Here is a 115,343-nt window from a genome sequence, read left to right on the forward strand (position 1 = left end):
TGTGATTGGGTTGCCCTTGAAAAATTACATGAACTGGCATTTCCAGCGGCTAATCTGGAGATTGTCGCTAAGCTTCAAGCGGATCTTTAAGTCATGTGTACATGATTTGTTACTTTTCCTTTTTGCTCTTCGCCCAATGTGGGTTTGTTTTAGGGATCTAGGACGTTTAATATGGCTGTGTATCTCTGATAGGACATATCATAATGAATAACAAAATTACTTTAACAGCAGCAAGTGTTGCACTGACCTTAGGTTTACTTGGGTGCAGTGAATCTACGACTGATACCAAGGCAAAAGCATCGCAAGACGCTGTTCAATCGGCCTTAGTCTCTGGGATCGATCTAAATAATATTGACCGGACAGTCAAAGCCCAAGATGACTTTTATTATCATGTTAATGGTAAGTGGTTAGAGAAAACACAAATACCAGCAGATAAGTCTAATTATGGCTCTTTCACTCAGCTGTATGATGAATCACAAAAAGCGTTAAAAAAGGTGCTTGAGGGGGCTAAAGCGAATGCTCAAGCGCAACCACAAAGTGATGAATATAAATTAGGGGCATTTTATGCCAGCTATATGGATGAAACCGCGCGTGAAGAACTTGGTTTATCGCCGTTAAAAACCTATTTGGCAGAGATAAACGCGGTAACGAGTAAAAGTGAACTTCCTGCGTTAATGGCTAATATATTGACAAAAGGCGGGAAAAATCCGTTCGCTTGGTATGTTAATAATGACGCTAAGAGCTCTAGTGAGCATGCGTTGTATTTATATCAGTCTGGGCTAGGCCTTCCTGATCGAGATTATTATTTAGAAGATACTGAAAAATACTCTAAGTTGCGTACCGATTATATTGAGTATATTGAACAAGTATTCAGTCGTTTGGGAGAAAAAGACGCGAAGCAGGTCGCCAATCGTATCTTTGCTGTAGAAAAAGCACTGGCGGAGGTTATGTGGACGCGCGTGCAAAGCCGAGATGCAACAAAAACATATAATAAAATGACTATGGCAGAGCTAAATCAGCTAATGCCTGATTTTGATCTGTCGGCCTATTTTCAAGCACTAGGACTTGATCTAAAAGAGCTGGTTGTTAGTCAACCATCTTATCTTGAAGGTTTGTCGGCCATTTATACCGAAACGTCACTTGAAACTTGGCAGCAATACTTAACATTTCATTTTGTAAATAACCATGCCAGCTTGTTACACAAAGACATGGTGGAGTTGAAGTTTAATTTCTTTGGCAAAAGATTGCGTGGTTTAGAAGAGCAAGCGCCAACATGGAAAAAAGCGGTAGATGCCAGCAATGAAGTGTTAGGTGAACTACTTGGTAAAATATACGTTAAGCAATACTTTCCACCTGAAGCGAAAGCTAAAATGGAGCAGTTGGTAGCAAATCTGATTAAAGGTTTTGATCAAGCTATTAGCGAGCTGGAATGGATGACTGCTGAAACTAAAGTCGCTGCTAAAGAAAAACTTAACAAGTTTACTCCTAAAATTGGCTATCCAGATAAGTGGAAAGATTACTCAGCACTTGAAATTAATCGCGATGATTTACTTGGCAATTACGTACGCTATAACCAATGGGCGTATCAAGATATGCTCGACAAGATTGGTAAACCCGTCGATCGTTCTGAATGGTTTATGACGCCACAAACGGTAAATGCTTATTATAACCCCGTAAACAATGAAATTGTTTTTCCTGCCGCTATTTTACAACCGCCATTTTTTAATTTGGCTGCTGACGATGCAGTAAATTACGGTGCGATTGGTGCAGTAATTGGACATGAACTAGGACATGGGTTTGATGATCAAGGGGCTAAGTACGACGGTGATGGAAACCTACGCAATTGGTGGAGCGAGTCTGATTTAGCACAATTTGAAACACGTGGTAAAAAGCTAGTAGAACAATTCGATCAATTTAAACCATTTGAAGATGCCAATGTAAATGGCGAATTTACGCTTGGCGAAAACATCGGTGACTTGGGTGGTCTAACCGTTGCCTATAAAGCATATCAGCTCTCACTAGGTGAAGAAAAAGCCCCTGTGATCGACGGTTACACTGGAGAACAAAGATTCTTCATGGGGTGGGCACAGATCTGGCGACGGAAGTACCGTGAGGAAGAACTACGTAATCGCTTAGTGACAGACTCGCATGCGCCGAGCCATTATCGAGTTATTGGTGTTTTGCCTAATATGCCAGAGTTTTATGAGGCATTTGATGTTAAAGAAAGTGATAAGATGTATCTAGCGCCGCAGCAGCGAGTAAAAATTTGGTAGTAAAAAATTTTTAGCACTGATAGCCCGCAATTTGCGGGCTTTTTTATGTGTAGCTTAGTTTCATTGCAGCAAAATGAAAAAATAATGATAGCGCTGTCATTTTTGTTTCTATATGATAAATGAGCATAACTAAGCTATTTATCAATCAACTCGCACTTAAAATAATGACATTAAGCGAAGATACTGCCGCTTTATAAAGGAGCCTAGGATGAACTTTAAACAAACTTTACTTGCCAGCACGCTATTGGCAATGCCATTACTTGCTAATGCTGCACTCACCGAGGGTGAACTGCAGCGCTTCACAAAAGGCACAGAGTTTATGTTTGCCGTCGAGGACAACTTTAATGAAGGTGCTGGTAAGTTACTCGCATCTATTACGTTAAATAATAATTCGGGTGTAGACTTACCCAAAGGTAAAAGTGACTGGCAGGTATACTTTCATTCAATTAGAAAGATCCACACAGAGCAAGTCGCTGGGCTGAAAATAGAACATATAAACGGTGATTTAAACCGTTTGGTACCAACCGATGACTTTGCTGGTTTAGCCTCGGGAAAGAGTCTAAAAGTCGCATTTGAAGCCAGTGCTTGGATAGCAGCCTACAGTGATTTTATGCCCCGCGCATTCATGGTTGCAAATGGTCACACGCCAGCCATTTTTAGTAATACTGATAGCGAAGATTTTACACAGTTTGTTGCTCCAATTGAGCGAGAAAACCAGCTTAAACGTTATAACCAACCGAAAGACCACACAAAAATTGCCAATGCAGCGCTGCGCTTTGAAAGAAATGAAACAGTACACTCAGTCGCAAGAGAAGCAGCTCTAAAACGCATTATTCCAAAGCCCAATCATGTTGATTTTAATCGCGGAACTGCGGTACTTAACGAGCAGTGGCAGATCCGTTATGCGGGCCGACTAAAATCTGAGGTAGCAGTTTTTACTGAAGACTTAGCTGATTTTGGCCTTAAGCTTGAGGCTCAACCAGATCATATCAACGTGGGAAAGCAGCCCACTATTACACTAAAAGTTGATGATACAGTAGCTGCTGGTAAAGCTGAAAGCTATCAGTTAGAAGTTGATGACGAGCAGATCATCATAGTCGGTTCTGACAATGCGGGTGTATTTTACGGGATGCAAAGTTTACTTGCATTGTTTAGTCCTGATGCCCGAGGCAGTATCGAAATTCCAAATGTGGAGATTGAGGATAGCCCAAGATTCTCCTGGCGCGGAATGCACTATGATAATGGCCGTAACTTCCATGGAAAAGATGCGATGTTTAAACTCGTGGAACAAATGGGCCGTTATAAAATGAACGTGCTACATTGGCACTTTTCTGAGGATGAGGGGTGGCGTTTAGAGATCCCAGGTTTACCTGAGCTGAGTGAAATCGGTGGCTATCGCTGCTTTGATTTAAGTGAGCAACGTTGCTTACTGACACAGCTAGGGACTGGGCCGTTTAAATCAGGCTCAGGTAATGGATATTTATCCCGTAAAGACTTTGTTGAACTTCTTAAGTTTGCTACCGCTCGACATATTAAAATCATACCTGAAATTGAAGGCCCGGGTCATGCGAGGGCATCAATTAAAGCGATGGAAGCAAGGTATAATAAGTTAATTAAGCAAGGAAATAAAAACGCTGCAAGCGCTTACTTACTTAGTGAGCCCGGTGATACATCCCAATATCTGACGGTACAAAACTACACTGATAATTCAATTAATGTGTGTTTAGACTCTACCTATGCATTTATCGATAAAGTGACCTATGAGTTGCAAAGTATGTATCGAGAGGCCGGAACACGATTGACCAACTTACACTTTGGTGGTGATGAAGTTGGAAGTGGCTCGTGGACAGACTCAAAAGCGTGTCAAACTTTGTTCGCTGATCCAAATAATGGTGTGGCAGGAGTTGCAGATTTAAAGCCTTACTTTACTCAACGTGTCGCGAGCCTTTTGGATAAGCGTGGGATCACCCCTGGTGCTTGGGAAGATGGCCTGATGTATGACAAAGTAAATCCATTTAATCGGGCCTCATTTGTGAATAAGCAGGTTACCGTCAACGTTTGGGATAACATTTGGGAGTGGGGGGTTGCCGATAGAGCACACCGTTTAGCCAATGATGGGTATCAGGTTATCCTTTCGCACGGTACGCATTTGTATTTTGACCATCCATATGAAGCGCATCCGGAGGCGCGAGGTTACTACTGGGCAACTCGTTATATCGATACCAAAAAAACCTTTGGTTATATGCCCGATGATGTGTATGGTAATGCCGATTTCACAAGTAATCGAGAGCCTATTGTCAATTTAGAAGCGTTAGTTGGTAGAGAATTACCTAAGTTAGAGCGACCTGAAAATATTCTCGGTATGCAAGGACAAGTTTGGAGTGAAACGATTCGCACCGAAGAGCAAGTGATGAGTATGATTTTTCCTCGGATCTTGAGCGTTGCCGAACGAGCTTGGCACAAAGCAGCTTGGGAAAGCACTGGGTTAAATAGTAAAAGTTTTAGTAACGACTGGCAGCAGTTTGCTGCTGCACTATCAGTAAAGGAACTGGCGAAACTAGAAAAAGGCGGAATAAAAGCAAATTTACCGGTACCTGGGGGCATCATTAAAGACGGAAAACTATATGCAAACAGTGCATTTCCTTTTTTGACCATTGAATACTCATTTGATGGAGGCCAGTCGTGGCAAGAGTATGTCGCCCCCGTGAACGTTGATGGCAATCAAAGCATCTCACTGAGAACTCGTCATGGTAGCAATAATACTAGCCGTGTCACCGGGTTATCAAAATAAAGGGGTATTGAGGTGAGTTATATGTAGCTAAAGTTCGAAATTCGTCTCAGCTTTAGTTACATAGATGTTTAAAAACTGACTAGTCAAATGCCGAATTTTAACGTAGAGTTAAATGTCAGCGCTGTCATTTTGTTTTGTTAAGCTGCTTTTCTGTTAGTCGAAGCGTCGCAATAAAGCACTTTAAATGCACAGCTATTAAAATAATGATATTAACTAGCAACAAGAAGAAACTTATGGAAGCAATCGTGGATATTGAAAGTAAAGACAAGCAGAGTATCTGGTTGCCTATGGTATTAGCCGGTTCAATGTTTTTCATTTTGGGCTGTATCACTTGGCTAAACGGTGCAATAACGCCGTTTTTACAACAAATGCTTGAGTTAACACCTTTACAGGCCTCTTTTATCATCTCATCGTTTTATATCGCTGTAACCGTTGCTGGTATTCCATCTGCCATGCTCATCAAACGGGTTGGTTATAAAAATGGTATGGCAATTGGCTGTATGATCATGGCAGGATCAGCGTTGATGTATATTCCTGCTGCAAAAATGCAGATGATAGAGATTTTTCTGTTTGCTCAGTTGATGATTGGTGTTGGGCAAACTGTATTACAAACGGCTGTTAATCCATATGTTGTGAAAATGGGTTCGGAAAAATCTGCTGCGGTTCGCGTTTGTATTATGGGCTTATTGAACAAGTCCGCAGGCGTGATTGTTCCCATTATTTTCGCAGCTGTTGTGGTGAGTGGTTTAGTTGAAGGTGGAGCTAAGTTGTCTCAAGAACAAAAAGACATGATGGCAAACAGCTTGATTGCACCTTACATTGGAATAGCTGGGTTGATTTTCATATTTGCCCTATTTGCAAAGTTTTCTCCATTACCTGATTTGGTATTTGACGAAGAAAGTAAGACCAGTAAAGGGGAGCTTAAAGAAACGCTAGCGCACCCTCATTTAGTACTCGGTGTTATTGGTATTGCGTTGTATGTTGCTGTTGAAGTTATCGCTGCCGATACGATAGGTTCGTATGCGCTACAATTAGGGATTGCTGATTATTCAGTAATGACATCATATACAATGGCGTGTATGCTTATTGGCTATGCGATAGGTATCGCACTGATCCCTCGCTTTATGTCACAACAAAGTGCCTTGATGATGTCAGGTATTGCAGGTATTGTAACAGTATTAGCCGTTGTGTTTGGCAGTAACAACTCGTTTGTACTTGCAAACATGTTACTTGTCCCATTTGGTGGACCGCAGCTTCCAGATCCGCTATTGTGCATTGCATTATTGGGTTTTGCTAATGCCATGGTATGGCCAGCAATTTGGCCACTTGCACTAGATGGTTTGGGACGCTTAACAGGAACTGCATCAGGCCTTTTGATTATGGGTATTGCAGGCGGTGCGTTAGGACCATTGTTGATAGGTGTTGGCAACGCAGCAGGCCTAGGAGCGCAAGGCGCATATAGTTTAATGATACCCAGCTATTTATTTATCCTCTTTTATGCTGTCAAAGGGCACAAAATGAGAAGCTGGAAGTAAAGAATTTCTATCTATACGTAGAAATAATCCCGTGTGTGATGCCACCGAAAGGTGGCATTTTTTTGTCTGAAATACGTAGAATTCATGCAAAGAGATACAACACAAGATTATGTGTAAACATTAATGAAAAGGGATATATGAGACGTTGAACATAAGTTCAAATAAAGAAAAGATGGGGCGACTGATGGGACTTGAACCCACGACAACCGGAATCACAATCCAGGGCTCTACCAACTGAGCTACAGCCGCCGCAATAACAACACCTCTTTGGTGTGTGGCGCGCATAATACATAAATATCTTGCACTTGCAAAGCAATATTTGTAATTTTCACGAAAAAAATTACAAATAAAAAATCCTTACATACAGGCAATATTCATATAATCTATGTATGATCCGCTCAAAATCAAATATCACGCCTAGGAGGCCTTATGGATACAGCTATAAAGTGGCTAAATGATAACTCAGATATGTTACTTCATTTCTCAATACAGGCTGTTATTGCCTTATTGATCCTGTTTATTGGTTTAAAAGTTGCTAAAGCATGCGATAAATTAACGGTTAAGGCCTTTGAAAAACGCAAAATAGACAAGGCTGTTGCTGGTTTTGTCGCAAATATTGTGTACGCGGCGGTGTTCGCTGCAACTATTTTGATGGCACTGTCTCAAGTTGGGGTAGAAACCACCTCCTTTATAGCGATTTTGGGTGCAGCAGGCCTCGCAATTGGCTTAGCACTGCAAGGTTCATTGTCTAATTTTGCATCAGGGGTATTAATCATTATCCTTCGCCCTTTTAAAGCGGGTGATTACATTGAAGCTGGCGGCAAAGCGGGAAGTGTGCAAAAAATAGAAATTTTCTCAACAGAACTAAAAACGCCTGACAACAAAGTTATTATAATGCCAAACTCATCTATCATGTCGGGCGCAATCGTTAACTTTTCAAGGGAAAAAACTCGTCGCATCGATTTAGTTATTGGTGTTGGCTATGACGCTGATCTAAAGCAAGCAAAACAAGTGTTGAAGTCTGTGCTAGATAAAGAAGAGCGCATACTAAAAGAACCAGCATATAATGTTGCAGTATTAGAGTTGGCTGACTCGAGTGTTAACTTTGTTGTGCGTCCTTGGGTTAACACTTCTGACTATTGGCCTGTTTACTTTGAATTGGTAGAAAATATAAAGGTTTCACTAGATGAAGCTGGCATTACCATTCCATTCCCGCAAATGGATGTGCATCTTCATAAAGATTAATTATTGAAAGGTTATTAAGAAATGAAATTAAAACTTTTATCTCTGTGTGTTTTTGCAGCCACAGTTAATTGCGCGTATGCAGCAACTGCAGATGTAAAGAAAACTTGGGATGTGAGTAGCGAAGTGGGTGCAATTATCACTAGTGGTAATACTAAAACCACAACATTAAAAGGTGGTATTAAAGCTAAGCACAACCTCGAAAATTGGCATAATGAATATAAGCTCAGTGGCATCTATAAAGAAGATGAGATAGAAAATGATGCCGGAAAGCGAGTTACTGAACGCACAAACGAAAAGTACTCTTTATCAACACAAGGCAACTATAAGTTAAGAGAAGACCATAGCCACTTGTTTGTTTATGGTTCATATGTTTCTGACTACTTTGGTGCGTACAGAAACGAAGCGGTTGTGTCGGTGGGTTATGGCTTAAGACTGCTAAATCGTGATGATATGTATTTAAACGCGGAAGTTGGACCCGGTATAAAACGTTTTGAACACCACAACTCTAGCACTACAGTTGATGAGAATGGCAACTCTTTAGCTGGCCAATCAGAAAATGAAGTGATAGCTGTTGGTAAATTAGATTTCAATTGGCAAGTTTCAGAAAATGCACGCTTTACTCAGTTAATTGCAGTTGAGTACGGTGACAGCAACACAAAAACCACTGCCGAATCAGCATTGATGACAAAAATAAATGGCTCTTTACAAATGAAAGTCGCTTATAACGTTATTCATAACTCAGATGTTGCAGCTGAAAAAGATAATACCGATACTGAAACATCATTAACATTGGTATACAGCTTCTAACCTGTTAACACTTTTCTACATAAATGGGACCATAGGTCCCATTTTTTTTGTGTCAGAAATACTGTATCATTCGTCGGTCAAATCGCGCATTCATTTAAGGGTATATTCGTGAAGTTAAGTAAATTAACAGTCTTTTTTGTTCTGTTTTCACTATTTGTGTTCAATGCAGGAAGCGTAAATGCGGCAACACCTAGCCAGAAACAAATAGAGCAGTTTAAAAAGTTACCTAAGGCTCAGCAAGAAATACTTGCGAAACGCTATGGTATTGATCTTAACTCAGCGGCCTCTCAGTCTAAATCAATGGGTAATGTCAATCAGGAAGAGAAGTCGATTTTACCAAGAGAGGAAGAGTCTGAGTCATTGGATGAGTCAGAAAATAAATATAAGCCGAAACAAGAAGAGCTAGAACCATTTGGCTATCAAATTTTTGCGGGCGAACCGATGACTTTTATGCCAACCGAGCTTGCGGCGGTGCCGGATAGTTATCAAGTAGGTGTTGGAGACTCCGTAAAGATTAATCTTTATGGTAAAACGAGTGGCGAATACATCGTTGAGATCGACCGTGAAGGTAGATTAGCAATACCCGAGCTGACACCTATTCACGTTGTCGGGTTGACATTCAAAGAATTAAAAGACTTGATTGGCGAAAAAATATCCCAAGAAATGATTGGTGTTAAGGCATTTATTTCTATGGGGCAGCTAAGCCCAATGCGCGTAATGATTGTAGGGGAGTCATATAAACCAGGTAGTTATACAGTTTCTCCTCTAGCTACGGTGACTCACGCCTTGTTCGTTTCTGGCGGGGTCAGAGAAAATGGCTCCCTGAGGAAAATCCAAGTTAAACGAGCAGGTAAACTAATTACGACCTTGGATCTGTATGATTTGTTGTTATTTGGTGATAGCTCGAAAGACATTGTGCTGAAGCCTGGCGATGTTGTCTTTATTCCACCGGCCACGAAAAAAATTAAAATTAAAGGTGCGGTTAATCGCGAAGCTGTTTTTGAATTAAAAGAAAGTGATAGTAAAGAAAACATTGAAGCGATGTTTGGTGGCTTCCAAGCAAATGCAAATAAAGAGAAGGTCGTTGTCTCACGTTATAACCCTGATGGAAGACGTGTCACACTGAATTTTAACTTTGAGCAACCTTCTTCTTACTACCCCTTAAATGGGGATGAAATCTTAGTTAATGCCAAATCAACTCGATACCAAAATACTGTAACGGTCGTTGGGGCGGTTACGCAACCAGGCCACTATGAGTGGAAAGAAGGCGTAAGAATTGGAGATATTTTTCAATCTCCCCGAGAAGATTTTTTGTCGATTGCTGATTACTCATATTCGCTTATTATCAGAGAAGTTGGGTTCAGCGGAGATATCGATGTATTACAATTTTCTTTACAGGATGTACTCGAAGGTAAGGCTAATGATATTGAGTTACAATCCAACGACGCCGTAGTTGTATTTAGTCGCTACCAGTTTAAAGAAGAAGAAAATCAACTATTAGATAACTTCGCTTATAGCAAAGAGCAACTGAAACTAAGAGAGAATATTAAACTTTGGGAAGAGTATGAGCGCCAGAACTTCTTGCTCTATATCGGGGTAGAAGAAGAGGAAAAAGAAGAAGAAAAGAAAAGACCTTCCATCTATAGCGAAATAGAACAAAGCCAAGATGATGTGGACAGCGAAGACTATGCTGTGTTTAGTCGCGAGAAGCTATTAGCACCGATCCTCGCTAAACTTAAGCAACAAGCAACACCTAAAAGTCCAGTGAAGCTGTTTTCTATTGAAGGGCAAGTGAAATTCCCTGGGACCTACCCACTGTCTCAGCACGCTGGGTTATCAGAAGCCATTTTAGCTGGTGGAGGGTTATTAGAGTCTGCACTAGTCTCTAAAGTGGAGGTAACTCGACTTGTGTATGAGGGGGAGAAACAGGTTGAGCATGTTGCTATTAATGGTGAAAATGAACTACAAGCGCCTAAATTAGCGCTACAAAGTAAAGATACAGTCAATATATTCCCTAAGCCAAACTGGCAAGAAAGAGTACAAGTTAAAATTCTAGGAGAGGTTAAATTTCCCGGTACTTATACCATCAGTCGAGGTGAAACGCTTGAGAGTGTAATACAGCGTGTTGGTGGATTTAGTGAGTTTGCGCATAAAGAGGGGTCTATCTTTACGAGAGAGTCGGTAAAGCGAAAAGAAGCGACACATTTGCAAAGGCTAACAGAAGAGTTAAGGCGAAATATTATTACCTCAAGCTTCCAAAAAAACACAACAGCAAACAATAGTTTATCATATGCTGATATGGATAAGATTTTAAAGGATTTGTCGAACGTAGAAGCGTTAGGTCGGCTAATTATCGATTTTAATAAAGAATCTACCATGGCCTTACAATTGGAAGACGGCGATGCGTTGTACATTCCTGCATTGCAAGAGTCAGTGAGTGTTATTGGTGAAGTGAACGTGGCGGCAACACATATTTACGACAGCAGGAAGTCAATTGAAGACTATATTCAAGCAAGCGGTGGTTTGAAGAAAAAGGCAGATGACGAGCGTATCTATGTTATCAAAGCAAATGGCTCGGTATATGTTCCTAACTCTGGATCTTGGTTTGCAGTAAATAGTGGTGTTAATGACCTATCCCCTGGAGATACTATCGTTGTGCCATTAGATGCGCATTACTTGGATAACTTAACATTGTGGAGTACAGCCACTCAAATTGTATATCAGTTAGGTTTAGCGGCGGCTTCGATTGCTTCGCTTAGTAAGTAATAGGCAGTAAGACTATGTTAAGTGAAGTAGATATCGTGAAAAAAAATGAAGTTGATCTAACCGAAATACTAGCTGCAATATGGCGTGGTAAATGGCTTATTATGCTTATTGGTGGGCTGTTTGCTGTGGCAAGCGTATTTTATGCCTTGTCTATACCGAATACTTATCGAGCGAGTGTACTTTTATCACCGGTAGATAGCAGTCAAGGTGGTATGTTGTCTAACTTAAGATCTGAGTTTGGTGGTTTGGCCGCCGTGGCAGGCGTTAATTTGGGGGCGGGGCAAGCGGACAAGTCAAGCCTCGCATTGCAAGTGCTACAAAGCCGCGCTTTCTTATATCAGTTTGTTGAAAAACGTGACCTTAAACCTGCGTTATTAGCAACTGAAGGTTGGGATATGGCAAATAATAAGCTCCTGTATAACCCTAATATGTATAACGTAGCTGAATCAAAATGGTCTCGCAACGTTAAGGCTCCGTTTGACCCGGAGCCTGGGATACAAGAAGTATACGACCATATAATGTCGCAAAACCTTGTGGTATCAGAAGAAAAGAAAAAAGGGCTTGTCTCTATATCTGTTACTCATTATTCGCCGCACCTAGCCAAGAATATCGTTGAGGAGCTTGTTGACGAAATCAATAACTATATGAAAGCTGAAGATATAGAACAAGCGAATGTAAAAGTTGAATATCTAAAACAAGCATTAGCTGATACTACAGTAGCTGATATGCAAAGGATTTTTTATCAACTTATTGAGCAGCAGGAGCAGACCAAAATGTTAGCTCAGACTCAATCACAGTATGTATTTAGAACTATTGATCCTGCAATATTGCCAGTACAAAAGGCGGGACCAAAACGGGCTCTTATTTGTGTTGGCATTACGTTTTTTGGTATTGCGTTAGGGGCTATGTTGGTTCTGTTTAGGCATTTTGTGTTACAGAGAAAACCTTAGGGCGACTTGAATATCGCCACCATTAATGTATTCAGTCGTTTGCTAGACATGAATTAGCCCTTTTATTTGTAATGGGAAATATTTCGTTCTTATGGTTATTTTGTTTGCGTTCCTAGCATCTTATTGCTCTATTTTTGCGATTAAACCGCTCGCAGAGTATGTTGGGTTAGTTGATACCCCCTGCAGCCGAAAAAAACATGTTGGATCTATCCCGCTCATTGGTGGCGTTTCTATTTTTGTTGCCGTGCTCATTTCGAGTATCGTATTCTTGCCATTAGATAAAGCGCTTGTTTCGTTCTTGTTCTGCTCAGCAGCTATTGTGCTGCTCGGAGTTGTTGATGATTATCGACAATTAAGCGTTAAAGTCCGTTTATTTACTCAGGCATGCATTGCGTTGCTCATGATGTGGGGAGCTGATGCTTACATACGTAATTTAGGTGATTTGCTTGGCTTTGGCTGCATAGATATGGGCTATATTGGTATTCCGTTTACCGTAATTGCGATCATTGCTGCTATCAATGCATTCAATATGATCGATGGGATTGATGGGCTCGCTGGTGCAATGAGCATTACCACTTTCACGTCAATTCTTGTTTTGATGGGAGTCAAGGGGGGGCAATTAACAATGCTTCCTTTGATTATTATAGCGACGATATTACCTTACTTGGCGTTTAACTTAGGTGTGATTGGCCACAAAAATAAAAAAATATTTATGGGTGATGCAGGGTCGATGTTTATCGGCTTTAGTGTGATTTGGTTATTAATGATGTCGACTCAGTCACATGCTAGTAACGCATTTAGCCCTGTTACTGCTTTATGGATTATTGCTATTCCACTGATGGATATGATGGCGATAATCGTTCGACGAGTCAAAAAGGGGCAATCTCCTTTTCGAGCGGATAGGGATCACTTGCATCATGTGTTTATGCGAATAGGGTTTAGCTCGAGGAAAGCGCTAGTAACAATATCCTTGCTCGCCGTTAGCTTAGCACTTGTTGGAATTATTGGTGAATTAATTGGTGTGCCAGACTGGTTAATGCTCGTCGCCTTTGTGGCCGCTTTTATTGCGTATTCGGCCTGTATCCAACATGCTTGGAAGGTAGCACGGTTCTTAAGGGCTCGTGTCTTTACGAATAAAAGTAGAAAAAAAGCAATTAAAGTGCAATAGTGATGTTACTTGAGGGTCTAATCTCTCCAAACTTATGATATTCGAAAAAACAGGCCAATTTAGATGGCTGTTTCGAACGTTATAGTTTTGACAGCAAAAATATAATTATAATCAACAAGCACATAATAGGTAAGCTGTTTTATAGGCTAAGTAGTCATTTGAGTGCTGCATGGATATTAAGGTGTGTTAAAAATTGTTACCGATGATTTTGTTTGTTGTTCAAACGCGCTATAATCCCGCGCTGGTATTAGCGAGTCACTGAGGATATGTGGATCTGTATGGTCATATTTTTTGCTTTTTTTGCATCCTATTGCACTATTTTTATGGTAAAGCCACTGGCTGAAAGGGTGGGGCTGGTTGATGTACCATGTAGTAGAAAGAAGCATGTTGGGTCTATCCCTTTAATCGGTGGCGTTTCTATTTTCCTCGCCGTACTAATCTCGATATTAGTGTTTTTACCTCTAGAAAAGCGATTAGTTGTCTATTTAGTCTGCGCAGCCGCAATTGTACTGCTCGGCGTAGTAGATGATTATAAACAACTAGGCGTTAAGATTCGTTTATGTGTTCAGGCCGTTGTTGCATTGCTTATGATGTGGGGTTCAGACGCTTATATTCATAATCTAGGTAACCTGTTTGGCTTTGGTGATATAGAACTTGGGTTGTGGGGAATCCCTTTTACTGTCGTAGCAGTGATTGCAGCCATTAATGCCTTTAATATGATTGATGGTATCGATGGGCTCGCCGGGGCGATGAGCATTACAACGTTTACGGCTATTTTGTTCTTAATGGCGGTGAATGGCGGCGAATTAAGCGTTTTACCTTTAATTATTATTGCGACAATAGTTCCTTATTTAGCCTTTAACTTGGGAGTTAAAGGGCATCGAGATAAAAAAATATTTATGGGCGATGCCGGCTCAATGTTTATTGGCTTAAGCGTTGTTTGGCTACTAATGATCTCAACCCAATCGCACACTAATAACGCGTTTAGCCCCGTAACAGCACTTTGGATAATTGCAATTCCCTTGATGGATATGATGGCTATCATCATTAGAAGAGTTAAAAAGGGCCAGTCTCCATTCATGGCAGATAGAGACCATTTACATCATGTATTTATGCGAATAGGATTTAGCCCTAGACGGGCTTTAGCAAGCATCACCTTTTTTGCAATGTGCCTGGCGGGCGTTGGTGTTTTCGGCGAGCTAATTGAAGTACCCGAGTGGGGAATGTTGTTGGTGTTTTTGATAGTATTTATTTGTTATTCTGCCTGTATCCAACATGCATGGCGCGTAGCAAGGTTTTTAAGAAAGTATGTGTTTACAAAAAAACAAGCGAAGAACAAAAATGAAATTCAATAGTTGTAAAAAGTTTATCAACCCTAAATCACATGGATTTACCATGATGGAACTCCTTATCGTGATTGTTATTTTGGGTTTATTAGCATCGTTAGTTGCACCAAAGTTTTTTAATAAGTTAGGTACCGCTGAAAGAGGCGTTGCTGCTACGCAAATGTCTGCTTTTGAAACAGCATTGGATACCTATCGCTTGGATATAGGGCAGTACCCTCAATCATTGGAAGAACTAAGAAAAAGCGATCATCCAAGATGGGATGGTCCGTACTTGCCTAAAGATGTACCACTAGATCCGTGGGGTAATCCATATGTATATAAAATACCAGGTGAGAATGGAGAACCTTACGCGTTGATGTCCTTTGGTGCAGATGGTAAGCAAGGTGGTGAAGATAACAACCAAGATATAATGCATAAATAATGAATGCAAAATCTATATTACAATCTCAGTTTGGCGTTTCTGAGCAAGATGTTGAAAAAGCAGCCAATTACCAAGCTAAACATGGTGGTCGCTTAGAAAATATTCTCGTCAATATGGGCAGCCTCTCTGATGAAGAGGTACCGCTATTTCTTTCCAAAACGTTAGAGTTGCCATTGTTAGATGAAGAGCTTTGGGAGGAGGTTGAGTTACCAAATTGCTCTCAAGAAAATGTACAATTTTTCAAAGAGCAGGATTGGGTTCCACTGTCAGTAGATAATAATAAATGGACATTTGCCGCTCTGTATCCACTCAATTTAACGATGAACGAGTGGATCGTACAAAATGGGCTAGAGGTTTCTGTTTTTATTGCGACGGAGATGCAGCTACAGGCTCTGCTCGCTAGGTATGAAAACGTAGAAGTTGATAGCTTTGATAACCAATACAGTGATGCAGAAGAAGAAAAGTTAAAAGAGCTAGCATCAGAGGCGCCAGTAGTTAACTTGTTAAACTCTTTGATGGCTAGAGCATTACGTCAAGGTGCATCCGATATGCACTTAGAACCTTATCAGGGACGCTACCGAGTTCGTTATCGTATTGATGGCGTTTTGCACGAAGTTGAGCGCTTAGCGCCGAAAATGCAAATGCCGCTTGTTACTCGACTCAAGATCCTATCTGGAATGGATATTGCTGAGAAGAGGCGCCCTCAAGATGGTAAAATTGAAACAAAAATTGCAAATAAAGAAATTGATATTCGTGTATCTGCTTTGCCTCTAAATGATGGCGAATCAATAGTGATGCGTTTCCTGCGAAAAGATAATGTTCAGTATGATATGTCAATACTAGGTTTGTCACCAGATATTGAAAGTATGATTAGGAATGATATCAAGTCCACTGCGGGCGTAGTATTGCTAACAGGACCAACAGGGTCGGGTAAGACAACAACCCTCTATACATTTTTAAATGCTCTGAACAATGAAGACGTTAAAATAATTACGCTTGAAGATCCTGTGGAATATCAGCTCCCTGGTATAAATCAAGTACAAGTCAATAGCGAAATCGGATTTGATTTTGCCGCTGGTTTACGCTCAATTGTCCGACAGGATCCTGATGTCATTATGTTAGGTGAAATACGGGATAAGGAAACAGCACAAATCGCATTACAATCGGCTTTAACCGGGCATCTTGTTTTTAGTACTGTACATACGAATGATGCCGCGAGTGCTTATACACGCCTATTAGATTTGGGGGTTGAAGAGTTTTTATTGAACGCAGCATTAGTGTCTGTTGTTGCCCAACGTCTAGCGCGTAAGATTTGTGCTTCATGCAGCCAAGCTCACCCTGAAGCGCAAAGTTTGATTGAAGAATATCATCTTGAACAGTTTGTTCAACGTTATCACTTATCAGAGATAAATTTGCGCATTGGTAAAGGGTGTGATGAATGTTCAAACACAGGTTATAAAGGTCGTATGGCAGTAACAGAATATCTGCGCTGTGATAATACAATTAAATCAATGCCAAAAGATGCAGACTTTATAACTCAAGCAAAACAACATAATTCTTCTTTAGATAGACGAACGTTGTTTGAGGATGGTTTATATAAAGCGGTTCAAGGTTTGACAACCCTAGATGAAGTATTGCGAGTTGCCGGTTAATGGAGTTATTCGATTACAAAGCTTTTGATAGTTCGGGTGCTAAGTCAGATGGGCAAATTGAAGCTAACGATCAAAAGCATGCTCTTATTTTACTGAAAAACCAAGGGCTATTAGTTACCGAGATTAAGAGCTTTCAGTCAAATAAGTCTATTTCTCTGTTTAGCAGTAAAGTTTCTCTAGCAGATCTGGAGTTTTTAACCGCTGAATTAAGTCTTTTGTTGCAATCTGGCGTTCGTATTGACAAGGGCATTGATATAATCCGAAAGACTAAAGCAAAGCCTGCCCTTGCAACTATGTTAGCTGAGCTAAGTAGTGAGCTCAAAAAAGGCAATTCACTTTCGATGGCATTTCGAGCGCAACCAAAAGTCTTCGACCCTTTATATTGCAACTTAATTGAATTGGGTGAAGAATCAGGGAATTTAGTCGAAATATTTTCTGACTTAGCTAAAGACTTGAAATTTAAAAGAGAGTTACGTAGTAAGATTATTGGTTCATTAACTTATCCACTCGTGATATTTGCTGTGTGCCTTTTGAGTATATTCTTTATATTCAATGTGATTATCCCAAAAATGTCGGTGATGTTTACAGATGCTGAAGGGTTGCCTTGGTATACCCAGTTTATGCTGAGTACCAGTGATTGGATGATAAAAAATCAAACATATCTTTTGATATTTTTATTGGTATCCGTGATTGGGCTTCTATATGGTTCAAAACAAAAAGCGTTTGTTGATTGGTGGCAAAAAGCCTCATTGAAACTACCGGTAATTAAAGGTGCAGTAATTACTATTGAGCGCATTCGGTTTAATGCGGGTTTGGCAATGATGATTAAATCTGGGTTGCCTATAGATAAAGCTTTGATGCTTTGCTCTGGAAATATAAATAATTACATACTTCGTCGAGAGGTGGAAATAGCCAGAACCAAAGTTAAGCAAGGTAGCGCACTGGCTTTTTCACTCAAACAGACTTCTTTATACCCTGATTTTTTTGTATCACTATTAGAAGTGGGTGAAGAGTCAGGGAATTTAGAAAAAGTATTTGAGGAAATAGCAAACCGTTCTAGGCAGGACTTTGAAGCATGGACAACTAGAATGACTACTTTAATAGAGCCTTTAATGATTCTTTTCATGGGTGGGTTCGTCGGCAGTGTTGTTGTTGTAATGCTGTTAAGTATGGTTTCATTAAACGATATTGGTATATGAGTAATGATAAAGCAGGGTGGCTTTACGTTAATCGAGTTAATGATTGTTATTATGATTGTAGTAATCTTAGGGAGTTTCGTTGGTCCGTTAGCATTTGAGAGTTTGACTCGTGTGCAGAGTAAGGCTGAAATAAAAAAAGTTGAGCGGTTGTTTTTAAATGCGAGTCAGCAAGCCTTTTTGAAAAATCAGAAAGTATCCATTGACATGGATAATAAGAAGTTTAGCTTTTGGTTAGCCAATAATGTACAAAATAAAACACAGGTTAGTTTTGATTTCATTTCTTTTCCTAAGCAAAGAATAATATTTAACACTAGAGGTTTAACCACAAAAAAAACGGTTATAGTCAATCAAAACAATCGGGCTATTTATGTTGAACTTCTAGAGCTCATTACAGGCAATAATCAGTATATTAGTAATGCAAGAGCGACCAATGAATAGAAAGGGAGCAGGCTTCACGCTTATTGAGATTATGGTCGCTAGTGTGATTTTATTCATGGTTTTAGGCACTGTTAGTATAGTTTATCGAGGTGCGTTGCTATCAAGCTCAAAGGCTTCAGAACATTTACTTATCAATGCCCAAGTTGCGCCTCTTTTATCTTTGGCTGAGTCTCACATTAGGAGCGAAAGTAAAACAGAAAAAGAACAGTTGAAACTCGAAGGTTCAAGTAATGATGTAAGGTATAGTATTACAGCGAGCTTAATTGATTTTCGTTCACCACCACAAAGATTCGATGTTGACTCAGGTAGCTATCAGACACCCCCAAAAAAATATAAATTATGGAACGTTGAATTAATGTTAACTCACAATGGGATAACCAAGAATTTTGTATTCAAGCAATTAGGTTGGCTGGATGAATAAGCGGGTAAAACTGTTATCACTTAGGGGGTTCAGTTTAGTCGAGTTATTAATATCCCTAGCCATTCTCTCCATGCTGATTACGACCGCGACGTTCAGTTATCAAATGTTACTGGAACGCTGGAGCAAAGGCCTTAATCATTTTGATTCAAATTATCAAAGCTTTCATCGAAACTTATTACTTCAAAGTGTAATTAAAGGTATTTTTCCATATGTCGTTGTAAATCGAGATGGTTCACCTTCATTTTTTTTTATTGGTGATCAAGATAGTTTGCTCGCTGTTACCGAGAATGGCGTTTTTGATGACTCGTTTCCTGAGGTTTTTAGGTTAATACTTCAAAAGAATGGGGATGAAACGTTTCGCTTAATTTACCAAGGCCGTTCGATGAGAGACTTTTTATTATTAAGAGCAGATCAAGAAATCGAATTTGATAATACACTAGTGCTTTTTGATGATATTAATGCCTTTGATATTTCATATATTGGTTGGCAGAATCTGCGAGAACGTACAACTTTGCCTGTGCCAAAAGCAAGTAGGTATAGTATTTACTCTGGAATTAATAATCAGTTAATGCCGATGGCAGTAGAAGTGAGATTGAAAAGTGCAATCGGTGAGATATTTTTTAGCAGTCAGTATAACACTGAGTCGTTCAAGGAGTTATCACCGTATTTCTCTGAGGGTATGTAATGAAAAGTAATGGTATTGCACTTGTGCAGATATTACTGTTTAGCGCAATTCTAACAATAGTAGCTTTGTATTTTTCAGGTAGTGCTAAAGAACAGATTGCTGCGAGCCAGTTAGCTACAGATAGAGTAGAAGCTTTAGTGCAGCTTCACAGCTCTCGGCAAGCTTTATTTTTTAACCTTCTAACAAAACAGAAGTCAATTGTGTCAAGCAGTCAGGAGCCTTATCAGTGGAATTTTTTCGGTGAGCCTTTTGAACTTGCACCTGGAGTCCAAGCTCAGCTGTATGATTTGTCATCGAAAATTAATATTAGATACCCACAAAGGGAGAGATTGATTTCGTTGTTAGTCTATGCGGGAATGGCTGAGCAGGAAGCTTCAGTTTGGGTCGAAAACTTGTTAGAATATCAGGATATTGATACTATAGATACCTATGGTCGACAAGAAGTTAGCTTATCTGGGAGCGGAAATCGAAACGGTCCTATTAGTAATAAAAATGAAATCCGAGGTCTTGGCTTAGAACCTGATATATTAGATGTTCTGATGCCTAATATTACGTTATTCAAAATTAGTTCTTTTAATCCAATGAATGCTTCAAGCGAACTTTTGCAAGCACTATACGGCCATGATGTAGCCTCTAAGGTAACCCAGTTACGAAGTGTTGAAAGTACTACCAAAGATAGTTTTAAAGAGCTAACAGGTATAGTGGAAGGTGATGGGATATTTATATATCCATCTAATGATACACAGGTTGTAATTTCAAGTTCTTATGGCCAAGTAAACCTTAAACATGACTGGATAGTGTCTTTTAATCCATATGCATCAGGTCAGTCACTACCATATATACCTCTTTATATTAAGGAGTAGCTAAATTGCTAACCGTTGTTTCAAATAAATTAAGTGATTTGGCGCTTCAATATATAGGATACTATAATGGAAGCCTGCTTTGCTTTAGAAAGCGTTCAAATACAATTGTTCTAGAGCCCGCTGATGAGAGTTTTAACCCAACAGTGGTGATTCTTAGTAGAGAATATTACCAAGAAAGTCTGAGAACAATCCCCCTTGAAGATGTTAAGCAAGTAAGAAAGCTATTAAAGTTAGAGCAAGAGAGCGAGCAACTTGTGTCCACCCTTAGGTTTTCTAAAAGTGAGGGAAAAACAAGTTACATGCACTGGAAGTCCAAGAAGGATTTTCCTAATGCAACTTTTGTACTGCCAGAGTCTTTAATTCTAACTGAGAATGTTTCTTTTAATCAAACGCTTATTGTTCAAGAGGATAGGCCGCTTTTTTTAGTGAAAACAGTATCTGGAATTCAATCGTGCCGTGCTAATAACTTAATTTTAGATGAATCGAGGTTTTTGCTATCTACAGGCATTCAAACAAGCGATAGTGCTCATATTATTAGCGAACAAAATTTTCCTAGCGCTTTAATATTTGGAATCAAGAAGCTGCCAATTAAAACGTGGTTAGCTTTTTTCAAAGGCGTTGATGGCAGCATTAAAAGTAACTCAGCCAAAGTGACGCTAATGCCGATTATGTTGGTTGGGTTTAGTTACCTTATAATTAGTAGTCTTTTTCTCTTTTGGGAAAATCATTCATTAGAAAAAAGATTACAGACACGTTCCCTTGGCGTTTCTGAAGCATTGAACGTACAGTATCGCGTTGAACAGTTGACCAAGCGTTATGAAGCATTGCAGCTGCTAGGGAAAGGTGAGGGACAACATAATGACTTTTTTAAGGTCTTATCTAATCTTCTATCAGATGTGTCTTTGACCAATATACGATTAAACAAGTCTAATCGTTATGTTTTAAGGGGGAGTACATATAAAGCGACAGATGTATTGTCGAAACTTTTGGGACATCCTCTTGTCCATGATGCGCAATTTGATTATCCAACTAGAAAAAGTAGAGAGCGAGAGGTATTTGTTATCAGCTTTTCCCTTAAACCTATAGTGGGAGATGAGGTGTGAGTGAGAAGTTAATATTGCAATTTAAGAAAAAGCCTATTTTGTTAGGTTTCTTGATCCTGCTACTGACAGTAAGGTTTGTCATCGTGCCTGTCTACGAGTGGCAAAAGAAGCTCATAAATGAAAATAATAGTTTAGCAAACAGAGTTGAGAAAACTGAGCGTGTGCTATCGGCTAAGCGATATAATGATATTCGCTATGAACAGCTAACTGCAAGGTTTGAGTCGAAGGATGAGTTCTTATTTGAATTTGAAGATGACGTTAAGTTTAAGTTGGAAAGGCAGCAGGAGCTAGATAGCCTGTTGCCAAAATACGGGGTAAACCTACTTTCAATTGGTTGGCAGCCTATTATTGAAGATAGTAGTGCCCATACATTAAACTTTGTGGCTAGTACGAGAATAGAAGGAAGAACAATCGAGGTAATTAGTCTTATTAATTTTATAGATAATAGAACTAAGATTTATATAGATTCTTTTAACTTCGACATAGACTCTCACGGTGAGACTCTCGGTAATATGCGAGGAACCTTAAATTTGAGCTATTATGTGGACAGTATCGATGAATAAGTTAGGCATCATAGTCAGTGTCGTCTCTATATATCTTTGCTTTAATGACTTTATGTCAAGAGGTTTTATAGGTAATAGCTCTAGCAGTATTGAACAAAAAAGCAATACAAGTGAACCTGTTGCTCCTTGGGGAATGGTAAAAGAAGACCAGCTTGACGAGCTTACCGACCTATTTAACGCGTATAAAGAGCAGCATGAAAATGAAGCAGGTCCCAAGACTATACAGCTCAGCGAGGAAGTATCAGGAAGTTATACTAAAGTCATCAGTGACAACTATCAATTAGAGCTAAAGGCTGTCATTAGTGATAAGTTATCTTATGCACTAATCAATCAGGTCGAGTTAGAAACAGGAAAAAGTCGTTTGGTTAAAGTTAAAGCCAAGGAGATTATTACTGGTTTAAAAATGGAAATAATATCTCAAACTAAAGTCAAGTTAACTAATGATAAAAGAGCAATCACCTTAATGATGTACCAGCCCAATAAAAAAGAGAGTGTTTAATATGCAGTTTAAACCATTGTGCTCAAAAACAATTATAATTTCATTACTGTTGTCGGGCTGCCAAACTACCAAGAACGAACTTTTTTTATTAGAATCTTCATATCTTGAAGAAAAAGGTGCGGAATATACAGCACCGAGTGTGGACGATAAAAGAAAAGTAGATGAAGAGAAGCTGCAAACATCTTCATTTGAATATTTTCCAAATCAACTATCAGAGCTAAATAATAGCAAACAACGCTCAAACCTTAACAAATTTAGCGATGATGAAACATTGCAAATAAGTGCTGACAGCCTCGCTGTGAAGGATTTTCTTCACCATGTATTCGGTGAATTACTAGGCGTGAGTTATATTTTAGGTGATTCTGCGACCTCAGATACGCAAGAAATGACCTTGAATATCCAAAAGCCTATTTCGCAACGCAAGCTTTTTAGTCTAAGTGAAGAATTGTTAAATCAGAAAGGTTATATCGTAAGATATAATGATGACATTTACTACATACACAAGACTGAGCAAGGAGGCAAGGCAAACGTTGCATACGGATATGGAAATAGTGTGAGTTCTGTACCTGAAACTGCGTCTGATATAATCCAATATGTACCTTTCAAATACGGTACGCAATACACTTTAGTTCCCACTCTTAATCAGTTGTTTAATGTACAAGTGGGTATTGCAAGTGCCAACAATGCTTTGTCTATTAAAGGGAAGCGAGCTGAAGTATTAAAAGCGTTAGATTTTATTCAGATGCTGGACATTCCCAGTTTGGCAAATAAGCAAATCGCGTCTTATCAACCAGTGTACCACAGTGTAAAGGAGCTAACAGAGGATTTACAGCAGCTTCTTGAGGAAGAGGGGATTTCAGCGACATCAACGGGGGAGTCAGGTAAAGCCGTTTCATTTGTCATGCTTGAAAGGGCTGGAAAGCTAGTTACGTTTGCAAATGAAATAGAAGCGCTCAAGCGCGTTGAAAAGTGGGTGAATGTATTAGACAAACCTAGTGCTGGAAACGATAGAGCCTATCATATTTATCAACCCCAGTTTGCACGAGCGACAGATGTTGGGCAGAGTTTACAATTATTGATTAGTGGCTCCCCAGCAGTTTCAAACCGAACAAGTGCTGAATCTGAAAATAATAACACCAATTCTCAACGGCAAGGCGCACTATCGGCTTCTAATAAAGACCTAAAAATGGTTGTTGATGAACGCTCTAATAGCCTCATTATTGAAAGTTCGGGTGAAAAGTACCGTCAAATACTCCCTTTAATAAAGCGGCTTGATGTAATGCCAAAACAAGTGATGCTTGAGGTTGTGATAGCTGAAGTGCAATTAAATGGTAAATTTTCCCAAGGAGTCAACTTTACACTCAGAAATGATCAATCAGCAAATATCGTTGGAGCAGGCAAATTCAATGTTGGAGGAGCCGGACTCAACTATATCCTTAAGGGGGCTAATGGTGAAATTGCACTGAATATGCTGCAAACGGATACTAATCTGGAAATTTTGTCACGCCCATCTATTGTTGTACGAGATGGGGTTACTGCCAGTATTGTCGCTGGTGATGATATTCCGACCGTAGGAAAAATTGTTACGGACCCTGTAAACGGCTCACAAACATCTATAGAGTACAGAAAAACAGGTGTTCAATTGAGCGTAACGCCAACGATCAACGCTCAGGGTGTTGTTATAATGGAAATTTCACAGCGGATAAGTAGTACAAGCCCTACCAGTAGTGAGCTAGAAGGGGCCCCTATTGTTGCAGAGCGGACTATTGAGACAGAAGTTGTAGCAGAGAGCGGCCAAACAGTTGTTTTGGGCGGATTAATGAGAGAAAATAATTCCATAAATGATCGGCGAGTTCCTGGGTTTTCTTCAATCCCTATTCTTGGCAAGCTATTTGACTCTACAGAAACAGGTAATGATAAAGTGGAATTGATCGTGATGGTTACGCCAAAAATAATTGAAAGTGCTGAGACTTGGAAAGCTGTCAAAAAAGAGTTTATGGGAAGATTTCAATATCTTAAAGTAAATGATTAGCTTGACATTGGTTGAACAGGAAATATAATTTTGTTTGACTGAGAGGTATGGTTGGGTATAATCCAGCAAGTTTTTGGTTTTCGTTGCAGTTTTGTCTTAAATTTGTAACGGCGTAATGATAGAGTAACAAGTAGCTTTCTTAGCAAGAAATTAATAAAAAAATTAGAATTAAATTCTGCTGTATAAAGGAAAGTTGGCTTGTGAAGTATCTAGCAATTGCAATATATAGTTGTTTTGCTATTTTAAAGCTTCGAGCTTACAATTTTTAACTTATTGAGCATGATAAATGTATTAAAGTGTTTAATAAGTGAGAAATATCCTGAATGTAAAGGCATTAGCCTTTCACTTTTAGGTTTCATGAAACTAGGAGAATGGAAAAAATGTTCAAAAAATCTCTACTAGCGCTTGCGCTAACTGGTGCTGCAGTATCTGCTAACGCAGCTACAGTTGTTACTAACACTCTTACTCAGACAGCTAATACTTCAATCACTACTCCTGAAGTAACAGCTGCGACTAAGGTATCTAAAGAAGGTCTTGAAGGCGCTGCAAATGCTCGTATTTTGTTTGATGCGATTGCAACAGCTAACGATCAAACAGCTGCAGCTGTTCAACCTGCAGCAACAGAACTAGGTTTATATGTTACAACTGATATCGTTATCAAAGAAAACGATACAATCATCGTAACTCTTCCAGGTGCTGTTTTTGATACTACTTTAACACCTACTATTAAAACGGTTACTTTCCAAGACGCTGCTGGCGATGCTGACGTAGACGTTACTGCTTCAACCGCTTCATTCGTTAAATACGATGGCGATAAAATGATCTTTGCTGTAACTGGTGGTACTTTCCCTATCGCTACTTACAACATTGGTGGTTTCGGTCTTAAATCAACAAGCGCAGCGTCAATCACTCCTAGCTTTAAAGCTGTGAGCACTGTAACAGCTATTGGTGATTACGCGACTGGTACAGCTAAAGCAGCTGCATACTCAGTAGTGTCTGAGCTAGGTGGCGTTAAAGTTACTAAAGCATTGAACGGTGTTATTGACGTAGCTGCAGATCGTAAATTGTTCACAGCTGGCAACGACACAACAACTACAGACGTACTGACTGTAAACACAACAACTACTACAGTTGATAAACTAGCGATCACTGGTCCAGCTGATTTTGATATTACTTTAACTGGTGATTTCTCAGCACTTGACACTGACGGTGACAAGAAGATTGAAACTGGTGAAGGTTCAGTAACGCTTGGTGCTACAACACCAGTATGGGCAGCTGATTTGTCTTCTGTTACATTCAAAGATGTTGCTGTTAACACTGCTCACAATGTTTCTGTAAACATCAGTGCTACTGCTGCAAATCGTCTTACTTTAGCTACTCAAAGCTTCACAACTTCTGTAACTTCTGATTACACAGCTACGACTGCTAAGACAGACGTTAAAGTATTAACAAATACAGCAGCTGGTTCTTGGACGCTTAACGGTTCTGAAATTGAAGTTCCTTACTTACCATTTGGTGACAATACAGCTCCAATCCTACGTCTAACTAACGCATCTACTAAGTCTGGTGACTTAACTGTTCGTTACATGATCGAAGGAACAGAGGCTTCTTGGAAGACTTTAGGTGTTCTTACAACTATCAAGCCTGGTATCACAAACATTGCTGACTTAGTTATCAATGCTGTTAAAGCTGATGCAGGTGTTACTAAAGGTAAAGTAGCACTTGAGCTAGTAACTAATGTTCCTGATGCTGACGTTGATGTAACAGCTGGCTTTAAAGTTGTTTCTGAGCAAGACCGTGGTATCGTTACTACAGTTAAGAAGTAATTTTATTTACTTATAAAAAGCAAGCTTCGGCTTGCTTTTTTTTTGTCTGATGTTTGACTGGTGTAAAGGCTATGATTTCAACCAAAGATAATTGTTTATTCGTGCACATTCCCAAAGTTGCGGGGCAAAGCATTGAGTTGTTTTTTGTTGAACGCATGGGACTTAGTTGGCAACAAAGGGAGAGCCTGCTCCTGAGAGCAAATAATGATCCTGAACTTGGTCCGCCGCGTTTAGCTCATTTGTACGCCGACGAGTATGTAAAGTATGACTACGTTAGTCAAAGAGAATTCGACAGCCTATTTAAATTTAGTTTTGTACGTAACCCATGGTCGCGTCTAGTATCTGAATTTACCTATCGTAAGGCTCTTGGCCATAAGCAATATCAACAGGGCTTTAAACACTTTGTACTAGAAAGCTTTCCTACACCAAATAGAGATGTGCATAAAACCGGAGTGGATCACTATCGGCATGTTGTACCGCAAAGTCGCTTTTTGTACGACGCTGAGGGTAATTGTTTAGTTGATTTCATAGGGCGTTTTGAGGCCCTTCATGAAGATTTTGAAGCGATTTGCAACAGGCTAAACATCGAGAATGCTATATTGCCCCATAAAAATGCAACAACAGATTTAAGCAGGGCCAGAACATGGCTAAGTAAGGTTCTTGGCAAGCAGTCTTCAAAGCGCATCTCGCCTCATTACAGCACATATTATTGTAGTGAAACGATTGACTTTGTTCGTAGTTACTATCATGAGGATATCGAGCGGTTTGGTTATCAATTCGAGCAGATGTAATGAATGCTAAGCAGCTTTTATCCAGAGCCTTTGGTGTTTTTTTTGTCAAGGTGATCTTTGTTGGGCTGGGTTTTTTAAGCACATTAATACTTGCAAGACTATACACTACTAAAGAGTTAGGTTTTTACTTTTGGCTATTATCATGTATTACCTTTCTTTGTGTAGCGATGCGTTTTGGCCAAGAAAATACACTTATTAAGCAGGCCGCTAATAGTAGTACTTGCAAACAAAAAAGTGCTGTGACTAGTCAAGCGTTGTTTATAGTGTGTAGGGTTACCCTAGCAGTAGCAGTAGGGATGCTTCTAGTTACATTTTTCTTTCAAGAAACGCTATCAGTAAACCTGGTTATGTTGGTTAATGCATTTATGTTCAGTATCATTTCTATAATTGGTTATTGCATGCAAGCCGCTGGTCAGAGCGTCATGCAGCAGCTTTTGCTGAATACGCCTAGACTACTATGTGCCGGTCTGGCAATTGCGTTTTTTTTGGTTTTTAAATATCTGGCACCGTTACAGACCATGTTAACTGCGGCCTTTTTCATATCATTTATCTTTACTTTAGCCCTATTTTATTTTAAAGGCTTTGTTATCAAGTATGCTCCATTTAAGTTGTTAACTAACCCAAGCGAAACAAAACACTACTTGCTCATAAGTTGCTCTGCAGTTTTGATGGCAGAAGGTGCCATGGTGATTTTAGGTATGCTTGGCTCTAAGTTTGATACGGCGCATTTTGGAGTAGCAACAAGATTGGTCTCGTTGGTTGCTTTTGTTTTGTTGGCATTTAACTCAATTGTGACTCCTCAGTTTGCGCAGCTTTATAAGCAAAACAAACACAAAGAGCTGGTTAAGCGTTATCAAAGTGCGCGTCAGCAAAGCATATTCATATCAATGAGCATTGCATTGGTTTTTTGGTGGTCAGCAGACTTTTTATTGGGCTTGTTCGGCACCGAATATGTACAAGCAAGTGGTGTAATGTTGGTATTGCTTTTAACTCAATTGACTAAAGTTTTCGTGGGCTCTGCAGGGCAGTTACTGATGATGAGTGATTTAGTGCACTTGCAAAAACGCTGCATTGTAGCTGGCGTGTTAGTGATGATATTAGGATGCTGTATTTTTATTCCTCAATACGGTGCGTTAGGCGCCGCCATATCTACCTTTATAGGTGTTGCGATTAATAATTTTTTGGCTCTATTTTATGCAAACCGTTACCTATCAATACCGCTTGGCTTGGCGAGCCCACAATAATTTTGTACCATGAGCGACTATTTTGAATTTTCCTTGTTGTGCCAGCGTGAAGATAGCTATTTTTGTAGATGTATTTCCCATTGCTTCACAAACCTTTGTGTTGAACCAAATAACAACACTAATTGATTTGGGAGTTGATGTTGAAATTTTGGCACTATATCCTGGCGATCAAATTGTTCTGTCTCAGCCCTCGCTAGCCCCTTATCAATTGCAGCGAAACGTTACTTATTTACTGGCTCCAAAACGCACAGTGTGGCAACAGCTTGGGCACAGGTTAAGTAAAGTTGGTAAAGGGCTAATATTGGGGAAAAACCGCCGTACTATTCTGGCTGGTTTAAAACCAGAATTTAGTGCTCAAGCTCGAAATTTAATGCTCAGTACCATTGCCGCAACACATTCGGCTCCTTTAAAATTTGATTGGGTAATTGCACATTTTGGATCGTCTGGCGTTGTTGCAAACAACTTAAGGCAAATCGGAGTGCTTGAAGCAAATATCGCTACAGTTTTTCACGGGCAGGATATCACCGCAGAATTAAAGTTTAAGCACACACAGCAAAACTATCAGCGTCTGTTTAAAGAGACGGAGTTGTTATTGCCAGTTAGTGAGCTTTGGAAAACACAATTGTTGTCTATGGGTGCTGATGAAAGTAAGACTTATGTACAGCGAATGGGAGTCGATCTCTCATTATTTATGGCAAGGCGTACAGACAAGTCAACAAAGGTATTACACATTTTAACTGTTGCCCGTTTTTCGCAAAAAAAAGGCTTGAAATACGCTTTGCAAGCATTGGCCAAGTTACCAAGTACCATGCAGTTTTCATATCGTCTTGTTGGCTATGGTGAACTTGAAGAAGAGCTAAAAGCCCAAAGTAGTGCGCTTGGTCTTAATGATAAAGTGCATTTTTTAGGTGCGATGAATACGCAGCAAGTGGCAGAACAGATGCGTTGGGCAGATGTATTTTTACAACCTAGCATCACTGCTGATAATGGTGATAAGGAAGGGGTTCCTGTAAGCATTATGGAAGCTATGGCCAGTGGCGCAGTCATAGTGAGTACTCTACACAGCGGTATACCAGAACTTGTAGCACACAATGTTAATGGTCTTTTAGCGCCGGAGAAAGATGCAGATGCGCTAGCACAGCATTTAAACTCGCTCTATCTCAAGCCTGATTTACGGTTGGAGTTGGCGGATAATGCCCGTGAGCGCGTGAGCGCATTGGCTGATGTGGTAAAGCTTAATCAACAGTTACTTGATTTAATGTCAAATTATAAAAGGTATCATTAAATGCAGCAGGATGTTTGGGCACCTAAAAAGGCAATAACAATTGCTGATTTTTTCATTGTTGGTGCTATGAAGAGTGGTACAACAACATTACATAATATGTTGCATGCTCATCCTGATATTTTTATGGCTAAAGATGAGCTTTTTTATTTTGATATGGACGATATTGCCCAGCACCCAGACTTTATTTTTCAAAATAAAAGTGGTTTACAAACAACGGATGTAAAGCATGATGAAGAGGGTTATTGGCACTGGTACCAGAGTCAATTTTCGAAGGCCAGAGAAGGGCAGTTAAAAGGTGAAGACTCTACAACGTATTTGTGTTCCGAGCTTGCCATTGCGCGTATAGCAAAATTAAAGCCCGACGCAAAAATAGTGGTTATGCTCCGCCAGCCAAGCTTACGGGCTTATTCACATTATTGGCATATGGTTAGAGCGGGGCGTGCAGGTTATAGCTTTGAAGACACTTTACGCTTTCAGCCTCAGTTGCTGTTGCAACGCAGTGACTACAGTACGCAGTTAAACATGTTGTATCGCTACTTTCCTCGACAGCAGGTGAAGGTAATATTATTTGAACACTTTATTGTGGAACCCGAACAGATATTAACAGAGATCTGTCAGTTTTTAGACGTTGATGAGCAAAAGCTGCCTGCTGACTCTTTGCACATTCATGCCAACAAAGGCCAAACGCCTAAGTTTCTAAAACTCCATTTGCTAAAATGTAGGCTATTTAGAGGGGCTGTGAGCAATATGTATAATAGCCACTTTACAGAGGCACCTAAAAATAGACCTTTAAATATATTTGAGCGCATTTATCGTCTTTGTAATCCGATGGTGAATACCCCCTCAAAAAAAATAACGCAAAGCCACAAGCAGTTATTAGATGACTACTTTTCAAAAGTGATGCCAGATATTAATGAGCTAACGGGACTAGATGCATATCAAATTTGGTTTGGGGAGCGAGAAAAGTGATCCAGCGATTAAGGTCTATGTATGCCCTTTATAAGCAATACACCCATCCTGATACTGTTTTTATCTACCAGATGGGTAAGGTTGGCTCAACTGCATTAGAGAACTCGATAGAAGGGGCTGTGCATATTCACAACTTTTACAGTGCTAATCATCCATGTCGAGTGCGCTTAGCAGGGCTAGCTGGATTTGGCTGGCGGTACTATTTGAAACGTTTGGCTCAAGAATGCGAGATGTTGGTAAAAAGGATTGCTTTCAAACGTCGTAAACACAGTAAAATTGTTACTTTAGTGCGAGCGCCTCTAGAGCGAAATATCTCAATGTTCTTCCATGATCTTGATTGTTACTTATTTGCACTGTATAGCAACTGTGACCGCACGCCTTACCCGCCTGCAGCTACGCGAACACAAGATCCCACAGTGCTTTATGAGGCATTCAATAAACACTTTCAGCATGAGTACCCACTATCTTGGTTTGACCGCGAGCTAAAGAGAATGACTGGCGTTGATATTTACTCTCACCCTTTTGATAAACACTCAGGTTTCATAAAAATCAATGAACAAGGCTGTGAGGTACTGTGTTTAGATATTAGAGTACTTAAGCGTTCAAAGGCTGCAATTTGTGAGTTCTTGGAGCAAGACATTGAAATAAGCTTTGCTAACCAAGCTGAACATAAGTGGTATGGTGATTTGTATGCTCACTTTAAACACACTTACAAACCTACCCAAGAGCTTGTGTCAAAACTCGAAGGTAGTAAATTCTATCAGCATTTCTATGCTCAAGGCCCTCAATGAAGGATCACATTATTCTTATAAGCAATGCTTACTTCCCTAATAGAGGAGGCATTGAAAACTCGCTCTACCATTTGGCCAAATCATATCAAGCATTGGGCTATCAAATTGATATTTTAGTAGGAGATGTAAATCAGGCTACAGAGAGTCATTTACCTGAATATGAAGTCTTGGATGGAATTGCTGTACATCGTTTTGGTGCGTACTCTAAATGGAGAAGGTTCAAACTTTTTAGACCTTTTCTTCGTTTTAAGAACATGGCGGCAAAACTTAATAGTCTGAGCAGACCAAGTACCTTAGGCATAATTAGTCGTTATCACAACACGACTATGATCGCAAAAATGGTAACGAAGTTGCCTGTTTTGTATTTGGTGCCTGGTGTGGTTCGAGTGCAAGATAAGCCAAAAAACACAACTGAGCATAGCAGTGTAAAAACAAATGCTTTGCAGTATATTCGCTTGTTAAAACATGATTTGGTTCAACAAATAGCGTTTAGGGTTGCAGACGTATTACTTGTATTTAGTGACAACATGAAGCAACAAGTAGAGTCATGTTTTATTTTCAAAAAGCCACACATTGGCATTACCAAGCCAGGTGTGGATTGTGACCGCTTTTTACCTGTTAGCCAGACCGCTAAGCAAACGCTTAGGGAGGAGTTAGAGTTACCAACATCTAATGAAATTTTACTCGGTGTTGGGCGGTTGGTTCGAGCTAAGGGGTTTCATTTTTTGATAGAATCTTTGGCACATACATCTAATACAATGGTTGTTATTTTAGGCGACGGCCCTGAAAAGCTCGCTCTAGAAAAGCTAGCAGATGAACTTGGGGTACGGCAAAGGGTGATTTTTAAAGGGGTAGTTCAAGAGCCCAATTACTATTATCAAGCTGCAGATATGTTTGTGATGACTTCAACATATGAGCCGTTGGGGCAAATTGTATTGGAGGCGATTGCATCAGGTTTACCCGTTGTTGCATTTTCAAAGCAAGCAATGCCGCAAACAGCAACAGAAGAGCTATTAAGCAATCAAAGCTGTGTGTTTGTTAATGAAGCAAATGCAAAGGCACTGGCAAACGGGATAAACCAGCTCATAAAAAATCAGGAGTTGAGACTAACGTTAGCGGCAACTGGTCGCCAGTTAGCACAAGACAGCTTTGATTGGACACATCTGGCCAATGTTTTAATTGCCCTGATAAAATCTAAAAGGTGATGACCCTTTTTTAACCACGTGAGAATTGGTGTTAGGTCGTTGTGCTCGAGTGGACACTATCAACACCACAAGCTTTGTGCCGTGGTGTTGATACTTTAAATGATTAAACCCAAAGAACCTTTCTGCAATCCTATTAGTCTACCGTACTATTGAAAAGATAAACTTGGTTGTTTGATTGAGTTGTAAATGCCCCGCCTAGTTGATAATACTTTCCTTCAAGTTGCTCAACGCTGTAATCACGTAAGTAATAGTTTTGCTCTCCCTGTACTTCAGAGGCATAGGGGTTTACTGTAAGCGCCTGCCACTGTTGAGTGTCTATCTGATATTGCATTACAGCTTTGGGGCTGTGTACTTGTAGCGAACCGCCATCGGAAGCCAGTGTATGATAAAGGTCTGCAAGGTCGGCAGGTATATGCTCGTTGATGGTTATTTGCAGTGTGTTTATGTCAAACTGGGTCAAGTTTACATTTGTATGCGAATCACTTGTTGTGGTCATAAATAGTTTTTCACCAACAAACGCGCAGTTATGAATATCTGTTACTGGCAATTCAAGCGCTTCACTCTTCCATGTGTTATCGGATACATCTAGTAGATATAAGTAAAGAGAGTCACTGTTACTCGTAAATGCAGCAACATGTTGGCTATTTGCGCAACTGGCAAGTACAGTATTTTCATAAGGTGAAAAAACGGGGGCGCTAACAGAGGACCATGCTAATGACTCACTGTCGAATATCTCCATTGTCGTTTTTGCGCTTGAGGTACTTGGGCATGCTTGGGTGCCACCAAATAAATACAATTTCGAGCCTGTGCTCACTGCATGGTAGTAGTATCGAGATTCTTCAGGCCTGGGTAAAACTAGCCATGATAGATGGTTTGTATCTAGTTGCATGAATGTGGGCGCACTCTGTGGTGCAGTGCTACAGCTCATTGCTGATGAGAGAGATGTAAGGTGGCTAAGTGTTACCAGTTTATTGTTTAATACTGTTGTTTTTAGGTGACTACCCTGGTTATTCGGTAGTTGTGTAATAGGCTGCCAAGCACTTTTAACAACTTCGATATCGAATGCTGTAAGTTCAGTCGTAAAATCGCCATCAGTGAGCGATATTTTAATTTGTTTATATACACCGAGATCATCATCCACTTTAGGTGCTCCTGAAAGTGTTCCATTACTCGTGTCAAATTGAGCCCACTGAGGCTTATTGATAATATTGAAAATATGCCCACTAGTATCTGTGTCGACATCGTCGACGATGGGAGAAAATGAAAAATCGTCATTTAACTTAATGACGTTTTGCGCAGGGGAGCCTGACAGTTCTGGCTTATCATTGACTGCTGTGATGGTAATCTTGACCGTTACCTCTTCACTAGTATGCTCCCCTTTTTTGAGTTGGTATACGAAGCGGTCATTGCCATGCATATTCGGTTTTGGCGAATAAGTTAAGTTTGGGTACTGGCCCGTTAACGTTCCTAATTGAGTTGGCTCAATAATGCTCAGTTGCAGTGCCTCGGTGCCAGTTGGGACCTGCTGAGCGCTAATATCTATTTGTACGCTTGCATCTTCATTTAATGTGCTTTGCAGCAGCGCGCTTGTCTGAAACTGCGCTTGTGCACCTGTTGATGTGTCGGGAGTGGTTGTTTTAACGCTTGGCTGTGAGTCACTTCCAGAGCATGCCGACAGCAAACTTAACATGGCAATTGTTAATGTGGTTTTATAGTACATAGTCCCTCTTGATTATTTAGTTGCGTGTGTAAACTTTGGATTAGGGAGTGAGCTTGACCTTACTACTTTTAAATAAAACCGCTAAAACAACACATAGTGTGATGGCAAGTAAAGCGCAAAACCATTCTATCCAGGCAGCATCGATGAAAAATAGAACAAATATGCTTAGGCACACAATCAGGTGATAATGTGACAAAGTTACTTTTTTCCAGACTTGGTTAGCTAGTATGGTACGGCAGTAAAAATAAATTATAAAGGTGGCGCCTGTTGCAATGGCGGCACCTTTGGCACCGTGTAAAGGTATTAACCAAAAATTTATCGATATGTTAGCTAGAGCAGCGATTAAAGTGATGTAAATCATATGGCTCGTTTTTCTACTTAAGTTAATTCCTACGCCAGATATTTCCGAAAGTGTATAAAAAATAGGGTATAACATTAAAAATGGGAAAATCTCAACGGCCAGAGCAAAATCAGCACCTAACAGTAAGCTCACAACCTCTCTAAGTGCAATACTTAAAAGAAACACAACTATTAAAACGGCTGCAGCTGCTTTACCTGCTAAGTTAAATTGGCTGATTGAAACATTTTCTTTATGCCATTGCAGGCTAAGCGGTACCCAGTATGTAGAAACAATCACCTGTAAAATAGTAAGAGCGGCACATAACTTATAGGCGGCGGCATAAACGCCAAGCTCTTCGTAAGCAGACAGCCAACGAAGCATATATTGATCAGCTGAGTAGAGTACCCACATTAATAAGGTTGAAAACAGTAGAGGGTAGGCATAGCGAAATAGTTGGGTGAATAATTCATAATCAAAAGCTGGTCGATGTAATATTGCTATTTTATTTTTCGTTTTAATCCAACAACCGAAAGAAACTAAAAAAACCGATGAACAATTTGCAAATAGCACGCCTATCAAGCCTTCTAATTTAAATATTTCTACAAAAATTATAATGAATAAGAGGTTTAATAATGCTTGAGAAAATAAGGCTATGGAGTAACTCATGGCTTGGTTTTCAAGACGCATTACCAGTTGTTGGTAGCGTAATAAAACAGTAAATAAAAGTGTTGCCGCTATTAAGCTTAATGCATCTGGACGGTATGCATTGAATAAAAAAGCGGATATGTCGTGGCGAAAAAGTAAAAGTATCGCAGCGGCACCACAAAATAATACGGTGGTGCTTAGGTAGGCATGGCTGAAAAGTTTTTGTTTATCATCTTGTTCGTAATATTCCCGCATAAAAGCCTGATCAAAGCCGCTTAAGGCAAAGAACAGCAGTAATTGGATTGTTGTTTGCGCAAGCGCAATCTGAGCGTAGGTGTCAGGGAGAATCAACCGAGTGAGTACAGGGAGTGTGATCAAACCAAGTAAAGAAGCACCAATGGGGCCAACAGCATAGGATACAAAAGTTTTTAAAGACATGTTGAGTTATGCCTTTTTTATTACATTATTGAATTGTTGGCGCATAAGGTTGGTGTATGCTTGCTTACTATAATTTTGCTGGCAGTAGTTATGAATAGCCTCAGGATCATATTGATTGTAATTTTGGTATAGCGTGGTTAACTGGATAGATAAGCTGTCAACACTGTTTTTATCGGCTAGTAATCCAACTTTATCTGTTACGATGGTTTCAGGGCCGCCGCAGCGTGTTGCGATCACCGGTTTGCCCAGAGCAAGAGCTTCTATAAGTACGACACCAAATGTTTCGTATAGACTGGCTGACACTAAAGCGTTAGCACTTTTTATTTCCTCAAGTGCACGTTGGCGAGAGATGCTTCCGATAAATTTAATTTGCTTAGTTAACTGTAACTGCGAGCTCAGTGCTTCTAGATTCATGCGCTCTACGCCATCCCCAGCGATAGTTAGTGTAACCTGTTCATTTCCTTTGAAAGCGCGATGAAATGCTCTAATAAGCGTGTCGATGGCTTTATTTTTGTTTAAGGAACCTATAGAAATAAAAGAAAATGACGTATTAGGCTGGGTATTTTCAAAGTCATCAAGAAAGCGTTGTTCGACCATATTTGGGATGATCCCCCAAGTTTGATGAGGTGCGTCGAATGCTTTTTTTAAATCTTCTGCAAAGGGTTTTGACACAGCAATTAATTTGTGTGCGTGCTCAAAAACGGTATTAGCTCGCGCCTTATCACTTGTAGAAACAAGCCCTCGGGCATAAATTGAGCAGTGCTCAGTTACAATATAGGGAATACCATATTTAGCTGATAGCTGCTGCGCCACAACGCCACCGAATAATGCACATTGCGCATGGATGACATCGGGCAGGCCATATTTTTTAATATACCGTTTAAATAAAAAGTGCAGGCCTGCTGTTACTATCACTGCATCAAATTTATCAGAGCGAGGCAACCACCTCATTAGGTGTAGCCTGTGCGTTGGGAGCTGTGAGTCGACAGACTCGGCTATTCCTTGTTTAAATATCGCTTTGTAATTTCGTAAACCATGCAAGCATACTGCTAGTACTGAAATATTCATTCCTGACTCTTTCAATGCAATGGCTTGTTCTCGAAAAAAACTACCTGCGGCATCATGTGAGTCCGACGGATACCATGAGGGTAGTACTACGATATGCATAAAAAAATTCCTTGATTATTTGCGCGTATATTAGCACATGGACGAGTTTGATAAACAGTAGGAATTGATGGGAAATTACCTCGCTTTCACGGAATATCTAGTAAAATACAATCAAATTTGATTTGCCAGAAAATGGTGAAATTAGAGCTTGTAGCTCACTTATTGATGATGAGTAGCTTGAAAAAGATAAGTTGGTAATTACTTGTTATGTACGTAATGAAAATATTGAAAAAGTACGCGAAGAAATAAACAGAATGTTGGAATAATAGCGAAAAAGCTCAATGACTATGGCAAGATGGTTTATGACCATGTAGAATTACGCGGCTATTATGTTCGCATATGAAAATGTGGAATAAATCGAGCTGTTTAGGGGGTTATGAGGTGTTTGCAAGTGAATAAGCTATTGCTAAAGTTGAAAAGTGCGCCAGAGATCAATCAAAGGTTTGATGCATGCATTCAAGAAGATAGCAAAACAACTGAGGTCATCACTTTTATCAACCCTTATTCATATCTGCAGCTTCGAGATAAAGAACAGATCATTGATGGCGTTGATGCGATTTATACTGATGCGATATCTTCGGCGAAATACCTTAGTCGTTTACTTAAGCGACCAATTCCTAGAGTCAGTTTTGATCAAAGTTCTTTTGCGAAAGATTTTTTGCAGCGCGCAAATGAAGAGCAATTCGCTGTGTATTTTCTCGGCGCAAAAGAGCATGAGCTCGATAAAGCCATTGGTAACTTTAAAACGCATTATAAAAATATCAATATTGTTGGCTACCACGACGGGTACTTCTCTGATGATGAGCAAATGATTGCACAGATCTTAGCTGCCCAACCAGACTTTGTAGTGTGCGGAATGGGCACACCCAGACAAGACGAGTTTGCTGTTAAGTTAAAGCAACGGGCTAAAGGTGGGATTAAACAGATTTATACGTGTGGTGGCTTTTTGCACCAAAGTGCTGAGTCATTAATTTATTATCCAGGCTGGATTGACAAGCTTCATTTGCGTTGGCTGTATAGAGTGTTTGAAAACTCTTATGTTATTAAAAGGCTGCTCACAAGCTACCCTCGGTTTTTCTATTTAGTTCGAAAAGATTTCAAGTCATAAATAGCGTTTAGGTCAAATATTTTAAAGCTTAAACAGTAAGCGCATTCGTTGTATGTTTTTAATTGTTAGATGAAGAGAGTAATTTGAAAGTTGCATATTTGCTGGTATTGAAAAATACCCAGTACCATAGCGTATACGATAAGGTCATTGCCCAGCTTGAGACTTGGCGAGCGCTAGGGGTTGACGCTAAATTATTTCTGGTTACACCTGAGGCAAATGAGCACCCCCATGTTGAGGTGATAGCGCCAGACTCAACAATTAAATTAATACGCAAATTAAAGCATGCGGTGGATTGTTTCAACCCGGATATTGTCTATCATCGTATGTGGGTTTTATCACCTTTGCTCGTGCCGCTGCTGTTGAGCGACTACAAAATGCTTGCTGAAATTAACACCGACACCGATATGGAAATCAGTCTTGAAAAGAGCCGTTCAATAAAAGGGTTTGCAACTTATATATACAATGCGCTGACCAAGGCTTTTTACCAGCGCAGACTAGCTGGTGCCGTATCCGTCACAAAAGAGTTATCAGGCAGCGTATCGACTCAGCAGGTTGCCGTGATCCCAAATTCTATTGCTGTCGAGGGGTTTAACTATCGTAAATCTGTTGACAAGTTGGACTCTAAATTATCGGTATTATTTGTGGGAACTCCAGGCTTGATGTGGCATGGTATCGATATTCTGAATCAATTAGCACGTGAAACGAAAGGTAGGTTGGAGTTTCATGTCGTGGGTATGGAGCAGTCGGTATTATCAGAGCCTTCTGAAAATATACACTTTTATGGTTACTTACCAGTAGAGCAATATGCCGCTATTGCGCAATCTTGCTCTGTCGGCCTAGGTACTTTAGCGTTACACCGAAAAGGAATGAAAGAAGCGTGCCCCTTGAAGGTAAGAGAGTATTTGGCTGCAGGGTTGCCAGTAATACTACCCTATGAGGAAACTGCATTCTTAGAGCACAAGCCAGATTGGGTTTTAGAAATTGATTCGTCAAAAGATAGGCTTGATAAAGAAACGGTTGAGAAAGTTGTTGAGTTTACCAACTTGATGCACAACGTGATCATTGACCGCCAAGAGGCAGCACAGTATATCGGCAATGTTCAATTGGAAAGTAAAAGGGTGGAGTTTATGCAGGCTCTCGCAGGTGTGAAATAGTATGGAAGATACAAGTATTGAGCCGTTAGTCTCTGTTTTGATACCTGCATATAACTGCACCAAAACAATCGAAGAGGCAATTAACTCAGTCATTTCACAAAGCTATAAAAATATTGAAATTGTGGTCATAGATGATGCGAGTAAAGATAATACATATTCGGTCTTAAATAAGTTAACAAGTCAGTATCCTAATATCCGTTTGTATCAAAATGAAAAAAATCTCGGATATTTAAGAACTTTTAATAAGTTACTGTCACTAGCCAAAGGCGAGTTTATCACCTTTTTAGACTCAGACGACTGGATTGCAGAGGATAAAATAAGTAAACAGCTTACGCTGTTGCTTAAGCATGATGAATATGGCTTTTGTGGGACTGGCTTTAGTCGTACCAATAGCAAAGGTCAGGTTTACCAAGAAATTATATTGCCGAGCGAGCACTCAGAGATAACAGCACACCTAGATAATGAAATAGAAGTGTGTTTTTGTGGCTCGTCAATAATGGTAAGAAAAAGTGTTGTGGACGATGTTGGCGGTTACAACGAATTCTTTCTTGGCTGCCCTGCTGAAGATTATGACTGGATCAGGCGAATGGCGAACAAATACAAATGTACCAACATTCCAGAGTGCCTATATTTCTATCGTTTTTCCTTGGATTCGCTTACTAGAAATGTCAGCTACAATATCAAAGCTCAGTCAGCAGCGGAGCTGGCTTTTTTCTTTGATAAACAGCGCCAACAATACAACGGTCATGACGCTTTGAGTCATAGTCAGTATCAGCCAGAATTAGACGATTTTTTAGCGAAAAAACAAGCTGAATTTAACCGCCATCCAGAGTGGTTAGAGCAAAAAGTCGTGATAAACGAAGCGATTCACGGCAATGTGAAAAATGTTATGAAAGCTTTGGGTCGCTTATTTAAGATCAGCCCTGTTTGGGGAATCAGATCATCAATTATAGCAGTTGCAGTATTAATAATACCCAATACGCTTCTATTAGTAGTTAAATCACGATTTAAAAAGTGAGTGCATAGAATTAACCGTCGCAAGACGAATAGAATTTCGAGGAATTGTATGTTTAATATACCTAAAACGCCCAAAATTGCTGTTATTGGGTTGGGTTATGTTGGGTTACCACTCGCTGTTGAGTTTGGTAAGCTATTTGATGTGGTCGGGTTTGATATTAATCAAGGACGTATTAACGAGTTACGCAATGGTGTAGACAATACACTTGAGGTAAGCCGCGAGCAGTTGTGCCAAGCAACTAAGCTGTCGTATTCAAACGACGAAAATGCTCTTGAAGAGAGTAACTTGTACATCGTTACTGTGCCGACGCCTATTGATGATACTCATGCGCCAGACTTGACTCCTTTACGCAAAGCGTCTGAGCTGGTGGGGCGACACATTAAAGACAATGATATTGTCGTATTCGAAAGTACGGTATACCCAGGTGCAACAGAAGAAGTGTGCATTCCGATCATTGAAAAAATATCGGGCTTGGTATTTAACCAAGATTTTTTTGCTGGTTACTCACCAGAGCGCATTAATCCGGGTGATAAGGTAAATACACTAACAAAAATAATAAAAATCACATCGGGTTCGACTTCGGAAGTCGCCGATTATGTTGATGAAATTTACAGAAAAATTATTGTAGCGGGTACGCACAAAGCATCTTCTATCAAAGTCGCAGAAGCTGCTAAGGTGATAGAAAATACGCAACGAGATTTGAATATTGCGGTGATTAATGAGTTTGCCAAGATTTTTAATCGTTTGCATATCGACACCGAAGAAGTGCTTAATGCAGCAGGTACTAAGTGGAACTTTTTAAAGTTTAAACCGGGATTAGTCGGTGGACATTGTATTAGTGTTGATCCTTATTACTTAACTTACAAAGCGGAAGAAGTGGGTTATCGCCCTGAAGTAATACTGGCTGGTCGTCGTATTAACGATGGTATGGGTGAGTATGTTGCTACGCAACTGGTGAAAAAATTATCAAGCAGAAAGATACATATTGATGAAGCAAAAGTTTTAATTTTAGGCTTTACCTTTAAAGGTGATTGCCCGGATGTGCGAAATACTAAAATCATCGATATTGTACGTGAGCTGCAAGATTTTAATATGTCAGTGGATGTATATGACGGTTGGGCGAGTGCTGAAGAAGTAAAGAGCGAATATGGTATCGAACTTATCAACGATATTGAGCAAGGCCAATATGATGGGATTGTATTAGCGGTTGACCATAATGAGTTTAAAGAGTGGGGAGTTGAAAAGCTGCGTGCGTTTGGCAAGACTGAGCACGTATTGTATGACGTTAAGCATGTATTAACTCCAAAAGATGCAGATATAAGGTTATAAAGAGATTATGGATAAGGTAAAGAATTTTGCCCTGATTGGCGCGGCAGGCTACATTGCTCCTCGTCATATGAAAGCAATTAAAGAAACTGGAAACCTGTTATCAGTTGGATATGATATCAATGACTCTGTTGGGATCATTGATAGCATTTCTCCTCAGAGTGAGTTTTTTACACAGTTTGAGCGTTTTTATGATTATGCACACAAGCTTAAGCGAGACAAGGATACTCAACTGGATTATATCTCTGTTTGCTCTCCAAATTATTTACATCATGCACATATAACCGCGGGTCTAAGGTTGGGGTGTGATGTCATCTGTGAAAAGCCGCTCGTGCCAACTATCGAAGAATTGGAAGACTTAATTTTAGTTGAACAAGAAACAGGTAAAAAGGTTTTTAATATTCTGCAGCTTAGACATCATCAAGCTATTTTAGACCTAAAGGACAAAGTGGCGAAGTCAGGGGCAGATGAAAAACATGAAGTTGAATTAACCTACATTACCTCGCGCGGCAATTGGTATATGGAAAGCTGGAAAGGCGATCCTCGAAAATCATTTGGTGTTGCGACAAATATCGGTGTGCACTTTTTCGATATGTTACATTTTATTTTTGGTAAGCTGCAACGTAATGATTTGCACTTTATGAATAATGATAAAGCCGCTGGCTATTTAGAGTATGAAAATGCTCGAGTGAAGTGGTTTTTATCAATTGATGCCAATGATTTACCTGATACGGTTAAGGGTAAGCAGCCAACTTATCGCTCAATTACATGTGATGGTGAAGAGCTGGAGTTTTCTGGCGGGTTTACCGACCTTCACACCGTCAGCTACCAAGAGATTTTAGCGGGCCGTGGATACGGTTTAGAAGATGCTCGTCATTGTATTGAAACCGTAAACGCGATTCGTTTGGGTAAAATACATGTTGAAAACGAGCAGGAAGTTCATCCTTTTGCAAAAGATTATCAATAATGACTTACCAAAAACATGAGAGCGCGATTGTTGATGATGGCGCTTTAATCGGAGATGGTTCTCGAGTTTGGCATTTTGCCCATGTGTGTGCAGGCGCACAAATTGGTGAAGGGTGCTCGTTAGGGCAAAACGTGTTTGTGGGTAATAAAGTTACTATTGGCAATAATGTTAAAATTCAGAACAATGTGTCGGTATATGACAATGTGCACTTAGAAAGCGATGTGTTCTGTGGTCCCAGTATGGTTTTTACTAATGTTTATAACCCGCGCTCATTTATTGAGCGCAAGAGTGAATATAAAAATACCCTTGTAAAAAAAGGGGCAACATTGGGTGCCAACTGTACTATCGTTTGCGGTGTTACGATTGGCGAGTACGCTTTAATTGGTGCCGGAGCTGTGATTAACAAAGATGTTAAGGCCTTTGCTTTGATGGTAGGGGTGCCTGCTAAACAAATTGGCTGGATCAGCAAGTATGGTGAGCAGTTAGACTTGCCATTGACGGGAACTGGCACCGCAATTTGCCCGCATACAAATGATAGATATCAATTAGAAGACGAACAATTGACCTTGCTTAGTGCATAGTGGTGATATAATGCAATTTATTGATTTAGCTGCTCAATACCAGCATCTTAAAACACGAATCGACAACAGAATACAAGAGGTTTTAGACCATGGCCAATACATTATGGGGCCTGAAGTGCAAGAGCTAGAGTCGCAGCTTGCCGACTATGTAGGAGTGAAGCATGCGATAACCTGTGCGAATGGTACAGATGCATTGACCTTGTCGCTTATGGTGTTAGATGTAAAAGAAGGCGATGCAGTTTTTTGTCCCACTTTCACATTTTTTGCAACCGCTGAAACAATCGCCTATGAAGGGGCAACGCCTGTTTTTGTTGATTCTAATCCAGATACTTTTAACATCTGTCCGATTGATTTAGAAAAACGTATTCAAGCAGTGATAGCGCAAGGAAAATTAACACCTAAAGCAATTATCGCCGTTGACTTATTTGGTTTGCCGGCAGATTACCCCGCTTTGGAGGCGTTAGCCAAAAAGTATGATCTAAAATTAATAGAAGATGCAGCACAAGGCTTTGGTGGAGAAATTTCAGGGCAACGGGCTGGGTCGTTTGGGGATATTGCAACCACAAGCTTCTTTCCTGCCAAACCACTTGGGTGCTACGGTGATGGTGGTGCTATCTTTACCAACAATGATGAGTATGCTGATCTAATTAGGTCTTATCGGGTGCATGGCAAAGGTAAAGATAAATACGATAATGTCAGAATTGGTATGAATAGTCGTTTAGATACGATTCAAGCTGCTATTTTGCTCGAAAAGCTCGCAGAATTTCCGATTGAGTTGAAAAGTAGAAATGAAGCCGCATTACGGTATCACCAGCAACTTGCAGATAAATTTAAAGTGCCTTCTGTGCCCCCAGGTTATGTGAGCTCTTGGGCTCAATATACATTGCAAAGTGAGCAACGAGACGCCGCAATGCAGCAGTATAAATCGCAAGGCATACCAACCGTTATTTATTATGGCACCTGTATGCATGAGCAAACGGCGTTCGCACATTTAAACTATCAGGTTGGTGACTTTCCTATCGCTGAAAAACTGGCGCGTTCTGTATTTAGCTTACCCATGCATGGATACTTATGATTAACGCTGCTGTTGAGCAAATGAATGGAAGTCGTTTGTAGTCACTATGAATATTTCAGTTGTTATTCCGCTATTTAATAAAGCAGAACACGTTGTCAGAGCTGTGGAGTCAGTGCTTCAACAAACTGTGCCTGTAAAAGAGGTGATTGTTGTTGATGATGGCTCTGAAGATGGCGGAGCAACAAAGGTTGAATCTCTTAAATATCAAAATGTTTTAATTCATAGGCAGGCTAATCACGGCGTATCTCATGCTCGTAATGTCGGAATTTCTTTGGCCTCTGGAGATTTTGTGGCATTTTTAGATGCCGATGATTATTGGCTACCTAATTTTATCGCGTTAATTACTGAGTTAAGGCAACTCTATCCCGCTGGTAAATTGTTGTGCACAGGATATGAGTTTAAAACTAAATTGGGCACGAAAAGAGCTATAAACTCTAAACTGTTAGCACCTCATGGTCTGATTGATGACTATTTTAGGGCGTGTTGTAATGAAGACTTACCTATTACAGCTTCTTCGGTCTGTATCGAGAAAAATATTTTAGAAGAGGTTGGTGGGTTTCCTGAAGACCTAAAGCTAGGTGAAGATCAAGTTGTTTGGGCAATGATTGCCTGTAAGTGGCCAATAGCCTATGTGCAACAAAGTGCCGTGGTTTATGATTTAATGGCGTCGAGCTCTGATCAGCAGCGTATAGATTATGTTGACCCCTCTCCACATTTAGCGGCTTTTAAGCAATTAGAAGAGCAGAGCCTAGTGCCAGATAGAATGCTCAATAGCCTCCATTACTTACAGCACTTAACCGTAATGAGTAGTATAAGAAGTAATCTTATTCATGGGCGAAAGCGTCAAGCTATTAGGTTGTTACTCACTCACACAATGTTAAAGTGGGATTTTTATCGGTTATCCGCATTTTTACTCCTACTGGCTCCCACTTCGCTAAACATTTGGCTGTTAAATAAAGCCAAATCGTTGCGCGTATAGGGGGGAGACATGGTCCGACAGCAGTATTTTACTTTCTTTGTAATAGTGGCCGTGGTTGGGTGCCTCTCGTATGGGTCGTATAACCTATTGCCTGCCAACGCTATTTTTGAGTTATTAGTTGTTGGCTCACTACTGTTTGTTGCTAAGCGAATGCCAGTAAAAAGCTGGTATATATTTGCATTTTGTACTGGTTACTTTGTTGTATGTATGGCGCTGGCATTATCTCGAGGAGCCCATCCGGTTGACTTTTTACTTGCATATAAAACCTACTTTTATTTGGCAATTTTGTGTTTTTTTTCTGCAAAAGTATTATTCACATCAGACATGATAAAGCTACTATGGCGCTCTATGTTATTGTTGTTTTTTGTAAAATATGCGCTTTCGATTGTATTGAATGTGGGTGAGCGACCAGGGATATTTACGGAAAATAATTTTGAGATCATGTTTTTACTATTGTTGGGGTGTGCGGTATGGAGTTTAAAAAGTAAGCTTTCGGCACTGGATTGGGCTATGCTGGGAGTTGTTATATTCCTCTCAGGCTCTCGCTCTGGTGTTATCTGCTTTTTAGCCATGATGGTACTTTTGTATATAAAAGAGATGAATTGGAAAACCATCTTACAACTAGGCTTAGTCGGTATTGCAGGATTGGGAGTTGTTGCAATTTTTGTGTCTCGATTGTCGGGTGGCAGTGTTGAAGATATTGATAGAGTCGTTTTCTTTCAGCTTTTTTTAACGGCGATTGCTGATTGGCAATGGCACGAGTTTCTGTTTGGCTCTCCTGCATTAACTCCTTTACCCGCTCAAGCATGCGAGCGGTTAGCTTTTTATAAAACCTTGTTTAGTGCAAAAGACCCCACCATTTGTTACTCAGTTATTCTTCATTCTTATGTAACTCGAGCCATTTTTGACCATGGCTTTATTGGCCTGCTATCTACATTTTGGGTAATTAATACGTTGTTGAAAATGAGTGATGTACAAAGAAGGGTAAGGTTGTCTGTATTGGCCATTTTGTTTTTAAATGGGGTGTCTGTAAGCTCTGTTAACAGTGTATATGCTGTACTTGGGCTTATTATTGTGATGACTGGGTTATATCCGCACCGATTCGAGTTAGAAAAGCGCAAGCTTCATCTTTTGGACACAAAAAGTAATTAACGTAATAGTGTTTTAGCGAAGCAATACGGGTATCGACAATGTTGTACAAAAGTATAGTAGCTAATAAAAACTGCTAGTATTGAAATTACAGTGACAAGAGCGAACATGATATGAAAATTGTGGTGGTTGGTACTGGATACGTAGGCCTCTCAAACGCTGTGCTATTGGCACAACATAATGAGGTTGTTGCGCTCGATATTGTTCAAGATAGAGTCAATCAAATTAATAATAGAGTATCGCCAATTGAAGATACTGAAATCACAGATTTTTTAAGCAACAAAACACTGAACTTGATTGCTACGACGGATAAATCCTCAGCATACGTTGGTGCGCAGTTTGTGGTTATCGCAACACCCACTGATTATGACCCTGATACAGGTTATTTTAATACCCAATCTGTTGAAGCGGTCATTAATGATGTGCTGCAGTTTAGCCCTAAAACAACCATTGTTATCAAGTCAACTGTACCGGTTGGTTTTACAAAACAACTATCTGAAAACCTCAAGGTAAGCAATCTTCTTTTTTCTCCCGAGTTTTTAAGAGAGGGCAAAGCACTTTTTGATAACTTGCATCCTTCTCGCATCATTGTAGGAGAGCGCTCTGAGCGAGCGAAAACTTTTGCTGAATTATTACAACAAGGCGCAATCAAAAAAGACATTGATGTACTTTTTACAGACTCTACTGAAGCTGAAGCTATAAAGTTGTTTTCTAATACCTATTTGGCTATGCGCGTTGCTTATTTTAATGAGTTAGATAGTTACGCTGAATCTCATGGCCTAAACTCTAAGCAAATTATTGAAGGTGTGTGTTTAGACCCCCGTATTGGTAATCATTATAATAACCCTTCTTTTGGTTATGGTGGCTATTGTTTACCGAAGGATACAAGGCAGCTGCTAGCAAACTATCAAGATGTACCTAACAACATAATTCAAGCCATTGTTGATGCTAATACAACGAGGAAAGACTTTATTGCGGAGTCTATCGTAAACAAGCAGCCTAAGGTTGTAGGTATATATCGCCTTATAATGAAGGCAGGATCTGACAATTTTAGAGCGTCTTCTATTCAAGGTGTAATGAAACGTATCAAAGCCAAAGGGATAGAAGTGGTTGTGTATGAGCCTGTTTTAACAGATGAGTTATTTTTTAATTCACGGGTGATATCTGACCTAGACGTGTTTAAAAAAATGAGTGATGTGATTGTTTCAAACCGCATGGTTACCCAGTTGAGTGACGTTAAAGAGAAGGTTTATACACGAGACTTGTTTGGTTGCGACTAAAAAAACGTTGCAGTTTTAGCAGTAATGATGAGTGTAATGAGTTCGTGTGCATATAAGGAACTTGCGACACTAATACTATTGATGCTGGACTCTAAGCTACAGAAGCGTATAATTTTAATTGCTGTAGGTTAAATGAGAAAATGGATTGTCTAATGAAGCAATGGTATTTGGTGTATTGTAAGCCTAAACAAGAGGCTAGAGCTTGCGAAAACCTGCTGCAACAAGGCATAGATGTTTTTTACCCAGTTTACACGCGGCGTAAAACCTCTGGCGCCAAACAACTCATACAACCGTTATTCCCCAGATATCTATTTGTTTATATTGACCTATATTCCGCTCATTTTTGTGCAATAAAATACACTCGAGGTATTAGCGACTTTGTTCGCTTTGGCGAGCACATTCAACAAGTACCTGAAGAAGTCGTTAATCAACTTCGTACTCAACAACCTTCTGCAGAGCATTATGACTTTAAAGCGGGTGATAAGGTTGTACTGTCTAACAATTGCTATCAAAACATAGAAGCGATATTCCAACAAGCTGACGGTGAAACGAGAAGCGTGTTATTAATAGAGCTTTTGAATACCAGTGTTGAAATTATTGCAAAAAATACTGAATTTGAAATGCAAAGTTAACCCTTTATCCTTATTTAAATGTAACAAAAAGGCTGTAACCTTAGGTTTGGCTACATGTTCAAATTGATTTACATGGAGCCACTAGAGCAAATTAGTATTTAAACCAGCATTTAGGGGCTGCAACCTAAGGGCGGAAGCGTGTCTAAAATGGTCTGAAATTGTATAAAAAGAGACGTACGATAGTAGGCTCACTAGTTTGTTGATTACCCTACACGGTTCGTATCGTCTTTAAGCTTGTGCTCGTGTTTTGAACCAAAGCCTGCTTTTGGAGCTTTTACTGCGTAATCTCTAATGCTATAAACGATTCTAAGATGCAGTTCAGCACAGACGAGTAACGACAACTTAATAATAAAATGGTTTAAGGTTAAGTCTGCTTCACTAAGACTTGCTTTGAACCTAGCGCTACTTGCGATTAGTATGCGTGCATGCTTTAATTGACCAGTAAAAATTGGTTGCTATTTAATAAAAAGCAATAAAAAGAAAAGATTATTTTATTTTTGGGAAGACACAATGGCGTTAAGCTGTAAAACTATCATTGCTAGTAGCCTTGTTTTGGCAATGAGTGGCTGCACACTGGTACCCGGTGGTCACTTTGAAGGGATTAACTCTGGTCAACAAACCGCAAACCTTGAGCGCGATTTAGAAAAAGTAAACATTCACATCATTGACTCTCAATTGGTTCAAGAACATAAAATTAAGAGTGCCAAAGAGCTAGAACGCTCGGCGTTGGTTGGCATTGATGTATCTGACTATGAGTATCGATTGGGGGTGGGTGACGTGATCACCATAGGTGTATGGGATCACCCTGAATTAACGATTCCGGCAGCTGTTCAACGAACGGCTGAGTTTGATGGGTTTCGGGTGCAGGCTGATGGCACCATTACTTATGCATACGCACCAAAAGTACCAGCAGCCGGTAAAACGGTCACTGAGTTGCGTGATGAACTCGCAAAAAGGCTTAGCCGGGTAATTGAAGACCCACAAGTTGATGTAAAAGTGGTGGGCTTTAAAAGCCAAAAAGCATACGTAACTGGTGAAGTAACAAAACCAGGGGTTTATCCCATAACTGAAACCCCTGTGACGCTAATTGATGCGATCAACCAAGCGGGTGGCCTAAGCGAAAGTGCAGATTGGGAGACGGTTTCTTTTACTCGCCATGGCAAAACTGACATTATCCAGTTAGACGACTTTTACGCGCAAGGGGATATTTCTCAAAACCGCTTGTTACAGCATGGCGATATTATCCACGTAAACCGTAATGATAAGAAAAATGTTTACGTGCTTGGTGATGTGATAAAAGCAGGTAAAGTCGATGTAAACCGTTACGGCTTAAGCCTTGCCGAAGCGTTAACTGACGCGGGTGGTTTTAACGAGCGGACGGCCGATGCAAACGGTGTTTTTGTACTTCGTAAGCGTGATTTACAAAAAGATGGTGTATTGGCAGATGTATACCAGCTACATGCTAAAAATGTTGCGTCGTTGGTGCTTGCTGAGCAGTTTGAGTTACAGCCACAAGATATTGTTTATGTCACGAGCGCACCACTAGCTCGTTGGAACAAAGTTATCAGCTTGTTGTTGCCATCGCTATCCACAGTAGATGCCATTCAAGATATCGAAAACCAATAGTGTGAGTTTTTATGTTTGATAGTGTTTTAGTGGTATGTGCGGGTAATATTTGCCGAAGCCCAACCGCAGAATATGTATTAAAAAGCAAATTAACAGGAAAGGATATTAAAATATCCTCTGCTGGCTTAACGGCACTTGAAGGTAAATCTGCTGATGCTATGGCGCAAGAGCTAACAAAGGTGTGTGGAATAGACATGAGTGGTCATCAAGGCCGACAACTCAACGGCACTTTGGTGGCACAAAATAGTTTAATCTTAGTAATGGAACATAGGCACTTAGATGATTTATGCAGCCGTTACCCCCAAGCCCGTGGTAAAACCTTTTTACTCGGTAAATGGATAGGGGATAAAGAGATCCCCGACCCGTATCGCCAATCTAAAGAAGCGTTTGAGCATGTGTATGAACTTATCGATAGTGCCTGCGGCGCTTGGCAAAAGTATTTATAAGGAATCGTGAGTATATGAATGCTCAGCCAAATTTGATCACTCCACAAAAGTCACAAAAATTAGACGCTCAAGAAATTGACTTAATGGCACTATTTGGTGCTTTATTTGACGCTAAATGGTTTATTGTTGGTGTTACAGCGCTATTTATGCTGTTGGGCATAGCCTATGCCATATTCAGCACGCCCATTTATCAAGCAACGGCGATGGTGCAAGTTGAAGAAAAAGGCGGCTCAGTGCCTGGGTTTGATGACATGTCTGGCATGTTCGAAACTACCTCAGCAGCAGTTACTGAAATTGAACTGCTAAAATCAAGAAGCGTAATTGGCGAAGCTGTAGATACACTAAACTTAGATACAGTTGTAGAGCCTAAATTATTTCCTTTGTTTGGTGGGCGAAGCTATCGCAAATTTGTTGCCCAAAATAAAGGTGATGTGGCAGAACCAAGCTTTGGTGCAAGCTCTTATGCCTGGGGCGGTGAGCAAGTTGAAATTTACCGCTTTAGAGTTCCCAAAAGTGCTGAAGGAATAGGGTTTACTCTACAAGCTCAAGCTGACAGTGGCTTTACCTTATTAAATGGTAATGATGAAGTAGTTTTAACGGGAAAAGTGGGTGAAGAAGTAAAGTCTGGCCAATTTGAATTAATAATCAAAACCCTTGTTGCGCGCCCTGGAACTGAATTCTCAATAGTCAAACGCAACCGTTTACAAACTATTTTAGATTTGCAAGCCGCTATTTCAGCTTCTGAAAAAGGTAAAGATTCAGGCATTATCAACTTAGCCTTACAAGATAAAAGCCCTAATTATGCTGAAAAAGTACTTGATAAGGTGGCGGGTATTTATGTTCGCAGAAACGTTGAGCGTAACAGTGCCGAAGCGCAGCAATCATTGGAATTTTTAGAAGTTCAACTACCTGAGGTAAAGCGTAGTTTAGAGAGAGCTGAAAAAGCATTCAACGACTACCAAATACGTCAAGAGTCTATCGACATCAGCCTAGAAACACAAGGTGTATTAGAGCAAATTGTAAGCCTAGAGACAAAGCTGCAAGAGTTAGAGCTCAAACGATTGGAACTTGCACGAAAGTTTAAGCGCGAGCACCCTTCCTACCGAGGGGTTGTGGAGCAAATTGATACTGTTAAACGCCAGCGCAACGATCTTGCTGGCGAAGTGCAGGGCTTACCAGAAACACAAAGAGAGCTACTGAGACTGCGCCGTGATGTAGAAGTAAATAACGAAATTTACACGCTACTCCTAGCCAAAACACAAGAGCTTGACATTGTGCGCGCAGGTACGGTCGGTAATGTGCGTATTGTTGATTATGCAGAGGTTAACACTACGCAACCGGTAAAGCCTAAAAAAGCATTAATTGTAGTAATGGCCACCATGCTTGGTGGTATGTTAGCTGTAGCAATTGTACTTATCCAAAAAGCGATGCATAAAGGCATTGAAGACCCAAGCGAGATTGAAGCCTTAGGCATGCCTGTTTATGCCAGCGTCCCCTTCTCTGAATATCAAGTTAAGCTAACTGGTTTTGCCAAAGCGCGCAAAGGCAAAACAGCAAAAGCCAAATCAATACTTGCCATTGATAACCCCGCAGACCTTTCTGTTGAAGCTTTAAGAAGCCTACGTACTAGCCTGCACTTTGCCATGCTTGAGGCAAAAAATAATGTGATTGCTATCTCAGGCCCAAGCCCCGGTGTGGGTAAATCATTTATTACCGTAAACTTAGCTACAGTGCTTGCCCAAAGCGGAAAACAAGTGTTGGTTATAGACGGCGATATGCGTAAAGGCTATTTGCAAACTCAGTTCGGGATGAAGTGGGATAACGGCCTTAGTGACTATTTATCTGGTCGTTTAGATTTAAATCAAACGATAAAGCACACGCAAGTAGAGGGTTTGGATGTAATGACGCGTGGTCAAATACCGCCAAACCCTTCTGAGCTACTAATGCACGAAAACTTTAGTAAGTTAATCAAGGAGGTAAGTAGCAAATACGATTTAGTGATTGTAGATACACCACCGATATTAGCAGTAACAGACCCAGCTATTGTTAGTGCTCATGCTGGTACAACACTACTTGTAACGCGCTTTGGTCAAAATCATGCCAAAGAGCTGGAAATTACACGAAACCGTTTTGAGCAAAACGGTATAGATGTAAAAGGCGTGGTGTTTAATGGGGTGGTTCGTAAATCAAGCAATGCCTATGGTTACTACGGTTACTACAACTACGAGTACAAATCAGATAAAGGATAGAGGTTGTGTCGCTGAGACTCGTAGCACGGTTTTACGTTACGATTTGTAGCAGTGACTTTATGTCGTGACTTATAAGATGAGGTGTTATTGTGAGACACAGTACAAGCAGGATTTGTTGAGATATAACAATTCTATATGTTTAAACTCGCATTGTATTGTGATTGGGAGAAGATCAATTAAGGTTACTCATATGAGAATTTTATTCGCAAAATAACGGCTTTGTATGTAGGCGTGGGACTAAATGAAAAAGAAAGCTAAACAAGACAAGTAAAAGCTAACTAAAACCCAATCGGCATTTTTAAACAAAGCAGTATTAAAATAAAAGGGACGCGCTGTGAAAGTACTTACAGTATTCGGCACAAGACCAGAAGCCATCAAAATGGCACCTTTAGTACATGCACTAGAGCAAGATAAACGCTTTGACGCAAAGGTTTGTGTTACAGCTCAGCATAGAGAGATGCTGGATCAGGTGCTTGAATTATTTAAAATCACCCCAGACTATGATTTAAACTTGATGAAAGCTGGGCAAACGTTACCCGAAGTCACAAGCCGAGTTTTGTTAGAGCTTACTCCTATACTAAAAGAGTTTAAGCCCGATGTTTTGTTAGTTCATGGTGATACCGCAACAACATTTGCAGCAAGTCTAGCGGCTTATTATGAGCAAATCGCGGTCGGCCACGTTGAAGCGGGTTTGCGTACGGGTGATATTTACTCTCCATGGCCAGAAGAAGCAAACCGAAAGCTGACGGGAGCACTCACCAAATATCATTTTGCACCTACAGCAACCTCTAAACAGAACTTACTTGCTGAAAATTACCAAGATGACACCATATTTGTTACGGGTAATACTGTGATAGACGCTTTGCTGATAGTGAAAAAACAAATTGAGACGGATTCTGATCTCAACAATACACTGGCTGCACAATTTCCTATGCTTGATGAAAAGAAAAAGCTTATCTTGGTTACCGGCCATCGCAGAGAGAGCTTTGGTGGCGGGTTTGAGCGCATTTGTGAAGCGCTCGCTAAAACCGCAAAAGCGCACCCAAACTGCCAGATCATTTACCCAGTTCACTTAAACCCAAATGTTCAAGAACCAGTTAAACGTATACTACGCGATATAAACAATGTTTACTTAATAGAACCCCAGCAATATTTGCCCTTTGTTTATTTAATGAATAAAGCCTATGTTATTTTAACAGACTCTGGCGGCATTCAGGAAGAAGCGCCAAGCTTAGGCAAGCCAGTTTTGGTTATGCGCGATACTACTGAGCGCCCTGAAGCAGTTGCAGCTGGGACAGTAAAGTTAGTTGGGACTAACGTTGAAGCAATCACTTCTTCACTTGATGAACTTTTAATAAATAAAAGAAGCTATGAGCAAATGAGCAGAGCGCATAACCCTTATGGCGACGGCAAAGCATGCACGAGAATTTGTGATATTTTGGCTCAATAAAAACAAACAGTTTTAACCTCCTATATTTTAAAAGGGATAGTATGTCTTTCAATACAATTTCGGTCATTGGGCTGGGTTATATTGGCTTGCCAACCGCAGCCATGTTCGCCTCTCGTAAAAAGAAAGTAATTGGTGTTGATGTTAATCAACATGCAGTAGACACAATCAACCGAGGTGAAATACACATTGTTGAGCCTGAGCTAGATATGATTGTTCATGCAGCAGTAAAAGAAGGCTACCTCAAAGCAACGCTCACCCCTGAACAAGCCGATGTATTTTTAATCGCAGTGCCTACACCTTTTAAAAACAACGATTCCACAATTCCAGAACCAGACCTTAGTTATATCCAAAAGGCCAGTGAAGCCATTGCGCCGTTACTAAAAAAAGGGGATTTAGTGATTCTGGAATCGACCTCTCCAGTGGGGGCGACGGAACAAATGGCAGACTGGCTAGCTGCAGCTCGCCCTGATTTAAGCTTCCCACAAAACGCTGGGGAAAATGCCGATGTTAATATTGCCTACTGCCCTGAACGCGTATTACCTGGGCATGTGGTACGTGAGTTAGTCGAAAATGACCGTGTAATTGGGGGCATAACAGCAAAATGCTCGGTTAGAGCGGTAGAGTTATATAAAGCGTTTGTAAAAGGCGAGTGTGTAATTACCAACGCACGAACAGCTGAAATGGCAAAGTTAACAGAAAACTCTTGCCGTGATGTACAAATTGCATTTGCCAATGAGCTATCTATTATTTGTGACAAACTTGACATCGATGTGTGGGAACTCATTTCACTCGCCAATCGCCACCCACGCATCAACATTTTGCAGCCAGGTCCAGGTGTTGGCGGGCACTGTATTGCAGTAGACCCTTGGTTTATTGTGAGTACTGCACCAGAAGAAGCAAAACTTATACATACAGCGCGCAAAATAAATGATGCGAAGCCAGAATGGGTAATTGATAAAGTAAAAATTGTTATTGCAGAGTTTCTTCAAGCAAATCCTGATAAGACAGCGAAAGATATAACTATCGCTTGTTACGGATTAGCGTTCAAACCTGACATTGATGATTTGCGCGAAAGTCCAGCTCTTAATATTACTAGGCGTTTAGCTGAGTTCCATACTGGTGCCATTCTTGCGGTGGAGCCTAATATCAATAGCATAGAAGGTATTTCTGCGAATATTGAGTTAGCTTCATTTGAGGCTGCCAAAGCGCATGCAAATATTCACTTGGTGCTAGTAGAACATAAAGAATTTAAAGCGTCTAAGTTTCATGCTCAATATATAATTGATACAAAAGGGATTTGGTAAGTGAATAATATTTTATCTCTCATTGGTCGTGAAAAAGAACTTTTTACACAAGACATTACAAAACATAGAGTAGAATTACAGCGCATTGTATCAAAATCTCGTTTCTTGGTATTAGGCGGTGCAGGCTCTATAGGTCAAGCTGTAACAAAAGAGATCTTTAAACGTAACCCAGCCAAATTGCATGTTATAGACATCAGTGAAAATAACATGGTTGAATTAGTTCGCGATATCCGTAGTTCCTTTGGTTACATTGATGGTGAATTTAAAACATTTGCGCTCGATATAGGCTCGACAGAGTACGATGCTTTTATTAAAGCTGATGGCCAATATGATTATGTATTGAACCTATCTGCCTTAAAGCATGTACGAAGCGAAAAAGATCCGTTTACCCTCATGCGAATGATCAACGTTAATGTATTTAACACGGATAAAACAATCCAGCAGTCCATTGATGCTGGCGTTAAAAAGTACTTCTGTGTTTCGACAGACAAAGCCGCTAACCCCGTCAATATGATGGGCGCGTCAAAGCGCATTATGGAGATGTTCCTGATGCGCCGCAGCAAAGAAATTGATATTTCTACTGCAAGGTTTGCAAATGTGGCGTTTTCAGATGGCTCACTTTTACATGGCTTTAACCAACGCATCGAGAAGCAGCAGCCGATTGTCGCACCTAGCGATATCAAAAGATACTTTGTTGTACCGCAGGAGTCAGGCGAATTATGCATAATGTCATGCATCTTTGGGGATAATCGCGATATTTTCTTTCCAAAATTAAGTGAATCTTTACACCTAATTACTTTTGCAGATATCGCCGTTAAGTACCTTGAGCAAAGAGGATATGAACCACACTTGTGTGATAATGAACAAGAGGCAAGAGAGCTTGCGAAAACGCTACCAGCACAAGGCAAATGGCCTTGTCTTTTCACCGAAAGTGATACCACGGGTGAAAAGGATTTCGAAGAGTTCTTTACTGATAAAGAAGAACTGGATATGACTCGCTTTGAGAATCTGGGCATTATTAAAAATGAACCTGAATATGACCAAGAGTTATTGAGTCTTTTCGAAGCACAAATTGCGAATATGAAAACCGAACAGGCGTGGAGCAAAGAACAAATTGTCGAGCTGTTCTTTACCATGATCCCTGACTTTGGCCATAAAGAGACTGGCAAGTACCTTGATAGCAAAATGTAAGGGCTGAGAATGAATGCACAATTACTGGTAGAGTTTGTACGCGATCAATACAAAACACAGAATTTTATCCCGTTACACGCTCCTACTTTTGCTGGTAATGAGAAAGCTTATGTGTCGGAGACTATCGATAGTACGTTTGTTTCTAGTGTGGGTAAGTTTGTTGGCGACTTTGAGCGTAAAATAGAGGCTTTTACTGGCAGCCCTAGCGCGATTGCAACAACGAATGGCACTGCGGCATTGCATACAGCCCTGTATATGGCTGATGTGCAACGTGGTGATTTAGTTATTACACAAGCGCTTACGTTTGTTGCGACGTGTAATGCATTATTCCATATGGGTGCGGAACCTGTTTTTGTAGATGTCTCGCCAATTAGTTTGGGCTTATGTCCAAAAGCTGTAGACAACTACTTATCAGAGCATGCGCAATTGAATGAACACGGTTGTGTGCATAAGCAAACAGGACAAAGAATCAAAGCAGTTGTCCCAATGCATACCTTTGGCCACCCCGTAGAGTTAGATGAACTGGTGGAAGTTTGCTGTAAATGGCAATTAACCTTAGTTGAAGATGCCGCAGAAAGTTTAGGTTCTTTTTATAAGGGGAAACATACCGGAACGTTTGGTGATTTTAGTGCGGTTAGCTTTAATGGAAACAAAATTATCACTACCGGCGGCGGTGGTATGGTTTTATGCAAAACCTCGGAGTTGGGCAAGCGTACCAAACACATAACAACCACAGCAAAAGTGCCACACCCCTACGAGTTCTTTCATGATGAGCCTGGTTTTAACTATCGTTTGCCAAATTTAAATGCGGCATTAGGCTGTGCACAAATGGAAAGTTTGAATGCTTATTTAAGTGACAAGCGAGCGCTGGCCGAGCGTTATAGTGCGCTGTTTGAAGGTACAGAATATAACTTTGTAAAAGAGCCTAAATATGCCAAATCGAACTATTGGCTGAATGCGGTGATTTGTGAAGATAAGGCAGCGAGAGATTTGTTGCTTAAGGAAACCAATGAAGCAGGGATTATGACTCGACCAGTCTGGCAATTAATGCATCGTCTTCCTGCTTTTAGTGAGTGTTTGAAAGGTGACTTGTCTCACTCGCTTTGGTTTGAAGAAAGGTTAGTGAATATACCTAGCAGCCCTGTGAACATATAATAAAAAAAACAATAGATTAGCATATGAATGAAGTATATATAGTTGGAGCAGGTGGGTTAGCTGCCGAGCTTACAGAGTATGTGAAAGATAACAATCTAAAAATGGAAGAACAAGTTTCTATTAAAGGTTATTTTGACGTCTCTAGTAAAGCATATTTAGAGAATAAATTTTCATCCCCTTACTTGGGGGATGAGAGAGATTACTCCTTTAGTAAAGGTAGCGCTGTACTTATAGCTATTGGGGATGTTAAAGCTAGAAATAGGTGTATTGAGTATTTTTCAAATCTTGACGTTTTACTACCAAACTTTATCCATCACTCAGCATTTATTGCTAGCTCAGTAAATATGAAAGGTGGCAATATTATTTGCCCAAATGTAATAATAGGGCCAAATGTTATTTTGGGACAAGGAAACTTAATAAACTACTCGAGTGCAATCCCTCATGATTGCCATATAGGGGATGTCAATGTATTTTCACCAAATGTTCAAATTACAGGTCAAACAGGAATTGGAAGCAGTAATTTTTTTGGGACATCTGTAACTTGCTTACCAAGAATTAAAATTGGTGATTCAAATAAAATTCAGGCTGGTATCGTTGTAAAAAAAGACATAGGAAATGGTCGTATTATTTATTGTGGTAGTAAGAACAATGATATCAAATCGCATAATTTGTGAGAGTCTTTACTTTATCTTTTTATGATTATTAGGAAAAAAAATGTCTATTAGAAATACAATTATTGAAACTTTCCATCAGGTTTTGAACCAAACTGATAGTGAGCTACTAGTTCCTGAATTACATGATGATGTACAGTTATTGCAGAGTGGTTTAGATTCGCTGGGCTTTGCTATTTTAGTTGCATCCCTAGATGAGAAATTAGGATTTGACCCATTCACGATGATGGAAGAGCCATTATACCCTTCAACTTTTAGTGAGTTTGTTGGTATTTACGAGAGAATGAGTCCGAATAAATAATTATGGATAGTATACAAAACGCTAGCCTGAGCGTGCCATCAGGCCGTGTTGCGTTCATCGGTGAAAATACCAGAGTCTTTTATGACGATTTGAATCAAATGGTAAAGCACAATGCTGAAGCTCTTGACCGTTTACGTGGCGCTACGGCTGTCATTAATGGTAGAGCACGCTTAGAGTTAGCTTTGTTACTATTCCTATTGGATGGTGTTGCAAAGCGCATACTATTTCTTCCTCAAGATATAGAGCAAGCTCAACGCAAAGAGTTTTTTAGACTGGCAAACGTCAACTTTGATGTACTTATTAATGACGGGTGCATTGAGGTAAAAGAAATTACTCCATATCAAGCGGGAGATGTTTCCGCGGTTGTACAAACAGAGTGGGTGATACCAACTTCGGGCACTACAAGTACGCCCAAATTAGTATCCCATACGTTTGCAAGTTTAACCCGCACTGCAAAAAAAGATATTGAATTGGGCTGTAACTTCGTTTGGGGGCTGGTATTTGATGTATATCGTTTTTCCGGCTTACAGGTATTGCTTCAATCTTTATTAAGCGGCTCCACGTTGATCGTGCCAGAGGCTGAATCAAGTATGGAAGAAGTCGTAAACCTACTTTGCCAACATAATTGTAATACACTCTCGGCGACGCCATCATTTTGGCGGAAAATGCTGATGACCAAAGAATCCAAGAGCATAAAGTTCAAAAACATCACATTAGGTGGTGAAATAGCCGATAGCAATATCCTCAATGCGCTCAAGAGCCGATATCCGGAGGCTGGTATACGGCACATTTATGCTTCGACGGAAGCGGGAGTCGGGTTCTCAGTCAATGATGGCATAGCAGGCTTTCCGTGCACATATCTAGATGAAGATATCAATGGTATCAAACTAAAAGTAGATGATAGAGGTATTCTTTGGCTTAAGCCGAATACAAGAGAGCAAAAGTATGTTAATGGCGCCCCTATGTTTGACGAAGACGGCTTTATCAATACAGGTGACCTTGTTGAGTTGAAGGAAGAGCGTGTTTACTTCTTAGGTAGGGAGTCTGGTGCTATCAATGTTGGTGGTAACAAAGTTCAGCCAGAAGAAGTAGAAAGAACGATTCTTGATAGTGGGTTGGTAAGTGCAGCTTATGTTTACGCAATAAGCAATCCCATGATGGGCTCATTGGTCTGTGCGAATATTGTTGCTGTTGAAAAGGGCGTTAAAGCTACCGAACTGAAGAAGCAGGTTACTATATTTTGTCGAGAGAGGCTGGAGAATTTTAAAGTTCCCGCGTTGTTGAAAATGGTTGAAGAGTTAGAAATAACCAACAGTGGTAAGTTGAAGAGGTAAATAATGAATTTAGTAATAGTTACAGGCGCGTCAAAAGGACTAGGTTTAGCTATTAGCTCTAAACTTATCGAAGTAGGCTATAAAGTTGTTGGGATTAGTAGGACTTTGTCTGAAGAGTTCAAGAGTTTGCGGGAACAAAACTCGGATAGTTTGTTCTTTGAGTCATACGATTTTAATAATGTAAATGATATTCAAGAATTAGTACGCCGTATTACCAAAACTTATGGTCCAATTTATGGTTTGGTTAACAATGCTGCTTTGGGACATGATGGTGTCCTTGGAACCATGCATGAAAGTCAAATTGAAGAATTGATCAAAGTGAATGTTCAATCCCCAATTTTACTTACAAAATATGCCTGTCGTTCAATGTTAATGAAGCAACAAGGGCGAATTATTAATGTTAGCTCAATAATCGCATCAACAGGATTTAATGGCTTGTCAGTATACGGCGCCACTAAAGCGTCATTAAACGGTTTTACCAAATCATTATCTAGAGAAGTTGGAAAAGCTAATATTACGGTGAATGCTATTGCACCTGGCTTTATGGAAACAGCGATGACCTCGGGTTTACAGGGTGAAAAACTGGAGAGTATTAGAAGGCGTAGCCCTATGAAAGAAATGGCACGTGTAGAAGATGTAGCGGAAGCCGTAATTTATCTATTGTCTGATGGTGCAAAAAGAGTAACTGGCACCACAATAACTGTAGATGCGGGTAGCACAGCATGAGTTCATCTGAAATACAGTATGAAACGGTACTTGATGCACAGCGAAAACAGCAAATTAAAAATGAGTTTCAGGATTTTTTTACCATTATTTATGGCAGAGCGTTGAATGATAGCAGTTGGCAGCATCAGTTTATTCATTCACCATATAATGACTCACCCCTGTTTTTGGCATTAGATCGAGGTCGGATTGTAGGATCAGCTTTGATGATAGGACAAAAGGTGCGTCACAAAGGTGAGATTCTAGATTATTACTTGTTCACAACATCAGGAGTTTTGAAAGAATACAGAAATAAAGGTGTATATGCCGAGCTTTTAAAGTTACAAAAAGAACATGCTTCGACAAATGGTAAAAAATTTATATTCGCATTTCCGAATGATTTAGCTTATCCGGTTTTAAGGCTCTTCGGTGGGTTTAATGATTTGGTGCAAACTAAGTTGGTTACAACTACTTTAAATAATATAGATTTTTCTGATAAAGGCAACTCTTTACTGTTGGACCAAGACTTTTCGAACTGGCGGTTTGAACACAAAGATTACTGTTTTAGCATAGTAGAAGACATGCTGGTTATAACGAAGGAATTTAACAGACAGTTAGATATACTGGCTATTTATGATGCTGAAGCAGCAGAGTTAATAGAAACGCCTTTGACGCCTTTGAATGAAGAGCTGAAGGTGAATACTTTAATTGATTGGACTATAGATCACGCACCGTGTGAAGTTATAAGTAACGTTAATGCGGTATACTTTCCTTTAGATAGGTCCATTGCTATTACCGAAATAAAATTAAATTTGCTAATGTCGGATTTATATTAATGAAAGAAAAGGTTTTAGTAGTTGCTGTGCACCCTGACGACGAAACGCTTGGGGCTGGAGGTGCTTTGTTGAAGCACAAGAGCTTTGGTGATGAGATTCACTGGATGATTGTGACTGATGTAAAGGTAGAAGAGGGTTTTAAAAAAGAGGCTGTAGAAAAGCGTGAAAGCGAAATGGAAGAGGTTAGTACTATGTATGGTTTTGATTCAGTACATAGGCTAGGGCTGTCAACAATGAGAGTTGATGAGTATGCAATGAGCGAGTTGATTGGCAAAGTCAGTCAAGTCGTTAATGCCGTTAAACCTTCTGTTATTTATATGCCATTTAAAAGTGACGTCCACAGTGACCATCGTGTCATATTTGATGCTGTTTATAGCTGTACTAAATCTTTCCGTTATCCATTTATCAAGAGAGTATTGATGATGGAAACATTAAGTGAGACTGAATTTGCTCCTAGCGTAAAGGAAGACAGCTTCATTCCAAACGTGTTTATAGATATCACTGAATTTATGGCGCGAAAGCAAAGCATCATGAAGGTGTTCAAAAGCGAAATGGGTCCTCACCCATTCCCTCGCAGTGAGAGAAATATTGAAGCGTTAGCAACATATCGTGGTGCAACTGCGGGATGTGAATATGCTGAAAGCTTTATGCTCTTAAAGGAGATCAAGTAAATTAACGAGAAAATAGTATATGCAACGGTGGTTTACAGCTGTTCGAATTTTGAGTTTTTCATTAATGATTACCTTGAATCTGTTTTTTCACAAACAGTTCAGAGCTTTGATCTGCTGATTGTGATAGATAACGCTGATGAAGAAAAAGTTCTGAGTGCTTTATCTCGTTACGAAAAGGCGAGCATAAATGTGCATGTAGTTAATACAGAGGGAAAGTTTTCACCTATTCAGCTTAGAAAAGAGGTCATTTTAAAAGCTTATGGCTTGCAAGCCAATACCTTGATATTTTCTGACTTTGACGAGACAGTGGCAGAAAATCGAGTGGAGGAAATCATTAATAATATAACTGACTTTGATTTTGTGTTTAATGACTTTTACCTAACAGATTCAATGCTTAATAGGTTGAGTCAAGAAAGCTTTTTTTCGAAACGCCCAGTACCAGATATAGTGGATAATTTTGACAGCGTTAAGCTCTGCAACTTTGTCGGTCTTGGTAGCGTTGCCTTGAATTTAAGTCGTTATAGATTTGACGAATTAGAGTTTCCAGAGACCATTGTGGCTTTAGACTGGTTTATTGTAACAAAAGTATTGTTAGATGGTGGAATTGGAAAGAAATTGACTACAACTTATGCCAATTATCGTCAACATGTTGACTCTTTGGTTGGTTTTGATTTTCGATTAGATAAAAATAAATTGAAGCAAGGAATTAGGGTTAAGAAGTCTCATTATATGGCATTTAGGGATGAGTGTGAGATCTATAATGAACTTTACAATGAATTACACTCTTTAGAGCAATATATTGCCGAAAAAGGTGAAGAGCAATATATCGATAATATAAACAAACAATTTGATGCTAGCCTATTTTGCTGGTGGGAAAATATCAAATTATTACCGGAGATTAAACGTGATTTTAAAAGAACTTGAAAAGCCCTACATTATCGCTGAAATTGGATGTAATCATAATGGAGATACAGAATTAGGCCTAAAAATGATCAAGGCTGCTAAAGATTGTGGGGCGGACGCAGTTAAATTCCAGTATTTTACAAAAGATAACTTAGTAACAGATAAATATCTTGATGACTTAGATTCGGGCAATGTTAAGCTTGAAAACGTGGCAGTTTGGAAATCAGAGTCTTTGGGACTTAACACGGTAAGAGAGCAAGTTGCTGCATTTACAAACGATGAGAAACAGTTAATTGAGTTTAGAAACTATTGCCGTCAGATAGGTGTTGATTTTGGTTGTACACCAGTCGATGACAAAGGTGTTGAGTTTCTTAAGCAAATTGAAAGTGACTTTATAAAACTCGCATCTATGGATGCTGACAACCTAGAGATGATTGAAAACTGTATCAAAGCTGATCTTCCTATTATTCTCTCAACAGGAATGGCTAGTTTACCTGAAATCGATGCTATTTATAATATGTTTAAGAAAAAGGGCTTTTGCAACTTTTCAATGTTACACTGTGTATCAATTTATCCGCCTCGAGATGAAATAATCAATCTAAACTTTATTGATACATTGAAATCTTTGTACGATTGTGAAATCGGATATTCGGATCATTCTCTTGGGTTTTCTATTCCTCTTGCTGCGATTGCCAAGGGTGTCAAAATTATCGAGAAGCACTTTACTCTAGATAAAAATATGGTTGGTTGGGATCATAAAGTTTCTGCTGATGAGGCCGACTTAAAAATCATTTGTGAAGAAGGAAATAAAGTATTCCGTTCATTAGGCAGTACATACAAAGTGCTTGCGCCAGAAGAAATTGAAAAAAGGGAAAAATTCCGCCGAAGTGCAACTGCTGTACAAGATCTACCAAAAGGTCACATATTAACTCGCGAAGATTTCATCTATAAGAGGCCTGGAACGGGGATTTCACCAAAAGAAATTGATTACATTTTAGGCCGAAAGTTGAAAGAAGATATCGCTGCGGATACGACTTTAACACTGAGCGTCTTTGAATGATTGCTATCATTCCTGCAAGGGGGGGCTCGAAAGGTCTCCCCAAAAAAAATATTAAAGATCTGCTAGGTAAGCCGATGATCGCTTATACCATTGAAGCCGCGAAAGCATCGAAACATATAACAGATATTATTATTTCAACTGATTGCGAAGAGATTTATCGGATTGCTATTGAGCATGGTGCTAGGGAAACGTTCTTGAGGCCTGCTGAATTAGCAACGGATGAAGCCCAAGCAATTGACAATTATATCTATACGATAGACAGATTAGAAAAAGACTTTTCCATGAGCATCGAGTCATTTGTGGTGTTGCAACCGACATCTCCATTGAGAACGACGGAAGATATTGATAAGTCTATTGAGATGTATAAAAACTCGAATGCGCGATCTGTTATCAGCTACACAGTGGAACATCACCCTCTTACGTGGCATAAATACATAAAAGAAGACGGCAGCCTCGAAAATATCTTTGAAGATAAGTTAGATAATAGGCAGAAATTTAGAATGTCGCATTACCCAACTGGTGCAGTATACGTATTTAATACTCAGTTGATTAGAAGCCGAAACTACTTCGATGAATCTACTAAGGCTTACATCATGCCAAGAGAACGCTCTGTCGACATCGATACGGAAGAAGACTTTAGATATGCTGAGTTCTTGCTTGGGAGAAATCGAGATGAGTAGTGTTTTAAAGTTAAGTGACAACCCTAGCTTTGAGTTGGCAATTGAACTACTAGATTCGAATGGAAATGGCATACTGCCAGTAATAGATAAAGATGGTAAGTTTGCTGGAATCATTACTGACGGTGATATTCGCAAAGCGATTCTTTATAAAAATTTAGATCTTGAAAGCATAATCAATAAAGAGCCTTATACGCTTGACCCGAGCTCAAGTGAGCATCAAAAAGTACAATTTTTAAAAAGCATTAAGCGTCGTCAATTGCCTTTGGTTGATCACGAAAGAAATTATGTTGGTATGTTTACCTTGGACGAGTTCGATTTCTCGACACGAGATAACTGGGTCGTAATTATGGCAGGTGGGCTAGGATCTCGTTTAGGTGAGTTAACGAAAGAACTGCCAAAACCAATGCTACAAGTGCGCGGCAAACCGATTATTGAGCGTATTATTGAAAATTTTGTCAAGCAGGGGTTTACTAAGTTTTATTTGGCTGTGAACTATAAAAAAGAGATTATTAAAGACTACTTTCAAGACGGTAAGAAGTTTGGCATTCAAGTGAGCTATTTGGAAGAAAGTAAGCGCTTAGGTACTGCTGGTGCACTCGCGTTAATTGAAGAGCAGCATAGTGAACCGATGCTTATTAGCAATGGGGATGTGCTTGCTGACATTAACTATGCTGAATTGGTTGACTTTCATGAACGTTCTTCCAGCATGGCTACTATGTGCGTAAAAGAGTATGAACACATAGTCCCCTATGGCGTCATTGAAACGGAAGGTGACAAGATCACTGGCCTAAAGGAAAAGCCTCGCATTCTTTTCAATATTAATAGTGGGGTTTACTGTATTGATCCAAAAGTTATCAATAGAATACCTCAAGATACTTTTTATGATATGCCAACTTTATTCTCTGAGTTGATGAATGAAGATTTGCCTGTAACCGCTTACAGCTATAACCAATACTGGATCGATATTGGGCGCCCAGATGACTTCAAGAAAGCGAACGATTTTAATGAAATTCAATAATTTGAACCAAAGTGAAGCACTGGTTTGTATCGGAAGATGTAATAACTTTAATGATATAACATTAAGGTTTTCGAAGGAATTTTTAGGGTTAGAAAAATATACAACAATTTCAGAATACCCTGGTGCAGATCACTTTGTCGATTTGCAAAAGCAGAATATATCCGATCTACATTCAGATGGGTGGTTAGCTGTAAAGAATACCATTAGCATTGAAGAAGTGATTCTTAAAGATCGCCTATTGAGAAATATTAGCTACTTTGAAGCTAAAGAATTAGTCGTTAAAGTGGCTAAGTACTTTTACGAACTTTATTCTAAAAATAGTTTCAAAGTACTCGTTGTCCATCCTGTAGATAATTATGTCATGGATGTGATGGTGCAAATGGCAGAGAAGTTCAATATTGCTGTTTATGGCGTTTGTGCATTTTTTGTTGGTGGATATAAAAGAGTATCCGTTTTTGGCGAACACAATGCTATAAGAGAAGTCAGCCCTGAAGAAGTACAGATGTTTAAGAAGAAAATAACCGATAAATATAAATCACCAATGGTTTCTTCTTTTAGCAAAGCACTTAAAGGTAGCATCAGTTATTACTTTAAGTACAAGTTGAAATATTTATATTTTTATTTATTAAAGCATAAACTTTTAGGTAGGCTAGAATATGACTATATTTCTACACCTCATGCTGCAACGGTAAATAAGCTAACGGATTTATTTCCATTTAAGTACTTTAGTACAACTCTACCAGAGAAAGTCTCAGATTATGATATATACATTCCTATGCATTATCATCCTGAAGCGACCATCGAGTATTGGGTGAATGATACTACCTTTGTAGACTACCTGACCAGCTTAATTGAAGTTGTTAGAAAGTTATCTGATGAAGGTTTTAATGTGTACTTAAAAGAGCATCCTGCAATGTGTTTTAGGCAGGATAAATCTTTATATAAAAAGCTGCTTTATATTAAAAATGTAAAGATAATAAGCCCTTACGTTGAAACAGGCCAAGTTTTGGACATGTTCAACAACGTCGCTGTTTGGACTGGTAGTACAGGAATAGAAGCTTTGCTTAATGATAAGAAAGTATACTTTATCAGCTCGAATTACTATTTCTCCAAGCAAAGCGGTTCTTTATATGAAATCAAGCAATTTAAAACGGAAGAAGAAAAAGACGATTTTGTAGAGCATATCTTGAGTAATACAATCGTCTGGTAAGTTGTATGTATATAATTATTTTTAGATATGCAATGTATTCTTTGATTGCCTTGGAGGTGATGGTTGTACCTAAGATTTTGCCAGGTAGCGATTACTCTGAGCTTGAATATTATAAATTCATAATTTTTATGTTTCCTTTTTTGCTAGTTGGTGCTCACTCTGGCTACATGTATTTCCGTTTTACTGAAAAAGAGGATCGGTTTAATACCTTAGTGATCTTTGGTGCTTTGCAGCTTGGACTGTTCGCACTTGCTTTTGGCTTAATGACGCAAAATATCTTTTACGCCATTGCTGGTTTATTTATGGGTATGATGGTTGTAATTGAACAGCGGGTACAAGTAGAAAAGCTGTTTACCCTCGCGCTCGCAGGTAAGCCGCTTATTTCTGTGTTTTTGGTCTTGGTGGCGTATTTATCATGGGGTGGGTTTTCACCCCAATTGGACCCTAGCCAGATCCTTTCGTTTTCAGTAATTCTTGGTTTTCTCGCTTGGACGGCGATTGTTGTGTATTTCATAAAGCATACTACGAGTTTTCAAGAAGGTTTTGAATTTAGTAAGTATATTGACCTGATAAAAAAAGGGTTCTCAATTAATGTTGCTACAATTTTATTGATGATGACATTCTTCCTCGATAGATACATAACCAAGCAATATTATCCAGAGTCACTCGCTTCTTACTCTTTTTCATATAATATCATCCAGTTTGTCATTCTGGCTTTGACTACAATAGGTTATGTAAATACAGTGAAAGTTGGAGAGAAGTTTGATGAGCTTTCGTTTTCTGTTTTGATAAACAAGTTAGTTTATACATACAAAGTTTTTGTAGTCATACTGGCGTTGTTTTTTGTCTTTTTATACGTCATTAAGTTCTTTTACACCTTTGAAGGCTTCTTAACTTTATCTGTCATCATGTCCATATTTTTTGGTAATTTTTTCTGCGTCAATAGCGTTGCATCTATTGCGCTGTATAAAGGTTTCCAAAATAAAGCTGCGTTTTTTTTAGCCTGTATTTTTGCTGTAAATGTACTGCTTTCTTACTTATTGGCAGAGAGCAACGTTGCTCATTATTGGTTGGTTCTAAAAACTGGGCTGTTACTAAATATTTACTCTGTTACCTTTTTGATTATGGCTAAAAATAGGCTGAAATAGACTATATGATACTACTTAAATTTTGTTTGCTCTACTTTGGTATTCTCCAGCCTTTTTTGTCTTTACTATGGTCAAATAGCTTTAATATCCCATTATTGGTTAGGGTCGTTTCTGTTTTTAATATATTGACCTTCCTGATAGCACTTGCTTTAATCCTAAAGTACACTTTTGAAAGAAAAAGTATTAAAAGTAAGCCTTTTTTATTTTTCCTGTTATTTATTGTAGTAGTTGATGTTTTTGGCTTAGTTGTTGGGTCACTAAATGGTTACACCGATAAGCTATTTAACCACTTCTATTTAACTCTAAATGGCGTCTTTATTGCTTACGCTGTATTTCTATCCGACATCCCAAGCTATAAAATAGAGGAGTTTCTTCGTCGCTTTTCATATTGCTTTACGGCTTCGTTCTCTTTTGCTGTTTTAATTATGGTAGCTCAGACAATTTTAAATATCCCACATTACCCAGCCGTAGCGTCAAATTTAGCGCTTATTCCGATATTCTATTTCTTAAGTAAGAAGCGATATGCCATGGTTGCTTTCCTGATTCTGATGGTGTTTTTATCTGGCAAGCGCAGCGTGTTTATCATCTTCACATTCTTGATGCCATTTTTCATATTATTTAATCGTGGCGTAAAGTTTGGTACTGTAGCGTCGATAGGAGGGGGGGTAAGTGCATTGATGTTATTGATTTTGCTACCTCTTGCGACTTACCTTGAAGACAACGCTGATAAGTTCAGTGCGGGTAGATCTGTGATTAACAAATTTGCGCTATTAAATCCTATGTCCGACAACTTTGACCTAAAGTATGCAGCAGGTGAGCGATTTGAAGAGGTTTACAATTCTATCGAAGCGCACCATCAAAACCCTTACTCTTTCTTAATTGGATCCGGAAATGGTTTTTCTTACAAGTTAGAAGTAAGTCGAAAAGATATGGTTGAGGAAAATAGGAACGGAGTGCACTTCGCCCCTGTCGACTTTTATACCAAGTACGGGTTCTTATTTGTACTGTCCATGACTATTTTTATAATTTTGTACTTGATGAAGGTCTTTCCGTATTTGAAGTGTGGTGTATGGTATTTTAATGTGCTTGTTTACTATCAGGTGTTTGTTTTGTTCTACTCACTCCTTGGATCCAACTTTGGACTCGATTCAATATTTTGGATGAGTATCGGATTTTCCCTGTTACTAATTGACGAGATAAAAGAAGCACAGAAAAATGAACTGGTTTAATTGAGCAGGACATTTAGTAGTGAAAGCCATGATTAAGGCTTATAACCTGAGAAAACCAGCCAAAGGTTTGGTGTTTCATTCTGACAGAGGGTCTCAGTATATGAGTAAGCATGGGTGATGTGGGGGCTTGTTGGGATAACGCTGTTGTTGAAAGATTCTTTGGCAGCTTGAAACATGACTGGTTGTTAAAAGTGGCTCAGCCAACTCGAGAACACATGAAAAGTGATGTTACTGAATATATGAAGTATTAAAATCTGGAAAGGCTACACTCAGCTAATAACAATCAGTCACCAGTAGAGTATGAAAATTCTTTAAGAAAAGTGTCCGGCTGGAGTTCACCAGAATAATTTTTATAGTATTTAATTTTATAGACACAATTCGTTTTCCAAAATGGCTTTGGTTGTTTAAAAAATTATGCATATATTAATCGTACATTATATTTAATTCATTTCCGATTTTTTCTTTATACCAGGGTCGATGAGGTTTACCTAGGATTAAGCCTATTAGGAAAGATAGCGTTTTTACTTCTACTTTTTATAACAATGGTTGGTTCATTAGCTTTTTTGGCAAAATTAGAAAGTGTGAATTATTTTAAACAGATAGTTTTTAACAAATACAAGTACAAGTCTGTTAAGGTAATACAGGTCTCCCAGAGCACAGCGGAGCATTAAGAATTTTTAGAGGAAAAAATGTGTGGAATAGTAGGATTTAATTTTAAAAGCGAAAGTAATGATTTCTTGAGTCTTGCTCCTCATAGAGGACCTGATAGCTCTGACTATACGTATATCGGTGGTTATACGTTAGGGCACAACAGGCTGGCTGTTGTTGATCACAATGAAGAGTCGAATCAACCTTTTTACTCCGAGTGTGGAAAATATGTCATCGTTTTTAATGGCGAGGTTTATAACCATGCTGATTTACGAAAAGAGCTGGTGGAAAAGTACTCATTCAAAACAAAATCCGATACTGAGGCGATGTTATACGCCTATATCGAATATGGTGATGAGTTCGTGCACAAATTGAGAGGGATGTTTTCTTTTGTAATTTACAATTCAGTTGACGATGAACTGTTTTGTGCAAGAGATAGAATTGGCATAAAACCACTCAATTATTACTTCAAAGATGGCAAGTTCATTTTTGCGAGTGAAATAAATGTAATTGCAAAGCTACTTGAAGAGAAGCCAAGTATCAACCAAGAGGCGATCAGGCAGTACATGAAGTACTTATACGTGCCTTGTCCCGATACGATTTTTACGGATATTAAAAAGTTACCTCCTGGCCATATTATGAAATTAAAAGATGGTGAGTTAACGAGTAAACAGTATTGGGAAGCATCGCAATTTGTCGGTAAAAACTTAGGTTTAAGCGAAGGTGAAATACTTGAAGAGTTAGATTACCTTTTCGATGATTCTGTTAAGACTCGAATGATCGCCGATGTTGAATTGGGATCGTTTTTAAGTGGTGGTATTGATAGTAGCCTTATTCTTTACTACATGCAGAAGAATTCGGAAAAGAAAATCAACACCTATACATTGGGTTTTGAAAATGCCGATAGCTATGACGAGTCTAGCGATGCGATGTTAATGGCGAAGCATTTTAATACCAATCACCAAGAGATATTAATCAAACCTGATGTCGTCAGTCTATTACCTAAAATGGTGAAGCATTTTGGGGAGCCCTTCGCTAGCCCTACCTCTTTGCTTATTCATGAGTTAACTAAAGAGACTAAGAAGTTCGCGACGGTAGCGCTTGCAGGTGATGGTGGCGACGAAGTTTTTGGTGGCTATCCAAAATATCAGGGGGTTCAATTAGCTGAAAAGTTAAATTCGGTTCCCAAATTTGTACTCAATGGGATTGCGAAGGTTACAGACTTAATCCCAGAGAATACATCAGGCAACCATTTGCCTCGGAGAATAAAAGCGTTTGCATCTTCACTTAGTAAAGATGCTGCGCAAAGGTATGATGACTGGTCTGCTTACATTAGCGATGATGATTTGAGCAAGCTCTTTAAAGAAGAGATCAGTTTTAGCAGTATCGTTTATGATAGCTGGAACTTGTTGGATACTGGTGATGGCATAATCACAAGCTCCTTAGTTGATTTAAGGACATATTTACCTAACGATATGTTGTACTATGGAGATATTATGAGTATGGCAAATGCGTTTGAAGTAAGGTTCCCATTGATTGATCATAATATTATTGAGTTTATGACAGCTATAGATTCGCAATGGAGAATCAAAAATGGTCAAACTAAGTACTTAATGAAAAGGTTACTGCAAGGAAAGGTACCTGATCAAATCATCACGAAGAAAAAACTTGGCCTTAATCCACCAATGGGCATATGGCTTAAGCGTGATTTAGCGCCATTGTTGGAAGAGTACTTGTCAAAAAGTGTAATCGAAAAGAGAGGGATCTTCGATTATAAGTATGTCCAACAGATAATTGATGAATTTACCACTAACAGAAAAGATCGTTCGCTTAACTTGTGGGCTATGGTCGTATTAGAAGAATGGTTTAGGCAATATTTAGATTAATTTTAAACAAATCGAGAAACTTAAAGTGACTACTAATAATTATCAAGTCTGTACTAACTGCGTAATGGACACAACGGATTCGAAAATCACTTTTGATGAGAATGGAATATGCGATCATTGTTCTACATTTTACAATGATATTAAGCCTAATTGGCACACGGATGAAAAAGGTTGGGCAGAGATAACAAAAATTGCAGCCGATATTAAAAAGGAAGGTGAAGGGAAAGAGTTTGATTGCATTATTGGTATGAGTGGTGGTATTGACAGCTCATACCTTGTTTATTTAGCAAAAGAGAGGCTAGGTTTAAGGCCATTGGTCTTCCATGTTGATGCTGGTTGGAACTCTCAGCAAGCTGTTCATAATATTGAGCAGATAGTAGATCGACTTGGCTTAGACCTGTATACAGAAGTAATCGATTGGGAAGAGATGAAAGACTTGCAGCTTTCTTTCTTCAAGGCAGGTGTTTCTCATACAGATACACCGCAAGACCATGCTTTTTTTGCGACTATGTATAAGTTTGCTTCAAAGCATAAAATTAAACATATTCTAACGGGCGGTAACTACTCAACTGAGTGCATTCGCAACCCATTAGAGTGGATGTACTTCCAATCAGACTCTCGTCAGATTAAAGATATTCAAAAGAAATTTGGTACTAAAAAGCTTAAGAATTTTCCATTGACAAATATCTTATGGCACAAAATTTATTTGCCATATATCAAAGGGATTAAGCTGTATAGACCGCTTGACTTTATGCCTTATGACAAGGAAGAAGCAACGCAGTTTTTAGTTGATAATTACGGATATCAGCGCTACGCACAAAAACACTTTGAGTCTCGTTTTACTCGTTTCTATGAAGCTTATTGGCTGTATGTAAAATTTGGTTATGATACACGCAAAGTACAGTACTCTAGCTTGATTGTTACAGGGCAAATGACGCGAGAAGATGCGTTGGAAAAGCTCAAAAATCCACCATACGATCCTGAGACGATTGATGATGACTTTAGCTACATTGCTAATAAGCTTGGTATCACAGTCGACGAGTTAAAAGGCTACTTAAAAGCTCCGAACAAAACCTATAAAGATTATAAGAACCAACAAGCAATCTATGATTTAGGTGCTAAGGTGATGAGAAAGCTTGGCCTTGAGAAAGGCGGCAAAAGATGATAGCTATAATCGACTATGGTTCTGGGAATATTCAAGCCATTCAAAACATATTTACTAAGTTAAAGGTTGATTCTTTTTTTGCAAGTACACCAGAAGCTTTACAAGCTGCAGACAAAATAATCTTGCCAGGTGTTGGCGCTTTTGATGAAGCGATGACACAACTGCAGGAATCTGGAATGAGAGAAGCTTTAGATCACTTTGCATTAATTGACAAGAAACCTGTATTAGGGATTTGTGTTGGTCTACAAATTATGGCAACAGGCAGCGACGAGGGTAAGTTATCTGGACTCGGTTGGTTTGATGCTTCAGTAAAGAAGTTTGACGAATCTAAAATAAACTTTAAGCCGAAACTTCCTCATATGGGGTGGAATGAAATTGAGCCAACGGAAGCACATCCTCTACTAAGTAATATTGACTGTGAAAAAGGGTTTTACTTTATTCACTCTTATTACTTTGAAGCTCACGACGAGAAAGATGTATTCATTAAAGCGCATTATGGTGATGATTTTTGTTGTGCTGTGAGCAAAGACAATATTTTTGGGCTTCAGTTCCACCCAGAAAAAAGCCACACCAATGGTATTAATCTATTTAAAAATTTCGCAGAGCTTAAATTATGTTGAGGTCTAGAGTATCCCCTTGTTTACTTGTTCATAAGAAAGGGCTAGTTAAAACAGTAAAGTTTAAAGATGCCAAATATGTTGGTGATCCTATCAATGCTGTAAAAATTTTTAATGAAAAAGAAGTTGATGAGCTGATTGTGTTAGACATTGATGCAACAGTCGAAAACAAGTCACCCGATTATCAAATGATTAAGCACCTCGCCAATGAGAGTCGTATGCCATTGTGTTATGGAGGAGGAATAAAAACACCTCAACAAGCACAAGAAATTATTAAGCTAGGTGTCGAGAAAGTTGCTATTTCAAGTCAAGCCTTAAGTAACCCATCAGTTCTTAAAGAAATGGCTGAAATTATAGGCAAGCAAAGTGTTGTTGTGGTTTTAGATGTCAAAAAAACACTTTTTGGCAGTTATGAAATATATACACATAACGGAAAGAACAAAGTTAAAAAGAAGCTTGAGCAAGTTATATCTGAACTCGAAGAGTTTGGAGTTGGTGAGCTAGTTATAAACTCAATTGACCAAGATGGAATGATGAAAGGTTACGACATGAAGTTAGCTGAGAAAGTGAGGGAACTAACCAGTGTTCCACTTACAATACTTGGTGGAGCAGGCTCTGCAGAAGATATTTTGAAGCTGATTGATAAGTTTAAAGTAATCGGAGCCTCTGCTGGTAGCCTTTTTGTTTTTAAAGGTGTTTACAAAGCTGTACTTATAAACTATATGAACCAAGACGCCCTTGCAAAAATAAGAAAAATCGCTCGCTCACAATTAGGAAAGTAAGATGAAGCAAATACTACAGGATATGGCGAAAGGTGGATCGTCTATTGTTAAGGCGCCTGCTCCAACGATTACTAAAAATCATGTTCTCATTAATACCACTACTACTTTAATTTCTATAGGTACAGAGAGAATGCTTGTGGATTTTGGTAAGGCAAACTTAATAGATAAAGCTCGTTCTCAACCTGATAAAGTTAAAATGGTACTTGAGAAAGTTCAAACTGATGGGCTAATGACCACTGTAGATGCTGTGAAATCAAAGTTAGCTCAACCATTACCATTGGGTTATTGCAATGTAGGTGTTGTTGAGCAAATTGGTAATGGAGTTAATGCTGTTAGGGTTGGTGAGCGCGTAGTCTCAAATGGCCCTCATGCTGATGTTGTTCGTGTATCTAAAAACCTGGTTGCAAAAGTCCCTGATAATGTTAGTGATGAAGAAGCTGCATTCACGGTTGTGGCAAGTATCGGCCTACAAGGTATTCGTTTAGCAAACCCAACAATGGGTGAATGCTTTGTCGTTACAGGTGTTGGTTTAATCGGCTTGCTAACAGTTCAAATGCTAAGAGCACAAGGTTGTAGAGTATTAGCCATAGATTATGATCAAGAAAAATTAAAGCTGGCAAGACAATTTGGGGCTGAGATTTGCAACCCCGGTGCAGGTGAAGACCCTGTTGCGGCTGGTATTTCCTTTAGCCGTGGAGAGGGTGTTGATGGTGTTATTATAACAGCCTCAACCAAGTCTAATGACCCAGTAACACAAGCTGCACGAATGAGTCGTAAACGTGGTCGTATCATTTTAGTTGGGGTGACTGGCTTAGAGTTAAGTCGAGCAGACTTTTATGAGAAAGAGTTAACTTTTCAAGTATCGTGCTCTTATGGCCCTGGGCGTTATGATCCTAGTTACGAAGAACAGGGGAATGATTACCCATTTGCGTTCGTTCGTTGGACAGAGCAGCGTAACTTTGAAGCAATTCTTGATATGATGGCAGGTGGTCAGTTAGATGTTAAGCCATTAATTACGCATCGCTTTAAGTTTGAAAACGCAAGTGAAGCATATGAGCTACTTACTTCGGATAAAAGTGCTTTAGGTATTCTACTGCAGTTTGAGTCTGAACCACAATCACGTCATGTTAAAACCGTACCTTTAAACCCCACTGTAAATTACGAAAAGGATGAGCCTGTAATTGGATTTATTGGTGCTGGTAATTACGCTTCGCGCGTTTTAATACCCGCTTTTAAACAGGCTGGTGCAAAACTACATAGTGTTGCAACATCAGGCGGGATAAATGGAGTTATTCACGGCGAAAAATCAGGCTTTGTAGAAGCAACTACAGATACACAAGCTATGATTAAAAATGATGACATTAACACTGTTGCTATCGTCACCCAGCACAATAGCCATGCAGCTTTTGTAAAAGCAGCGCTCGAGGCTGGTAAAAATGTATTTGTTGAGAAGCCATTAGCAATCAACCATGAAGAACTAAATGAGGTTAAGGTTGCTTATAAAGAGGCTTGTAAGAATGCTTTAGAGCCTAAGCTAATGGTTGGTTTTAACCGTCGCTTTTCCCCTCAAATTCAGAAAATGAAACAGCTGTTAGAACCAATAAAAGAACCTAAATCGTTCATTATGACTATGAATGCAGGAGCTATTTCTGCTGTTCATTGGACACAAGACATTAATATAGGTGGTGGACGTATTATTGGAGAGGCATGCCACTTTGTTGATTTAATGCGTTATTTAGCTGGAAGTGAAATTGTATCTGTTCAAGCTCGAAGAATGGGAGATACTGACTCGGTAGAAGTAACTGAGGATAAAGCCGCAATAATTTTAGGCTTTGCGGATGGGTCATTTGGTACTATAAACTACTTTGCGAATGGTGCAGCAAGCTTCCCCAAGGAACGAGTAGAGGTATTTACCAATGGTAAAGTCTTACAGCTAGATAACTTTATAAAACTAAAAGCATACGGATTCAAAGGGTTTAAAAAAATGAACCTTTGGAAGCAGGATAAAGGTCAAAACCTGTGTTCTAAGTTATTTCTTGATTCTATTCGTGATGGTAACCCCGCCCCAATCGCTATCGATGAAATTTTTGAAGTAGCAAAAGTATCCATAGACATTGCTGAACAGCTCAGAAGTCAATGAAAAAATTGATAAAAAAGGCTCTTAAGGTATTTCATACCGTGAAATACCTTAAGTTTAAACAGTTTTACTATAGACTCTTATATAAAATCACAACGCCTACAGTTTATAAAGCAGAGCCAACTTCATGCAAATGTTGGGTTTGGTGTGGCCCAGAGGTTAATCCGCAAAGTATAACCTCAGAAACTACCGTAAAGTTTTTAAACCAAACAGGAAGTATAGTAACACTAGAAGATTGGAACTGCCCTAGTAAAACTAAGCTTTGGTTGTATAACCTTCATTATTTTGATGATTTAAGTTCTTTTGATTCCTTTAAAAGGTACGATTTACAACGGGGGTGGATAGAAAGGTGGATAGCTGATAATCCTCCTTGCTTAGGTAATGGGTGGGAGCCGTATCCAATATCATTACGGTTAGTCAACTGGGTTAAGTGGTGCAGTAAGCAAAAGCATGTTTCTCCTGCATATACCAAAAGTATGTTAGAGCAAGCCGATGCACTTTCTAAGCAGCTCGAATATCACATCTTAGGAAATCACTTATTTGCAAACGCTAAAGCTCTGACTTTTGTTGGAGCTTACTTAAATGGCGAACAAGCTGAGCGCTACTTAAATAAAGGCATTGATATTTTAGATAAAGAAATATCTGAGCAGTTTTTAGATGATGGAGCCCACTTTGAACTATCCCCCATGTATCACGAAATTTTGCTTTGGGATTTACTGGAGTTAATAGACTTAGCTCATACTAGTGATAATGATTTGCTAAAAAAATATAGCCATGGTTGGAGGGCTGTTGCAGTAAAAGCGCTTACTTGGCTTCAGGTGATGATTCACCCTGATGGGGAGATTAGTTTTTTCAACGATGCAGCTATAGGAATCGCCAAGCAGCCTAAAGATATTTTTAGCTACGCTAAAAAGCTAGGCATATTATGTGAGATGGACTCCAAAAGGTTAATCACAAACCCTACTAGCGGCTACAGCAGAGTAACTTTTGATGAATATACCCTTATCTTCGATCACGCTAATGTTGGACCTGATTACCTACCTGGTCATGCACATGCTGATACTTTAAGTTTTGAATTGTCGATTGGAGAGCAAAGAGTATTCGTTAACTCAGGTACTTCGCTTTATGGTATTAGTGAAGAGCGTTTAAGGCAGCGTGAGACGGCAGCACATAACACAGTTACGGTCGAAGGTTGCAGCTCCTCACAAGTTTGGTCTGGATTTAGAGTTGCTAAGCGAGCATATGCAAAGTTAAACCAAACAAGTTATAGTGATGGTCGTACATTATTGGTTGCAAGCCATGATGGTTATCTAAAGCAAAGCCCTAAACTTATTCATACCAGAAAGTTAGAGTGTTCAGGTAAGAGTATAAAAGTTCATGATGATTTATCACATGCTAAAGCTGCGTGCTTACACTTAAATATCCACCCAGAGCTTGATATTGTTCAAACTTCAGCTCGTGCGTGTGAGATTTTTAAACAAGGCACTAGATTATGTGTATTAGAAAGTGACAGTGCATTACAGTTAAAAGATAGTACGTGGCACCCTGAATTTGGTAAGTCTGTTCCAAACAAAAAAATCGAAATTAACTTTAACAGCGGTAGTATACGAACTGAAATAAGAATAATTAAGGGACTAGAGTGAAGATACTTTTTTTATCTTTTTATTATCAACCCGACCTTTGTGCTGGCTCGTTTAGAGCAAGCGCACTAGTTGAACAATTGAGGCAGCAAGAAGAAGTTGAAATCGATGTAATCACAACCATGCCTAATCGCTATGCTAGCTTTAATGCTGGCGCTAAATCAGAAGAGGTTTTAGATAATGTGCGCGTACGTCGAGTTGAGCTTCCCTCGCATAAAAGTGGCATGCTCGACCAAATAAAATCTTTTTATGCGTTTTACAACCAAGTGAATAAAGCTGTCAAAAATGAACAGTATGATTTAGTCTTCGCCACTAGCTCTCGGCTTTTTACTGCATTTCTTGGTGCTAGAATAGCGAAGCGTAAGAAGTTACCACTATATTTAGATATACGAGATATTTTCGTCGATACCATAAAAGACGTTCTAAACCCTAAGTTAGCACTTTTAATGAAACCAATCTTGAACATGGTTGAAAGCTATACATTCTCAAATGCACAGAGTATTAACCTAGTATCTAAAGGTTTTGAAGAATACTTTTACTTACGATATAAGAAGCCTAAATACACATTTTTTACCAATGGCATTGACAAAGAGTTTCTTAGCTTTGAAAAGCAGAATGTCAGCTCTGAAAGTACTTACGGTATCAAAACAGTTTTATATGCTGGCAACATAGGAGAGGGACAAGGTTTAAATACTATAATCCCTGAGCTTGCAAAAATATGTAAACAGAGGTACCACTTTAAAATTATAGGTGATGGTGGGCGTAAGGATTTATTGCTCTCCAGTTGTGAAAGTATAGATAATATCTCTTTCCACCCTCCAGTTAATCGCGAGCAATTATTAAAAGAGTACACCAGAGCCGATATTCTGTTTTTACACTTGAATGATTACCCTGCTTTTGAAAAAGTCCTACCTTCTAAAGTGTTTGAATATGCCGCTACTGGTAAGCCTGTTCTAGCTGGAGTAAGTGGTTACGCCGCTGAGTTTATAAAAGAAGAAGTAAGCAATGCTGCAGTGTTTTACCCTGGAGACGCTAAGGCTGGTCATAGTGCGTTAAGTAGCCTTAATAGTGAATACAGTGATAGAAAGGGTTTTATTGCAAAGTATACTCGCTCCAATATTATGAAAAAAATGTCCCTATCAATTTTATCTTGCCGAAGCTAAATATGAATACTTTATTGATTACTGGTTATTCTGGTTTTGTTGGTAGCTTGCTAGCTAAGGAGCTGCAAAGCAATAACGCTTTAAAACTTTTGGGGCGAAAAAAGTCAAATTTAGGCAAAGTTTATAAGCACAATATTGATGGTAGTGGTGATTACTCAAGTACGCTTAATAATGTTGACTGTGTAATTCATTGTGCTGCACGAGTTCATGTAATGAAAGACAGCTCGGTAGATCCTTTAGCTGAGTTTAGAGCTGTGAACACCGCTGGTACTGTGAATTTAGCTAAACAAGCTGCAAAAGCGAGTGTAAAACGCTTTATATTTGTTAGCACAATAAAAGTGAATGGAGAAAGCACATCAGGTAAACCAGCATTTACTCCATTCGATACACCTGCACCTGAAGACTTCTATGGAGTCTCAAAATCGGAGGCAGAGCAGCTGCTACTGGAGTTAGGTAAACAAACAGGGATGGAGATTGTGATTATAAGACCACCACTTGTGTACGGAGAAGGTGTGAAAGCTAATTTTGCATCTTTAATGAAACTTGTTGGTAAAGGGTTGCCTTTACCTTTTAGGTTAATAAACACTAATAAACGCAGTTTAGTATCTGTCTATAACCTGGTGGATTTAATCAAGGTGTGTATTGAGCACCCAAAAGCCGTTAATCAAGTTTTTTTAGTAAGTGATGACAATGATCTATCAACTGCTGAAATGGTGAGGCTTATGGCAAGGGTACAGGGCAAATCCAACTTTTCACTTCCATTACCTTTGTGGTGTTTTAAACTAGCAGGTAGTTTGCTGGGCAAACTAGATGTAGTTGATAGACTAACCGGCTCACTTCAGTTAGATATCACTCATACAAAAAACACACTTGATTGGTCTCCGCCTTATCCTGTTGAACTTGGCTTTAAACTTGCGGCTAAAAATTTATAAATGGAATATTTAATGATACGATTACTCGATTTTTTATTTGCCTTGTTTGGCCTTTTATTCGCTTTTCCTTTCTTGGTCATTTTGTACATCATTGGACTGTTTGATACTGGCTCACCGATTTTTACTCAAGAGCGTGTTGGTAGAAATAAAAAGCCATTTACTTTAGTGAAGTTTAGAACGATGAAGGTAGACACTGCATCTGTTGCGAGCCACCTTGCGAGCTCTTCTTCAATAACACCATTTGGTCACTTTCTTCGTAAAACAAAGCTGGATGAGCTTCCTCAGCTATGGAATGTATTAAAAGGTGAAATGAGCCTGGTTGGTCCACGCCCAGGTTTATACAACCAAGAAGAGCTTACATATGCAAGAGAAGTTAAAGGCATATATTCTGTAAGACCTGGGATCACAGGTCTTGCCCAGGTGAGCGAAATAGACATGTCTACCCCAGAATTACTTGCGACAACGGATAGGCAAATGATCGATACTTTGACAGTGGCTAATTATTTTAAGTATATAGTAATGACTGTAACAGGCAGTGGTTCTGGGGATAGGGTAGGTAAGCATTGATCTTAAAAGTTTTTTTAACTATAACCTATTAGTTTCTCAACATATAGTTTTACTACTTTTGTATATACTACAGCTTGTACTATGCTTAAGTTCGTCTGTAATTATAGTTCGAATTGGAATAAAAAAGGAACACAATGGATAGTTGGTTTCGTGTCTTGTTAAGCGCTTCTCGCAGCCAAAAGCGTCTTATTACTTTGGTTTTAGATTCAATTTTTATAATTTCTGCTTTTTGGTTGGCCCTGATTGTTCGGCTCGATAGCCTCGCGCCTTTAATGATTGCAAAAAACTGGTTGTTACTGGTTATTCTCTTACCCGCTAGTTTATTCATTTTTGTTCGTTTAGGGCTTTATCGGGCGGTGCTCCGTTATGTTGGGGCAAGTGCTGTAGGGGCTGTGGTATTAGGTACTGTTATAAGTACCGTGGTATTAGTTTTGTCTGCCTTTTTTACCCAAACCGTTATCCCTCGTACCATGCCGGTTATTTATGGTTGGTTAATGATACTCTCTTTGGGTGGCTCACGTATTTTGGTTAGGGCATTGATTTGGCGCTTATCTGCAGTAACCAAAACTCCGGTAGTTATTTATGGCGCTGGGGATGCTGGGCGACAGTTAGCAACAGCGCTGGCAACTGGTCCCGATTACTATGTTACTGCTTACCTCGACGACGATGATAACAAGCATGGCGCTATTATTCAGGGGATCCCAGTAATTCCGTTTGCAGAAATATATAACCTTATCGATAAAAAGCGCGTTAAAAAAGTGCTACTGGCACTGCCCAGTGCAACGCGCTCTCGCCGTAAAGAGATACTCACTAAGTTAGAAAAGCTACCTCTTGAAGTGATGACTGTGCCCGGTATGGCAGATGTAATTGATGGCAAAGCGCAACTTAGTGAGATAAAAGAAGTTGAAATAGAAGATCTACTAGGGCGTGATCCTGTCGCACCAAGAACCGAGTTATTGGCGGCTAATATAACTAATAAAGTGGTGATGGTTACTGGAGCTGGTGGCTCTATTGGCTCTGAACTTTGTCGGCAAATTATTAAAAATAGGCCACTTAAGTTAGTGTTGTTTGAAGTGTCTGAGTTTGGCTTATATAACATTGAAAAAGAGTTAAACCAGCTGGCCCTAAGTAAAAACATCGCACTTGAAATTGTGCCTGTGATGGGGTCTGTGCAGCGTATCAATCGTATTGAAACTTGTATGAAAGCGTTTGGTGTGCAAACAGTGTATCACGCTGCAGCTTACAAACATGTTCCGTTGGTTGAACAAAACGTGGTCGAGGGGGTGCGTAACAATGTATTTGGCACGTATCATACTGCAAAAGCAGCTATTAATGCAGGGGTAGAGACGTTTGTTTTAATCTCTACAGATAAGGCTGTTCGGCCCACTAATGTGATGGGTGCGACTAAGCGAATGGCAGAGTTAGCGTTACAAGCCTTATCTGAGAGCAAAGTAACGTCAAAAAATACCCGTTTTTGTATGGTACGTTTTGGTAATGTATTAGGCTCCAGTGGCTCGGTAGTGCCTTTATTTCGCAAGCAGATTAGAGAAGGAGGCCCAATCACTCTAACACATAATGATATCACTCGATTTTTTATGACCATACCAGAGGCAGCGCAATTAGTGATACAAGCCGGTGCTATGGGTAAAGGCGGCGATGTGTTTGTACTCGATATGGGTGAGTCTGTTAAAATTAAAGACTTGGCAACCAAAATGGTTCATTTGTCGGGCCTAGAAGTTAAATCTGAATCAAATCCTCATGGCGATATTGAAATTAAATGTACGGGGCTGCGCCCTGGTGAAAAGCTATATGAAGAGTTGCTCATAGGTGATAATGTTGAAGACACCCCACACCCACGCATAATGACGGCGAATGAGGTTAAGTTACCGCTAGGTGAGTTGGATAAACTTATTGAAAAACTAGATGCAGCTTGTCATAAATTTGATCACGAAGCTATTCGTAAGTTGTTACTAGAAGCGCCAACAGGTTTTAACCCTACCGATGGTATTTGTGATTTAGTATGGAATGAAAAACGTGTTGCACTAGAGCGAGAAGCCAAACAAGTAGTGAAGGCTGCAGATGATGTAAAAGTGGTTAATTTGCGTAAAGCTTAATGAGCATGTGGCACAAGGCACTTTATTGTTACAAGAGTGCTCTGCTTAACTCCTGTTATTTGTGAATAGTTACACCGCTTTTTAGTAATTTTATGAAAAGAACCAAGTGCTCTGGTGTATTGCGATTGTGTTAAACTTGCTTGGGCAAAGTACTTGTATTGAGTTGCAATGAATAAAGCTTATTTGAGATACGTAATGTTGATGTATTGATTGGCTTGGGTTTTCTTTACTTTCAATATACGATAGTTAAAACAGTAATAAAGTTAAAGTAAGGCTTTATTACAATGAATAAAAAATAAAAATTGGTCTGCGTACATGTCAAAAATAAATATAGTTCTTGCAGGCGGTGTAGTGCTTGCGAGTATGCCTGCTTTAGCAGATAGCCCAGCAAAAAGCTTTTCTTCATTTGCTGGTTATACTGGGCTATTTAATACACCAAATGCTGAAGTGTTAGAAAAGGGGTCGGTTGACTTTGGATACAACAATCAACTCGATTTACGTGGCACTAAATATATTGATGGTCATAATTTTATCTTTTCCGCAGGGATTTACGACGGCCTTGAAGTCAGCGGTCAGATTGCATCGAGTACAATACATGATAGTATGTTTGAAAATAAGGGCCAAACTCGAGATCTATCTTTTAATCTTAAGTATCAAATTCCTTATATTCCCAAAAACTGGTTCAATCTCGCCATCGGTGGTAAAGACTTAGGTGGTGCAGCAAATAACTACGAAACGTACTATTTAGCGGGCTCAAAAGAGTGGAATGATTTTAGGTTTTCTGCGGGGATTGCAGTTAGCGACCGCGCTACGGGGCAAATGGATGGTGCTTTTGCGGGTATTGAATGGCAGCCGCTAGATTGGTTTGCATTGCAATTAGAGCACGATGCAGATGCGGTGAATGCGGGTATTCGATTAACTGTTCCACGTGAGTGGATCTACGATGTGGGCACGTTAACATTCAGTGGCAAGTTGTACAGCAATACTGATTATGCGGATAAAAACACCTATTGGGGCTTAAACTTTTCAATGCCTTTGTTTGAGCAGGCAGTACTAAACGACCCTACTGAGGCTGCGCCTGCGCCTATTTTAGATAACCATAAAAATCGTGAAGCGGCATTTAAAGCCCACTATCAAAAGCAGCGAGAACTTGCGCAAAAGCCTTTAGAAGAGGCTAAGCAAGAGGTAGCGCAGCGTGATAAATTCAGTAAATCTCTTACTTTACAAACACGAGAGCTTAAAAACGCGTTAATAGACGATGGTTTTGAGGCTGTAAGCGTTGGTTTTAATCGTGAGCCACATATTGTTTTGAGCTTTGAGAACTTTGTATTCAACCGCAACGATATTGATGCAATAGGGTTGGTGCTAGGGCGCATCGCAGAGCACATTGATGAACCAGACGCTAAATATAGCATTCAGTTATTGAATCGTGGTATGCCTATGTTGTTTGTACGCGGTAGTGTTGATAATTATCGCGACTTTATTAATAGCAGTATTACGCCAGATATGGATATCCGTCGTGGTGAAATGGAGCCACTCGGCAGTGTGTCGTGGGTTGGTATGCCAAACGCGAATAGCCCTTATTTTACACCTCGCTTAACTATTGGCCCAGCGCTTAATCAACGAACTGCAACTGAGCTGGGCGTTTATGATTATTCACTTGCTGTAAAAGCAGATTTAGATTTGCCGATGTGGTACGGCGGTGGCTTAAGTGTGAGTGCTCAATCTGAATTAGCCAAAACGAGTGATTATGAACAAGGTAGGCCGTTTGGCCGCTTGGCTGAAAAAGATGGTATTACTCAAGCTACGTTATACCAGACTTTAGCGCTGCCTTACGGCATTTATAATCAAACGCATATCGGCTTTTTTAGAGAGTTTAATCAAGATTTCACTGGTATAAAAAACGAAACTGTTTGGCTAAGTGGTAATGGTCGTCATCAGTTTAAGGCAGATATTGGTTACTTAGAGTATCAAGATTACAACACAGAACGAGATTATCAGGCGTTGTCATATCGCTATAACTGGATTGAAAAAGATGTTAGCTTTCATGCAACGGCAGGGCGCTTTTTTTATGACGATAGCGGTGTAAAGGTCGAAACGCGCTTTTGGTTTGGAGACAGTTATATATCAGTATTTGCACAAGATACCGATGTGCAGGTGGCAGGGGTGTCGTTTAGCATTCCGCTTACGCCCCGTAAAGATATGCCAGCGACAAGTTATGGACAAATTAAAGGTAATGAGGCTTGGCAACATAGCGTCAGCACGCGTATCGGAGAATCACACAACAACGTAACAATTGGTCGAGCTAAGCAGATAGAAACACCGCTGAGTATCACTAAAACCCTTTTAAATCAGGGCCGACTTTCAAGTAGTTATATATATGCTAATTTAGCGCGTTTACGAGAAGCGTACTTGACTTATCGTTAGTGGGTCATTTACGACTTTTGTGAGTCATGTAACTTTAATAATTAATAAGCTTTTGAAAAGTTATAAGTTACGGTAGTTTTTACAAAGTAGAGCTTGTATAATTTATCGACTACTCTTAATCTATTTACGGTGACTTTAGCGTTTGAGCCTTAGCGTCTAATGTGTAAGGCTAAAACAGCTCGAACCGATGATTGGATACTAATTTATCGAAGGTGTTTTTAAGATAAAAATAGCTCAGTCAGTAAAAAAAATTATTGAACAGTGGGTGTAACTGCTCGCAGGTCAAAAATATAGGTAGGAAGAATTGGAAATAAGCGCAATGTTTCCTATAGTATTAATTTGAATTACAAACTGTGCGGGAGTTGTTTGGGCTCTTGCGAAAAAATGGAACAAGGACTAATCATGCTTGCTAATAAAAAATCTCTTTTGGCGATGTCTGTCGCTGCCTCGCTAACATTGACGGGTTGTTTTAGCGACAACGACAACAATGTTAAAGTAGATCCGCCTACACCACCTACGCCAACACCTACAGAAACGGTAGTGCCAGATACGCTAGTTACTGAGCAACCTTCTAAGGTGTTTTCTGTTAACGTAGTTAATGCTGCAAATTCAGATGTATTGTCTGGTGCAACAGTTTCGTTTGTAGTTAATGGCGAACCCGCAAACGTATTAACAGACGTAAACGGTGAAGATTTATCATCTGTAACTGTAGACGAAACAGGTAACTTTACTTTCTTAAATAAAGAAGGCGAAACAGGCAGTGTGACAGCGCTTGTGGCTAGTGAAGGTTATATTTCAAAGAGCTTTACTGTTGACTTATCTGCTGAAGTAGAAGGCGACGCAAATGATATTCCTTTAGAGTTTGGTTTGGTTTCAGCGGCAGCAACAGAAGGCGTTGAGGTTGCAGAGGAAAAAGCAGCTGTAACTGGTGGTACTACGGCTGAGGCAGTCACTGCCGCAGCGTCTGGTGAAGGCGCTAATGCAGAATTAACAGTACCTGCAAATACTGAATTTCAAAATGCAGCTGGTGAAGCAATTAGTGGCTCAGAAGTTACAATGAGCGTTATTGCTGCCGATTCAAGCAATGCAAATACTGGTGCGATTATTCCAGCTGGTTTGAATGATGGTTCTACAACTCAAGTTAAGAAACCAGTTGGCGTTACAAGTATCACAATGACGGATGATACTGGCGCAAAAATCAAAAAGTTCTCTAGCCCTATCAATGTGTCAGTTGCTATCCCTTCAGGAAATGATATAAAAGTGGGTGATCAATTAGACATTTCTTCATATGACGAAGATACTGGCGTATGGTCTGAAGAAACCAACAAAGCAACAGTTGTTAGCAATGGTGGTGCGTTATCTGCACAATTCGCAACTGACCACCTAACTTTCTTCTCAATGAACAAGAGTGTTCCAATCTGTACGGATGGTGTGACTGTGCGCGTTGTTGGCGGTACTCTGCCTGCACGTGGTTTAGCTGTAAGTATGACTTCACCAGATGGCTCTATTTCAAGCTACCTTCGCTCAAATTCTAAGCAAGTTATTTCGGGTGCCTCTACAGCAAGATTTGGTATTTCATCAGAAGCGGTTGCAAAAGTACGTTTATATGATAGAGCGGGCAATACTTGGTATGAGCAAGAAAATCAGGGAATTTGTGGCAATGTTGACGTTACTCTAACTAACTCTGTTCAAACGATTGAGAAAGAAGTTACTTTAAGCGGTGTATGTGCTGCAGATGAGACTAAAACGGCTGACCTTTCGGGTTCTATCGTAACTTACGCTAAAGATGGTAAAGCAGCTTCACTCGCTCAGGCGCTAGGTAATTCAACCTTTAAACTATCGGGTATTGAAGTGGGTGGTAACTACACCGTACGTGCAACTATCCGTGGTGCGAAAGTTCAAGGTGGCGGTCAATCACAAGTATTTACTTTTGGAAATGTTCAGAGCGCTGATACTCTAACAGGTTCAGTTCAGCTTGAGTGTAACCAAGTTCCAGTAACTGGTGGTTAAGCTTTTAAGCCATAAAGATTAAAAATGCCACCTAAATAGGTGGCATTTTTGTAAGTGTTATTTTTAGTTAAGCACTGAGTACGTAAGATTTTTATCACTATATTACTCTAACTATGCCGGCTAACAAACCGTTGCCAGTGTACATTACTGTTTATCACTCTGATTGGAGCAACAATTTGTTTAAGTAGGTTTGGCTTTGGTGGCTGTATGAGCGCTTCATCTTTTAACCCCATCAGATAGTGAAAGGCGGGCTTATTAGCCCGCTGAATGGCGGCAATACGAACTTGCTGTTCAAAGTTTAAACGCAAACTACTTATGGCGGTTTTGTGCCCTTGTTGATCTACATTGGGTAGACCACACTTTTGCAAATAACCTAAGCGCTCACCCTCACCTGAAAACCAGATCCTCACTTTTTCACTGTAGCGACCTGATTTGGAAGGTAAATCAAATAGTAACCTGTCTTGGTTTTCTCTTTTGACAAACTGAATATATTGCTCAAGCCCCGCTTGCCAAAGGGCTGTGTGTATCGGAACAAAGCGGTGCTGGATTTTACCGTGGGTGGTAAAATTAAACCCGTGAATGCTATCAATCGTCACTACATCAGCGAGTGTTAAGTTGCCTATTTCATCGCTGTATGCACCAGCGTAATAGGCTAGGAGTGGCAGCCAAAAATGCCAGTGCTTGGGCTGCTCTCGAGGTTGTTTTTCATCACCGTAGATATAACCATTAAAAAGCGTGTGTAGTTCCATAGCAGAAAAAGCCCGTCGGCCTAAATGCGATTTCATGCTTGTTGTTATACCTATTTAGCTTTCAAGTGCTTAGTGTATCTTTTTAGTATGGCTTAAATAAAGCCTCCGACGTGTTTTATTACTCACTTTAATCCAACATAGCCGCATATTTGATATTAAGGTATACTACGCGGCCAAACTTGCGTTGTACTTTATTTTAGTCTCTTTAAAGGCACACTTCATGACTTTAGCACATACTCATTTCCGCCGTTTTAGCGTAGCGCCTATGCTGGATTGGACGGACTTTCAATAAAATTAGGTGGTCTTAAGCTTTAAGGGTGATACTAGGATGACTAAGAATTGTGGTGGGTCACCCCCCCTTTACAGCGTAATGCAATTACTTTATTATTCATTTGCTTTCCTACTTTTGGTGGACTTTGAATTATCGCAGACTAGCGAAAGCTTAAAATTAAGGTAATACCTTGCGGAGTGTAAACTCTAACTGATCCGGTGAGGCGGCTGCGCCTATTCTCGCCTCTGGGCGCCCGGATCGCCACGCTGTGAGCGTGGCAGGTTAGCACTGCTGGTAAATCCCTCTAATAATCAAGTGAACGTGGACTTATTAAATACCCTGCGAGGCACATGTGTGTCGTATTTTGTAAGGAGATAGAGTAATGTCTATTATGAAGCGTTTGAAAGCTCTTAGAGGGCGATTTTTTGGAACAGTTGGGCGTCTTTTAGGGCACCCGCTGGTAGTACAGGTTTTTGTTAGTGTGTTAGGGAGGCTTCTACTATGGCTGGCAAAACTGAGTATTATTGGCCTACTATCCTACGTAGGAATTACCATTCCAACTTTCTAAGTTCTTCGTGGACTTGGGGGATCACCAGCGGGGCATATAACCTTGAATTATGACTGTAAGCTTCTAGTTAAGTTTAGAGAGTATCTTCAGCTTAGTGCGAGTTGTGTTGCACAAGAATTAGGTATATCGGTAGATTATCTAAACGACATTGAGTCTGGAAGACAACCTGCCCCAAAAGCGTTGATTGACTTCTATGCTAAATCCTTACGTGTACGCTCTTCACACCTTCTTGCAATACTTTCTTCAGAAAAACGTACCGCTTCAACTCGTCCCGTCAATAAAGTACTAAATAAGTATTTCGGGCTTATTCAAAAGATGAAAGAAAATGAAGAAAAATAAGTCATACAAAATTCATCAAAGTCCTTTATACAAACTAAGGTCTCACAAAAAGCTTGCATCTTGTTTGGGCTTGGAAAAAGAGCAAACGCTACGTCGTCTTATAAAACAAGGTGATAAAAATTATTATGTGTCTAAATTACCAGATGGACGGGTCATCGAAGTACCTAAGCCCCAGTTAAATCGAGTTCATCGAAGAATCAATAAATTACTTACTCGAATTGAGGTTCCGGAATATTTGAATTCAGGAGTGAAAGGGCGTTCTAATGTTAAAAATGCTCGCGAGCACACTGGGGAGCTATCTGTTCTAAAACTTGATATTAGAAAATTCTACCCGTCTGTAACTGAACAGCAAATTGCTCGCTGCTTTGTTAAATCTTTTGGTTGCACAAAAGATGTTGCTGAAACTTTATCGAAACTTTGCGTTGTCGATGGGCATTTGCCAACGGGAAGCTCTATAAGTCAGTCTTTATCATTTACTGTTAATCGGCCGGTGTTTGATCATCTAAATACCTATGCTAAAGCAAGAAAGATAAAATTTACTTGTTACGTGGATGATTTGACGTTCTCTGGTCAAGCAATACCAAAAGAATTTTGTAAGTATGTAACTGCATACCTGAAAAGGAGTCGCGGGTTTAGGTGTCATAAAATCAGAGTGTATAAAGCAATTACCCCAAAATCTATCACAGGGGCGATTGTAGTTGGTAATGTGCTGAAGGTTAAAAACTATCACCGCAAGCGTATACAGAGACTTTTGCATTTATACAATTTTATGGTTAAGCGCTACCAACCCGATGATGAAAAGCTGATTAATTACTTTCAACGGCTTCAAGGCCACCTGTATTCAGCTGCTCAAGTCAACCCACGCTACAGGCAAATGGGGGACATCATTGTTCAAAGGCGCTGTAATTTAGGCGTACCTGCATTGAACCAGAACACGAAAAAGTAGCGTCTGTTTAACAGGCATTTAAGAGTGATTCCTAACGCTTAGCACTTTTTATTCCATAGTTAGATTTGTGTTTACGGTGGTATAGTCAGGTTTCGTGGTAGCGTTGTTCACACCTTAATTGTGTATCACCTAAAGCGACTTCCCTGTAAAAACAACCCTACCAACTAGCGTACAATTCCCATTAATTGGAATAAGTTGATCAGGCCAATTTGGGTTTAGCGCTTTTAAATATTTTTGCCCACCTTCGATAATGAGCTGTTTAAAAGTAGCTTGGTTATCATCATCTAGTCTAGCCACAACATAAGAACCGTGAACACAAGCGGCCTCAGGGTCGACAAATATCAGATCACCATCTTGGAACTTAGGTTCCATGCTCACGCCTTGTACTCTTAGAACAAATGCCTTTTCACTGCAATTTATTGGGCAAAGAAAGTGTTCAGCTTCTATTCTGCTGATTTCTTGAATATCAGCCCATGCGCCAGCTTGAACCCAGCTGATTAGTGGGAGTTTGCTTTTCAGTTCTGGTCCAATTGATGCGTTATCAAAGTCACCAACACCAAAACGCAAATACTCGGGCGTGCATTGCAGTGCTTTAGCAATGGCCTCTATGTTCCTAGGGTTTTTGGTCGTACCTTTTTCTATTTTTTGAATTGATGCCTGTGCTGAGTTAGTCATCTCGGCAAGTTGATACTGCGTCAGCCCTAATGACTTTCTACGCTCTCTAACTCTATTGGCAATATCCATATTCATTCCTATTGATTACTTTTATCACAAATAGTGATTTCTTTTTCTGATTATCACAACTTTTAGTAATTATCGTCAAACCTCTTTTAGTTGTTCTTATGATTACTTTTAGTAATCTGTCTATTGAAAAATCATTTTTGTGATCATATTATTACTTAAAGTAATCTTTAGGTGGTTTTATGTCGTTTATCAAAAAAGCCGTAGAGATAGTAGGTGGGCAAACTGAAATTGCTCGTTTGCTCGAAACCAAACAAGCAGTGGTTTGGCATTGGGTAAATCGTCACGGACAAGCCCCAGCAAAGTACATCAACAAAATTTCACAACTAACTAATGGTCAGGTCACGGTAAGTGAGCTGCTTTCTGATCACGAGAAATAAGGATATAGCGATGAATATGACTTTTGCGCTTTTAGCTCGTTTTAATAATCCAGTGATTCCACTAAGGGATGTGTGCAAAGAGTTTTTTGGTGTTAACCCCAAAACCGCTGAGCAGCATGCCAAAGCGGGAAAGTTGCCAATTCCTACATTTAAAATGCGCGATTCTGAGCGCGCGCCAACACTGGTAAATGTGAGTGATTTGGCTGATTACATTCAAACACAATACGACAGCGCCCGAGCTGAATGGGAGCGTGTCCAATCATGAGCCATACAGTTGTTGAAGTTGAAAAACTAATTACTGATCCAAGTCATTGGGAAGTTCAAGTAATGAAAGTACGGCAGCTACGTGAACAGATTAGAGCGCACCGAGTACAACGAGAGGTAGAGGCAAAGCGCCAAGAGCAAGAAAATCGGGCGCAGAGAAACGGCCAGCGTAGCAACTTATTACTTAAATCTGCTTTGGCGATGGCCGCTCGTAACCGTATAAATCAGCAGGTAGTGCTGTGAGTAATATGCCAGAATCCCGCTCACTTCCCATTTGCTGGGAGTTGGTCGGCAGTAACACCGAAGACCCCAAAATGCAGCCCATTACTATTACACGGGCTGCGCCTTATTGTTGGGGTAAGTTTGGTTTTGATAAAACTGCCGAGCAAGTGAAAGAGCGTTTGGCGCAAATACCTACCAATCGTTTGCGCCGAATTGCTGCGCGTGAATATGCCAAGCGCTTTAATTCTGAGAGTGCAAAAACTCCTGAGCGCTCAGCAAATATTTATCTGCGTAAAACCATTGAGCGAGTGAATGACATTGTAGAGCGTTCACCGCTTACTATCCGTGAATTGAACAGTAAAAAAGCGCGTAAAGATAAGGCTAAACAACTGGCTACGATTTGCCAGCAAATGGGTATTGTTGACTTTGATCACTCGATGACAGAGGAAGATTTAGAGCAGCTTGTGTTTGCGTGCTACATCGCAATGCACGACTTTACTTTGTCACAGGGTATCAAACCACCATACCAAGCAACATTTAACGCCGCTAAGTCCAAGTTAACAGAGGACGGTTGGCAACGTTGTAATACTCATTTGCTAGCAGACCGATTAGAGCGAGGTATTCGCCGTATGGAGTGTGACAAATGGTGGCTACGCAAGCTTGAACGCTTACGTGATACCACATTAGAGCACTTGAATATCACCATGGGGCAGGTCAGAAAAGGGATCTCACCATATGCTAGTAAAGATGCAGTTCAGGAGTTCCGCCATAGTAAAAAATCACAAGCCGAGTGGGTCGAATCGATGCAGCTTGAAAGCGAAGACGGTGACACCATCGACTTAGCTAAGGTGTTTGAAGGGTCAATTTCCAACCCAGAGATCAGACGCATCGAAATGATTGTTCGTGTTCGTGGTTACAAAGAGTGGGCAGAAGAAAAGGGCATGTCCTGCATGTTCTACACGATTACTGCGCCGTCTAAGTATCACGCAAACAGTGCGAAATATAACAACGCATCACCGCGAGAAACCCAAGAGTATTTGGTAAAGCAATGGGCCAAGGTTCGTGCTGAATTATCTAAGGCCAAAATCAAAATATTCGGCCTACGTATTGTTGAACCTCACGCGGATGCAACGCCGCACTGGCATATGGTGCTATTCATGAATCCAAGTGATGAGCCTATTGTTACAAAAACAATGCGCCGCTACGCCATGCAACATGACGGTGATGAAGAAGGCGCAGCTAAAAATCGTTTTGATGCTACGCCTGAAGACAAAAGCAAAGGCGATGCGGTTTCCTACATCATTAAATATATCTCTAAAAACATTAACGGCGCACACATGAATGATATGTACGATGACGAAACAGGTCAGCCTATTGAACCTGAAAACGGCATTGTGATGAATGTAGCCGCTTGGGCAAGCCGTTGGCGTATTCGTCAATTCCAGTTTATTGGTGGTGCGCCTGTTGGTCTTTGGCGTGAGTTTCGCCGAGTCCCAAAGGATTCTGTTGAAAAGCTATCAGAGATCGCCAAAGAGATATTCGAGGCAGCAGATAACAGCCGCTTTGCTGAATTTATAGAATTGCTGGGCGGGGCGCTAGGCGAGCGTGAGTGCCCTGTAGAGCTAGCCAAAGAGCTTAACGGCACAAACGATTATGGCGAGGACAAAACCCGTGTAGTCGGCATTGTTTCAGGTGGGGTGACTTATGTAACTAGAGCCACGCAGTGGCTTTTAAAGAAGCGCGACAGCGATTCACCTTGGAGCACTGGAAATAACTGTAATACCCAAGCCCATGATTGGCAGGTCGGGCACGGGGACAAATTAAATCCCATCGTTTTAATTCCCCCTGAGCATCGCGAAGCAGTGATGCGAGGGGCAACTTACCAAGAAACAGACGAAATCAACCAAACCGTGACTCATTATTGGGTCAGCGGTGGTCAGCTAATGCAGGAGTCAATGAGTTATGCAGCACATAGTTAGGTCAATCAAAGACAAAATCGAACAAGCGAAAAAGTTACCAGCTTTTAAAGCGGGCAAAAAAACCGAGATAGCAGAAAACGCATTGGATGAAACCGTTTCACTGCTATCAGAAATGGTCAGCCGAATAGAAATACTGGAGGCGCAATATGGCGAAATCGAGTAACGAGGAACTAGGTGTAATTGAATGCGATGGCTGCGGCACGTTCGCTAGCATTCGCCGCCGTAAAAACGGCAGAAAGCTTTTGTACTTGCACTGCAAAAATTGCGGATTAGACCAAAGAAGTGGAGCGAATCTACAAGCAAAATGGACCAAAGCAATAAGCCAGCAAGACCAGCAACCACAAGCTTTGCAAAGCGAAAAGAGCGAACCTCAACAAGTTGCGGTTTGCCATACCCCAGCCCCTGACGAATGGGCACCAACATTTGAGCAAAACACTAGCGAATTAGGAGCAAACGAACATGCAAGAACAAGCGAACCCACTACCGAACGAAATGCAGAAAACGCCGATAGCGACAGCAATGGAAGATTTAACCTATGGGGCTGGCTCGCCATCGGGGCAATCGGCGTTGCAGCATTCGCCACAGGTGGAAGAGTACAGCCATCTAGATAAGTTTACCGCTGACGCTAGCGATGAGCCCGAAGTCGGCGAAGTGGCTGAGTCGGAAGAAATGACCGACAAAGATATTAGCGCCCTTGCGGGTTTTGGTGTGTCGTCATTGGCTGATTTTATTGAGTCCACAATAGAAGCACCTGTGACCATCGACAACGACACCCGAGAAGTAATAACACAAAAGGCTACACCAGTAGTACGCAAATATTGCAAAGGAGGAATGCCGCCGTGGCTAGCTCGTTGGAAAGAAGAAATCGAACTTGGTCTTGTGCTTGGTACTGCGGCAATCTCGCTATTTAAGCAAGTAAAAGCGTATGAAAAAGCCAATGCTGACAATGAAAGCAATAGCGAAAAACAGGAGGTAGTTAGTGCCCATTAATCCTAACAATGCTTTAAAGGCAAAGCATGTTTGTTATCTGGCAGGAACAGGCGGCGGTAAAACAACCGCCGTTAAACTGTTTGATCTGGTTGGTGAGCAGTGCGCTATTTTCGATTTGTACGGTGATTACAAATACGATGGCCGCAAACGAGGCCACTTTAATGGCTTGGGAGGGCGTGCGGTTTACCATTTTAAAACCAGAAAGCAGTTTGCCCTAGCATTCGTTGAAGCGTGGCGATCGGGTAAAAAATTTGTGGTGGCGTACAGCCCTGAGTTCCCTAAATCACTCAAAGGCGAACAGCTCAAAAAAGCCAAGCAGAGCGAACTGTATTGGTTTGGTCAACTAATGTGGGAAGCGGCGGACGGCAACCGCGAATTGCACATAGTGATAGAAGAGCTAGCTAAACTAAGTGACACCGTGGGTAAAGACGATTCAATTATTGGTGAGTTGGCAACTGGCGGGCGTAAATTTGGTGTTGTTCTTCATACTGTTTTCCAACGTTCGCAAGAAGTACCTAAGACTATCTGGAACAACTCACCGCGCAAAGTACTGGGTGCACAAGAGGCCCAAGCGGATGCTAAACGGGTAGCAGTTGAGTTAGATGCCGAGCTAAGAGACATATATCAATTGAGCAAACTCAATGCTCATTATGAAGATGAGCGCCTTTATTATTTGATGAAATATAAAGGCGGTATCGGCAACATTGAGCCAAAAGTCATCGATTTACGGACAGGTAAAGCCAAAAATCTTACCTTTGAACAACTCCGAGCCGCATAAAAAAGCAACAAAAAGAGCGGGAATTTCGCTCTTTTCGCTCCCCCTATAGCGAAAAGCGTTGTACAGCGGAGCGAAACGGCTGATTTATTACTTAGCGATTTTTTCAACCATACAGGTAAATCGCATGATTAATAAAACAGTTTTAACGTCCGTTGGTGTCACCTTGGGCGTACTTGCCGTACTAAGTAACGTTCGTGCACTGCGTTCTATTAAACGCACAATTGTAGGTTAAGGGGGCGCTATGTTAGAAGTTTCTCCGCTTAATAATCTAACAGGTGTTGCCGCTGGCGGTAGTGTGTCGTTAACGCTGCCCGTTGGTCGCACCTACGAGAAAATTCACTTTGAATATTCTGGTGTAACGCCTGCGCAAATCAAAAACTTACGTGTTGAACTACAAGGCCGCACATTAACAGAATACGGCACACTGCAAGACCTGCTAGATGAAAATGCTTATTTCAAGCGTGAGCAAGCTGCAGGGTATGCAACGTTGCACTTTGCCCGTCCTGAGATCCAAGGTGTTTTAAATCCATCGCTGGTAGAGCAGCGCTTTTTTTCACTTGGCACAATGGGCTTGTCTATTGCGCAAATTAAATTTGATATTGCCCAAGATGCGGCGGCACCCGTGATCAAAGCTTTTGCAGAGAAGTCATCACCAAGCGCACCTGGCTGGTTATTCAAACGTCGTACGTTCCGTTACAACTTCGCTGTGGGTATCAATGAAATTGAAAATCTACCGCGTCCACTGGGTGCAAAAATTGCGTTGATCGAAATTAAAAAGGCGGGGGTGGATTCTGCCGAATTTCTTGTGAATAACGTGAAATGGCGAGATCACATCCCAGCCCCGTTACACAAACACCACCTTAAACAACGCGGTCGTTCACCTCGTGCTAATACCCATGCAATTGATCTGTTTTTATCTGGCGATGTGTTTAGTGCATTGGCACTAGATAACAGTATTAACGATATGCGCTTACGTGTTGAGGCATCGGAAGCGGGTAGCGCTGAGGTAGTCGTTCACTACTTTGACGATTACGCAAAATCAACATTCTAAGGAGGTTGAGCTATGCAACCAGAGGGAGCGCCAACGATGGCGGCAACAAACACCGGTGGTGGCTTTTGGGATGGCGCGAACTCATTTTTGGGAAACGCGCTAAAAATTTGGGGCGATTACGAGAAAGTTAAAGCGGTTAAATCGTCCAACGGTGTCACCCAAAAAGAGCACATGAATACAGCCGAGCTAGACAATGGCGCGGCCGTACTTGTGGACGCTCCAAAAACTCAAACGGCGCAGCCAAAAGAGCCGATGGTATTCGGTTTACCACAAAAAACTTTGCTGTATGGCTTTGGCGGGCTGCTGGCAGTGGCTTTAGTGATGAAGGCAATAAAATGAACAATCCAAAGAACTTGAAATACTTTGCGTATGGAGTGGCTATCTCAGTCGTCGGTGCAATCATGGCGGACTATGTTCGTGATTGGATACGTGACAGGGAGCAAGCCTAGTGTTTGGTGCAATGTTAGGCGCAACTGGGGCAATGCCTAGCCTGACCAATGGGGCGGGTAGCCCAATTAGCTCGGGGGCAACGTCAGGAACTGGCGACCAAACGCAGTCAATAGGCTTTACGGGCGGCAATATCAATTTTGGTGGTGATAACAACCAATTGTTGATTATTGGTGCTGTGGCCTTTGCTGCATTGTACTTGTTGAAAAAATAGGGGGCGGTATGCGTATCGTGCACATTAGTGAAATTGATCATATTCAATCTGCGGCTGCAAATGACTTCGAAGTGATAAAAGCCGAAGTGGTGCAAGGTCTAGCGGTCTTGGTTGAGTTTGACAGTTGCTATTGCGTGCTTCGCCATGACCGTGATGGGCTTTGCGTTGTGTGTGCACAGGGTAAGAACCTGTTATCTATAGCACCATACATTGTGGCGCTGGCACGCTATATCAAAGCCCCCTCTATTGTGTACCACACAAAACGCAAGGCGTTGAAACGTTTATTGTCGACCTATTCATTTGTTTACGAGGCGACAGACGAAGACGGCTATGCAATTTATAGGATGGCTTTAAATGGGTAGTAAATCCAGAAGCAGATCAAGTCAGACCACGAACAATACCAGTACGAGTATTGGGGTTCATGGTGATAACAATGGCTATATTACCAACGGCGATGGTAACACTTACAACATAACACAAACCGATCACGGTTTAGTTGGCGCGATTCAATCTATTGGCGGCAACATGGCCGATGCCAGTATTGCAGGGTTCGATACCGCCAGTGATATGACACGTGATGGCTTTGGCTTCGCGAGCAATATCAACCGTGATTCGCTCGACTTCGCGGGTGACACCTTGGAAGATTCGTTTAGTTTTGGTGAAGAAGTGATAACCCAAGCTGGCGGGGCAATGACTGACGCCATGGTATTTGGTGAGCGCGCTTTAGCTCAAATGGGCGATACCAGTCGCGATGCTGTAGTGCTCAGTGAAAATGCAATGGGCATTACCAGTGACATTGCCACAGACAGTATTGACGCTCAAAACGCACTGACCCGTGATGCAATCAATGAAAACAGTGATCTAGCGCGGGAAGTGATGGCCATATCAGCGGGTATTAATAGCGATGTGGTGGGTTTTGCAAGCGATACGCTTGGCACCACAGTTAATGCGCTAGGTGAAGCTAATGCACATATTTCCGATGTGGCTAGCGATTCAATGCACAACTCAGCACAACTGGCAAGCATGACTATTGATACTGTTGACAATACCAACGCAAGAATGACTGACGTTGCTGTGTATTCGATGGATAACGCATCTAATTTGGCAAAAGACTTGGGCGCACAGTTTATTGAGGCAACTAGCGAATCACAGCAGAAATTTAGCGACCAAACAATTTTGGCGCACAGGCAGGCGTTACAGTTCGCTGATCATGCCAGTCGTTCGGACGGCCAGCAACTAGCTATCAGCACCAACAAAACTATGATGTATGTGTTCTTGGGCTTGGGTAGCATGGGGGCTGCAGCTTTACTTTTTAGGGGTAGGTAATGTTATTAAGAAAGCAGCTAGAAGCTAATTATATTACTGAAATTAATGCGGTGGGTCAGTTTATTAAATTGGTGAACTGTGAAAACAAGGTCAAGCTGCGAGCTACTCGCAGTGGTAACACAGTGATTGAAACTGAGATACGCGCAGGCTTTGAGTTACAGACTGCAGAGAGGTTTGACTTGCTAGTTTTGAACTCGGATGTGGAGCAGTCTATTGATATTTGGGTTTCTAAACACTCACTTAAATATGATGCGCCAGCAGGTGGCAGTAACCGAGCGCTGAGTTATAGCGCTGAGCATTATGGTGGTACACAAAAAATACTGCCATTTGAAGCAAGTAGAATGGCCGTGACATTATTCAGTGATACCCATGATTTTTGGTATGGTGGAGAAGGGTGTACACCTGAGACTGGTATTCCTGTACGAGCTGGTGTTGAAAAGAAAATCAACTCTTCATCGGAGGTGTTTGTATCGATTGATGAACCGCCGCTTTATATTTCTGGGAGTACATACAACACCATTAATGAATTAGATGGTGGTGCTGGCCGATACGATGGCGGTTATGGTGAGGAGTTGCCAGAATATACTGCTACTGCAGTGACGGCAAATGCTCTTTATATTCCTGAGCGACATATCAGCCAATATCGAAATTACGGCACTATTCGTATTTCTGAAACTGGAGCGAAGTTACTTAATGTAACTGGTGATATTAGAGATATTGTGGTGATGGACTACGACAAGGATAAAGTCGCGATGTTGTATGACAATGGCATCATCATGGTTTATGAGTCGGGTAATAAAGTTGCGGAATACAATACGCTCTATGCCAAATCCCCCCTCAATTGGAAAAAACTCATCTATGACGGTGAGCGGTTTTATGCATATCACTGGGGTGAAGAGGCAATGAATTGGTACACTCCCAGCGATACATCTGCGCCTGTTTTTTGGTTGGCATTAGACCGTAACCTGTTCATTAGAAAAACATTTTATGATAAAGATACAAACAGAGTGTTAGCGATTTGCAATAAAGATGGGCATCAATTCATTTATGACATCACTGGCGCATCAGGACTTTGTGAATCATTTCCACATGCACTAGGGCAAGATATTAACGGTTCACTAGGCAGTATTATTACCTTTCCAGATATGCGCTTTAGTAGCACCCATATTACCGCCTATGCAGGTGGTAAAGGGTTGGTGTTTAATCGTCAATCTGGTGCGATCACTGAGCTTATAAATATTCAATTTGTGTCCGCACAATCTCGAGGGGTAATCTATGTGATAAAAGATGGCAAGCAACTTATATCTGAAGATGATGGTCTGACATTCTCACCAATTCCTAATGACACAACTGATTTTGGTGGTGGGGTGGTGTTTGGCACTTTCTCGGGTAGCAAGTTTGTTACATATCCACTGACTAAGAACGTAGATGGTACCTATAAAGCAAGGATATACGACACTGTGGTGTCACAGGCCAGTGCTATTTCAAAGCTCAGGGTATTTAAGGAAATGAAGTAGTGAAAATGCAGTATGTTTGGCTATTCGTTTTATCTCTGGGAGTTTACTTTATGGCAACTAAACAAACTACGCGGGGGATCCGCAACAAGAACCCACTCAATATTGAAGCGGGTGAAAATTGGCTAGGGCTAGTTGGCACAGATGGGCGCTTTGCTATTTTTGAAAGCGCCGAGCATGGCATTCGTGCGGCGGCTCGTATCTTAAGAACCTATGCCGCTAAATATGGCATTGCGGATATTGCAGGCATTATTAGCCGATGGGCACCACCAACAGAAAACGACACTGCCAATTATATTGAGTTCGTGTCTAAGCGGGTGGGCGTAGATAGCAAAAAGCCATTGTCACCAAACGAGTACTCAAAGGTTATTGAGGCCATGATAGTAATGGAAAATGGTGAGCAACCTTATACGGCTGAACAAATTCAGCGCGGCTTTGAATGGGGGTTTTATGGGTAACTTTATTAGCAAAAACCTCAGTCTATTGCTCACAATTGGCGGTCTTTATTACGTTTACAAATATATTGATAGCGGTTCAAAGTCTTTTACCGAGCCGCTTGGCAACTTGCTAGCTAAGCTGCAATTTAAAGTGAATGGCTCGCATGATATCAAACGCGAATGGGCGGGCTTTTTCCTTGATAGGTCTAAGCTGGATTTTAGCTATAAGGTAAAGGATGAGCTGTGGCTTGAAGCCATCTTAAAGTTAAATCAACACAACCAAGAGTTAGTAGACACCATCTTTGATGCTGATATGCGCTTGCGGCCTGAGTACCAAGTATTGCTAGACGGCGAGGTGTCACCACAAACCATAGCAACCGTACAAGCGAGGTAACCATGAGCGATAGCGCAATTTTAGGCATTTTAATACAAGCGGGCGTGGGAATTGCCACCATTGCCACCATCAAAACAGACGTTAAGTGGATGAAAGATACGTTTAAAGAAGAACTGAAATCAATCAAAGAGCGGCTAACAAAATTGGAGGACAAGCGATGTTAGGGATATTCAGCAAGTATGTGTTAACAAGAATTTGTATTTATACCGCAGAGCGTTTAGCAAAGCGCTCTGATAATAAGTTGGATGACCAAATTGTGGATGTGGTAAAACAGGCGCTTGGCGTGAAGATTTAAAAAAGTGAAGAAGGGGCAAAAGCCAACTTTCCTTATCATTTTAAAGAACCGGTTTAAAATAAATTCTTGACAAGGAAAAAATAATTTTTTAAATTAAAAGCAGATAGGCTGTTGTGCGCTCTTAGAAGAGTTTAGGGTTCAATTCCCTATCTATCCTAACTAATCTTCATTTCTGGTTTTCTCTTCTTTAACTCTTCTATAATACTTTTATCTGCTTTCAGATAATCTATACACTTAGCTCCAAGTAATGCATTATAATTTAGATTGCTACACTCTTTTAAGTTTGCATTCTTCAAATTGGCGTTTGTAAAAGTTGTTCTTTCCAGATTACATCCTCTCAAATCCGCACTCTGTAAATTGGCACTATCAAATTTCGCCCTAACCAGATCAGAATTCATAAAATTCAACCCAACCAGAGTAGCAGACTTAAAACTTACATTTTTAAGGTAACTACCTGTTATTTCTGAATTCCTAATTACTGACTTACTAAAATCTGCAGAGTTAAGCTTTGAATTTTTAATTTTTAAATTAAAAACTTGACAATCCATGATTTTCAAACCGAATAAGTTGGAATGTTCAAAGGATATATCTTTAATCCTAGTTTTTTTATTAATTATTAGATCTGTGACATCTATTTTATATATTTTATTTTTATTTAACCTCTTAATGATGTTGACCTTCTTCTTTAGATATATATTGTCAGTTAATGTATTAAAATCGCACAAGTTTTCTAGATCTCGATCTATTGATTCTCTTTTTTGTCGATAGGTGTCCATCCAAACAAAAATAAGACCGAGAACGAAAATATCAAAAACTAAACCATGAGCTTCAACAAGTACATTCTCCCAAAAAGATTTATCGTAAAGTCCTAATGTTGTATTAGGAAAAATAAATGAACTCACTTGTGGCCAAAACGCAGTGATAAGGAAAACAATTAGCGCTGTGGCTACAAATAAAGTTAATGCTGCTCTTAATGGGGTTTTAGTAATAATTGAAGAAATGCTCACTAGTTATCCTTTTTATAAAAAGTTTATAGCGAGCGATAGGAGTGTTTTTTCGCTCGCAATTGCTCCCTTCTTATTCTTCCACATTAATATTAATTTAATCAACTCTCGGACTGTCTTATTACTTACTCAAATGAGGTAAAGTGGCATAGGTGATCAATAACTTAGTAGGTTGCTTTCCACTTAATAGAAGAAGCTTTTAAGTCATAGCTACAAAAACAATATTTTACTGAGTTGCTACTGCTATTTTGACTTATTTCTTCTCGTGCAACTTATGCGGAAACAGTTGCGTATAAACCTGCCAAAGAATATTTAAATTCCTGTGCCCCGTAACTTGGGCCACTTCCTCAATCGTATAGCCCTTTTCAAATAAGCGGCTGGCCCCTTCGCGGCGCAGGTCGTGATAGCGTAGATCTTCAATGCCCAGCTCATTGCGCACTCGCTGAAATCCTGCGGTCACGCTACGTGGGTTATGGGGGAATATACGCTCATCTATTTTAGGTTGGCGTAGCGCTATATCAAACGAGCCACCTAACAAAGGCACGATCATGTGATTGCCTGCTTTTTTACGGGGGTCTTTTCTGTCTCTGACCATGACTGTTTTATGTTCGGTGTTTAGGTCATCCCAAGTGATTTTGCATACTTCGCCAATACGCATACAGGTCAGCAAACTAAAGTCTAAAATATCAAGGTAAGGTATGCGCTTAGTGCTATTAGGGCGAAACGCCATGCGCTTTTGTAAGCCTTGGCGAAGCCGTTTGAGTTCTTCGCTTGTGGGGCGGCGTGTGCGTTTTTGGCTTTTACCCACTAAGCCCATTTTTATTAGAATTGGCACAGCATCTTCAAATATTTGATAATTTGCGTCTACGTTCCAAACGGGGTTGGCTTCTTTCATCACTGAGCGTAAGTAAGCTATATCATGATAAATCGTTGCAGGGCTTGCGCCCGCATCTCGGCGATTAGTGCAATGCTCTATTAAGTCACTTACTTTGAGTTCGTTGGATCGGATTTTGGCAATATCACAATCCATCAGCATTTTTATCACGTACTGTTTAGTACGGCCTGTTCTACTCCACAGGTCGTGATTTTCAAAATACATATTGAGCAGGGTGCCTAGGGTGACGATGTTTTTCTTTTCGGTCACCCTTTGTGATTCAAGTTCATATACACGTTTTTTGCCCCATGTATCGGCGAGTGCTTTTGTGCTGAATGTTTTGCTTTCATTGTGTATAATCTTGCCTTGGCTTTTCTCGCGGACTATACATTTATAGCGGAGTTCGCCTGAGCTAAGCTTGCGTTTTTCGATTCTAAAACCAGCCATAGGAATTCCCTGTAAGTTACTGAATTGTCCTACCCGTTTGGGGTGATTTGAGGGTGACTTTATACCGAATTTTGTGGAAATTCAAGGCGATCCAGAGCACTAGAGGTACTATGCAAAATCCAGTTAAATCAAGCGGTAACCCAGTAAATACAAGCGATTCGGCGTTTCGTCGCTTTTCCGTTGCGCCTATGCTGGATTGGACTGATAAACATTGTCGTACTTTTCATCGAAAGTTAACTAAGCATGCAGTGCTGTATACAGAGATGATCACCACAGGCGCGATATTGTTTGGCAAAGGTGATTATTTAAGCTTTGGTGAGCATGAAATGCCAGTTGCACTGCAACTGGGTGGTTCGGACCCAAAAGCTTTGGCTGAGTGTGCAAAACGTGCCGGTGAACATGGTTACAGTGAAATTAACCTAAACGTAGGCTGCCCGTCAGACAGAGTACAAAATGGGCGTTTTGGTGCATGCTTAATGGCTGAGCCGCAATTAGTTGCTGAATGTGTTGGCGCAATGAAAGCACAGGTTGATATTCCGGTTACGGTTAAAACACGTATTGGTATTGATGAGCAAGATTCTTATGAGTTTTTGACTGCCTTGATTGAGGCTTCGGCCAAAGTTGGTTGTGACGATTTTATTATTCATGCCCGTAAAGCGTGGTTACAAGGTTTAAGTCCAAAAGAAAACCGCGAAGTGCCGCCGCTAGATTATCCGCGCGTGTATCAGTTGAAAAAAGACTATCCAGAGCTGCATATTAGCATTAATGGCGGCGTGAAAACGCTTGATGATAGTCTTCACCATTTAGCGCATATAGATGGCGTTATGGTAGGACGAGAAGCTTACAGTAACCCTTTTATGCTCTCGCAAGTTGATGAGCTTATTTATGGCGATGAGGCGTTTTTACAAACTCGTCATCAAGTGGTACGCAGTATGTACGATTACTTTGAGCAACAGATGTCATCTGGAGCAAACTTTTGGCATATCGCTCGTCACATGTTGGGTATCTTTCAAGGTCAACCAGGAGCTCGGGGCTTTAGAAGACACTTATCTGAAAATGGCCACAAAAAAGGCGCAGATATTAGCGTTATGGAAAAAGCACTCAGCTTTGTACCAGAATAATACTCGCTCAGTTACTTTAGCTCATTAAAAAAGCCGCTTTTATTGCGGCTTTTTAGTGGTCAAAATACGCAATTATTGGTTTTTTAAACTACTATTTAACTTGAAAGTCTGTATTGGAAAGGTGTGTTTTTTATATAAGGTTATGAATTTTAATTGGTTTTATTTTTTGGCATAGAGCTTGGAATAAGATAGTTAAACCAACGCCTATGCAAAGGAGCAGAACATGGCCTTAATTAATCGAATTGAAGACTTAATCAAATCAGAAGTAAATGCGTTTTTAGATAAAGCAGAAGATCCTCAAAAATTAGCAGCACAATTATTGATTGATTTAAATGACGCGTTAAGTGAGTGCCGTAGCACTGCAGCAGCTATTATTTGTGAACAAAAAGCACTAGAGCGCCGTCAAGCAAATCAACAAAAGCAAATCGATATGTGGCAGCAAAAAGCTGAGCATGCACTGAGTAAAAATCGTGAAGACCTAGCCAAAGCTGCGCTAAAAGAGAAGCAACAACTTGTAGATGCAGGACTGGCGTTAGAGCAGCAAAAGCAGTCTTTAGATGAAACCTTAACCAAGTTGAAGGGCGATGCTGATACGTTAGCGAGCAAAATCCACACACTAAAAGCGAAGCAACAACAGTTTGAGCGCGCTCACAGAACAGTAAATGCGCAATTGAAGTCGCGCAGTGTATTACACAGCCAAGAAGTTGAAAATGTACTCGCTCGTTTTGGGCACTTAGAACATAAGGTTGAGCGTATTGAAGCTCAAGTGGAAAGTTATGAGTTAGGTCAAAGCTCTACAGCACAGCAGTTTGAACAGTTTGAGCGAGACGAAAAAATAGAGGCTGAATTGGCGAGCTTAAAACAGCAAATGCAGCAAAAAAGCGCGCAAGTAAGCGCGCAAGTAAGCGCCTAGGAGTGAGTTATGAGTATTTATCGTGAGAAAAAAGCTTATTTTCGTGATTTAAGAAATAAAAAGCTAGCGGGCGTATGTGCGGGTATTGGGCAGCGCTTTGATATACCTATTTGGTTAACTCGAGTACTTACCGTACTACTATTTTTAAAATTTCCGTTGATGGTCGCTATGGCGTACGGCGTTTCATACGCTGTGCTGCCGAGCAAGTCTTAACAGGAGGAGATACAATGAAAACCGCATTTTTAGTTCTTATAGCACTGTTGATCTGTTCTACATTGTCTTGGCTTAACTCTCCTTTGGCATGGTTGAGCGTACCTGATTTTGTAATGGAGTTAAGTTGGGTCGGAATGGAACTATTTACAGTACTTGTTGGCGCAATTGCTTTTATAGCGATTATTGCACTACTAGGAATGGGGTTGATTGGTGCGATATTGGTAGTGCTCATTGGGCTAGTATTAGCGCTGCTATTTAACTCCATTGTTATTGTTTTTCCACTACTGTTGTTAGTGGGCGTTGGCTGGTTAGTTATGGAGCCTAAATCGGCTTGTTAGTTACCTCAAACCATAATTGGTTGGCGCGAAACTGCTTAATTCATGTTATGATTTAAGCAGTTATTGCTTTGGTCAAGGAAAGTATATGTTTTCAAAATATTTAGGAATCTTTGTTGTTACCACGCTTATTTTATTCCCCAGTTTCGTATTTTCAGAGCATGCTCAAGTACAAAATAAGCAGCTTAGTCTAGATGTAAGTAATGCAAACATTCGCCAGTTTTTACCAGCGGCTAAGTCGACTGCAGCATATTTCTTTTTAGCTAACCACAGTAACAGTGAACGGGTGTTAAAAAGCGCATCGATTTCAAAAATAGGTCGCGTCGAAATGCATGAGCATGTTCACCACAACGGCATGATGCGTATGCAGCAAGTGAGCGAAGTGATTATCTCGGCGCATGATAATGTGGCCTTTAAGCCTGGTGGATACCACCTTATGGCTTTTGAGCCAACACAAGTACTGAAAAAAGGTGAACAGCTCACATTGACACTATACTTTGCCAACGGTGAGCAGTTGCAAAGCCCGATTAAAGTGATCTCTTTACAAGATGAGATCAAACAAAATGGGCATGACCATTCACAACACAATCATCATTAGGAGCCATTATGCAGCAACATATAGGAAAGTTTTTTGGTGCACTCGGTGCTTTTATTTTTTTAGGCTATTTACTCGCTGTCTATTGGAGTGTAGAACCTGATGAGTTTGATGTTGTAGCCAGAGCAACTGAGCAAGCGCAACGCAACAACGAGAAAGTAGTGACAGGGTATGTAACCACCAATACGCTGATCAGTGTAAGCGAAACGTTATTGAATAAGCCTGGGGGCTACTTATCAAACGATATGCTGCCACCCAGTGTGCTGATGGATAATATGCCTGCATGGGAATACGGCGCACTAGAGATGGTCAGAGATCTTGCTTTGTCGATGCGTAAAGACTTTAGTCGCTCGCAATCGCAATCAACTGAGCATCCAGAGCTAAAAATGGCACAGCCACAGTTTAATATCAGCTCAACAGCGTGGGCATGGCCAAGTGCTGAAGGTGAATACCAACGAGGTATTGATTATTTAAAAGAGTACCGAGCAAAGATTGCCAGTCCTGCTGAGCGAGATAGCCAGTTTTATGCTAGAGCAGACAACCTACGAGGATGGCTGAAAGAAGCTGAAAAGCGATTAGGTAGTTTAAGCCAACGACTAAGTGCGAGTGTTGGTCAAGATAGAATGAATACTGATTTAGCCGGAGATAGCGCCGCTAATCAGGCTACTTACGCGCCTAGCCACAGTGAAATAAAAACTTCATGGTGGAAAATCGATGATGTTTTTTACGAGTCTAGAGGCGCAAGCTGGGCACTGCTGCACTTTTTAAAGGCCATAGAGCATGATTTTGCAGATGTTTTAGCTAAGAAGAATGCAGCAGTGAGTTTGCAGCAAATTATTCGCGAGTTAGAAGCAACGCAAGAATCGGTGTGGAGCCCAATGATTTTAAATGGTAGTGGCTTTGGACTGGTTGCTAATCATTCGTTAGTAATGGCAAACTATATCTCAAGAGCTAATGCCGCTCTTATTGAACTCAGTGAACTTTTAGCGCAAGGATAAACAATGAAAAAATACTGTATCGCAGCCGCGTTGTCGATGGCTTGTCTTGCACCGGTTGCTCAAGCAGATACATTGCTTGGTTTGTATTTAGGAGCAGAAGGGTGGCAGGCAGATAACTCTGGTAATTTTGCTGAAAAAGGGAATGCACAATCGTTTAATTTTGACGATGAGACGTTTTCAAGTTATTACGCCGCCCTTGAACACCCGATCCCACTCGTGCCTAACATCAAACTACGTTACACCGAACTTGAATTGAGAGGTGCAACCACTTTATCAGAAACGTTTGAGTTTGACGGCAAAAACTTCACCGTTGGTACGGCTGCGAATACCGTCACAGACTTAAATCATGTTGATTATACTTTGTACTATGAAGTGTTTGACAATGATCTTGTTTCTTTTGACTTTGGTCTTAACTTAAAGCAGTTTGATGGTTCTATCAGGCTAGACGGTACCGTTGAGGGAGTACAAACTACTGAAGTTCGTGACTTTTCTGGATTAGTGCCTTTGGGGTATTTACGCGCTCAAGTTGGTCTACCTATGACGGGCTTTAGTGTGTTTGCTGAAGGCAGCATGTTGGCCATCGACGATAGTAAGATCCAAGATTATCAAGTGGGTGTGGCGTGGGAAATAATCGGCAGCATGGCAATGGATGTGTCTGTGCGTGCGGGATATCGCTCTGTCGTGTTAGAGCTTGATGACGTGGATGATATCTCTACTGATATCGATGCTTCAGGGCCCTTTGCCGGCGTTGAAATTCATTTTTAAGTGTTGATAAACATGTATATTGTAAAAGGCGGCAATTAAGCCGCTTTTTTTAATGTTTAACTCCAATGACACTCAAACTCGTCGCTTAATGCATGCTCTAATTGTTGTTTGTATTTTTTATTAATGGGAGAGCTTACGAGCTTTTTTAACTCATCGCCAGTTTGTGTGAGCTTGTAGTAGCTAAGCACCAGTTCGTTATGTTTAGGGGTTAACGTGAGCTTTTTACTATGAAAAGAAAATTGTATGGGTTGACCTTGCTTCAAACTAGCTGATTCGATCTCTTTTCTATAAATCAAATTTATATCCATTAAAGTGAGGATATTTGGAAAGCTTAAGCCCGCAACTCCCAAATTGATTGACTCTTTATTGCCTTTTCTAAGCAAGTCGAAAAACGATGGCTTTTTATAATAGCCGAGCAATATTAAGTAACTATCTTCTTTTTCAAGATAACCACACAAAGCCGCACATTTTTGTAAAGCCGACGCCTCTCGTTGCGTCATTTGTTTGAGTGTTTGTAAACTCTTCACAGAGAACGTACCGGGAGACACCGTCTCGCCGACCAGAATTTTTGCCCACAGCTTTTGCATATTTTGGTTGGCAATATCTTCTGCTAAATTAATGAAATGCTCTAACCAGTCGGGATCCGGGCGTCCTTGGCTTGTTACATCGGGGCAAACACTCAATGCAAAGGCTGTGATCTGTTCTATGTTATGTTGGCGTTGTATTTTATTTAGTTGTTGGCGTTTTAAGGCGCGTTTGAGGATGCTGTCATCACTACGAACCGAGTATTGGATAGGCATTGTGCCTTTAGCACTGTAACTGTTATCTGAGCCACTACGAGTGCCAAAGTCGCGGCTTTTGACCATTGTGAAACCAAGTTTTTCTTCTATCAAAGTAGCTAAGCTTGCTTTAGCTTGGGCATTTTTTACACTCATATCGCTGCTCGTAATTTAAGTTCCGTTTGTAAATTATTAAATGCTGAAATAATCAGTTGTCGTAAATTATACTCAAGGTAAAGCGCCGCATAGCCGCCTAATAGTGTAGAGTTTATTGTGCCAGAAATCTGCCAAATTACAGTAGTAGATTGATCTTGCTGCACAAACCGCACTTGCCCTTGAGCGCTATGTTCATTATTGAAAAGCACCGAAAAATGTATTCCTTGTGGAGTTTGTTTCGTAATTGTTAGCTCCACTGTGGCTAGTTGATGTTCAATACTTGCGTGCGCGCCAATACCTTGGCTTGGGCTGGAAAAATACAGTTGCTGCGATTTACTGATGCGCTGCCATGCCATCAATTCAGACCAGCGCCTTAAGTCAAGTAATGAAGATAGCTGGGTTTTATCAGTGGTTGAAAATGTCATTTGTTGCTTTAATTGATATTTATGAGGCAAAAGTAAGCCAGTCACCACAAACAACAAGGCGGCCAATAGTAAGGCTTTTATTACAATAACGAAGGTTTTAATACATAACTCCTAATGCAATATTGCTGACATCTAACACGCAAGTGTTTGAACATCGTCTATAATATTTCATGAGTGTGAATGAAATTTATATCTTGTAGTAAAAATGTACCACAATTCGTATGATGGTAAACGACTTAGTAAACCTAAGCTTAGAACAAGCAAAATAGAGTATTGCATTGAAGGGTAGAAAATGGCGTCTGAGCAAGATGATTTTTTGTTTTTAGATCATGATGAAGATACGCAAGAAGTAGAAGTTGCAAGCGCCGCTTGGGACATCCTTATTGTGGATGATGATCCTGAAATCCATTCAGTAACAACGTTAGCGCTCTCAGGTGTTGAATTTTGGGGGCGTTCACTATTTTTTCATCATGCTTACAGTGGTGCTGAAGCCATAGAAAAGTTAATTCATAACCCAGAAATTAGCGTGATGTTGTTAGATGTTGTTATGGAAACCGATGATGCAGGGTTAACCGTAGTTAAACGTGTTCGTGAAGAATTAAAAAATAATAATGTGCGTATTATTTTACGAACTGGTCAGCCAGGCCATGCACCTGAAGAACAAGTGATCAGAGATTACGATATCAATGATTACAAAATGAAAACGGAATTAACGCGCAGCAAACTAGTCACCTCGATGATGACTGCGGTTCGTTCGTATAGTCAAATTTGCGAGTTAGAAGCGCAAAGTTTAGCGCTGAGCTCAATTTTGGAAGCGTGCAAAGGCATTTTGGGACATAGCGACATACGTTCTTTTAGCTTGGCGGTAGTGACGCATCTGGCAAGAATTTTAGGCAGTGAACCCAACGGCATAGTGAGTGGGCAGCTTGGCAATGATAAGCGGGTAACGGTGCTTGGTGGTACAACTCAGTTTCAAGATTCGTTTGGGGAAGGGTTAGAGCAGCTAGATAACGGGCGCGTGATCATGCAAGTGCAAAACTGCTTTGACAGCGGCGAGCACCAGCGTACAGAGCATGACATCACCGTTTTGTTAAAAGGCAAAAACCGTAGTGCCGCTATTTATTTAGAATTAGACGTACAGCCAAGCGAGTCGCAACTGCAATCTATGGAAGTGTTTTTAGCCAATGTCAGTGTTGGCTTAGATAACATAAAGCTGTTTAATGAACTTCGCGATGTGGCATATAAAGACCCATTAACTAAACTCCCTAATCGAGCTTGCTTTACCGAGCAAATCGCGAAATATTACAAATCGACTAACAGCGATTTATTACTGATTTTAATCGATATTGCACAGTTTTCAGACATTAATAATGGCTTAGGGCAAGAGGTTGGTAATCAGTTACTTATTGCGGTGATGACCCGCCTCAAGCAAGAGTTTCCACAAACAGAGTTTTTAGCACGTATCGGTGCCGACGTATTCGCCATGCTGCTGCCAGCACATGCGTTTGATGAGCGTTTATTTATGGATAGTTTATTAACGCCTTATCAGGTAAATGAGCATGTGTTATCCATTCATTTTAGAGTGGGTGTGTGTGAACAGGGAGATTTTGCTTCAAGTGGTTTAGATACCCTTAAACTGGCTTACATAGCGCTAAACCAAGCCAAGCAAGAAAATAGAGCGATTGGTCGTTATACACCAGATTTAGAAGAAAAGATGGCTTGGAAGTTAGGGTTGATACGTCAGTTAAGACAAGATTTTGAGCATCGCAAGTTAGAGGTTTGGTATCAACCGCAGCTGTGTTTTAAAACACTTGAAGTGGTGGGCTGTGAAGCGTTGTTGCGTTGGCCATCAGGTAATGGGCGTTATATCTCTCCAGGTATTTTTGTACCACTGGCTGAAAATGCAGGGCTCATTGTTGATATTGGGCAGTGGGTGCTTGAGCAGGCATGCGAGCAGCAAAAGAAATTAGCGCAGATGGGCAAAGAGATTAGTATTGCTGTTAATGTGTCGGTTCCACAGTTTAAAGTACCAAATTATGCACAGAGTATTAAAAATACTCTGCTTGAATACAAAGTAGAGCCAAAATATATCGAACTTGAGGTAACTGAAAGTGTTGTTATGGATGAAGTTGGGGCTGTGATTGAAACACTCAGAGAGCTAGAAGAGTTTGGCATAGAGGTGGCAATAGATGACTTTGGTACTGGGTTTTCGTCATTGAGTTACCTGCAGACACTCCCTTTTTCACGATTAAAAATTGATAGAGCATTTATAAAAGATATACCTCAAAACGATTCGGGGGCTATCGCTGAGTTAGTTATTTCACTTGCGCGTCACCTAGGTAGGAAAACGATAGCCGAAGGGGTTGAAACACAAGAGCAAAGTGACTTCCTACGTAAAATGGGATGCGATGAAGTGCAGGGCTTTATGTATGCCAAGCCAATGCCCAGCGATGAACTGATGAACTTTTTAAGAACGTATAAGCCCAAAAGTACCTAGAGGGCTTGGCCCCTCTAGCGATTACTAATTTATGGTTTGTGGTGAGATGTATTTGAGCTATAATTCGGCTCTTTTTTATCCTCTAGGCAGTCACTATGAGCACACTCAAAGCTGAACGTCCGTTATTCTCCTACCCAAAATACTGGGCTGAGTGTTATGGCACAGCACCATTTTTACCAACTACTCGCAAAGAAATGGATGCATTAGGCTGGGATAGCTGTGACATAGTGTTAGTGACGGGGGATGCGTATGTGGATCACCCCAGTTTTGGCATGGCGGTAATAGGGCGCGTGCTTGAAGCGCAAGGCTTTAGAGTTGGTATTATTGCCCAGCCGCAATGGTCGAACAAAGATGCCTTTATGAGCCTTGGCAAACCGAATCTATTTTTTGGTGTTACGGCGGGTAATATGGACTCGATGATCAATCGTTATACCGCCGAAAAACGCATGCGTCATGATGACGCTTATACGCCAGGTAATATCGGTGGAAAGCGCCCGGATCGCGCGGTTGTGGTCTATAGCCAGCGTTGCCGTGAGGCCTATAAAGATGTGCCATTGGTGATTGGTGGTATTGAAGCGAGTTTAAGACGTATTGCACATTATGATTATTGGCAAGAAAAGGTACGTCGTAGCATTATTTTTGATGCCAAGGCAGATATTCTCATTTATGGTAACGCCGAACGCCCGCTGGTGGAAGTTGCCCATCGGATAGCCAAGGGCGACAGTATTGACGATATTCAAGATGTTCGCGGTACCGCGGTTATTCGTAAAACACCTTTACCACAATGGCGCGGGAGCGATTCTACGGCGATCGATAAAGTCGGTAAAATTGACCCCATTCCAAATCCCTATGGCGCTGATGATGTTGGGTGCAGCAAGTCAGAGTTTGCTAAAGCTGGCATAGATTTATCAGCTGATGCGGCCAAGCCAATCATGGTACAGCCTCCGCGCTTAAAGCCTTGGGAAAAAGTATATGTAAAACTCCCCGCTTTTGAGCAGGTGAGTGTCAATAAACCACTGTACGCTCATGCTTCTCGTATTTTGCATCAAGAAACAAACCCTGGATGTGCAAGGGCGTTGTTTCAGCGTCATGGCGATCGTTACGTGTGGGTTAACCCGCCTGCTTTCCCACTTGAAACCGAAGAGATGGATGCTGTATTTGGCCTGCCATATCAACGTGTGCCGCACCCAAGTTATGCTGATGCTAAGATCCCCGCATATGAGATGATCAAAACATCGGTTAATATTATGCGAGGTTGCTTTGGTGGCTGTAGCTTTTGCTCTATTACTGAGCATGAGGGTCGTATTATTCAAAGCCGTTCAGAAGAGTCTATTCTTGAAGAAATTGAACAGATCCGAGATAAAGTTCCGGGCTTTACTGGGGTGATTTCTGACCTAGGTGGACCGACTGCCAATATGTATAAGTTACGCTGTAAGAGTAAAAAGGCAGAAAGCACTTGTCGTCGTTTATCTTGTGTTTACCCTGATATTTGTAAACATATGGACACTGATCATACTCCAACAATTGAGCTCTATCGAAAAGCACGCGATGTAGAAGGGATAAAGAAAATTCTGATAGCGTCAGGTGTGCGTTATGACTTGGCTATTGAAGACCCACGTTATGTTAAAGAGTTGGTCACGCATCACGTTGGTGGTTATTTAAAAATTGCGCCAGAGCACACAGAGCAGGGACCTTTATCTAAAATGATGAAGCCTGGAATGGGAACTTACGATAAATTCAAGGCGTTGTTTGATAAATACTCTAAAGAGGCCGGTAAAAAGCAATATCTGATACCTTACTTTATTTCTGCTCACCCAGGCACAACAGATGAAGACATGGTCAACATGGCGCTGTGGCTAAAAGCCAATGATTTTAAACTAGATCAGGTGCAAAATTTTTACCCGTCGCCTATGGCAAATGCCACGACTATCTATCACACAGAAATGAACTCATTGCGTAATATCAAAAATAATAAAGAGCATGTGAGTGTGCCTAAAGGCGCGCGTCAAAGAAGGTTGCATAAAGCCATTTTACGTTATCATGATCCATCAGGTTGGCCGATGATAAGAGAGGCTTTACGAAGCATGGGTAAAGCTAATCTAATCGGTAAGGGTCCTAATTGCTTGGTGCCCGAAGAAGGAAGGGCTGAAAAAGGGCAACGGCCAAATAGAGCTAAGTCAGGGCGTGCGGCTTTGACACGTCACACTGGTTTTAGCCAGTTCAAAAAAGCCAATACCAAGCCAAAGGTGTCGAGTAACAGGCAAAGAGCTAAGTAACCATCAGAGCTTAGTTAATCGAATTGAAAAGGGCCATTGTGCCCTTTTTGCGTTTTTTAGTTGTGCGCCGCATCATAAAATTTGCTAAATAACGCCTCATCCCCCAGCAAGTTTTGTTTAAATGAGCGCCATTGCGGAAGTTGATGGCCAGCTTTTGCATGCCATTGTGCTATTTCATCAACCGAAGGCGTGTAGAACTGTGTGCCAAGCTGTTTTAAAGCTAATTCACAATATTGCTCTACACGCGGGATCTGCGCCAAATGTTCATGAAAGGTTTTTTCAGACGCATCTAATAAGGCTTGTCTCAATTTAGAGGGAAGT

At 40.3% G+C, this 115,343-nt stretch carries 109 protein-coding genes, 1 tRNA gene and 1 pseudogene (2 of these 111 cut by a window edge); 100 read left to right on the top strand and 11 right to left on the bottom strand.

The window, feature by feature from the left end; genetic code table 11:
• The 4 genes from mutT to nagP form a co-directional block, all read left to right on the top strand.
• Positions 1–90, top strand: partial view of an 8-oxo-dGTP diphosphatase MutT gene (gene mutT, locus GDK41_RS01845; RefSeq protein ID WP_152084811.1) — the 3' portion only. The gene continues 306 nt to the left of window position 1, outside the view; the window shows 90 of its 396 coding nt (coding positions 307–396); its start codon lies beyond the left edge, outside the window; its stop codon occupies positions 88–90.
• Between the two features lie 113 nt (positions 91–203).
• Positions 204–2,273: a M13 family metallopeptidase gene (locus GDK41_RS01850; protein ID WP_152084812.1), complete on the top strand. Its 2,070-nt coding sequence runs from the start codon at positions 204–206 to the stop codon at positions 2,271–2,273.
• 208 nt (positions 2,274–2,481) lie between these two features.
• Positions 2,482–5,064, top strand: a complete 2,583-nt coding sequence (locus tag GDK41_RS01855) for a family 20 glycosylhydrolase (protein ID WP_152084813.1) — start codon at positions 2,482–2,484, stop codon at positions 5,062–5,064.
• A gap of 233 nt (positions 5,065–5,297) precedes the next feature.
• Positions 5,298–6,599, top strand: a complete 1,302-nt coding sequence (gene nagP, locus GDK41_RS01860) for an N-acetylglucosamine MFS transporter NagP (protein ID WP_152084814.1) — start codon at positions 5,298–5,300, stop codon at positions 6,597–6,599.
• 173 nt (positions 6,600–6,772) lie between these two features.
• Here the strand turns inward: nagP and GDK41_RS01865 are convergent.
• A tRNA-His gene (locus GDK41_RS01865) sits at positions 6,773–6,848 on the bottom strand.
• A 180-nt stretch (positions 6,849–7,028) separates the two neighbouring features.
• On the opposite strand from GDK41_RS01865, the gene GDK41_RS01870 reads away from it, so the two are divergent.
• From GDK41_RS01870 to GDK41_RS01985, 24 genes are all read left to right on the top strand, one after another.
• Positions 7,029–7,844, top strand: coding sequence for a mechanosensitive ion channel family protein (locus tag GDK41_RS01870; protein ID WP_152084815.1), 816 nt, complete (start codon positions 7,029–7,031; stop codon positions 7,842–7,844).
• A gap of 21 nt (positions 7,845–7,865) precedes the next feature.
• Positions 7,866–8,651 carry a DUF481 domain-containing protein gene (locus GDK41_RS01875; RefSeq protein WP_152084816.1) on the top strand — a complete coding sequence of 262 codons (786 nt, stop codon included), beginning with the start codon at positions 7,866–7,868 and terminating at the stop codon, positions 8,649–8,651.
• Positions 8,652–8,759: 108 nt separating this feature from the next.
• Positions 8,760–11,417: a polysaccharide biosynthesis/export family protein gene (locus GDK41_RS01880; RefSeq protein WP_152084817.1), complete on the top strand. Its 2,658-nt coding sequence runs from the start codon at positions 8,760–8,762 to the stop codon at positions 11,415–11,417.
• A 14-nt stretch (positions 11,418–11,431) separates the two neighbouring features.
• Complete coding sequence (locus GDK41_RS01885) at positions 11,432–12,367, top strand: Wzz/FepE/Etk N-terminal domain-containing protein (protein WP_152084818.1); 936 nt, start codon at positions 11,432–11,434, stop codon at positions 12,365–12,367.
• Between the two features lie 91 nt (positions 12,368–12,458).
• Complete coding sequence (gene wecA / locus GDK41_RS01890; RefSeq protein ID WP_152084819.1) at positions 12,459–13,535, top strand: UDP-N-acetylglucosamine--undecaprenyl-phosphate N-acetylglucosaminephosphotransferase; 1,077 nt, start codon at positions 12,459–12,461, stop codon at positions 13,533–13,535.
• A gap of 278 nt (positions 13,536–13,813) precedes the next feature.
• Positions 13,814–14,890, top strand: coding sequence for a UDP-N-acetylglucosamine--undecaprenyl-phosphate N-acetylglucosaminephosphotransferase (gene wecA / locus GDK41_RS01895; RefSeq protein ID WP_232056504.1), 1,077 nt, complete (start codon positions 13,814–13,816; stop codon positions 14,888–14,890).
• A complete protein-coding gene (gene gspG, locus GDK41_RS01900) occupies positions 14,877–15,302 on the top strand; it encodes a type II secretion system major pseudopilin GspG (RefSeq protein ID WP_152084821.1) in 426 nt (141 codons plus the stop codon). Before wecA (GDK41_RS01895) ends, gspG begins: the two co-directional genes overlap by 14 nt.
• The gene (locus GDK41_RS01905) at positions 15,302–16,954 is read left to right on the top strand and encodes a GspE/PulE family protein (protein WP_152084822.1); all 1,653 of its coding nucleotides are present in this window, start codon (positions 15,302–15,304) and stop codon (positions 16,952–16,954) included. Before gspG ends, GDK41_RS01905 begins: the two co-directional genes overlap by 1 nt.
• Positions 16,954–18,153 carry a type II secretion system F family protein gene (locus GDK41_RS01910; protein ID WP_152084823.1) on the top strand — a complete coding sequence of 400 codons (1,200 nt, stop codon included), beginning with the start codon at positions 16,954–16,956 and terminating at the stop codon, positions 18,151–18,153. Before GDK41_RS01905 ends, GDK41_RS01910 begins: the two co-directional genes overlap by 1 nt.
• A gap of 3 nt (positions 18,154–18,156) precedes the next feature.
• A complete protein-coding gene (locus GDK41_RS01915) occupies positions 18,157–18,591 on the top strand; it encodes a pilus assembly FimT family protein (RefSeq protein ID WP_152084824.1) in 435 nt (144 codons plus the stop codon).
• Positions 18,584–19,012: a PilW family protein gene (locus GDK41_RS01920; RefSeq protein ID WP_172971527.1), complete on the top strand. Its 429-nt coding sequence runs from the start codon at positions 18,584–18,586 to the stop codon at positions 19,010–19,012. Before GDK41_RS01915 ends, GDK41_RS01920 begins: the two co-directional genes overlap by 8 nt.
• A complete protein-coding gene (locus tag GDK41_RS01925) occupies positions 19,005–19,697 on the top strand; it encodes a prepilin-type N-terminal cleavage/methylation domain-containing protein (protein WP_152084826.1) in 693 nt (230 codons plus the stop codon). The genes GDK41_RS01920 and GDK41_RS01925 overlap by 8 nt, the downstream gene beginning before the upstream one ends.
• Positions 19,697–20,560 carry a type II secretion system protein GspK gene (locus GDK41_RS01930; RefSeq protein WP_152084827.1) on the top strand — a complete coding sequence of 288 codons (864 nt, stop codon included), beginning with the start codon at positions 19,697–19,699 and terminating at the stop codon, positions 20,558–20,560. The genes GDK41_RS01925 and GDK41_RS01930 overlap by 1 nt, the downstream gene beginning before the upstream one ends.
• 5 nt (positions 20,561–20,565) lie before the next feature.
• On the top strand, positions 20,566–21,663 hold the full coding sequence (locus GDK41_RS01935; protein WP_152084828.1) for a hypothetical protein: 1,098 nt from the start codon (positions 20,566–20,568) through the stop codon (positions 21,661–21,663).
• Positions 21,660–22,226, top strand: coding sequence for a hypothetical protein (locus GDK41_RS01940; RefSeq protein ID WP_152084829.1), 567 nt, complete (start codon positions 21,660–21,662; stop codon positions 22,224–22,226). Before GDK41_RS01935 ends, GDK41_RS01940 begins: the two co-directional genes overlap by 4 nt.
• Entirely contained in the window at positions 22,219–22,725 is a 507-nt protein-coding gene (locus tag GDK41_RS01945; RefSeq protein WP_152084830.1) for a hypothetical protein, read from the top strand. Before GDK41_RS01940 ends, GDK41_RS01945 begins: the two co-directional genes overlap by 8 nt.
• Before the next feature lies 1 nt (position 22,726).
• Positions 22,727–24,757 carry a secretin N-terminal domain-containing protein gene (locus GDK41_RS01950; protein WP_152084831.1) on the top strand — a complete coding sequence of 677 codons (2,031 nt, stop codon included), beginning with the start codon at positions 22,727–22,729 and terminating at the stop codon, positions 24,755–24,757.
• A 380-nt stretch (positions 24,758–25,137) separates the two neighbouring features.
• On the top strand, positions 25,138–26,583 hold the full coding sequence (locus tag GDK41_RS01955; RefSeq protein WP_152084832.1) for a hypothetical protein: 1,446 nt from the start codon (positions 25,138–25,140) through the stop codon (positions 26,581–26,583).
• A gap of 71 nt (positions 26,584–26,654) precedes the next feature.
• The gene (locus GDK41_RS01960) at positions 26,655–27,374 is read left to right on the top strand and encodes a sulfotransferase family 2 domain-containing protein (protein ID WP_152084833.1); all 720 of its coding nucleotides are present in this window, start codon (positions 26,655–26,657) and stop codon (positions 27,372–27,374) included.
• A gap of 296 nt (positions 27,375–27,670) precedes the next feature.
• Positions 27,671–28,618: an MATE family efflux transporter gene (locus GDK41_RS01965; RefSeq protein ID WP_172971528.1), complete on the top strand. Its 948-nt coding sequence runs from the start codon at positions 27,671–27,673 to the stop codon at positions 28,616–28,618.
• A 46-nt stretch (positions 28,619–28,664) separates the two neighbouring features.
• Complete coding sequence (locus tag GDK41_RS01970) at positions 28,665–29,903, top strand: glycosyltransferase (protein WP_152084835.1); 1,239 nt, start codon at positions 28,665–28,667, stop codon at positions 29,901–29,903.
• Positions 29,904–30,872 (top strand): sulfotransferase family protein, encoded by a 969-nt coding sequence (locus GDK41_RS01975; RefSeq protein WP_152084836.1) that lies wholly within the window; start codon positions 29,904–29,906, stop codon positions 30,870–30,872. It begins immediately after the preceding gene.
• Positions 30,869–31,663: a putative capsular polysaccharide synthesis family protein gene (locus GDK41_RS01980; protein WP_152084837.1), complete on the top strand. Its 795-nt coding sequence runs from the start codon at positions 30,869–30,871 to the stop codon at positions 31,661–31,663. The genes GDK41_RS01975 and GDK41_RS01980 overlap by 4 nt, the downstream gene beginning before the upstream one ends.
• Positions 31,660–32,868 carry a glycosyltransferase family 4 protein gene (locus GDK41_RS01985; RefSeq protein ID WP_152084838.1) on the top strand — a complete coding sequence of 403 codons (1,209 nt, stop codon included), beginning with the start codon at positions 31,660–31,662 and terminating at the stop codon, positions 32,866–32,868. The genes GDK41_RS01980 and GDK41_RS01985 overlap by 4 nt, the downstream gene beginning before the upstream one ends.
• Positions 32,869–33,001: 133 nt before the next feature.
• Here the strand turns inward: GDK41_RS01985 and GDK41_RS01990 are convergent, their stop codons facing one another.
• The 3 genes from GDK41_RS01990 to GDK41_RS02000 are packed head-to-tail and all read right to left on the bottom strand — an operon-like array spanning position 33,002 to position 37,178.
• Entirely contained in the window at positions 33,002–34,588 is a 1,587-nt protein-coding gene (locus GDK41_RS01990) for an Ig-like domain-containing protein (RefSeq protein WP_152084839.1), read from the bottom strand.
• A gap of 40 nt (positions 34,589–34,628) precedes the next feature.
• A complete protein-coding gene (locus GDK41_RS01995; protein WP_152084840.1) occupies positions 34,629–36,011 on the bottom strand; it encodes a lipopolysaccharide biosynthesis protein in 1,383 nt (460 codons plus the stop codon).
• A gap of 6 nt (positions 36,012–36,017) precedes the next feature.
• Entirely contained in the window at positions 36,018–37,178 is a 1,161-nt protein-coding gene (locus GDK41_RS02000) for a glycosyltransferase (RefSeq protein WP_152084841.1), read from the bottom strand.
• Between the two features lie 391 nt (positions 37,179–37,569).
• Here GDK41_RS02000 and GDK41_RS02005 point away from each other — a divergent pair, with 391 nt between their 5' ends.
• From GDK41_RS02005 to GDK41_RS02220, 44 genes and pseudogenes are all read left to right on the top strand, one after another.
• Complete coding sequence (locus GDK41_RS02005; protein ID WP_152084842.1) at positions 37,570–38,286, top strand: WecB/TagA/CpsF family glycosyltransferase; 717 nt, start codon at positions 37,570–37,572, stop codon at positions 38,284–38,286.
• Between the two features lie 83 nt (positions 38,287–38,369).
• On the top strand, positions 38,370–39,440 hold the full coding sequence (locus tag GDK41_RS02010) for a glycosyltransferase (RefSeq protein ID WP_152084843.1): 1,071 nt from the start codon (positions 38,370–38,372) through the stop codon (positions 39,438–39,440).
• A gap of 1 nt (position 39,441) precedes the next feature.
• Complete coding sequence (locus GDK41_RS02015) at positions 39,442–40,458, top strand: glycosyltransferase family 2 protein (RefSeq protein WP_152084844.1); 1,017 nt, start codon at positions 39,442–39,444, stop codon at positions 40,456–40,458.
• A gap of 48 nt (positions 40,459–40,506) precedes the next feature.
• Positions 40,507–41,787, top strand: a complete 1,281-nt coding sequence (gene tviB, locus GDK41_RS02020; RefSeq protein WP_152084845.1) for a Vi polysaccharide biosynthesis UDP-N-acetylglucosamine C-6 dehydrogenase TviB — start codon at positions 40,507–40,509, stop codon at positions 41,785–41,787.
• Positions 41,788–41,794: 7 nt separating this feature from the next.
• On the top strand, positions 41,795–42,751 hold the full coding sequence (locus tag GDK41_RS02025; protein WP_152084846.1) for a Gfo/Idh/MocA family oxidoreductase: 957 nt from the start codon (positions 41,795–41,797) through the stop codon (positions 42,749–42,751).
• Positions 42,751–43,332 (top strand): acyltransferase, encoded by a 582-nt coding sequence (locus GDK41_RS02030; RefSeq protein ID WP_152084847.1) that lies wholly within the window; start codon positions 42,751–42,753, stop codon positions 43,330–43,332. Before GDK41_RS02025 ends, GDK41_RS02030 begins: the two co-directional genes overlap by 1 nt.
• 10 nt (positions 43,333–43,342) lie before the next feature.
• The gene (locus GDK41_RS02035; protein WP_152084848.1) at positions 43,343–44,407 is read left to right on the top strand and encodes a DegT/DnrJ/EryC1/StrS family aminotransferase; all 1,065 of its coding nucleotides are present in this window, start codon (positions 43,343–43,345) and stop codon (positions 44,405–44,407) included.
• A 46-nt stretch (positions 44,408–44,453) separates the two neighbouring features.
• Positions 44,454–45,386, top strand: coding sequence for a glycosyltransferase family 2 protein (locus GDK41_RS02040; protein WP_152084849.1), 933 nt, complete (start codon positions 44,454–44,456; stop codon positions 45,384–45,386).
• Between the two features lie 9 nt (positions 45,387–45,395).
• On the top strand, positions 45,396–46,538 hold the full coding sequence (locus tag GDK41_RS02045) for a hypothetical protein (RefSeq protein WP_152084850.1): 1,143 nt from the start codon (positions 45,396–45,398) through the stop codon (positions 46,536–46,538).
• A gap of 110 nt (positions 46,539–46,648) precedes the next feature.
• Entirely contained in the window at positions 46,649–47,815 is a 1,167-nt protein-coding gene (locus GDK41_RS02050) for a nucleotide sugar dehydrogenase (protein WP_152084851.1), read from the top strand.
• Between the two features lie 152 nt (positions 47,816–47,967).
• Entirely contained in the window at positions 47,968–48,447 is a 480-nt protein-coding gene (gene rfaH, locus GDK41_RS02055; RefSeq protein ID WP_152084852.1) for a transcription/translation regulatory transformer protein RfaH, read from the top strand.
• Positions 48,448–48,957: 510 nt separating this feature from the next.
• On the top strand, positions 48,958–50,073 hold the full coding sequence (locus GDK41_RS02060; protein WP_152084853.1) for a polysaccharide export protein: 1,116 nt from the start codon (positions 48,958–48,960) through the stop codon (positions 50,071–50,073).
• Positions 50,074–50,084: 11 nt separating this feature from the next.
• Complete coding sequence (locus GDK41_RS02065; RefSeq protein ID WP_152084854.1) at positions 50,085–50,519, top strand: low molecular weight protein-tyrosine-phosphatase; 435 nt, start codon at positions 50,085–50,087, stop codon at positions 50,517–50,519.
• Between the two features lie 14 nt (positions 50,520–50,533).
• A complete protein-coding gene (locus GDK41_RS02070; RefSeq protein ID WP_152084855.1) occupies positions 50,534–52,768 on the top strand; it encodes a polysaccharide biosynthesis tyrosine autokinase in 2,235 nt (744 codons plus the stop codon).
• Between the two features lie 334 nt (positions 52,769–53,102).
• A complete protein-coding gene (gene wecB / locus GDK41_RS02075) occupies positions 53,103–54,218 on the top strand; it encodes a non-hydrolyzing UDP-N-acetylglucosamine 2-epimerase (RefSeq protein ID WP_152084856.1) in 1,116 nt (371 codons plus the stop codon).
• A 41-nt stretch (positions 54,219–54,259) separates the two neighbouring features.
• The gene (gene wecC, locus GDK41_RS02080; protein WP_152084857.1) at positions 54,260–55,522 is read left to right on the top strand and encodes a UDP-N-acetyl-D-mannosamine dehydrogenase; all 1,263 of its coding nucleotides are present in this window, start codon (positions 54,260–54,262) and stop codon (positions 55,520–55,522) included.
• Positions 55,523–56,713, top strand: coding sequence for a UDP-N-acetylglucosamine 4,6-dehydratase (locus tag GDK41_RS02085; RefSeq protein WP_152084858.1), 1,191 nt, complete (start codon positions 55,523–55,525; stop codon positions 56,711–56,713).
• A 9-nt stretch (positions 56,714–56,722) separates the two neighbouring features.
• Complete coding sequence (locus GDK41_RS02090) at positions 56,723–57,868, top strand: LegC family aminotransferase (protein ID WP_152084859.1); 1,146 nt, start codon at positions 56,723–56,725, stop codon at positions 57,866–57,868.
• Positions 57,869–57,891: 23 nt separating this feature from the next.
• Positions 57,892–58,542 (top strand): PglD-related sugar-binding protein, encoded by a 651-nt coding sequence (locus GDK41_RS02095; RefSeq protein WP_152084860.1) that lies wholly within the window; start codon positions 57,892–57,894, stop codon positions 58,540–58,542.
• A 40-nt stretch (positions 58,543–58,582) separates the two neighbouring features.
• The gene (locus tag GDK41_RS02100) at positions 58,583–58,840 is read left to right on the top strand and encodes a phosphopantetheine-binding protein (protein WP_172971529.1); all 258 of its coding nucleotides are present in this window, start codon (positions 58,583–58,585) and stop codon (positions 58,838–58,840) included.
• Between the two features lie 2 nt (positions 58,841–58,842).
• Entirely contained in the window at positions 58,843–60,174 is a 1,332-nt protein-coding gene (locus tag GDK41_RS02105; RefSeq protein WP_152084861.1) for an AMP-binding protein, read from the top strand.
• Complete coding sequence (locus tag GDK41_RS02110; RefSeq protein ID WP_152084862.1) at positions 60,175–60,900, top strand: SDR family NAD(P)-dependent oxidoreductase; 726 nt, start codon at positions 60,175–60,177, stop codon at positions 60,898–60,900. It abuts the gene before it with no gap.
• Positions 60,897–61,712, top strand: coding sequence for a GNAT family N-acetyltransferase (locus tag GDK41_RS02115; protein WP_152084863.1), 816 nt, complete (start codon positions 60,897–60,899; stop codon positions 61,710–61,712). The genes GDK41_RS02110 and GDK41_RS02115 overlap by 4 nt, the downstream gene beginning before the upstream one ends.
• Positions 61,712–62,383, top strand: coding sequence for a PIG-L deacetylase family protein (locus GDK41_RS02120; protein WP_152084864.1), 672 nt, complete (start codon positions 61,712–61,714; stop codon positions 62,381–62,383). The genes GDK41_RS02115 and GDK41_RS02120 overlap by 1 nt, the downstream gene beginning before the upstream one ends.
• Positions 62,384–62,410: 27 nt before the next feature.
• Positions 62,411–63,307 carry a glycosyltransferase gene (locus GDK41_RS02125; protein ID WP_172971530.1) on the top strand — a complete coding sequence of 299 codons (897 nt, stop codon included), beginning with the start codon at positions 62,411–62,413 and terminating at the stop codon, positions 63,305–63,307.
• Positions 63,288–64,346, top strand: a complete 1,059-nt coding sequence (locus GDK41_RS02130; protein WP_152084866.1) for an N-acetylneuraminate synthase family protein — start codon at positions 63,288–63,290, stop codon at positions 64,344–64,346. The genes GDK41_RS02125 and GDK41_RS02130 overlap by 20 nt, the downstream gene beginning before the upstream one ends.
• Positions 64,343–65,026 (top strand): acylneuraminate cytidylyltransferase family protein, encoded by a 684-nt coding sequence (locus tag GDK41_RS02135; protein ID WP_152084867.1) that lies wholly within the window; start codon positions 64,343–64,345, stop codon positions 65,024–65,026. The genes GDK41_RS02130 and GDK41_RS02135 overlap by 4 nt, the downstream gene beginning before the upstream one ends.
• The gene (locus GDK41_RS02140) at positions 65,019–66,044 is read left to right on the top strand and encodes a nucleotidyltransferase family protein (RefSeq protein WP_152084868.1); all 1,026 of its coding nucleotides are present in this window, start codon (positions 65,019–65,021) and stop codon (positions 66,042–66,044) included. The genes GDK41_RS02135 and GDK41_RS02140 overlap by 8 nt, the downstream gene beginning before the upstream one ends.
• Positions 66,004–67,254: a capsular polysaccharide export protein, LipB/KpsS family gene (locus GDK41_RS02145; protein ID WP_152084869.1), complete on the top strand. Its 1,251-nt coding sequence runs from the start codon at positions 66,004–66,006 to the stop codon at positions 67,252–67,254. Before GDK41_RS02140 ends, GDK41_RS02145 begins: the two co-directional genes overlap by 41 nt.
• Positions 67,255–67,259: 5 nt before the next feature.
• On the top strand, positions 67,260–68,402 hold the full coding sequence (locus GDK41_RS02150) for a hypothetical protein (protein ID WP_152084870.1): 1,143 nt from the start codon (positions 67,260–67,262) through the stop codon (positions 68,400–68,402).
• A 5-nt stretch (positions 68,403–68,407) separates the two neighbouring features.
• Positions 68,408–69,631, top strand: coding sequence for a hypothetical protein (locus GDK41_RS02155; protein WP_152084871.1), 1,224 nt, complete (start codon positions 68,408–68,410; stop codon positions 69,629–69,631).
• A gap of 13 nt (positions 69,632–69,644) precedes the next feature.
• A pseudogene (locus tag GDK41_RS02160) lies at positions 69,645–69,978 on the top strand (integrase core domain-containing protein); the annotation flags it as partial.
• A 342-nt stretch (positions 69,979–70,320) separates the two neighbouring features.
• Complete coding sequence (gene asnB / locus GDK41_RS02165) at positions 70,321–72,165, top strand: asparagine synthase (glutamine-hydrolyzing) (protein ID WP_152084872.1); 1,845 nt, start codon at positions 70,321–70,323, stop codon at positions 72,163–72,165.
• 25 nt (positions 72,166–72,190) lie between these two features.
• Positions 72,191–73,330, top strand: coding sequence for an N-acetyl sugar amidotransferase (locus GDK41_RS02170; RefSeq protein ID WP_152084873.1), 1,140 nt, complete (start codon positions 72,191–72,193; stop codon positions 73,328–73,330).
• A complete protein-coding gene (gene hisH / locus GDK41_RS02175; protein WP_152084874.1) occupies positions 73,327–73,950 on the top strand; it encodes an imidazole glycerol phosphate synthase subunit HisH in 624 nt (207 codons plus the stop codon). The genes GDK41_RS02170 and hisH overlap by 4 nt, the downstream gene beginning before the upstream one ends.
• Positions 73,944–74,729 carry an AglZ/HisF2 family acetamidino modification protein gene (locus tag GDK41_RS02180; RefSeq protein ID WP_152084875.1) on the top strand — a complete coding sequence of 262 codons (786 nt, stop codon included), beginning with the start codon at positions 73,944–73,946 and terminating at the stop codon, positions 74,727–74,729. Before hisH ends, GDK41_RS02180 begins: the two co-directional genes overlap by 7 nt.
• Before the next feature lies 1 nt (position 74,730).
• On the top strand, positions 74,731–76,869 hold the full coding sequence (locus GDK41_RS02185) for a bi-domain-containing oxidoreductase (protein WP_152084876.1): 2,139 nt from the start codon (positions 74,731–74,733) through the stop codon (positions 76,867–76,869).
• Between the two features lie 38 nt (positions 76,870–76,907).
• Positions 76,908–78,509 carry a heparinase II/III family protein gene (locus GDK41_RS02190; protein ID WP_232056505.1) on the top strand — a complete coding sequence of 534 codons (1,602 nt, stop codon included), beginning with the start codon at positions 76,908–76,910 and terminating at the stop codon, positions 78,507–78,509.
• The gene (locus GDK41_RS02195; RefSeq protein ID WP_152084878.1) at positions 78,506–79,669 is read left to right on the top strand and encodes a glycosyltransferase family 4 protein; all 1,164 of its coding nucleotides are present in this window, start codon (positions 78,506–78,508) and stop codon (positions 79,667–79,669) included. Before GDK41_RS02190 ends, GDK41_RS02195 begins: the two co-directional genes overlap by 4 nt.
• Before the next feature lie 2 nt (positions 79,670–79,671).
• Complete coding sequence (locus GDK41_RS02200) at positions 79,672–80,601, top strand: UDP-glucose 4-epimerase family protein (RefSeq protein ID WP_152084879.1); 930 nt, start codon at positions 79,672–79,674, stop codon at positions 80,599–80,601.
• A 12-nt stretch (positions 80,602–80,613) separates the two neighbouring features.
• Complete coding sequence (locus tag GDK41_RS02205; protein ID WP_152084880.1) at positions 80,614–81,168, top strand: sugar transferase; 555 nt, start codon at positions 80,614–80,616, stop codon at positions 81,166–81,168.
• 134 nt (positions 81,169–81,302) lie between these two features.
• Positions 81,303–83,282: a polysaccharide biosynthesis protein gene (locus GDK41_RS02210; protein WP_152084881.1), complete on the top strand. Its 1,980-nt coding sequence runs from the start codon at positions 81,303–81,305 to the stop codon at positions 83,280–83,282.
• Between the two features lie 315 nt (positions 83,283–83,597).
• The gene (locus GDK41_RS02215) at positions 83,598–85,709 is read left to right on the top strand and encodes a YjbH domain-containing protein (RefSeq protein ID WP_152084882.1); all 2,112 of its coding nucleotides are present in this window, start codon (positions 83,598–83,600) and stop codon (positions 85,707–85,709) included.
• Between the two features lie 402 nt (positions 85,710–86,111).
• Positions 86,112–87,719, top strand: a complete 1,608-nt coding sequence (locus tag GDK41_RS02220; protein WP_152084883.1) for a hypothetical protein — start codon at positions 86,112–86,114, stop codon at positions 87,717–87,719.
• Between the two features lie 107 nt (positions 87,720–87,826).
• On the opposite strand, the gene GDK41_RS02225 is transcribed toward GDK41_RS02220, so the two are convergent.
• Positions 87,827–88,504 carry a hypothetical protein gene (locus tag GDK41_RS02225; RefSeq protein WP_172971531.1) on the bottom strand — a complete coding sequence of 226 codons (678 nt, stop codon included), beginning with the start codon at positions 88,502–88,504 and terminating at the stop codon, positions 87,827–87,829.
• A 1,128-nt stretch (positions 88,505–89,632) separates the two neighbouring features.
• Here GDK41_RS02225 and GDK41_RS02230 point away from each other — a divergent pair.
• A complete protein-coding gene (locus tag GDK41_RS02230; RefSeq protein ID WP_152084884.1) occupies positions 89,633–90,592 on the top strand; it encodes a reverse transcriptase family protein in 960 nt (319 codons plus the stop codon).
• A gap of 129 nt (positions 90,593–90,721) precedes the next feature.
• Here the strand turns inward: GDK41_RS02230 and GDK41_RS02235 are convergent, their stop codons facing one another.
• The gene (locus GDK41_RS02235; protein WP_152084885.1) at positions 90,722–91,336 is read right to left on the bottom strand and encodes a LexA family protein; all 615 of its coding nucleotides are present in this window, start codon (positions 91,334–91,336) and stop codon (positions 90,722–90,724) included.
• 179 nt (positions 91,337–91,515) lie between these two features.
• Between GDK41_RS02235 and GDK41_RS02240 the strand changes: the two genes are divergently transcribed.
• The 18 genes from GDK41_RS02240 to GDK41_RS20180 all read left to right on the top strand — a co-directional run bounded on the left by GDK41_RS02240 (position 91,516) and on the right by GDK41_RS20180 (position 101,624).
• Positions 91,516–91,713 (top strand): YdaS family helix-turn-helix protein, encoded by a 198-nt coding sequence (locus GDK41_RS02240; RefSeq protein WP_152084886.1) that lies wholly within the window; start codon positions 91,516–91,518, stop codon positions 91,711–91,713.
• A gap of 10 nt (positions 91,714–91,723) precedes the next feature.
• The gene (locus tag GDK41_RS02245) at positions 91,724–91,978 is read left to right on the top strand and encodes a pyocin activator PrtN family protein (RefSeq protein ID WP_152084887.1); all 255 of its coding nucleotides are present in this window, start codon (positions 91,724–91,726) and stop codon (positions 91,976–91,978) included.
• Entirely contained in the window at positions 91,975–92,220 is a 246-nt protein-coding gene (locus GDK41_RS02250) for a hypothetical protein (protein ID WP_152084888.1), read from the top strand. Before GDK41_RS02245 ends, GDK41_RS02250 begins: the two co-directional genes overlap by 4 nt.
• Before the next feature lie 5 nt (positions 92,221–92,225).
• Positions 92,226–94,178 (top strand): replication endonuclease, encoded by a 1,953-nt coding sequence (locus GDK41_RS02255; protein ID WP_232056553.1) that lies wholly within the window; start codon positions 92,226–92,228, stop codon positions 94,176–94,178.
• A complete protein-coding gene (locus GDK41_RS02260; RefSeq protein WP_152084889.1) occupies positions 94,162–94,341 on the top strand; it encodes a hypothetical protein in 180 nt (59 codons plus the stop codon). Before GDK41_RS02255 ends, GDK41_RS02260 begins: the two co-directional genes overlap by 17 nt.
• Positions 94,325–94,789: a hypothetical protein gene (locus GDK41_RS02265; RefSeq protein WP_152084890.1), complete on the top strand. Its 465-nt coding sequence runs from the start codon at positions 94,325–94,327 to the stop codon at positions 94,787–94,789. Before GDK41_RS02260 ends, GDK41_RS02265 begins: the two co-directional genes overlap by 17 nt.
• On the top strand, positions 94,698–95,168 hold the full coding sequence (locus tag GDK41_RS02270; RefSeq protein ID WP_152084891.1) for a hypothetical protein: 471 nt from the start codon (positions 94,698–94,700) through the stop codon (positions 95,166–95,168). The genes GDK41_RS02265 and GDK41_RS02270 overlap by 92 nt, the downstream gene beginning before the upstream one ends.
• Complete coding sequence (locus GDK41_RS02275; protein WP_232056506.1) at positions 95,158–95,946, top strand: ATP-binding protein; 789 nt, start codon at positions 95,158–95,160, stop codon at positions 95,944–95,946. The genes GDK41_RS02270 and GDK41_RS02275 overlap by 11 nt, the downstream gene beginning before the upstream one ends.
• Before the next feature lie 241 nt (positions 95,947–96,187).
• Positions 96,188–96,997, top strand: coding sequence for a major capsid protein P2 (locus tag GDK41_RS02280; protein WP_152084892.1), 810 nt, complete (start codon positions 96,188–96,190; stop codon positions 96,995–96,997).
• A gap of 12 nt (positions 96,998–97,009) precedes the next feature.
• Positions 97,010–97,336, top strand: coding sequence for a hypothetical protein (locus tag GDK41_RS02285; RefSeq protein ID WP_152084893.1), 327 nt, complete (start codon positions 97,010–97,012; stop codon positions 97,334–97,336).
• Between the two features lie 109 nt (positions 97,337–97,445).
• The gene (locus GDK41_RS02290) at positions 97,446–97,658 is read left to right on the top strand and encodes a hypothetical protein (protein ID WP_232056507.1); all 213 of its coding nucleotides are present in this window, start codon (positions 97,446–97,448) and stop codon (positions 97,656–97,658) included.
• 8 nt (positions 97,659–97,666) lie between these two features.
• A complete protein-coding gene (locus GDK41_RS02295; RefSeq protein WP_152084894.1) occupies positions 97,667–98,020 on the top strand; it encodes a hypothetical protein in 354 nt (117 codons plus the stop codon).
• Positions 98,013–98,984, top strand: a complete 972-nt coding sequence (locus GDK41_RS02300) for a hypothetical protein (RefSeq protein ID WP_152084895.1) — start codon at positions 98,013–98,015, stop codon at positions 98,982–98,984. The genes GDK41_RS02295 and GDK41_RS02300 overlap by 8 nt, the downstream gene beginning before the upstream one ends.
• Positions 98,984–100,501: a hypothetical protein gene (locus tag GDK41_RS02305; protein WP_152084896.1), complete on the top strand. Its 1,518-nt coding sequence runs from the start codon at positions 98,984–98,986 to the stop codon at positions 100,499–100,501. Before GDK41_RS02300 ends, GDK41_RS02305 begins: the two co-directional genes overlap by 1 nt.
• 50 nt (positions 100,502–100,551) lie before the next feature.
• Positions 100,552–100,956 carry a virion protein gene (locus GDK41_RS02310; RefSeq protein ID WP_232056508.1) on the top strand — a complete coding sequence of 135 codons (405 nt, stop codon included), beginning with the start codon at positions 100,552–100,554 and terminating at the stop codon, positions 100,954–100,956.
• Positions 100,949–101,329 (top strand): hypothetical protein, encoded by a 381-nt coding sequence (locus GDK41_RS02315; protein WP_152084897.1) that lies wholly within the window; start codon positions 100,949–100,951, stop codon positions 101,327–101,329. Before GDK41_RS02310 ends, GDK41_RS02315 begins: the two co-directional genes overlap by 8 nt.
• A 2-nt stretch (positions 101,330–101,331) precedes the next feature.
• Positions 101,332–101,493 (top strand): hypothetical protein, encoded by a 162-nt coding sequence (locus GDK41_RS20175; RefSeq protein WP_172971532.1) that lies wholly within the window; start codon positions 101,332–101,334, stop codon positions 101,491–101,493.
• Positions 101,487–101,624 (top strand): hypothetical protein, encoded by a 138-nt coding sequence (locus GDK41_RS20180; RefSeq protein ID WP_172971533.1) that lies wholly within the window; start codon positions 101,487–101,489, stop codon positions 101,622–101,624. The genes GDK41_RS20175 and GDK41_RS20180 overlap by 7 nt, the downstream gene beginning before the upstream one ends.
• A 155-nt stretch (positions 101,625–101,779) precedes the next feature.
• Here GDK41_RS20180 and GDK41_RS02320 read toward each other — a convergent pair whose 3' ends face one another.
• Both GDK41_RS02320 and GDK41_RS02325 read right to left on the bottom strand, forming a co-directional pair.
• Positions 101,780–102,631, bottom strand: a complete 852-nt coding sequence (locus tag GDK41_RS02320; protein WP_152084898.1) for a pentapeptide repeat-containing protein — start codon at positions 102,629–102,631, stop codon at positions 101,780–101,782.
• A gap of 250 nt (positions 102,632–102,881) precedes the next feature.
• Entirely contained in the window at positions 102,882–103,949 is a 1,068-nt protein-coding gene (locus GDK41_RS02325; RefSeq protein ID WP_152084899.1) for a tyrosine-type recombinase/integrase, read from the bottom strand.
• 110 nt (positions 103,950–104,059) lie between these two features.
• Between GDK41_RS02325 and dusA the strand changes: the two genes are divergently transcribed.
• From dusA to GDK41_RS02360, 7 genes are all read left to right on the top strand, one after another.
• Positions 104,060–105,070 carry a tRNA dihydrouridine(20/20a) synthase DusA gene (dusA, locus tag GDK41_RS02330; protein ID WP_152084900.1) on the top strand — a complete coding sequence of 337 codons (1,011 nt, stop codon included), beginning with the start codon at positions 104,060–104,062 and terminating at the stop codon, positions 105,068–105,070.
• A 223-nt stretch (positions 105,071–105,293) separates the two neighbouring features.
• Entirely contained in the window at positions 105,294–105,983 is a 690-nt protein-coding gene (locus tag GDK41_RS02335; RefSeq protein ID WP_152084901.1) for a PspA/IM30 family protein, read from the top strand.
• A 9-nt stretch (positions 105,984–105,992) separates the two neighbouring features.
• Complete coding sequence (locus GDK41_RS02340) at positions 105,993–106,196, top strand: PspC domain-containing protein (RefSeq protein WP_152084902.1); 204 nt, start codon at positions 105,993–105,995, stop codon at positions 106,194–106,196.
• A 14-nt stretch (positions 106,197–106,210) separates the two neighbouring features.
• A complete protein-coding gene (locus GDK41_RS02345; protein ID WP_152084903.1) occupies positions 106,211–106,534 on the top strand; it encodes a hypothetical protein in 324 nt (107 codons plus the stop codon).
• Between the two features lie 85 nt (positions 106,535–106,619).
• Positions 106,620–107,129, top strand: a complete 510-nt coding sequence (locus tag GDK41_RS02350; protein WP_152084904.1) for a copper chaperone PCu(A)C — start codon at positions 106,620–106,622, stop codon at positions 107,127–107,129.
• A gap of 8 nt (positions 107,130–107,137) precedes the next feature.
• Positions 107,138–108,124 carry a DUF2333 family protein gene (locus tag GDK41_RS02355; RefSeq protein WP_152084905.1) on the top strand — a complete coding sequence of 329 codons (987 nt, stop codon included), beginning with the start codon at positions 107,138–107,140 and terminating at the stop codon, positions 108,122–108,124.
• A gap of 3 nt (positions 108,125–108,127) precedes the next feature.
• Positions 108,128–108,889, top strand: a complete 762-nt coding sequence (locus tag GDK41_RS02360; RefSeq protein ID WP_152084906.1) for a TIGR04219 family outer membrane beta-barrel protein — start codon at positions 108,128–108,130, stop codon at positions 108,887–108,889.
• 56 nt (positions 108,890–108,945) lie between these two features.
• On the opposite strand, the gene GDK41_RS02365 is transcribed toward GDK41_RS02360, so the two are convergent.
• A complete protein-coding gene (locus GDK41_RS02365; protein WP_152084907.1) occupies positions 108,946–109,824 on the bottom strand; it encodes a TIGR03899 family protein in 879 nt (292 codons plus the stop codon).
• Complete coding sequence (locus tag GDK41_RS02370) at positions 109,821–110,249, bottom strand: hypothetical protein (RefSeq protein WP_152084908.1); 429 nt, start codon at positions 110,247–110,249, stop codon at positions 109,821–109,823. The genes GDK41_RS02365 and GDK41_RS02370 overlap by 4 nt, the downstream gene beginning before the upstream one ends.
• A gap of 292 nt (positions 110,250–110,541) precedes the next feature.
• Here GDK41_RS02370 and GDK41_RS02375 point away from each other — a divergent pair, with 292 nt between their 5' ends.
• Both GDK41_RS02375 and GDK41_RS02380 read left to right on the top strand, forming a co-directional pair.
• The gene (locus GDK41_RS02375; RefSeq protein ID WP_152084909.1) at positions 110,542–112,746 is read left to right on the top strand and encodes a bifunctional diguanylate cyclase/phosphodiesterase; all 2,205 of its coding nucleotides are present in this window, start codon (positions 110,542–110,544) and stop codon (positions 112,744–112,746) included.
• Positions 112,747–112,841: 95 nt separating this feature from the next.
• A complete protein-coding gene (locus GDK41_RS02380) occupies positions 112,842–115,022 on the top strand; it encodes a YgiQ family radical SAM protein (RefSeq protein WP_152084910.1) in 2,181 nt (726 codons plus the stop codon).
• A gap of 56 nt (positions 115,023–115,078) precedes the next feature.
• Here the strand turns inward: GDK41_RS02380 and dctP are convergent, their stop codons facing one another.
• Positions 115,079–115,343: the 3' portion of a TRAP transporter substrate-binding protein DctP gene (gene dctP, locus GDK41_RS02385; protein WP_172971534.1), read on the bottom strand. 797 nt of this gene lie beyond the right edge of the window; 265 of the gene's 1,062 nt are visible here — the last part of the coding sequence; the start codon falls outside the window, past its right edge; its stop codon occupies positions 115,079–115,081.

The organism is Pseudoalteromonas sp. A25, from assembly GCF_009176705.1.
Taxonomy (GTDB): domain Bacteria; phylum Pseudomonadota; class Gammaproteobacteria; order Enterobacterales; family Alteromonadaceae; genus Pseudoalteromonas.

Bases quoted from the DNA above. Each gene is read 5' to 3' on its own strand.
- GDK41_RS01925 (WP_152084826.1), top strand. From the start codon at position 19,005: ATGAATAAGCGGGTAAAACTGTTATCACTTAGGGGGTTCAGTTTAGTC.
- GDK41_RS02365 (WP_152084907.1), bottom strand. From the start codon at position 109,824: ATGAGTGTAAAAAATGCCCAAGCTAAAGCAAGCTTAGCTACTTTGATA.
- rfaH (WP_152084852.1), top strand. From the start codon at position 47,968: ATGAAGCAATGGTATTTGGTGTATTGTAAGCCTAAACAAGAGGCTAGA.
- GDK41_RS01930 (WP_152084827.1), top strand. From the start codon at position 19,697: ATGAAAAGTAATGGTATTGCACTTGTGCAGATATTACTGTTTAGCGCA.
- GDK41_RS02155 (WP_152084871.1), top strand. From the start codon at position 68,408: ATGATACTACTTAAATTTTGTTTGCTCTACTTTGGTATTCTCCAGCCT.
- GDK41_RS01955 (WP_152084832.1), top strand. From the start codon at position 25,138: ATGTTCAAAAAATCTCTACTAGCGCTTGCGCTAACTGGTGCTGCAGTA.
- GDK41_RS02025 (WP_152084846.1), top strand. From the start codon at position 41,795: ATGGATAAGGTAAAGAATTTTGCCCTGATTGGCGCGGCAGGCTACATT.
- GDK41_RS02000 (WP_152084841.1), bottom strand. From the start codon at position 37,178: ATGCATATCGTAGTACTACCCTCATGGTATCCGTCGGACTCACATGAT.
- GDK41_RS02225 (WP_172971531.1), bottom strand. From the start codon at position 88,504: ATGAAATCGCATTTAGGCCGACGGGCTTTTTCTGCTATGGAACTACAC.
- GDK41_RS02295 (WP_152084894.1), top strand. From the start codon at position 97,667: ATGCGTATCGTGCACATTAGTGAAATTGATCATATTCAATCTGCGGCT.
- wecC (WP_152084857.1), top strand. From the start codon at position 54,260: ATGTCTTTCAATACAATTTCGGTCATTGGGCTGGGTTATATTGGCTTG.
- GDK41_RS01965 (WP_172971528.1), top strand. From the start codon at position 27,671: ATGCTTCTAGTTACATTTTTCTTTCAAGAAACGCTATCAGTAAACCTG.
- GDK41_RS02235 (WP_152084885.1), bottom strand. From the start codon at position 91,336: ATGGATATTGCCAATAGAGTTAGAGAGCGTAGAAAGTCATTAGGGCTG.
- GDK41_RS02210 (WP_152084881.1), top strand. From the start codon at position 81,303: ATGGATAGTTGGTTTCGTGTCTTGTTAAGCGCTTCTCGCAGCCAAAAG.
- GDK41_RS02180 (WP_152084875.1), top strand. From the start codon at position 73,944: ATGTTGAGGTCTAGAGTATCCCCTTGTTTACTTGTTCATAAGAAAGGG.
- GDK41_RS02015 (WP_152084844.1), top strand. From the start codon at position 39,442: ATGGAAGATACAAGTATTGAGCCGTTAGTCTCTGTTTTGATACCTGCA.
- gspG (WP_152084821.1), top strand. From the start codon at position 14,877: ATGAAATTCAATAGTTGTAAAAAGTTTATCAACCCTAAATCACATGGA.
- dusA (WP_152084900.1), top strand. From the start codon at position 104,060: ATGCAAAATCCAGTTAAATCAAGCGGTAACCCAGTAAATACAAGCGAT.
- GDK41_RS01850 (WP_152084812.1), top strand. From the start codon at position 204: ATGAATAACAAAATTACTTTAACAGCAGCAAGTGTTGCACTGACCTTA.
- GDK41_RS02185 (WP_152084876.1), top strand. From the start codon at position 74,731: ATGAAGCAAATACTACAGGATATGGCGAAAGGTGGATCGTCTATTGTT.
- wecA (WP_152084819.1), top strand. From the start codon at position 12,459: ATGGTTATTTTGTTTGCGTTCCTAGCATCTTATTGCTCTATTTTTGCG.
- GDK41_RS01960 (WP_152084833.1), top strand. From the start codon at position 26,655: ATGATTTCAACCAAAGATAATTGTTTATTCGTGCACATTCCCAAAGTT.
- GDK41_RS02145 (WP_152084869.1), top strand. From the start codon at position 66,004: ATGACTTCAAGAAAGCGAACGATTTTAATGAAATTCAATAATTTGAAC.
- GDK41_RS01855 (WP_152084813.1), top strand. From the start codon at position 2,482: ATGAACTTTAAACAAACTTTACTTGCCAGCACGCTATTGGCAATGCCA.
- GDK41_RS02250 (WP_152084888.1), top strand. From the start codon at position 91,975: ATGAGCCATACAGTTGTTGAAGTTGAAAAACTAATTACTGATCCAAGT.
- GDK41_RS20175 (WP_172971532.1), top strand. From the start codon at position 101,332: ATGAGCGATAGCGCAATTTTAGGCATTTTAATACAAGCGGGCGTGGGA.
- GDK41_RS02100 (WP_172971529.1), top strand. From the start codon at position 58,583: ATGTCTATTAGAAATACAATTATTGAAACTTTCCATCAGGTTTTGAAC.
- GDK41_RS02270 (WP_152084891.1), top strand. From the start codon at position 94,698: ATGGAAGATTTAACCTATGGGGCTGGCTCGCCATCGGGGCAATCGGCG.
- GDK41_RS02360 (WP_152084906.1), top strand. From the start codon at position 108,128: ATGAAAAAATACTGTATCGCAGCCGCGTTGTCGATGGCTTGTCTTGCA.
- GDK41_RS02300 (WP_152084895.1), top strand. From the start codon at position 98,013: ATGGGTAGTAAATCCAGAAGCAGATCAAGTCAGACCACGAACAATACC.
- GDK41_RS02255 (WP_232056553.1), top strand. From the start codon at position 92,226: ATGCCAGAATCCCGCTCACTTCCCATTTGCTGGGAGTTGGTCGGCAGT.
- GDK41_RS02200 (WP_152084879.1), top strand. From the start codon at position 79,672: ATGAATACTTTATTGATTACTGGTTATTCTGGTTTTGTTGGTAGCTTG.
- GDK41_RS02370 (WP_152084908.1), bottom strand. From the start codon at position 110,249: ATGACATTTTCAACCACTGATAAAACCCAGCTATCTTCATTACTTGAC.
- GDK41_RS01990 (WP_152084839.1), bottom strand. From the start codon at position 34,588: ATGTACTATAAAACCACATTAACAATTGCCATGTTAAGTTTGCTGTCG.
- GDK41_RS02315 (WP_152084897.1), top strand. From the start codon at position 100,949: ATGGGTAACTTTATTAGCAAAAACCTCAGTCTATTGCTCACAATTGGC.
- GDK41_RS01905 (WP_152084822.1), top strand. From the start codon at position 15,302: ATGAATGCAAAATCTATATTACAATCTCAGTTTGGCGTTTCTGAGCAA.
- GDK41_RS02335 (WP_152084901.1), top strand. From the start codon at position 105,294: ATGGCCTTAATTAATCGAATTGAAGACTTAATCAAATCAGAAGTAAAT.
- GDK41_RS02090 (WP_152084859.1), top strand. From the start codon at position 56,723: ATGAATGCACAATTACTGGTAGAGTTTGTACGCGATCAATACAAAACA.
- GDK41_RS02340 (WP_152084902.1), top strand. From the start codon at position 105,993: ATGAGTATTTATCGTGAGAAAAAAGCTTATTTTCGTGATTTAAGAAAT.
- GDK41_RS02215 (WP_152084882.1), top strand. From the start codon at position 83,598: ATGTCAAAAATAAATATAGTTCTTGCAGGCGGTGTAGTGCTTGCGAGT.
- GDK41_RS02120 (WP_152084864.1), top strand. From the start codon at position 61,712: ATGAAAGAAAAGGTTTTAGTAGTTGCTGTGCACCCTGACGACGAAACG.
- nagP (WP_152084814.1), top strand. From the start codon at position 5,298: ATGGAAGCAATCGTGGATATTGAAAGTAAAGACAAGCAGAGTATCTGG.
- GDK41_RS02035 (WP_152084848.1), top strand. From the start codon at position 43,343: ATGCAATTTATTGATTTAGCTGCTCAATACCAGCATCTTAAAACACGA.
- GDK41_RS02305 (WP_152084896.1), top strand. From the start codon at position 98,984: ATGTTATTAAGAAAGCAGCTAGAAGCTAATTATATTACTGAAATTAAT.
- wecA (WP_232056504.1), top strand. From the start codon at position 13,814: ATGGTCATATTTTTTGCTTTTTTTGCATCCTATTGCACTATTTTTATG.
- tviB (WP_152084845.1), top strand. From the start codon at position 40,507: ATGTTTAATATACCTAAAACGCCCAAAATTGCTGTTATTGGGTTGGGT.
- GDK41_RS02260 (WP_152084889.1), top strand. From the start codon at position 94,162: ATGCAGCACATAGTTAGGTCAATCAAAGACAAAATCGAACAAGCGAAA.
- GDK41_RS02380 (WP_152084910.1), top strand. From the start codon at position 112,842: ATGAGCACACTCAAAGCTGAACGTCCGTTATTCTCCTACCCAAAATAC.
- GDK41_RS01985 (WP_152084838.1), top strand. From the start codon at position 31,660: ATGAAGGATCACATTATTCTTATAAGCAATGCTTACTTCCCTAATAGA.
- GDK41_RS01920 (WP_172971527.1), top strand. From the start codon at position 18,584: ATGAATAGAAAGGGAGCAGGCTTCACGCTTATTGAGATTATGGTCGCT.
- GDK41_RS02050 (WP_152084851.1), top strand. From the start codon at position 46,649: ATGAAAATTGTGGTGGTTGGTACTGGATACGTAGGCCTCTCAAACGCT.
- GDK41_RS01915 (WP_152084824.1), top strand. From the start codon at position 18,157: ATGATAAAGCAGGGTGGCTTTACGTTAATCGAGTTAATGATTGTTATT.
- GDK41_RS02345 (WP_152084903.1), top strand. From the start codon at position 106,211: ATGAAAACCGCATTTTTAGTTCTTATAGCACTGTTGATCTGTTCTACA.
- GDK41_RS01875 (WP_152084816.1), top strand. From the start codon at position 7,866: ATGAAATTAAAACTTTTATCTCTGTGTGTTTTTGCAGCCACAGTTAAT.
- GDK41_RS02105 (WP_152084861.1), top strand. From the start codon at position 58,843: ATGGATAGTATACAAAACGCTAGCCTGAGCGTGCCATCAGGCCGTGTT.
- GDK41_RS01995 (WP_152084840.1), bottom strand. From the start codon at position 36,011: ATGTCTTTAAAAACTTTTGTATCCTATGCTGTTGGCCCCATTGGTGCT.
- GDK41_RS02135 (WP_152084867.1), top strand. From the start codon at position 64,343: ATGATTGCTATCATTCCTGCAAGGGGGGGCTCGAAAGGTCTCCCCAAA.
- GDK41_RS01950 (WP_152084831.1), top strand. From the start codon at position 22,727: ATGCAGTTTAAACCATTGTGCTCAAAAACAATTATAATTTCATTACTG.
- GDK41_RS02375 (WP_152084909.1), top strand. From the start codon at position 110,542: ATGGCGTCTGAGCAAGATGATTTTTTGTTTTTAGATCATGATGAAGAT.
- GDK41_RS02230 (WP_152084884.1), top strand. From the start codon at position 89,633: ATGAAGAAAAATAAGTCATACAAAATTCATCAAAGTCCTTTATACAAA.
- GDK41_RS02355 (WP_152084905.1), top strand. From the start codon at position 107,138: ATGCAGCAACATATAGGAAAGTTTTTTGGTGCACTCGGTGCTTTTATT.
- GDK41_RS01870 (WP_152084815.1), top strand. From the start codon at position 7,029: ATGGATACAGCTATAAAGTGGCTAAATGATAACTCAGATATGTTACTT.
- GDK41_RS02280 (WP_152084892.1), top strand. From the start codon at position 96,188: ATGTTAGAAGTTTCTCCGCTTAATAATCTAACAGGTGTTGCCGCTGGC.
- GDK41_RS02140 (WP_152084868.1), top strand. From the start codon at position 65,019: ATGAGTAGTGTTTTAAAGTTAAGTGACAACCCTAGCTTTGAGTTGGCA.
- GDK41_RS01945 (WP_152084830.1), top strand. From the start codon at position 22,219: ATGAATAAGTTAGGCATCATAGTCAGTGTCGTCTCTATATATCTTTGC.
- GDK41_RS02240 (WP_152084886.1), top strand. From the start codon at position 91,516: ATGTCGTTTATCAAAAAAGCCGTAGAGATAGTAGGTGGGCAAACTGAA.
- asnB (WP_152084872.1), top strand. From the start codon at position 70,321: ATGTGTGGAATAGTAGGATTTAATTTTAAAAGCGAAAGTAATGATTTC.
- GDK41_RS02310 (WP_232056508.1), top strand. From the start codon at position 100,552: ATGGCAACTAAACAAACTACGCGGGGGATCCGCAACAAGAACCCACTC.
- GDK41_RS20180 (WP_172971533.1), top strand. From the start codon at position 101,487: ATGTTAGGGATATTCAGCAAGTATGTGTTAACAAGAATTTGTATTTAT.
- GDK41_RS02245 (WP_152084887.1), top strand. From the start codon at position 91,724: ATGAATATGACTTTTGCGCTTTTAGCTCGTTTTAATAATCCAGTGATT.
- hisH (WP_152084874.1), top strand. From the start codon at position 73,327: ATGATAGCTATAATCGACTATGGTTCTGGGAATATTCAAGCCATTCAA.
- GDK41_RS02095 (WP_152084860.1), top strand. From the start codon at position 57,892: ATGAATGAAGTATATATAGTTGGAGCAGGTGGGTTAGCTGCCGAGCTT.
- GDK41_RS02060 (WP_152084853.1), top strand. From the start codon at position 48,958: ATGGCGTTAAGCTGTAAAACTATCATTGCTAGTAGCCTTGTTTTGGCA.
- GDK41_RS02065 (WP_152084854.1), top strand. From the start codon at position 50,085: ATGTTTGATAGTGTTTTAGTGGTATGTGCGGGTAATATTTGCCGAAGC.
- GDK41_RS02115 (WP_152084863.1), top strand. From the start codon at position 60,897: ATGAGTTCATCTGAAATACAGTATGAAACGGTACTTGATGCACAGCGA.
- GDK41_RS01885 (WP_152084818.1), top strand. From the start codon at position 11,432: ATGTTAAGTGAAGTAGATATCGTGAAAAAAAATGAAGTTGATCTAACC.
- GDK41_RS01910 (WP_152084823.1), top strand. From the start codon at position 16,954: ATGGAGTTATTCGATTACAAAGCTTTTGATAGTTCGGGTGCTAAGTCA.
- GDK41_RS02040 (WP_152084849.1), top strand. From the start codon at position 44,454: ATGAATATTTCAGTTGTTATTCCGCTATTTAATAAAGCAGAACACGTT.
- GDK41_RS02030 (WP_152084847.1), top strand. From the start codon at position 42,751: ATGACTTACCAAAAACATGAGAGCGCGATTGTTGATGATGGCGCTTTA.
- GDK41_RS02220 (WP_152084883.1), top strand. From the start codon at position 86,112: ATGCTTGCTAATAAAAAATCTCTTTTGGCGATGTCTGTCGCTGCCTCG.
- GDK41_RS02205 (WP_152084880.1), top strand. From the start codon at position 80,614: ATGATACGATTACTCGATTTTTTATTTGCCTTGTTTGGCCTTTTATTC.
- GDK41_RS02045 (WP_152084850.1), top strand. From the start codon at position 45,396: ATGGTCCGACAGCAGTATTTTACTTTCTTTGTAATAGTGGCCGTGGTT.
- GDK41_RS02350 (WP_152084904.1), top strand. From the start codon at position 106,620: ATGTTTTCAAAATATTTAGGAATCTTTGTTGTTACCACGCTTATTTTA.
- GDK41_RS02265 (WP_152084890.1), top strand. From the start codon at position 94,325: ATGGCGAAATCGAGTAACGAGGAACTAGGTGTAATTGAATGCGATGGC.
- GDK41_RS02070 (WP_152084855.1), top strand. From the start codon at position 50,534: ATGAATGCTCAGCCAAATTTGATCACTCCACAAAAGTCACAAAAATTA.
- GDK41_RS02285 (WP_152084893.1), top strand. From the start codon at position 97,010: ATGCAACCAGAGGGAGCGCCAACGATGGCGGCAACAAACACCGGTGGT.
- GDK41_RS01975 (WP_152084836.1), top strand. From the start codon at position 29,904: ATGCAGCAGGATGTTTGGGCACCTAAAAAGGCAATAACAATTGCTGAT.
- GDK41_RS02325 (WP_152084899.1), bottom strand. From the start codon at position 103,949: ATGGCTGGTTTTAGAATCGAAAAACGCAAGCTTAGCTCAGGCGAACTC.
- GDK41_RS02150 (WP_152084870.1), top strand. From the start codon at position 67,260: ATGTATATAATTATTTTTAGATATGCAATGTATTCTTTGATTGCCTTG.